At 54.6% G+C, this 115,343-nt stretch carries 117 protein-coding genes and 2 tRNA genes (2 of these 119 cut by a window edge); 62 read left to right on the top strand and 57 right to left on the bottom strand.

All coding sequences use genetic code 11. The features are described from left to right. On the bottom strand, positions 1-321 hold the beginning of the coding sequence (locus ACAM_RS00855; protein WP_022540920.1) for a putative RNA uridine N3 methyltransferase. It extends 531 nt beyond the left edge of the window; the window shows 321 of its 852 coding nt (coding positions 1-321); it begins with the start codon at positions 319-321; the stop codon falls past the left edge of the window. Positions 322-695: 374 nt separating this feature from the next. Between ACAM_RS00855 and prpB the strand changes: the two genes are divergently transcribed. The 8 genes from prpB (at position 696) to ACAM_RS00815 (ending at position 7,505) form a co-directional block, all read left to right on the top strand. Then, the gene (gene prpB, locus ACAM_RS00850) at positions 696-1,622 is read left to right on the top strand and encodes a methylisocitrate lyase (protein ID WP_022540919.1); all 927 of its coding nucleotides are present in this window, start codon (positions 696-698) and stop codon (positions 1,620-1,622) included. 157 nt (positions 1,623-1,779) lie between these two features. Continuing rightward, the gene (gene cedA1 / locus ACAM_RS00845) at positions 1,780-2,022 is read left to right on the top strand and encodes a DNA import protein CedA1 (protein WP_062662074.1); all 243 of its coding nucleotides are present in this window, start codon (positions 1,780-1,782) and stop codon (positions 2,020-2,022) included. A gap of 5 nt (positions 2,023-2,027) precedes the next feature. Continuing rightward, entirely contained in the window at positions 2,028-3,383 is a 1,356-nt protein-coding gene (locus ACAM_RS00840; protein WP_022540917.1) for a hypothetical protein, read from the top strand. A 23-nt stretch (positions 3,384-3,406) separates the two neighbouring features. Continuing rightward, positions 3,407-4,798, top strand: coding sequence for a helicase HerA domain-containing protein (locus tag ACAM_RS00835; protein ID WP_022540916.1), 1,392 nt, complete (start codon positions 3,407-3,409; stop codon positions 4,796-4,798). A gap of 12 nt (positions 4,799-4,810) precedes the next feature. Beyond that, positions 4,811-5,527: a 50S ribosomal protein L2 gene (locus tag ACAM_RS00830; protein WP_022540915.1), complete on the top strand. Its 717-nt coding sequence runs from the start codon at positions 4,811-4,813 to the stop codon at positions 5,525-5,527. Between the two features lie 114 nt (positions 5,528-5,641). After that, complete coding sequence (locus tag ACAM_RS00825; protein ID WP_022540914.1) at positions 5,642-6,187, top strand: class I SAM-dependent methyltransferase; 546 nt, start codon at positions 5,642-5,644, stop codon at positions 6,185-6,187. A 4-nt stretch (positions 6,188-6,191) separates the two neighbouring features. Further along, positions 6,192-6,782, top strand: a complete 591-nt coding sequence (locus tag ACAM_RS00820; RefSeq protein WP_022540913.1) for a hypothetical protein — start codon at positions 6,192-6,194, stop codon at positions 6,780-6,782. Positions 6,783-6,812: 30 nt separating this feature from the next. Next, positions 6,813-7,505: a nucleotidyltransferase domain-containing protein gene (locus ACAM_RS00815; protein WP_022540912.1), complete on the top strand. Its 693-nt coding sequence runs from the start codon at positions 6,813-6,815 to the stop codon at positions 7,503-7,505. Here ACAM_RS00815 and ACAM_RS00810 read toward each other — a convergent pair. Continuing rightward, positions 7,502-8,710 (bottom strand): M16 family metallopeptidase, encoded by a 1,209-nt coding sequence (locus ACAM_RS00810; RefSeq protein ID WP_022540911.1) that lies wholly within the window; start codon positions 8,708-8,710, stop codon positions 7,502-7,504. The genes ACAM_RS00815 and ACAM_RS00810 overlap by 4 nt on opposite strands. A 76-nt stretch (positions 8,711-8,786) precedes the next feature. Between ACAM_RS00810 and ACAM_RS00805 the strand changes: the two genes are divergently transcribed. Both ACAM_RS00805 and ACAM_RS00800 read left to right on the top strand, forming a co-directional pair. Next, the gene (locus ACAM_RS00805; RefSeq protein ID WP_022540910.1) at positions 8,787-9,596 is read left to right on the top strand and encodes a carbohydrate kinase family protein; all 810 of its coding nucleotides are present in this window, start codon (positions 8,787-8,789) and stop codon (positions 9,594-9,596) included. 68 nt (positions 9,597-9,664) lie between these two features. Further along, entirely contained in the window at positions 9,665-10,807 is a 1,143-nt protein-coding gene (locus ACAM_RS00800; RefSeq protein WP_022540909.1) for a site-2 protease family protein, read from the top strand. Here the strand turns inward: ACAM_RS00800 and ACAM_RS00795 are convergent. After that, positions 10,797-11,687 carry a hypothetical protein gene (locus tag ACAM_RS00795; protein ID WP_022540908.1) on the bottom strand — a complete coding sequence of 297 codons (891 nt, stop codon included), beginning with the start codon at positions 11,685-11,687 and terminating at the stop codon, positions 10,797-10,799. The two genes, ACAM_RS00800 and ACAM_RS00795, sit on opposite strands and share 11 nt — an antisense overlap. 84 nt (positions 11,688-11,771) lie before the next feature. After that, positions 11,772-12,161, bottom strand: coding sequence for an Sjogren's syndrome/scleroderma autoantigen 1 family protein (locus tag ACAM_RS00790; protein WP_022540907.1), 390 nt, complete (start codon positions 12,159-12,161; stop codon positions 11,772-11,774). Positions 12,162-12,217: 56 nt separating this feature from the next. On the opposite strand from ACAM_RS00790, the gene ACAM_RS00785 reads away from it, so the two are divergent. Then, positions 12,218-12,883: an RNA 2'-phosphotransferase gene (locus tag ACAM_RS00785; RefSeq protein WP_022540906.1), complete on the top strand. Its 666-nt coding sequence runs from the start codon at positions 12,218-12,220 to the stop codon at positions 12,881-12,883. Positions 12,884-12,934: 51 nt separating this feature from the next. Beyond that, positions 12,935-13,056, top strand: a tRNA-Pro gene (locus ACAM_RS00780). A 37-nt stretch (positions 13,057-13,093) separates the two neighbouring features. Here ACAM_RS00780 and ACAM_RS00775 read toward each other — a convergent pair. Then, positions 13,094-15,373, bottom strand: coding sequence for a DEAD/DEAH box helicase (locus tag ACAM_RS00775; RefSeq protein WP_082398246.1), 2,280 nt, complete (start codon positions 15,371-15,373; stop codon positions 13,094-13,096). Continuing rightward, positions 15,342-15,749, bottom strand: coding sequence for a hypothetical protein (locus ACAM_RS00770; protein ID WP_022540904.1), 408 nt, complete (start codon positions 15,747-15,749; stop codon positions 15,342-15,344). The genes ACAM_RS00775 and ACAM_RS00770 overlap by 32 nt, the downstream gene beginning before the upstream one ends. A gap of 118 nt (positions 15,750-15,867) precedes the next feature. Between ACAM_RS00770 and ACAM_RS00765 the strand changes: the two genes are divergently transcribed. Then, positions 15,868-16,959, top strand: coding sequence for a geranylgeranyl reductase family protein (locus ACAM_RS00765; RefSeq protein ID WP_022540903.1), 1,092 nt, complete (start codon positions 15,868-15,870; stop codon positions 16,957-16,959). Here the strand turns inward: ACAM_RS00765 and ACAM_RS00760 are convergent. After that, positions 16,907-17,497, bottom strand: a complete 591-nt coding sequence (locus tag ACAM_RS00760; protein ID WP_022540902.1) for a hypothetical protein — start codon at positions 17,495-17,497, stop codon at positions 16,907-16,909. The genes ACAM_RS00765 and ACAM_RS00760 overlap by 53 nt on opposite strands. A gap of 89 nt (positions 17,498-17,586) precedes the next feature. Further along, positions 17,587-18,819, bottom strand: coding sequence for a glycosyltransferase family 39 protein (locus ACAM_RS00755; RefSeq protein ID WP_022540901.1), 1,233 nt, complete (start codon positions 18,817-18,819; stop codon positions 17,587-17,589). A gap of 114 nt (positions 18,820-18,933) precedes the next feature. Here ACAM_RS00755 and ACAM_RS00750 point away from each other — a divergent pair, with 114 nt between their 5' ends. Next, on the top strand, positions 18,934-19,287 hold the full coding sequence (locus tag ACAM_RS00750; protein WP_022540900.1) for a nascent polypeptide-associated complex protein: 354 nt from the start codon (positions 18,934-18,936) through the stop codon (positions 19,285-19,287). On the opposite strand, the gene ACAM_RS00745 is transcribed toward ACAM_RS00750, so the two are convergent. Next, a complete protein-coding gene (locus ACAM_RS00745; protein WP_232502299.1) occupies positions 19,271-20,017 on the bottom strand; it encodes a helix-turn-helix domain-containing protein in 747 nt (248 codons plus the stop codon). The two genes, ACAM_RS00750 and ACAM_RS00745, sit on opposite strands and share 17 nt — an antisense overlap. 363 nt (positions 20,018-20,380) lie before the next feature. Between ACAM_RS00745 and ACAM_RS00740 the strand changes: the two genes are divergently transcribed. Beyond that, positions 20,381-20,644, top strand: a complete 264-nt coding sequence (locus ACAM_RS00740; protein ID WP_022540898.1) for a hypothetical protein — start codon at positions 20,381-20,383, stop codon at positions 20,642-20,644. Between the two features lie 257 nt (positions 20,645-20,901). Continuing rightward, complete coding sequence (locus ACAM_RS00735) at positions 20,902-22,005, top strand: saccharopine dehydrogenase C-terminal domain-containing protein (protein WP_022540897.1); 1,104 nt, start codon at positions 20,902-20,904, stop codon at positions 22,003-22,005. Here ACAM_RS00735 and ACAM_RS00730 read toward each other — a convergent pair. From ACAM_RS00730 to ACAM_RS00720, 3 genes are read right to left on the bottom strand one after another with little or no spacing between them, the layout of a single operon-like run. Further along, entirely contained in the window at positions 21,958-24,165 is a 2,208-nt protein-coding gene (locus ACAM_RS00730; protein ID WP_022540896.1) for a DEAD/DEAH box helicase, read from the bottom strand. The genes ACAM_RS00735 and ACAM_RS00730 overlap by 48 nt on opposite strands. A 43-nt stretch (positions 24,166-24,208) precedes the next feature. Beyond that, positions 24,209-26,290, bottom strand: a complete 2,082-nt coding sequence (gene mcm, locus ACAM_RS00725; RefSeq protein ID WP_062662076.1) for a minichromosome maintenance protein MCM — start codon at positions 26,288-26,290, stop codon at positions 24,209-24,211. Between the two features lie 19 nt (positions 26,291-26,309). After that, complete coding sequence (locus ACAM_RS00720; protein ID WP_022540894.1) at positions 26,310-26,876, bottom strand: DNA replication complex GINS family protein; 567 nt, start codon at positions 26,874-26,876, stop codon at positions 26,310-26,312. 187 nt (positions 26,877-27,063) lie between these two features. On the opposite strand from ACAM_RS00720, the gene ACAM_RS00715 reads away from it, so the two are divergent. Then, positions 27,064-28,317, top strand: coding sequence for an MFS transporter (locus tag ACAM_RS00715; protein WP_022540893.1), 1,254 nt, complete (start codon positions 27,064-27,066; stop codon positions 28,315-28,317). Here ACAM_RS00715 and ACAM_RS00710 read toward each other — a convergent pair. Together ACAM_RS00710 and ACAM_RS00705 are read right to left on the bottom strand one after the other, a co-directional pair. Next, the gene (locus ACAM_RS00710; RefSeq protein ID WP_022540892.1) at positions 28,268-29,077 is read right to left on the bottom strand and encodes a sulfite exporter TauE/SafE family protein; all 810 of its coding nucleotides are present in this window, start codon (positions 29,075-29,077) and stop codon (positions 28,268-28,270) included. The genes ACAM_RS00715 and ACAM_RS00710 overlap by 50 nt on opposite strands. 40 nt (positions 29,078-29,117) lie before the next feature. Continuing rightward, positions 29,118-29,444, bottom strand: coding sequence for a DUF167 domain-containing protein (locus ACAM_RS00705; RefSeq protein WP_022540891.1), 327 nt, complete (start codon positions 29,442-29,444; stop codon positions 29,118-29,120). Positions 29,445-29,628: 184 nt separating this feature from the next. Between ACAM_RS00705 and ACAM_RS00700 the strand changes: the two genes are divergently transcribed. After that, positions 29,629-30,891 (top strand): MBL fold metallo-hydrolase, encoded by a 1,263-nt coding sequence (locus tag ACAM_RS00700; RefSeq protein ID WP_022540890.1) that lies wholly within the window; start codon positions 29,629-29,631, stop codon positions 30,889-30,891. An 18-nt stretch (positions 30,892-30,909) separates the two neighbouring features. Here ACAM_RS00700 and ACAM_RS00695 read toward each other — a convergent pair whose 3' ends face one another. Next, positions 30,910-31,113, bottom strand: a complete 204-nt coding sequence (locus ACAM_RS00695; protein WP_232502298.1) for a 60S ribosomal protein L38 — start codon at positions 31,111-31,113, stop codon at positions 30,910-30,912. Between the two features lie 89 nt (positions 31,114-31,202). On the opposite strand from ACAM_RS00695, the gene mobA reads away from it, so the two are divergent. Genes mobA through ACAM_RS00680 form a run of 3 tightly spaced genes read left to right on the top strand, consistent with a single transcriptional unit; the run spans position 31,203 to position 33,648 of the window. Further along, a complete protein-coding gene (gene mobA, locus ACAM_RS00690) occupies positions 31,203-32,051 on the top strand; it encodes a molybdenum cofactor guanylyltransferase (RefSeq protein WP_022540888.1) in 849 nt (282 codons plus the stop codon). Positions 32,052-32,068: 17 nt separating this feature from the next. After that, a complete protein-coding gene (gene mobB, locus ACAM_RS00685; RefSeq protein WP_022540887.1) occupies positions 32,069-32,491 on the top strand; it encodes a molybdopterin-guanine dinucleotide biosynthesis protein B in 423 nt (140 codons plus the stop codon). Then, a complete protein-coding gene (locus ACAM_RS00680) occupies positions 32,464-33,648 on the top strand; it encodes a molybdopterin molybdotransferase MoeA (protein ID WP_148706310.1) in 1,185 nt (394 codons plus the stop codon). Before mobB ends, ACAM_RS00680 begins: the two co-directional genes overlap by 28 nt. Here ACAM_RS00680 and ACAM_RS00675 read toward each other — a convergent pair. Next, positions 33,645-34,304: an MBL fold metallo-hydrolase gene (locus ACAM_RS00675; protein ID WP_022540885.1), complete on the bottom strand. Its 660-nt coding sequence runs from the start codon at positions 34,302-34,304 to the stop codon at positions 33,645-33,647. The genes ACAM_RS00680 and ACAM_RS00675 overlap by 4 nt on opposite strands. Positions 34,305-34,615: 311 nt before the next feature. Here ACAM_RS00675 and ACAM_RS00670 point away from each other — a divergent pair, with 311 nt between their 5' ends. From ACAM_RS00670 to ACAM_RS00655, 4 genes are all read left to right on the top strand, one after another. Further along, positions 34,616-35,863 (top strand): phosphoglycerate kinase, encoded by a 1,248-nt coding sequence (locus ACAM_RS00670; RefSeq protein WP_022540884.1) that lies wholly within the window; start codon positions 34,616-34,618, stop codon positions 35,861-35,863. Between the two features lie 13 nt (positions 35,864-35,876). After that, a complete protein-coding gene (locus ACAM_RS00665; protein WP_022540883.1) occupies positions 35,877-36,908 on the top strand; it encodes a type II glyceraldehyde-3-phosphate dehydrogenase in 1,032 nt (343 codons plus the stop codon). Positions 36,909-36,991: 83 nt separating this feature from the next. After that, the gene (locus ACAM_RS00660; RefSeq protein WP_022540882.1) at positions 36,992-38,203 is read left to right on the top strand and encodes an aminotransferase-like domain-containing protein; all 1,212 of its coding nucleotides are present in this window, start codon (positions 36,992-36,994) and stop codon (positions 38,201-38,203) included. Positions 38,204-38,268: 65 nt separating this feature from the next. Next, positions 38,269-38,652, top strand: coding sequence for a helix-turn-helix domain-containing protein (locus ACAM_RS00655; RefSeq protein WP_022540881.1), 384 nt, complete (start codon positions 38,269-38,271; stop codon positions 38,650-38,652). Here ACAM_RS00655 and ACAM_RS00650 read toward each other — a convergent pair. Beyond that, entirely contained in the window at positions 38,649-39,035 is a 387-nt protein-coding gene (locus tag ACAM_RS00650; RefSeq protein WP_022540880.1) for a hypothetical protein, read from the bottom strand. The genes ACAM_RS00655 and ACAM_RS00650 overlap by 4 nt on opposite strands. A gap of 54 nt (positions 39,036-39,089) precedes the next feature. On the opposite strand from ACAM_RS00650, the gene ACAM_RS00645 reads away from it, so the two are divergent. From ACAM_RS00645 to ACAM_RS00630, 4 genes are all read left to right on the top strand, one after another. Continuing rightward, a tRNA-Thr gene (locus tag ACAM_RS00645) sits at positions 39,090-39,209 on the top strand. Between the two features lie 88 nt (positions 39,210-39,297). After that, a complete protein-coding gene (locus tag ACAM_RS00640) occupies positions 39,298-39,837 on the top strand; it encodes a cob(I)yrinic acid a,c-diamide adenosyltransferase (RefSeq protein WP_232502354.1) in 540 nt (179 codons plus the stop codon). 202 nt (positions 39,838-40,039) lie between these two features. Further along, positions 40,040-41,446, top strand: coding sequence for an aldehyde dehydrogenase family protein (locus tag ACAM_RS00635; RefSeq protein ID WP_022540878.1), 1,407 nt, complete (start codon positions 40,040-40,042; stop codon positions 41,444-41,446). 283 nt (positions 41,447-41,729) lie between these two features. Continuing rightward, the gene (locus ACAM_RS00630) at positions 41,730-42,521 is read left to right on the top strand and encodes a beta clamp domain-containing protein (RefSeq protein ID WP_022540877.1); all 792 of its coding nucleotides are present in this window, start codon (positions 41,730-41,732) and stop codon (positions 42,519-42,521) included. Here ACAM_RS00630 and lysS read toward each other — a convergent pair. Further along, positions 42,490-44,127 carry a lysine--tRNA ligase gene (gene lysS / locus ACAM_RS00625; protein WP_022540876.1) on the bottom strand — a complete coding sequence of 546 codons (1,638 nt, stop codon included), beginning with the start codon at positions 44,125-44,127 and terminating at the stop codon, positions 42,490-42,492. The two genes, ACAM_RS00630 and lysS, sit on opposite strands and share 32 nt — an antisense overlap. Positions 44,128-44,233: 106 nt before the next feature. On the opposite strand from lysS, the gene ACAM_RS00620 reads away from it, so the two are divergent. The 7 genes from ACAM_RS00620 to ACAM_RS00590 all read left to right on the top strand — a co-directional run bounded on the left by ACAM_RS00620 (position 44,234) and on the right by ACAM_RS00590 (position 50,714). After that, positions 44,234-45,103: a geranylgeranylglycerol-phosphate geranylgeranyltransferase gene (locus ACAM_RS00620; RefSeq protein ID WP_158318570.1), complete on the top strand. Its 870-nt coding sequence runs from the start codon at positions 44,234-44,236 to the stop codon at positions 45,101-45,103. Positions 45,104-45,200: 97 nt separating this feature from the next. Further along, positions 45,201-45,923, top strand: coding sequence for a methylenetetrahydrofolate reductase (locus tag ACAM_RS00615; RefSeq protein ID WP_022540874.1), 723 nt, complete (start codon positions 45,201-45,203; stop codon positions 45,921-45,923). Continuing rightward, the gene (locus tag ACAM_RS00610) at positions 45,904-46,644 is read left to right on the top strand and encodes a 5-formyltetrahydrofolate cyclo-ligase (RefSeq protein ID WP_022540873.1); all 741 of its coding nucleotides are present in this window, start codon (positions 45,904-45,906) and stop codon (positions 46,642-46,644) included. The genes ACAM_RS00615 and ACAM_RS00610 overlap by 20 nt, the downstream gene beginning before the upstream one ends. A gap of 76 nt (positions 46,645-46,720) precedes the next feature. Further along, positions 46,721-47,881, top strand: coding sequence for a magnesium transporter (locus ACAM_RS00605; RefSeq protein WP_022540872.1), 1,161 nt, complete (start codon positions 46,721-46,723; stop codon positions 47,879-47,881). 13 nt (positions 47,882-47,894) lie between these two features. Then, a complete protein-coding gene (locus ACAM_RS00600) occupies positions 47,895-48,479 on the top strand; it encodes a hypothetical protein (RefSeq protein ID WP_148706308.1) in 585 nt (194 codons plus the stop codon). A 26-nt stretch (positions 48,480-48,505) separates the two neighbouring features. Next, positions 48,506-49,843 carry a hypothetical protein gene (locus tag ACAM_RS00595; RefSeq protein WP_022540870.1) on the top strand — a complete coding sequence of 446 codons (1,338 nt, stop codon included), beginning with the start codon at positions 48,506-48,508 and terminating at the stop codon, positions 49,841-49,843. 121 nt (positions 49,844-49,964) lie between these two features. Then, on the top strand, positions 49,965-50,714 hold the full coding sequence (locus ACAM_RS00590; protein ID WP_022540869.1) for a TrmB family transcriptional regulator: 750 nt from the start codon (positions 49,965-49,967) through the stop codon (positions 50,712-50,714). Here ACAM_RS00590 and ACAM_RS00585 read toward each other — a convergent pair. Genes ACAM_RS00585 through ACAM_RS00570 form a run of 4 tightly spaced genes read right to left on the bottom strand, consistent with a single transcriptional unit; the run spans position 50,692 to position 53,483 of the window. Continuing rightward, complete coding sequence (locus tag ACAM_RS00585; protein ID WP_022540868.1) at positions 50,692-50,958, bottom strand: ArsR family transcriptional regulator; 267 nt, start codon at positions 50,956-50,958, stop codon at positions 50,692-50,694. The genes ACAM_RS00590 and ACAM_RS00585 overlap by 23 nt on opposite strands. 25 nt (positions 50,959-50,983) lie before the next feature. After that, positions 50,984-52,216, bottom strand: coding sequence for a Cdc6/Cdc18 family protein (locus ACAM_RS00580; protein ID WP_022540867.1), 1,233 nt, complete (start codon positions 52,214-52,216; stop codon positions 50,984-50,986). Positions 52,217-52,272: 56 nt separating this feature from the next. After that, a complete protein-coding gene (locus ACAM_RS00575) occupies positions 52,273-52,830 on the bottom strand; it encodes a hypothetical protein (RefSeq protein ID WP_022540866.1) in 558 nt (185 codons plus the stop codon). Beyond that, positions 52,794-53,483 carry an endonuclease III domain-containing protein gene (locus tag ACAM_RS00570; protein WP_022540865.1) on the bottom strand — a complete coding sequence of 230 codons (690 nt, stop codon included), beginning with the start codon at positions 53,481-53,483 and terminating at the stop codon, positions 52,794-52,796. The genes ACAM_RS00575 and ACAM_RS00570 overlap by 37 nt, the downstream gene beginning before the upstream one ends. Before the next feature lie 73 nt (positions 53,484-53,556). Between ACAM_RS00570 and ACAM_RS00565 the strand changes: the two genes are divergently transcribed. Further along, positions 53,557-53,991 carry an archease gene (locus ACAM_RS00565; RefSeq protein ID WP_022540864.1) on the top strand — a complete coding sequence of 145 codons (435 nt, stop codon included), beginning with the start codon at positions 53,557-53,559 and terminating at the stop codon, positions 53,989-53,991. A gap of 3 nt (positions 53,992-53,994) precedes the next feature. On the opposite strand, the gene ACAM_RS00560 is transcribed toward ACAM_RS00565, so the two are convergent. Beyond that, complete coding sequence (locus ACAM_RS00560) at positions 53,995-54,540, bottom strand: archaemetzincin family Zn-dependent metalloprotease (protein WP_022540863.1); 546 nt, start codon at positions 54,538-54,540, stop codon at positions 53,995-53,997. Positions 54,541-54,639: 99 nt separating this feature from the next. On the opposite strand from ACAM_RS00560, the gene proC reads away from it, so the two are divergent. Beyond that, positions 54,640-55,479, top strand: coding sequence for a pyrroline-5-carboxylate reductase (proC, locus tag ACAM_RS00555; RefSeq protein WP_022540862.1), 840 nt, complete (start codon positions 54,640-54,642; stop codon positions 55,477-55,479). 263 nt (positions 55,480-55,742) lie between these two features. Here proC and ACAM_RS00550 read toward each other — a convergent pair whose 3' ends face one another. Continuing rightward, positions 55,743-56,483 carry a CdvA-like protein gene (locus ACAM_RS00550; protein WP_022540861.1) on the bottom strand — a complete coding sequence of 247 codons (741 nt, stop codon included), beginning with the start codon at positions 56,481-56,483 and terminating at the stop codon, positions 55,743-55,745. 131 nt (positions 56,484-56,614) lie between these two features. Here ACAM_RS00550 and ACAM_RS00545 point away from each other — a divergent pair, with 131 nt between their 5' ends. Further along, entirely contained in the window at positions 56,615-57,286 is a 672-nt protein-coding gene (locus ACAM_RS00545; RefSeq protein ID WP_062662054.1) for a Snf7 family protein, read from the top strand. A gap of 123 nt (positions 57,287-57,409) precedes the next feature. Here the strand turns inward: ACAM_RS00545 and ACAM_RS00540 are convergent, their stop codons facing one another. The 8 genes from ACAM_RS00540 to ACAM_RS00505 form a co-directional block, all read right to left on the bottom strand. Beyond that, complete coding sequence (locus ACAM_RS00540) at positions 57,410-57,937, bottom strand: metal-dependent transcriptional regulator (protein WP_022540859.1); 528 nt, start codon at positions 57,935-57,937, stop codon at positions 57,410-57,412. Positions 57,938-58,177: 240 nt separating this feature from the next. Beyond that, positions 58,178-59,380 carry a class I SAM-dependent rRNA methyltransferase gene (locus ACAM_RS00535; RefSeq protein WP_022540858.1) on the bottom strand — a complete coding sequence of 401 codons (1,203 nt, stop codon included), beginning with the start codon at positions 59,378-59,380 and terminating at the stop codon, positions 58,178-58,180. A gap of 64 nt (positions 59,381-59,444) precedes the next feature. After that, positions 59,445-60,311, bottom strand: a complete 867-nt coding sequence (locus ACAM_RS00530) for a universal stress protein (protein ID WP_022540857.1) — start codon at positions 60,309-60,311, stop codon at positions 59,445-59,447. Between the two features lie 80 nt (positions 60,312-60,391). Beyond that, positions 60,392-61,891: a gamma-glutamyltransferase family protein gene (locus ACAM_RS00525; protein ID WP_022540856.1), complete on the bottom strand. Its 1,500-nt coding sequence runs from the start codon at positions 61,889-61,891 to the stop codon at positions 60,392-60,394. 100 nt (positions 61,892-61,991) lie between these two features. Then, the gene (locus ACAM_RS00520) at positions 61,992-63,131 is read right to left on the bottom strand and encodes a DUF1646 family protein (RefSeq protein WP_420804955.1); all 1,140 of its coding nucleotides are present in this window, start codon (positions 63,129-63,131) and stop codon (positions 61,992-61,994) included. Between the two features lie 74 nt (positions 63,132-63,205). Further along, positions 63,206-64,132 (bottom strand): electron transfer flavoprotein subunit alpha/FixB family protein, encoded by a 927-nt coding sequence (locus tag ACAM_RS00515; RefSeq protein WP_022540854.1) that lies wholly within the window; start codon positions 64,130-64,132, stop codon positions 63,206-63,208. A 13-nt stretch (positions 64,133-64,145) separates the two neighbouring features. Further along, positions 64,146-64,946 (bottom strand): electron transfer flavoprotein subunit beta/FixA family protein, encoded by an 801-nt coding sequence (locus ACAM_RS00510; RefSeq protein WP_022540853.1) that lies wholly within the window; start codon positions 64,944-64,946, stop codon positions 64,146-64,148. A gap of 113 nt (positions 64,947-65,059) precedes the next feature. Continuing rightward, positions 65,060-65,368 carry a DUF424 domain-containing protein gene (locus ACAM_RS00505; RefSeq protein ID WP_062662062.1) on the bottom strand — a complete coding sequence of 103 codons (309 nt, stop codon included), beginning with the start codon at positions 65,366-65,368 and terminating at the stop codon, positions 65,060-65,062. 265 nt (positions 65,369-65,633) lie between these two features. Between ACAM_RS00505 and ACAM_RS00500 the strand changes: the two genes are divergently transcribed. After that, entirely contained in the window at positions 65,634-66,176 is a 543-nt protein-coding gene (locus tag ACAM_RS00500; protein ID WP_022540851.1) for a hypothetical protein, read from the top strand. 110 nt (positions 66,177-66,286) lie between these two features. On the opposite strand, the gene ACAM_RS00495 is transcribed toward ACAM_RS00500, so the two are convergent. The 9 genes from ACAM_RS00495 to radA all read right to left on the bottom strand — a co-directional run bounded on the left by ACAM_RS00495 (position 66,287) and on the right by radA (position 75,295). After that, positions 66,287-67,390, bottom strand: a complete 1,104-nt coding sequence (locus ACAM_RS00495) for a hypothetical protein (RefSeq protein WP_022540850.1) — start codon at positions 67,388-67,390, stop codon at positions 66,287-66,289. Between the two features lie 6 nt (positions 67,391-67,396). Next, on the bottom strand, positions 67,397-68,509 hold the full coding sequence (locus ACAM_RS00490; RefSeq protein WP_022540849.1) for a DUF58 domain-containing protein: 1,113 nt from the start codon (positions 68,507-68,509) through the stop codon (positions 67,397-67,399). Continuing rightward, a complete protein-coding gene (locus ACAM_RS00485; protein ID WP_022540848.1) occupies positions 68,481-69,425 on the bottom strand; it encodes an AAA family ATPase in 945 nt (314 codons plus the stop codon). The genes ACAM_RS00490 and ACAM_RS00485 overlap by 29 nt, the downstream gene beginning before the upstream one ends. Before the next feature lie 6 nt (positions 69,426-69,431). Beyond that, positions 69,432-70,448, bottom strand: coding sequence for a hypothetical protein (locus ACAM_RS00480; RefSeq protein WP_148706306.1), 1,017 nt, complete (start codon positions 70,446-70,448; stop codon positions 69,432-69,434). Beyond that, positions 70,445-71,911 carry a DUF4129 domain-containing protein gene (locus ACAM_RS00475; protein WP_022540846.1) on the bottom strand — a complete coding sequence of 489 codons (1,467 nt, stop codon included), beginning with the start codon at positions 71,909-71,911 and terminating at the stop codon, positions 70,445-70,447. The genes ACAM_RS00480 and ACAM_RS00475 overlap by 4 nt, the downstream gene beginning before the upstream one ends. A 137-nt stretch (positions 71,912-72,048) precedes the next feature. After that, on the bottom strand, positions 72,049-73,038 hold the full coding sequence (locus tag ACAM_RS00470; protein WP_022540845.1) for a DHH family phosphoesterase: 990 nt from the start codon (positions 73,036-73,038) through the stop codon (positions 72,049-72,051). A gap of 2 nt (positions 73,039-73,040) precedes the next feature. Beyond that, positions 73,041-73,574, bottom strand: a complete 534-nt coding sequence (locus ACAM_RS00465; protein ID WP_022540844.1) for an HIT family protein — start codon at positions 73,572-73,574, stop codon at positions 73,041-73,043. A 63-nt stretch (positions 73,575-73,637) separates the two neighbouring features. Further along, on the bottom strand, positions 73,638-74,309 hold the full coding sequence (locus ACAM_RS00460; RefSeq protein ID WP_022540843.1) for a hypothetical protein: 672 nt from the start codon (positions 74,307-74,309) through the stop codon (positions 73,638-73,640). Between the two features lie 26 nt (positions 74,310-74,335). Then, the gene (gene radA, locus ACAM_RS00455; RefSeq protein WP_022540842.1) at positions 74,336-75,295 is read right to left on the bottom strand and encodes a DNA repair and recombination protein RadA; all 960 of its coding nucleotides are present in this window, start codon (positions 75,293-75,295) and stop codon (positions 74,336-74,338) included. Positions 75,296-75,488: 193 nt separating this feature from the next. Here radA and ACAM_RS00450 point away from each other — a divergent pair, with 193 nt between their 5' ends. After that, positions 75,489-76,757: a threonyl-tRNA synthetase editing domain-containing protein gene (locus ACAM_RS00450; RefSeq protein ID WP_022540841.1), complete on the top strand. Its 1,269-nt coding sequence runs from the start codon at positions 75,489-75,491 to the stop codon at positions 76,755-76,757. 29 nt (positions 76,758-76,786) lie between these two features. Here ACAM_RS00450 and ACAM_RS08385 read toward each other — a convergent pair whose 3' ends face one another. The 3 genes from ACAM_RS08385 to ACAM_RS00440 all read right to left on the bottom strand — a co-directional run bounded on the left by ACAM_RS08385 (position 76,787) and on the right by ACAM_RS00440 (position 78,007). Then, a complete protein-coding gene (locus ACAM_RS08385) occupies positions 76,787-76,936 on the bottom strand; it encodes a formamidopyrimidine-DNA glycosylase (RefSeq protein ID WP_022540840.1) in 150 nt (49 codons plus the stop codon). A 66-nt stretch (positions 76,937-77,002) separates the two neighbouring features. Continuing rightward, positions 77,003-77,290 carry a hypothetical protein gene (locus ACAM_RS00445; RefSeq protein WP_148706305.1) on the bottom strand — a complete coding sequence of 96 codons (288 nt, stop codon included), beginning with the start codon at positions 77,288-77,290 and terminating at the stop codon, positions 77,003-77,005. A gap of 90 nt (positions 77,291-77,380) precedes the next feature. Continuing rightward, a complete protein-coding gene (locus tag ACAM_RS00440; RefSeq protein ID WP_022540838.1) occupies positions 77,381-78,007 on the bottom strand; it encodes an ASCH domain-containing protein in 627 nt (208 codons plus the stop codon). 96 nt (positions 78,008-78,103) lie between these two features. Here ACAM_RS00440 and fen point away from each other — a divergent pair, with 96 nt between their 5' ends. The 7 genes from fen (at position 78,104) to ACAM_RS00405 (ending at position 86,789) form a co-directional block, all read left to right on the top strand. Next, positions 78,104-79,156, top strand: coding sequence for a flap endonuclease-1 (fen, locus tag ACAM_RS00435; protein ID WP_022540837.1), 1,053 nt, complete (start codon positions 78,104-78,106; stop codon positions 79,154-79,156). A 70-nt stretch (positions 79,157-79,226) separates the two neighbouring features. Beyond that, positions 79,227-79,379, top strand: coding sequence for a 50S ribosomal protein L40e (locus ACAM_RS00430; protein ID WP_010865498.1), 153 nt, complete (start codon positions 79,227-79,229; stop codon positions 79,377-79,379). Between the two features lie 152 nt (positions 79,380-79,531). Continuing rightward, a complete protein-coding gene (locus ACAM_RS00425; protein ID WP_022540836.1) occupies positions 79,532-80,761 on the top strand; it encodes a DNA repair exonuclease in 1,230 nt (409 codons plus the stop codon). A 6-nt stretch (positions 80,762-80,767) separates the two neighbouring features. After that, positions 80,768-83,527 carry an AAA family ATPase gene (locus ACAM_RS00420; RefSeq protein ID WP_022540835.1) on the top strand — a complete coding sequence of 920 codons (2,760 nt, stop codon included), beginning with the start codon at positions 80,768-80,770 and terminating at the stop codon, positions 83,525-83,527. Between the two features lie 18 nt (positions 83,528-83,545). Beyond that, entirely contained in the window at positions 83,546-84,751 is a 1,206-nt protein-coding gene (locus ACAM_RS00415; protein ID WP_022540834.1) for a DNA double-strand break repair nuclease NurA, read from the top strand. Continuing rightward, on the top strand, positions 84,735-86,375 hold the full coding sequence (locus tag ACAM_RS00410; protein WP_022540833.1) for a helicase HerA domain-containing protein: 1,641 nt from the start codon (positions 84,735-84,737) through the stop codon (positions 86,373-86,375). Before ACAM_RS00415 ends, ACAM_RS00410 begins: the two co-directional genes overlap by 17 nt. 42 nt (positions 86,376-86,417) lie before the next feature. Next, positions 86,418-86,789: a hypothetical protein gene (locus ACAM_RS00405; RefSeq protein ID WP_022540832.1), complete on the top strand. Its 372-nt coding sequence runs from the start codon at positions 86,418-86,420 to the stop codon at positions 86,787-86,789. A gap of 103 nt (positions 86,790-86,892) precedes the next feature. Here the strand turns inward: ACAM_RS00405 and ACAM_RS00400 are convergent, their stop codons facing one another. Both ACAM_RS00400 and ACAM_RS00395 read right to left on the bottom strand, forming a co-directional pair. Beyond that, on the bottom strand, positions 86,893-87,684 hold the full coding sequence (locus ACAM_RS00400) for a GTPase (RefSeq protein WP_022540831.1): 792 nt from the start codon (positions 87,682-87,684) through the stop codon (positions 86,893-86,895). Positions 87,685-87,738: 54 nt separating this feature from the next. Next, a complete protein-coding gene (locus ACAM_RS00395) occupies positions 87,739-87,975 on the bottom strand; it encodes a ferredoxin (protein WP_022540830.1) in 237 nt (78 codons plus the stop codon). 110 nt (positions 87,976-88,085) lie between these two features. Here ACAM_RS00395 and ACAM_RS00390 point away from each other — a divergent pair, with 110 nt between their 5' ends. Beyond that, positions 88,086-88,865, top strand: a complete 780-nt coding sequence (locus ACAM_RS00390; RefSeq protein ID WP_022540829.1) for a proteasome assembly chaperone family protein — start codon at positions 88,086-88,088, stop codon at positions 88,863-88,865. A 45-nt stretch (positions 88,866-88,910) separates the two neighbouring features. Continuing rightward, complete coding sequence (locus tag ACAM_RS00385) at positions 88,911-89,381, top strand: Hsp20/alpha crystallin family protein (protein ID WP_022540828.1); 471 nt, start codon at positions 88,911-88,913, stop codon at positions 89,379-89,381. On the opposite strand, the gene ACAM_RS00380 is transcribed toward ACAM_RS00385, so the two are convergent. Further along, positions 89,378-91,468, bottom strand: a complete 2,091-nt coding sequence (locus tag ACAM_RS00380) for a (Fe-S)-binding protein (RefSeq protein WP_022540827.1) — start codon at positions 91,466-91,468, stop codon at positions 89,378-89,380. The genes ACAM_RS00385 and ACAM_RS00380 overlap by 4 nt on opposite strands. Positions 91,469-91,874: 406 nt before the next feature. On the opposite strand from ACAM_RS00380, the gene ACAM_RS00375 reads away from it, so the two are divergent. Then, entirely contained in the window at positions 91,875-94,829 is a 2,955-nt protein-coding gene (locus ACAM_RS00375; RefSeq protein ID WP_022540826.1) for a DNA-directed DNA polymerase I, read from the top strand. 69 nt (positions 94,830-94,898) lie between these two features. Beyond that, positions 94,899-95,552 (top strand): DUF429 domain-containing protein, encoded by a 654-nt coding sequence (locus tag ACAM_RS00370; RefSeq protein ID WP_022540825.1) that lies wholly within the window; start codon positions 94,899-94,901, stop codon positions 95,550-95,552. A gap of 52 nt (positions 95,553-95,604) precedes the next feature. On the opposite strand, the gene ACAM_RS00365 is transcribed toward ACAM_RS00370, so the two are convergent. Beyond that, the gene (locus tag ACAM_RS00365) at positions 95,605-96,102 is read right to left on the bottom strand and encodes a hypothetical protein (protein WP_022540824.1); all 498 of its coding nucleotides are present in this window, start codon (positions 96,100-96,102) and stop codon (positions 95,605-95,607) included. Positions 96,103-96,456: 354 nt separating this feature from the next. Here ACAM_RS00365 and ACAM_RS00360 point away from each other — a divergent pair, with 354 nt between their 5' ends. After that, positions 96,457-97,491 carry an AbrB/MazE/SpoVT family DNA-binding domain-containing protein gene (locus ACAM_RS00360; protein ID WP_022540823.1) on the top strand — a complete coding sequence of 345 codons (1,035 nt, stop codon included), beginning with the start codon at positions 96,457-96,459 and terminating at the stop codon, positions 97,489-97,491. A gap of 111 nt (positions 97,492-97,602) precedes the next feature. Further along, entirely contained in the window at positions 97,603-98,700 is a 1,098-nt protein-coding gene (locus tag ACAM_RS00355) for a histone deacetylase family protein (protein ID WP_022540822.1), read from the top strand. Between the two features lie 30 nt (positions 98,701-98,730). Here ACAM_RS00355 and ACAM_RS00350 read toward each other — a convergent pair whose 3' ends face one another. The 3 genes from ACAM_RS00350 to ACAM_RS00340 form a co-directional block, all read right to left on the bottom strand. Continuing rightward, on the bottom strand, positions 98,731-100,080 hold the full coding sequence (locus ACAM_RS00350; RefSeq protein ID WP_022540821.1) for a TldD/PmbA family protein: 1,350 nt from the start codon (positions 100,078-100,080) through the stop codon (positions 98,731-98,733). 12 nt (positions 100,081-100,092) lie between these two features. After that, positions 100,093-101,490: a TldD/PmbA family protein gene (locus ACAM_RS00345; RefSeq protein ID WP_232502297.1), complete on the bottom strand. Its 1,398-nt coding sequence runs from the start codon at positions 101,488-101,490 to the stop codon at positions 100,093-100,095. A gap of 740 nt (positions 101,491-102,230) precedes the next feature. After that, positions 102,231-103,295, bottom strand: coding sequence for an AbrB/MazE/SpoVT family DNA-binding domain-containing protein (locus tag ACAM_RS00340; protein ID WP_158318568.1), 1,065 nt, complete (start codon positions 103,293-103,295; stop codon positions 102,231-102,233). A gap of 52 nt (positions 103,296-103,347) precedes the next feature. Here ACAM_RS00340 and ACAM_RS00335 point away from each other — a divergent pair, with 52 nt between their 5' ends. Continuing rightward, positions 103,348-103,659, top strand: coding sequence for a DUF2175 domain-containing protein (locus ACAM_RS00335; RefSeq protein WP_022540817.1), 312 nt, complete (start codon positions 103,348-103,350; stop codon positions 103,657-103,659). 4 nt (positions 103,660-103,663) lie between these two features. Here the strand turns inward: ACAM_RS00335 and ACAM_RS00330 are convergent, their stop codons facing one another. Both ACAM_RS00330 and ACAM_RS00325 read right to left on the bottom strand, forming a co-directional pair. Continuing rightward, on the bottom strand, positions 103,664-104,155 hold the full coding sequence (locus tag ACAM_RS00330) for a peroxiredoxin (protein WP_022540816.1): 492 nt from the start codon (positions 104,153-104,155) through the stop codon (positions 103,664-103,666). A gap of 79 nt (positions 104,156-104,234) precedes the next feature. Further along, positions 104,235-104,681 carry a hypothetical protein gene (locus ACAM_RS00325; protein WP_022540815.1) on the bottom strand — a complete coding sequence of 149 codons (447 nt, stop codon included), beginning with the start codon at positions 104,679-104,681 and terminating at the stop codon, positions 104,235-104,237. A 113-nt stretch (positions 104,682-104,794) separates the two neighbouring features. Between ACAM_RS00325 and ACAM_RS00320 the strand changes: the two genes are divergently transcribed. The 4 genes from ACAM_RS00320 to ACAM_RS00305 all read left to right on the top strand — a co-directional run bounded on the left by ACAM_RS00320 (position 104,795) and on the right by ACAM_RS00305 (position 109,544). After that, positions 104,795-105,457 (top strand): PHP domain-containing protein, encoded by a 663-nt coding sequence (locus ACAM_RS00320; RefSeq protein WP_022540814.1) that lies wholly within the window; start codon positions 104,795-104,797, stop codon positions 105,455-105,457. Between the two features lie 62 nt (positions 105,458-105,519). Next, on the top strand, positions 105,520-106,233 hold the full coding sequence (locus ACAM_RS00315; RefSeq protein WP_022540813.1) for a nitroreductase family protein: 714 nt from the start codon (positions 105,520-105,522) through the stop codon (positions 106,231-106,233). A gap of 63 nt (positions 106,234-106,296) precedes the next feature. Further along, positions 106,297-107,481, top strand: coding sequence for a DNA double-strand break repair nuclease NurA (locus tag ACAM_RS00310; protein WP_022540812.1), 1,185 nt, complete (start codon positions 106,297-106,299; stop codon positions 107,479-107,481). Then, on the top strand, positions 107,463-109,544 hold the full coding sequence (locus tag ACAM_RS00305; protein ID WP_022540811.1) for a helicase HerA domain-containing protein: 2,082 nt from the start codon (positions 107,463-107,465) through the stop codon (positions 109,542-109,544). Before ACAM_RS00310 ends, ACAM_RS00305 begins: the two co-directional genes overlap by 19 nt. Here the strand turns inward: ACAM_RS00305 and speD are convergent. Next, complete coding sequence (gene speD / locus ACAM_RS00300) at positions 109,529-109,927, bottom strand: adenosylmethionine decarboxylase (RefSeq protein ID WP_022540810.1); 399 nt, start codon at positions 109,925-109,927, stop codon at positions 109,529-109,531. The two genes, ACAM_RS00305 and speD, sit on opposite strands and share 16 nt — an antisense overlap. A 125-nt stretch (positions 109,928-110,052) precedes the next feature. Between speD and ACAM_RS00295 the strand changes: the two genes are divergently transcribed. Continuing rightward, positions 110,053-110,277 carry a hypothetical protein gene (locus ACAM_RS00295; protein ID WP_022540809.1) on the top strand — a complete coding sequence of 75 codons (225 nt, stop codon included), beginning with the start codon at positions 110,053-110,055 and terminating at the stop codon, positions 110,275-110,277. Here ACAM_RS00295 and ACAM_RS00290 read toward each other — a convergent pair. Continuing rightward, positions 110,274-110,759, bottom strand: a complete 486-nt coding sequence (locus tag ACAM_RS00290) for a MogA/MoaB family molybdenum cofactor biosynthesis protein (RefSeq protein ID WP_022540808.1) — start codon at positions 110,757-110,759, stop codon at positions 110,274-110,276. The genes ACAM_RS00295 and ACAM_RS00290 overlap by 4 nt on opposite strands. Before the next feature lie 249 nt (positions 110,760-111,008). On the opposite strand from ACAM_RS00290, the gene ACAM_RS00285 reads away from it, so the two are divergent. Continuing rightward, positions 111,009-111,860, top strand: coding sequence for a DMT family transporter (locus ACAM_RS00285; protein ID WP_022540807.1), 852 nt, complete (start codon positions 111,009-111,011; stop codon positions 111,858-111,860). Here ACAM_RS00285 and ACAM_RS00280 read toward each other — a convergent pair. Together ACAM_RS00280 and ACAM_RS00275 are read right to left on the bottom strand one after the other, a co-directional pair. Then, a complete protein-coding gene (locus ACAM_RS00280; RefSeq protein WP_022540806.1) occupies positions 111,840-113,612 on the bottom strand; it encodes an SAM-dependent methyltransferase in 1,773 nt (590 codons plus the stop codon). The genes ACAM_RS00285 and ACAM_RS00280 overlap by 21 nt on opposite strands. A 76-nt stretch (positions 113,613-113,688) precedes the next feature. Further along, complete coding sequence (locus ACAM_RS00275) at positions 113,689-114,699, bottom strand: cytochrome c biogenesis protein (RefSeq protein ID WP_158318567.1); 1,011 nt, start codon at positions 114,697-114,699, stop codon at positions 113,689-113,691. A 326-nt stretch (positions 114,700-115,025) separates the two neighbouring features. On the opposite strand from ACAM_RS00275, the gene ACAM_RS08425 reads away from it, so the two are divergent. Further along, positions 115,026-115,343: the 5' end (the start) of a molybdopterin-dependent oxidoreductase gene (locus ACAM_RS08425; protein WP_022540804.1), read on the top strand. It continues 723 nt past the right edge of the window; only the first 318 of its 1,041 coding nucleotides appear in the window; it begins with the start codon at positions 115,026-115,028; its stop codon lies off the right edge, out of view.

Below are 115,343 nucleotides of genomic sequence, written 5' to 3'. Positions count from 1 at the left end.
TATTTTGAGGGGAGGCATTAGAGATGCGTACTTGAGCTCCCTTTTCAGAGGGACTACCCTCTTCTTGAGGTGCGGAGGTGTAGCCTGGTAGGAGAGGAGGAATTTGAGGAGTCTTGATAGCCTCGGAGAAGAGTCTGGATCCTCGTACACAACTATCTCATCCACACGATATACCGCGGCTACTCTACCTACATAACCCGCCTTCAGGGTCTTCAAGAGAAGCGTCGGCTCAACCCTCAATATGCTTGAAGGGATAGCTACGGCCAGCGGACTTGGCCTCCTCTTTGGCGGCCACTGGAAACATTCGCCGAGGCCTCCCATCTCCTAGCACCAGGTCCAAACGGTCCCTCAACCCCTGAGCACTATAGTAGCGTAGAATAGACTTTGGAGCATTATTTTTCCTAGGGATTACAAGAATTATCAGCCCGTGACTGGGCGTTTAAAACTATCTCCCGGGTCTAAAAAGCTTCTACCCGGGCTTTCCTACCTCTTGCCCTTTTTACCCTTCCTCTCCTGCTGCTCCCTCTGCTCCTCCCCACGTTTGGATGTATCTATGAATAGTGTAGTCCTCTGCCTACCACCCATACCTCTCCACCAACATTCTCTCAACTGAGTCTCAAACCCTATATAACAGCTGGAGCTCCGGCCCGGTTTAAACCCCGCAGAGGCTAAAGCATAGTCCTTGGTGCTGGGGGATGGCGTTCCTATATAGGGAGCCTCTGGAGAGGCCGGGCTCCAGGCTGAGAGAGCTGATAGAGAAGCGGGATATTATAGTTGCGCCAGGCGTCTACAATCCTGCCGTCGCTCTCCTGGCCGAGAGGATGGGTTTCGAGGCTCTATACCTCTCGGGGGCAGCTATCACAGGGAGCCTGGCCATGCCCGACCTCGGCCTTATAACCCTGAGCGAGCTAGCCAAGTTCACACAGTATATAACCCGGGTTGTGAGGGTGCCAGTGATAGTAGACGCTGACACGGGCTTCGGGGAGGCTATTAACGTTGAGAGGACTGTTAGGGAGCTGGAGAGAGCTGGCGCAGCGGCCATACAGATAGAGGACCAGGTTATGCCTAAGAAGTGCGGCCACCTCCATGGGAAGGCTCTGGTGAGCCCGGAGGATATGGTGAAGAAGATAATTGCTGCAGTCGGAGCCAAGAGGGATGCTCTGATAATTGCTAGAACGGACGCCAGGGGTGTTGAGGGTTTTGAGAGCGCTGTCGAGAGGGCTCAGCTGTACATTGAGGCGGGGGCTGACATAATATTTCCCGAGGCTTTAACAAGCCTGGAGGAGTTCAGGGAGTTCGCTAGAAGGGTTAAAGCCCCCCTACTGGCTAACATGACCGAGTATGGCAAGACACCCTATATAACCGTAGACCAGTTCAGGGAGGCTGGATACAAAATTGTAATATTCCCAGTAACCACATTCAGGGCTTCGCTGAAAGCGTCCGAGAAAGTTCTCAGGGAGATAATTGAAAGTGGCACACAGAGGAACATACTGGACCAGCTATACACCAGAGCCGAGTTCTACGACCTAATCGGCTACCACGAGTACGAGGCCAGAGACGCTGAGATAAGCAGGAAGGCTGAGGAGGTGATTCGTGGGAGACAGAGCCACGCGAAAGGCTAGAGACGCCTTCAAACCCACACCAACCACAAGCTCCAGACGCCAATGCAGAAACCCCCCGACTTTCACCCCAATACACCCACACTTTCCACGACCCCCACCCGCGGCCGCCGAGGACCTCAGCCCTATAGGGGATCCATTGGCGGCCGACATAGTGGAGATGGTTGAGGATCTAACGGGCAAGCTTACAGCCTTGGCATGGGCCCTCTTCCTCCTATCCTGGAGTATAGGCTGGACACTGAGAGGCAGCCCTATACCCTCCTCGAAGGTGAAGAGGGTGGGGAACAGTCTTATCGAGGACTCCATGTGGGCTGCCCTCTGGCTGGCCCTTGGGACTACAGTGTTCGCCGTCATAGTAAAGCTCGCGGGGATAGTAAGCGAGGTCCTCATAGGCGGGGGTTAGTAGTTGTGGAGGCCGGGGAGTTCCAGCTCCTCGCGTTCAAGCTAGCCATGCTGGGATTCTACCTGGGAACCCTACTTTACGCCGCACCATTACCAGTCGCCTCTATCAAGAGGTGGGCGTCGGTTCTGATTGAAGACTCCCTCACGGCGGCTCTCTTAGCCCTCACTGCTGCGGCTCTCTTAGCCGTCTCCAGCTACATTCAACTACTAATAGGGGGCTCTTGGCCGCAGCTCGACGCCTGGCTCCTCGACGCCGCTGTCTTCGCCGCCTTCCTAAAAGCCCTCTCCAGCATAGTGACGAGCCTCCCGGACCCTCTGGAGGCTCTAAAACCCGTAGCCTCGGCTGCAGCGTCGGTTATGGACGAGCTTTCGTGGGGTATAACACTTCTCGTCGCCACGGTGCTTGGGGTCAAGTACCTGCTTGGATACAGCGAGATCCTCCTAGGCGTTGGCGTCCTCCTCTACGCTATACCCTTCAGGCTGGCTAAGCCAGCCGGGGCATGGCTAATAGCCTTTGTTATAGTGTTTAACGCTGCGCTACCCGCCCTCCCGCTCTTCGTAGAAACCCTCGGCGACGCCCCTACATCCGGGGATGTTGAGGGCGTGTGGACAGGCAAGGCGACCCTAACAAGTAGCAGCGGGGTTGTGGAGGCTGGCCTGCTTAGGGTTTACAGTGGAGGAGAGGAGGTGGCTAGCTACATAATCGAGGGCGGAGTGGCCTACAGCTCCCTTGTAAAAATCCCTAGGATCCAGACCCCCTTGAGCGAGGTCTCCTTCACTTTTGAATACATGGGAGTTTCCTTTAGGCCTGACCCGCCTCTGGTGGATATGTCAAGAGTCGAGGGCAGCCTGGAGCTGAGAGTGCCGCACATAGCGTTTATGATAGGGGATGGTGTCATGGTCTACGGCAGCGAACCCCCGGCGGGGGTGAGCAGGGGGGAGAGCGGCTTTGAGGCCCGCTGGGAAGGCCTCGGGCCAAGTGACTACGTGGAGATAGCCTGGCTGGAGGGCTGTGAGCCGGAGTATAGAGTTGGTGAGGGGAAGGCTGGGGGCAAGGGTGTTTGGAGGTGGGAGGGGTTGACGGGCGGGTACGTGGATGTAGAGCCGGGTAGAAATGGTAGCATAGTAGTCGAGGTAGAGGGGAGCGGTTGCAACGTGAGTGTTAGCCTGGACAAGGCGGCTAGGGACTATTCCGAGACCCTGGTCAGCCTGCTAGACTATATTACTATGGATGTTTTGAAGATGATCATAGTCTACTATATAACACTCCCTGGTATGTACCTCTCGATACTACTAGTAGCCACAGCAGGCGTGGCTAGGCTGCTGGGAGGAGGTGCTAGGCTTAGGCTGAAGATATTGTAGGCGTTGTTGGAGGCTGAGGCCCAATGCCAGGCGTCCTTGATCTACTCACGATTATTCTCATGGTGGCGGCGGCGGGCATACTATATAGGAAAACCCTCTCCAGCAAGGCGGCTCTCCTCTCAAGAAGGGCTGGCGTGCTTCTCAAGGTCGAGGGGGAGGAGGCCCCTAGAAAACCTGTAGTGCTTGTGGCAAGGGATAACCCTGGGAGCGTTGAAGGCTTGGGGGATAGGCTCTTCTCACTGGCCATGCGCACACCCGTCCCCATCTCGATATTCTACAGCTACATACCGGTGGAGAAGTCCAGGGTTGTGGAGGCTATCGAAGACGAGATTAAGAAGGTTGAGTTCAAATACTCAACAACCCGTTTAGGCAGATACAAGGCCTCTCTGGCACTACTGGAGTCGCTCTATAGGGAGGCTGTCTCCGCAGGAACACCGAGGCTGGGCAGGCTTGGAGCGATAGTCTGGCTTGAGGAGGGCGCGGGCGAAGACAAGGTTAGGCTGTTTAAGTCTATGATCGAGGCTGAGGTCGGGGTTAAATTCGACGTTGTTAACGGGGCCTGGACCCCGGCGTCACTGCTGGAGGCTGAACCACGGCATCTAAACCCTCGGTTCAAGCCCGAAGGCAGGCTGCCTCTCGGAGGCGAGATTCTTCTGGGTATCTCTGTGGAGAATGGAGGAGCAGTATCTCTGCGATGGCCTAGGGATATAGAGTCGCACATGCTGGTGGTGGGGCCTACAGGTAGGGGGAAGACCGTTCTCCTGGCCGGGCTTGCCGCCCAGTTGGCCCTCCTCTCCGAGGCTAGGGGCGATCCTGTGGGTGTGGTTGTGGTGGACCCTAAGGGAGACCTCGCTTCCCTACTCGAGCCTCTTGCAGCTGTCTATCTGGAGCCCAGGGACGCCCAACAGCTCCCCGTGCCCGGGGCTACCATACCTCCGCTCTCCCCCCTAACAATCTACAACCTCGGGCTTTTGGAGACAAGTGAGAGGAGCCGGGCTGCCCAGGCTGTAGCCTCCTCCCTCGTCGAGTACTCCCTCTCCACGGGGGGTAGGGGTAGAATAGTCCTTGTAGTAGATGAGGCCTGGCGCCTCTCCCCATCCAAAGGAGTTTTTGAGGGAATAGCCCGGGAGGGGAGGAGCAGGGGTCTCTACGGCGTGTTTGCAACCCAGTCTCCTGGCGACCTGCCTGAGGCTATCGAACATAACGCGGGGGTTGTAGCAGCCTTCGGCGGAAAGGCTCAGGGTTATCTCGAATCAGCCGGGAAGCTCGGCCTAGAGGGGTGGGGGAAGCTGGGGGTCCTGGGCGTCGGCGAGGCTATGGTGAGGATGCCCGGCGGCAGGCTGTACACTGTCAGGATACCCCCTTTCAATGAATACCTTAAAAAGGCCCGGAGCACCAATGGGGTTCAAGGGTAGGGTGTTAGAGGTATGGGTAAGAGGCTGAGGCAGCAGAGGGCTGGCCGCGGGACGCCGACATACAGGAGCAGGGGTCACATACACCCGGGCCCGGCGAAGTATCCTCCGCTATCAGGGGAGACGTTCAAGGGTAAGGTTGTAGAGCTTATACACGACCCCGGCCGCTACGTGCCTCTGGCCAGGGTTGTGAGGGAGGACGGCGTCGAATTCTTCATGCCCGCCGCCGAGGGGATGTACGTAGGCCAGATAATAGAAATAGGGCCGGCCGCGAAGCCTGAGGCGGGGAACGTACTCCCCCTAGGCAAGATACCCGAGGGTACGGAGGTGTTCAATGTTGAGCTTAGACCAGGGGATGGGGGCAAGCTTGCGAGGCAGGCGGGCAGCTATGCCCTCGTCGTCGGCAGAGCGGGCTCCAAGACCATTCTAAGGCTGCCCAGCGGTAAGGACAAGGAAGTGCCTAACGACTCCAGAGCGACGATAGGAATACCAGCAGGTGCTGGAAGGATCGAGAAGCCTATAATGAAAGCGGGGTTTGCATACCATAAGTGGAAGGTAAAAGCGAGGAAGTGGCCCAGGGTTAGGGGTGTGGCTATGAACGCTGTGGACCACCCCTTCGGAGGCGGCAGACACCAGCACAAGGGGAGGCCGTCTACAGTCGCCAGGACTGCCCCGCCCGGCAGGAAGGTTGGCCACATAGCAGCAAGGAGGACTGGAAGGAGAAAGAGGTAGGGGCTACAGGCCTTTGGCCACGCCACCGTAGCCCCTCTCAACATACATCCCTAAGCCATACACCCCTCCTCCGCAGCCCCTACGGGTTACCAGAATTTGTAAGGGAGAGGAGCGGTGGGCAGGGGCGCTGTTATCAGGGAGAAGTACGAATCCACCTGCAGCGGCTACGACGAGCTCTATAGGGCTGAGCAGTATGAGAAGTATTTTGTCGCCCTGAAGAGGGTCAGGCCCCGGGGTAAGGTGCTTGATGCGGGCTGCGGGACAGGCCTCCTCCTCGAGTATATCGCCTCCCAGGGCGCATTGGAGGCGGTAGACTCTTACACATGCCTAGACTATAGCCAGTGTATGCTGGGTATAGCGAGATACAGGATTGGGGTTCTCTGTGGCCAGGACCGCTGCACGGCCCTTGAGGGGAATGTTGAGAGGCTACCGTTCGCGGACCGGGTGTTCGACGCTGTCTACAGCTTCACCGTCCTCGACCTGGTTGACGATCTTTGGAGTGCTGTGAACGAGCTTATCAGAGTCTCGCGTGGGCCCGTTGTTGTTAGCATGCTAAAGAAGCTTCCATACAAGGAGGAGCTCCTCGAGGCCGGGGCCCAGATTTTAGGTGTTACGGGAAAGGATGTTATCATGAGGGTAGACATGTTAAGAGGTGTATAGAGGGTTGAAGAAGCGGGTGTTCAAGATTGATCTCGATGAAGATGCTGCGGAGCGCCTTGGGAGGCTAGCCGAGAAGCTGGGTGTTGAGATTGATGAACTCCTCAGTACTGTGGCGGACGTGACCTCTAGCTATTGGAGCGACATAGCCGAGTGGTCCGGTGTACTGCGGGTTAGGCGGCGGAACAAGCATGTTTCTGTGTTCGAGGAGCTGTACTACTATGGAATCTCCCTGTGGAGGGATCTCGTGAGCCCCGTTCTGGAGAGGCTCAACGCCAAGGGGAGGTTCGAGCTTGAGGGAATAGACTTTGACCCGGAGGAGGGGCAGCTTGAGGTCGAGATGGTAGCGCTTGAGGGAAGCGATCTCAAGGCCGACAGGCTTGTGGTCATATGGAGCCCTAAGGGTGTCTACATGGAGGCCTACTACTACCTTGACGAGGAGGAGGAGCCGCCAAGGCCCTCGAGACAGTTGGACTTTGAATGGAGCTACCTGCCCGACGAGCATGCAATAGTTATAAGCCACTCGGCTGAAACACTAAGCGGGCTACCCCCGGTGTTTAGGGTTGATAGGGAGGCCGAGCTCCTCAGGAGCCTCTAAACCCTTAAAAACCGGAGGGTGTTCCCCCAGGTGGAAGTCGAGTACTCGGAGGATCACTGGCGGCTCCTGAAGGAGAAGAGGGAGAAGGCGCTGGAGATCGTGAGGGCTCTTTCCCGGACTGTACACCCCAGCCTCATCGTTATACATGGCAGTGTTGCCAGGGGTGATGTAAACCCTGGCAGCGATGTAGACGTAGCCATCGTTGAGCCTGTACCACCCGGGCTTGTGGAGGAAGCCCTGGCGGCCTCAGGCCTCATAATATACAAGAGGGTTATAGTCATGGCCACCCCGCGGAGCACTCCTAAGGCGTATCTAGTCCTAGACCCTTCCGAAGAGAGGGTTGTCAGCCTCCCCCTAGCCAGGCTCCAGCCTAGGGAGAGGGAGTTCTACGCGTGGGGCGGCGAGGTCGACCCGGCCGGGCTGGAGAGGGATGTGAGAGTGCCGGGCGTCACTAAACGGCTAGTCCTCATACTCCCCACGCCCAGGGGTCATATCGAGGAGCCGGTGGTGGGCAACGAGGGTAGAGTGGCTGAGGTCCTCGGGATAAGCCTGGAGACCGTTAGGGAGAGGGTTAGGGTGTTAACTAGGAGGCGCGAGCTAGGTAGGACCGGGGTCTATCTCAAGGTGGAGCCCCGTCCCGGCGAACCCTTGGAGGAGACCGTTAGAAGGCTCTCAGCGTCAAACCCCTTCTTCAGGCGGATGATCTCTGGTAGGCGCGGCTAGATTATTAGGGCTGAGCCGCGCGGCAGCCGGAGGAACTCCTCTAGGCTCCACCTGCTCTTGAGGGTCAGGCTAATGAGGTCCTCGATGGTGAAGGGCTCTTCGTGGAACAGCATGACCGCTGATAGGGCGTCGGCCCGATCCATGTTCGAGATAGCCTCCCTCCTCGTGTAAAACCTGTAGAGCCTTCTTCGACCTTCAAGCCATTCTCTATCACCGTACCCGCCGCGCAGCCCTTTTTCAAGGGCGTACGCCAATGCTTCCAGAATCTCACCCGCCCTTTCCTTGTTACCCTCGTGCACGACGAGAGACATCGTTGATCCCCAGCTGGTTATGTGGACGTCCACGTTGAAGCCATAGGCCAGCCCCCTCTCCTCCCGAATCTCCTTAAAGAGCACACTAGTAGCTCCAGCCTCAAGATTGAAGACAACACCTCTAAGCCTGGGCATCAGCCCTTCAAGCCCCCTCCGGGGGGGAAGGGCTAGTGTTAGGGCTGCATAGGCCGACTCAACACCCTTATCCTCCTTCAGGAAGGCGGGCCTGGGCTCCGGAGTCTCTGGCTCTCCAACGCCTCCCCCCGGCTCCAGCCGGCTGAAGAGCTTCACGACACGGTGAGCGTCATACCGGGAGAAGCTGCCTACAATTGCGAGGGACATTCTCTCAGGGCTAAAGACACTCGCCTTATAGTCCTCCACATCCGCCCTGCTAATGCTGGCCACAGTATCCGGGTAGCCTTCTATAGGCCTACCCAGGTGGCTCTCGCCCCAGACGCTCGCGTGCGCAATCCTGTAGATTCGGTTCTCGGGGTTGCTTATTAAACCCCTCACCTCAGCCTCCACAACAGAACGCTCCCTCTCAAACTCCTCCTCGAGAACTTTCTTGGCCGATACCGCCATGAACAGCTTTTCACCAACCCTGGCCAGACTGTCAGGGACGAACTCGGCGCAGACCAGTATCAGCTCTCTCGTTGTGTAGGCGTTCGCCTCCCCGCCCGACAGCTCCACTGCCCTGTCGAGCTCGCCATCAGCCAGGTACTCGTTCCCCCTGAATATCATGTGCTCGGTAAGATGGGCTATGCCATATTTTCCACGAGGCTCGAAACTGCTGCCACCCCTAGTTGCTATGCAGATGGAGGCGCTCTCGCTATCGACCCTGTAGAAGCCGTAGCGTAGCCCGTTGGAAGCGACGCCCCGCTCCAGACTAGCCATAACCTGCCACACCCCGGGAGGCGGGAAGCCAGTATTGAAGGCTCCCCGGCTAAAACATTTATTTTGGCGGTTGGGTTTGACGGAGTGTAGAGTGCTCATAGTGTCGCCTCCAACGGTGGATATAGTTGAGGTGAGGGGTGGCGCCGTGAAAAAGCCTGGAGGCCCTGCACTGTACGCCGGGTACGCCGCTAGAACTCTAGGCTGCCGGGTGTACGCCATAGGCCCTGTGGGCTACGACACGCTCTGGACAGCGGCTGTAGAGAGCCGCCTCGGCGTCACGCGTCTAGGATACCTTACCGCCAGCCAGGGCTACGTATACCACCACAAGTACGGGGTGAGGGGTAAAAGGGTATCGCGGATCCTGGGCAGGCCGGAGCCCCTTGACCCTGTCAGGGTTCTGGAAGCCCTAGGGAGGGGGGTCTATACTGTAGTGCTTCTGTCACCACTCCACGGCGAGGATTCAGGATGCCTCGCATCCTATATCTACAGCAACACCGGCTCCATAACAGCTGTTGACCTCCAGGGCTACTACAGGGCGTATGCGCAATCCTGGTCTCCCCCTACTGCTAGGATAGCTTCTCTGGCCCACCTCTCCAGCGACGATGCCAGCCAGCCTCCCTACAAGCCCTTGGCGGGGCTTATAATCTATACTAGGGGCGACAAGGGGGGCGAGGTCCTCGGGCCACAGGGAGTGTCTCCTATACCTCCTCCCCCAAGGCTCGTCGAAGATCCTACCGGGGCTGGAGACGTCTTTACCATGGTCTACTCGATCATGATTGCCAGGGGAGAAACACCGAGCTCTGCAGCCGAGCAAGCTGCGAACACGACACCCGAGATACTGGAGTCGATAATGCAGGAGATAGCGGGGCTGCCAGCCCTGTTCTAACAGCCCTGAGGGCGCTTTGGATATAGCCACGGAGTCTACCCTGTTTCAGGATTATAGGAGTGTAGGTCTTGGCGGGCGTTGAATTAGCTGTTGCCGTGGCCCTAGCAATAGCGTGGGCAGTCTTATACCTAGTCTATGGTAGAGGCAGGGAGGGGGGGAGGGTCTCCATACTCCCCTTTGGCGTAATAGTAAGGATGGGGGTTGCTAAAGAGCCTCTGAAGGGGGGTAAGCTGAGGAGGGTACTTGGGGTCTATGGCCATCTCGCCATCGCCGTGATGGCAGTGTCCCTACTCCTCTTCTACTATCTGGCGTTTCAGGCCGCCAAGGCCAAGTTCTTCTCACCCCCGGGGAGAGGTGGAGAGGCTGCGGGGGGGTTCATCCCTCTCATACCGGGTGTCACTATACCCTGGGAGGACCTGGTCTATGTTGCGGTAGCCCTGGGTATAGGTGTTGTGGCACACGAGCTGGGTCATGCTGTTGTGGCTGTGGCGGAGGGCATAAGGGTTAAGAACGCGGGGCTTGCAGTGCTCCTCTTCATTCCAGCAGCTTTTGTTGAGCTCGACGAGGAGCAGCTTGCGAAATCCAGGCTGTTGTCGAGGCTTAAAGTGTTCTCAGCCGGCGTCGCCGCCAACGTGATTATAGCACTCTTAACCATGCTAATCGCGGCAACCATACCAGTCGCGGAGCCCTCGGGCGTTAAGATCCTGGGGGTTGAGGAAGGGAGCCCGGCCGACCTCGCCGGCCTGGAGCCCGGCATGGTTATAGTCGAGGTTGGAGGCATACCCGTCAAAAGCCTTGACGATCTTAGAAGGGCTCTAGATGTCCTAGGGGTCACAGACGAGTCGAAGAGTGTGCATTTTACTGTGAAGGTTAAGAGCGAGAAGGGTGAGATAGCTGAGGTAGAGGTTGTGAAGGAGGCTGGCAGGAGTACTATAGGCGTCAGGGTTGCTGAGTTTTACGACTCGCCGCTGGCGACACTCATGAACGCCCTCTTCCTGCTAAACCTTGGAGTGGCCCTAGTGAACGCTGCTCCACTCCTCCTACCCCTACCCGGCGCGGCTATAATGAGTGATGGGGGTCATGTAGCACTCCATGTTGGCGAGAGGCTTTTCGGCCCAGTTGGTAGGCTCCTGGGAGCCGGGCTAGGGGTTGCAACACTAATAATGGTGCTGGGGCTGATAACCATCGAGCCTATAGACCTCACGCCCTAGGCCTGGCTAGCAGGTCGACTATCCTCCTCGCGCCCCCCTCTATAAGTCTTGCAACCTCCTCCTCGCTGGGCCTAGTGAGGGGGCTTCTCAAAGCTTCTATGAAAGACTTGGCATCGAAGATTTCGAGACCGTAGAAGTAGATGGTGTGCAGCGAGGTCTCCTCAAGTTCAACAGGCGTTATGGGGATATCAAGGCATTGTGACACGGCGAGGATGTATAATGCGAGTTTAGTGACGGGTATTCTCGTGTAGAGGCTCTCGACCCCCCCGCTGACAAGGTACTCCAGTATCTCCACGTTGCTGCCGAGGAGAACGTGACCCCTGACCTTTATACCTTGCTTCCCAGCAGCCTCCTCCAGCCTCCTGATCCTCTCATAGCTTGCAGCACTGTTCTTCTTCCCCACTATCTCTATCACGTCGTTGACCTCTGGTACGGGGAGGTACAGGAGGTTTTTCACGGTGACCTTAGCTTCCACGACAACACTACGACTCTCTAGAGAGTCTATGATCCTCGGTGGAAGCCTGGAGGCTAGGCCCACGGCTAGAAGGCTAGGTACCATGGCAACGAAGGGCCTGCCCTCCTCTACAAGGCTCTTCAACATAGCTGCCAGAACATCCTCCCTTGAAGCGGCCTCAGCCTCATACGGCCTAAGAACAAGAAGCCGCCCTGACTTAGCGAAAGCAACTCTCAGAGCCGAGAGAAGAGGCATCTCGTCGATACTCGGCGAGGAGGGATCTTTCACGAGGACCTCGATCCTCGGGCTCTCCCCCCCGCCTGCTACCCCTGTGGTCACGTCGCTCGCCAAACCAGCGTAGACACCCTCTATCCCTATCGACCTGGCGACTCTCCGGGCGTCAATACAGCCTGTTAACCCATGCATATAAACACCCACACCAGATGCTGCGTTTCTCCGCGGCGCCCAGAGATTATACTCTATTGCCTCGGGGTTAAAACCGAGGCCACCCTACCTCTGCCCCCCAGCCTCACCCCGCTCCTCCCTCTCACCCTGCAGGCCGCCCCTTCTAATGGCTAGGATTCTCTCAGCCATCTCCAACACGCCGAGCCACTTAGACACCGTGTCCACGTTATCCTCCTCCAGACCCTTCATCACGTTCTTAGCTGCCCTGTACCTAACCTCCCTAATTATCTCCTCAACCTCAACATCCCTGGCCTCGGCGTCGCTGGCAACAATCACTACCTTCCCATGGACAGGGCAGACTACATCTCCCGTCTTGAGCTTGAATAGTGGAAGCCCATCGGCTGGACAAGACTTGTCGAGCATAACAGCACCCTGCATCATCAGCTGGGCCATCCTCCTCACTACATCGTCGCTACTAGGCCTCTTCTCCCCCACATCCAACCCCCACAACCCTATTCTCCCGGTTGAGCCTAGAAATACTGGGGGTGGGTGTGTCTGTAGAGGAGCTGCCGGAGCTTGCCCTGTGCTGTGACGATAGCATAGTTGAGGGTAGAAGCGGCTGTGCCTGCAGGGCTAAAGCCGTGCTGCCGGGAGGGATGCGGGTTAGGCTGAGTAAGACTCTAGCAGGTATACTGCGCCATCACCCCGGGAGATACGGTGTGAGGCTGTCCCGGGATGGTTGGGCCAGGGTTAGGGATGTTGTCGAGGGCTTGAGGAGGGCTGGGTGGGGTTGGGTTGAGGAGTGGCACGTGGTGGGTGTGGCCCTACACGATCCAAAGGGGAGGTATGAGCTGAAGGAGGGCTTGATAAGGGCGCGCTACGGGCACTCCATCCCGGTGAAGGTGGAGCCTCTACCGGGCGAGCCGCCACCCACACTCTACCACGGCACTACAGAGGAGAGAGTGGAGTTGATAATGGAGAAGGGTATAGTGAGGGGCAGGAGGCTTAAAGTCCACCTGACAAGCTCGCTGGAGGATGCGATCGACACCGGTCTAAGGCACGGCTCATCCGTGGCTGTTCTCGTGGTGGACGTCGAGTGCCTAAAGAAGAGGGGGCTCCGAGTCGAGAAGATGTCTAGGACGGTGTATACTGTAGACTGGGTTCCTCCAGAGTGTATAGTAGAGGTCCGCAGGCCGGGGCGGGGGAGAAGCCTTTAAGCCCTCAACCGCTCTACCATCTTAATGGACTGCAGGGCCACGGCATGTAGGGGGCCCGTCGTCTAGCCTGGCTAGGATGCGGGGTACGGAGCAGAAGGTCCCGCTGGGGGGCGGGAGGCTCCGCCCGACTCGGGACCCCGTGGTCCGGGGTTCAAATCCCCGCGGGCCCACCATTAGATCAGAGACGGCTAACTACGCTTGGTGAGTGTCCTACGCGAGGGGGCTGCCCAGGGGCTTCCCCAGCTTCACTCCCTTTCCAACCCTGAATGCGTGGTGGAGTACGGCTGCCGCTCTCCTTCTGGAGAGGAATCTGTTGTTTACTCCGCAGTAGGGCGAGTATATGCATCGGGGGCAGCCGTCTCTACAGGAGCAGGAGACTAGGGTGTTCTCAGCAATATCTTCAACCCTCTCGAACCTCTCGAAAACTAGCCGAGAGGCGCCATGGCCGCTGGGGGTTGAATCGTAGACCACGATATGGCCGGAGGGGTAGCTTATTCCTCCCAAGTCAGCGTCTGACGCCCCAGCCACAGGCCTGGAGGCGTGTATCAGCGCGTGCTCTAGAGCATGGAAGGCGCTTAGACTCTCTTCACCCTCGCCTAAACCGGGGTTTGGGTATCTCGTCAATACTCCCTTAGTCCAGAAGCTCCAGGTTAGAGGAGACTTAAAGTAGTACTCGGAGAGCCTTCTACCGGTGTACTCGTCCCTGGCTACATACCCTGTAACACCTATCGAGAGTCTTAGGTCTGCGTAGAGTAGTTTAACCCCGCTGGCTTCCGAGGTCCTCTCGTCGAGCGGAACAACGTCCCTGAGATCCACTGTGTAGAGGGGCTTTGTATAGTACGAGACCCCGGATACCCCCCTAGCTAGCGCAACCATCGAGTCCAGGTTTAGCGCGAGGGACAGGAGCGTTCTCCCGCCATGGTAGTATACAGCCCCCGGGTGTAGATCGTACAGGGCTTGAGGGAGCTCCCTATACCCCAAGACCCTGCCATGCTCATCCACAATCCTAACACGGGGGCCGGTGCCCCTGAGGCTGGAAGCCTCCAGGATCCTGGCGAGCCTGCTCCTGAGAGGCTTGTAAACCCCGGTGCCAGCTGAGATAAGCTTACCCTCGCTCGCGAGGTCCTCGACCGCCCTCCTTAGAGGCTCTTCAAGACCGGTGACTTCAACTAAGCCCTCGGTTAGGGCTATTGCAGCAGCATGAACCCGGGCTACCTCCCTATTGCCAGGCTCCACATAGCTGGGCGGGGGCTGCTGGCTGAAATACTCGGAAGGCCTTCTACAGTAGTATGCCTCGATTGCGTCGTCCCCCAATAATGTTGCAACCAGGCCTCCCGATCCTCTCCTCCCCACCCTGCCGGCCCTCTGGATATAGCTCGTGTAGCTTCTCGGAATATGTGCCATAACTATAGCGTCGAGAAATCCTATGTCTACCCCTAGCTCCAGAGTGGGCGTGGCGACCACTGGTGCCTCGCCGCTCTTAAGAGCATCCTCAACCCTCCTCCTCTCCTCGGCCCGGAGGCCTGCTCTGTGTACTAGGATCTCGCGGCCGAAGCTCCTCCTAGCAATCCTTGCGATGAGCTCCACCATTTGATGGCTCTCAGCGAACCCCAATACCTTGAAGCCTCTTCCAGCCAGCCAGCTCAGTAGGGCTGCAGCAGCCCTCCACCTGCTCATTCTGCCTGTGGATAGGAATGCGTGGAGGGCCCACCCCCTCCTTCTGGCTGGCCCGCTTATGAGGGCTGCTTCTCTGCTGGTTAGGCTTCTGGCTAGCCTCAAGGGGTCTCCCACAGTCGCCCCGGCTAGTGCGGTTTTAATCCTCCTCCCCGCTATCCTCTCTAGCCTGTATATGATCCACCTCATGTGGCTGCCGAACACGCCCGAGTAGACGTGGGCTTCGTCCAAAACCACGGCGGATGTTGTGGCTAGAAGTCTCCTAGCCCTCCCGGAGAAGGCGAGGGCATAGTGCACAAAGTCCGGGTTGGTTATGGTTATGTCAGGCGGCTCGCTGTAAATAGCCCCCCTTTGACTAGAGCTTGTATCACCGTCTAAAACCTCGGCTCTAAGGCCGAGGCTCGAGGCGTACCTGGTTATCCGTGGTAGCTGGTCTCTCGCCAGGCTTTTGGTCGGGTAGAACAGCAGGGCCCTAGAACCCGTTTTATAAACCTCCTCTAGCAGGGGTAGGAGGAAGGCCTCAGTCTTACCAGTGCCTGTGCCAGAGGCTATAACCAGGTTATAACCCGACCTCCACTTCTTAATAGCCTCCCACTGGAACCTGTAGAGCCTTTCTATACCCTCAGCTCTAAGCGCCTCAACGAGGGGTCTGGGGAGGCCTGAGTCCTCAGGTGGGGGCCCCGGCTCGGGATCCTTCGAGACCTCCAGATGTGTATAGATGATGCTACCGTCCAGAAGGCGGTTGGCGGCAGTCTCCAGCTCCTTCTTGAGGTCCTCCCAGCCTCTACTCGACACTGACCTGTGACCTCCTGACAATCTTCTCGAGACCCGCTTCCTTTAAGGCAGCCCAGGCTATCCATGCGAGAGAAGGGTCGCCGCCGGACAGCCTTAGCTTCCTCCTTCTTAGCACCAGCCTTAGGACCTCGCGGCCCAGGTGGTCGAGAACTCTTATCTCCCCCCGGATCCTCCCCATGTGGTTCCTGTTTATCCTTATGTGAACAAGGTACTCGCCCTGCGAGAGACTCGCGTCAACGTCATATGCCGCCCCCCTGGCGTAGGTCTTAGCTGCGGGCTTGGCTCCTGGCCCGATCTTGAGGGGCCTCACCCCAGAGGGCGATACAATATAGGCTATCTTGAGTTCCTGATGGCCTCCACTCCTGCTCACAGACCTCTCTAAGGTAACCCTGACCACGGCGGCGTCACCATTTAAACCGGTTTGGGGGCGGACGCATGGGTGTCCGCCTTAGACTCGGCATACACTGGATATATCCCCCGGCTAGGCCTCTTTAACCCTCCTGGGTACACTGGTATTGGCCGAGATCTCTATAGGCGGCCTGGGGGTGTCTGGGGCCACCCTAGCCTACCTACTCGCCAGGGAAGGGTTTAGGGTTGAGGCTTTCGATGTCGCCAGAGGATATAGGAAAGCCTGCGGCGACGCTCTAACGCTGAGGCCTTTTACGGAGGAGATAGCCCGTGCCACGGGCTCTGTGGAGACTCTTGTAAAACGCTACATGATAGCCGTCGACGGGGAAGTTGTCCATGATCTAACTCTCAAGCCTCCCCCCTGGGCGATAGTTGACAAGGCCCTCCTAGTCTCTAGGCTGAGGGAGATGGCCGAGGCGGAGGGTGCGGTGCTCAAGCTCGCCCCCTGGCCTGGCCCCTCCCGCGGTCTCCTGGCTATAGACGCTAGGGGGCCTCTGGCGGCCAGCGTTGGCAACGCCGTCTTCCTCTACAGGGTATATTCGAGGGCTAGATGGGATCCCGAGACTGTGTATCTCGACTTCAACGTCAGGGAGAGGGGAGTGTACTGGGTGTTCCCGGCTGACGGTGACGGAAGGCTGGTTAACATAGGAGCCGGCTTCGAGGGCTTATGGAGTGGCGCCGAGGTTGAGAGAAGGCTGGCCGCTCTCCACAAGAGGCTCCTAGGCTCTGGCCTCAGCCCTGTTGACCGGAGGGGGGCGCCTATGCAGCTGTTCACCCCCCTCAGACTCTACAGTGAGGGGTCGTTCAAGGTTGGCGAGGCCGCTGGCTTCCTCCTGAGGACGGGGGGCGAGGGGAACAGGCCGGGCATGTTATCGGCCTTCCACCTAGCCCGGGCCATACTATCGGCAGGCCTCGACGATGAATCTAGGATTCTTGCCTACTATAGACTATACAGCGCTGGTTTAGCGGATGAGGTGAGGGTGTCCAGGGTTCTACTATCGATAGTGAGGGGGAGTAGTGTAGACGCTGCTTCACGCCTGCTCAGAAGCCTTCCACGGACCTTCTGGGAGAGGTTTGTGAGGGCCCAGGTGACATCCCCCTACCTGGCTAGGCTAATCCCTATGCCTGCGGTGGCGGTAGGGCTAGTTAGAGCTCTCTTATCTTACTCAGCTTCGAGAGCACCCCCTCGAGGGTTTTAGACCTGCCGCTCTTGCATACAGTGTACTCCAGAGTCTGCCCTTCAATCCTTATAACGAGCTTGATAAGCCCCTCATCAACCTCAAGCGAGCCGTCCTTAGCCTCAACCCTATAGCCGGCAAGGCTGAGCATACGGTAGATCTTCTCCAAGCTCAGCTCCTCCCTCCTACCAAGCTTCTCCTCCCCCGCCTTAAGCCTCTCCATCTCCCTTTCCGCAGCCTCTGCCACCTCGGTGCATTCACTCCTATACTCCCTTGACAGGGCTGAGAGAATGTCAACCAGCATTCCCAAAGCCCCCGTGTTAACGGCGTACTCAACCAGGTCACGCCACTCCTCGCTCTCGAAATACTTGACAAGGTTCCTCGGGTCTCCACCGTAGATTGAGAACCTGTACTTGTCCTCGCCCCTGCCGAGCATATCCCTAATATCCTCTATAACTCCCGACGGCAGCTTCGCAGCGTAACGGGCTATAACCCTGTTCGCTATATACCTAAGGAAGTCCCGCGAAGGCCTGCAGCCCTTCCCGTTCTCACCACTCATACAAACCCACCAGAAACTAGTCAGGAACGCCCAACCCACTTAAACAGGGGCCGAGCCCGCCGGACGGAGGCCCCTGCGACTAACCCCGTTCAAGCAGTAGCCTCGGGTATATCGGCTTGAGGCTTGGAGCCTTCCGTCCGCGACCCAGACCATCCGCATCTCCAAGCTGCCATAGCAGCGGTAGCTTCTCCTATGACGGCCGCTGCTATTGGAGTCAGCTGGACACTGTAGAAGCTGTAGAGCGTCCTGTTACCCGCGAGGTATACTCCAGTGTATAGGAGGAGTATGAAGAACATATAGACGTGGGCGACGCCCGGCCATCTAGGCCTTCCCCCCTTCTCCAGCAACTCAACAAGTATGGCTATGGCGGCGAACCCCAGTGCTGTGGCGTGTACTATGGTGTTCGTAGTGGCGGCCATTATCCTGCCCTCCAGGCTGAGGTAGAATGGGTTGCTGTTGACTATCCACCCTATCACCGTGCTAGCGGGAGGTCCTGGCGGGCGGCTTGTGGTGTGCCACTTCAACGCGTTTATAGTCTCCTCGACAACCCAGAGGGGGCCGAAGTAGAGCACTAGAGGCGCATATAGGGCGAGGTAGACGGAGGCCCCGATTAGAAGGCCAGCGGCGAAGACGGCCAGCCTGCGCCCCACGCCACCCCCTGTTTGGGAGGCTGCGATGGTTGCTGTTGCAATAACCACTGCGCCGCCACTCATCTTAACCGAGGCTGCTAGTCCGGAGGCTGTGAATGCAGGGATAAGCCTCCTATTCGCCACCAGGGCTATCGCCAGGGCTGTGAAGAAGGCTTGGTGTATGTCGAGCATAGCCACCGACCCCATAACCCTGAGCACGGGGTCTGAGGCCGCAGCGAGGGCGGCGGCCGCCCCCGCGATCGGGCCTAGCAGGCCTCTGTAGGCTAGTGCGAGGCCAGCCCAGAGTATGACGGGTATTAGCCCCGCCTCCACCACGGAGGGAAGCCTCCAGCATAGGGGGCGGTCGCCGCATAGCAGCATGGACAAGGCTATTATGTACTTGCCAAGGGGCGGGTGTTCGGCGTTGTAGTAGTTGTCGCTGGTTTTCCCGCTGTAGCTGTAGTAATCAATGTTGGCGTGGAATACGTTCTGCAGAAGCCTCCGGGCGGTGTCTACGTAGTAGATCTCGTCGCTCACATACCTAGGCTCCACGCTGTCGAAGAAGCTAGCGGTGTCATAGGCTGAGAGGGCCACGTGTAGGCCGGCTGCCATGGCGACTAGAAGCGTGGCTAGCCATACGGCAAGGCGGGGGTCAGCGTAGCTCAGCCTCCCCATTCCACCAGCGTCGGTCAAAGAACTCTTCATCCCCAACCCACAATCCTAATACCTACAGCTTAAGAAGCTTCGCGGCCAGAGGCGGCGTTTAAACCCTCCTGTCCCCAAGGCTATAGGCTGGTGTGGAGTCCGGTGCTGCCGGTGAACCCTCGGGATCTGGAGAAGATGATGCGGAGGCTTGGGATAAAGGTTGAGCAGCTGGCGGCAGAGGAGGCTAGAATAGTCTTGGGGAGCGGCGAGGTTATGGTGTTTCATTCTCCGACAGTCATAGTTATGAGGGCTAAGGGCCAGCCCCCGATGGTCTACCTGGTGGGCGAATACGCTGTCGAGAAGCCTACCCAGGAGGCTGGTCCGGAGATTACGGAGGAGGATGTGGCCCTCGTAGCGGAGCAGGCTGGCGTCAGCATGGAGGAGGCTAGGAAGGCGTTAGAGGAGGCTGGCGGCGACATAGCCGAGGCTATACTGAGGCTTAAGGGTGAGGAGTGAACATACCGTGGAGCGTTAGGCTTCTAAGCCTGGAGGCTAGCTCCTCCTCACTCTCGAGCTGGGATACAACTAGTGGTACCCTATCCGCCTTCGCAATCTCGACAGCGAGCCGGTCAACGTTCCGCCCCGGCCCGTGTACTATGACCACGGCGGGCTTGAGGGGGCTGGTTCTAACAGCCACCATCGGGCTTCTACCTGTTGTCGACTTAGTGAATACTATAGCCCTCTGTGGGTTCAGACCGAATAGAACGGTGAACTGGAGGCCGGAGAGGCTCAGTATAGCCTTCACACTGTCTACCAGTGTGTAGCCGTAGACGTTTCTCGAGGTATCCTTAAAACCGAGTATAACACCCTCGACGACGCTGCTGAGCTGCCCGACTGTGAGGGGCTTCTCGAACTCTCTCATGTCAATTATGGCGCCTGGCACGGTGCCCGCAAGCATAGCCAGGTCCTTAGTCTTCTTCCATCCCCTCCTCGCATCGATCGATATCAAGGCGTCCACGAACCTCTTAATGAAGGCCGCCCCAGGCGTTCTCCGGCTCTTCTCATAATCGCTTATGACGCTAGCCGTGACCCCCATCTCCCTCGCTATCTCGCTCTGGCTGACCTCAAAATACTCCCTCCACTTCCTTAAGGCATCGCCGAAATCCCTACTATAAATGATATCACCGGCAATCCTTATGGCGACAAGCCGCGATGCATAATCGCTGTCGACAGGGCTATCCTTCAAATTTCCACGCCCATATGACAATAGTATAACCCCCTTCATACAATCGTCTAAGCCAGAGGATATAACCTGTGAGACTAGTGCAGCATACACCGGGTAAGGCTGAAGAGAACTGGATAGGTAATACTTCATACTGGTTGGGGGCAGATGAACGAACCGCCAGTGGCCCAACCGGGGGCGTCAGACTCCCCCGGGGTGAGGAGCTTTCAGCGGGTGCGAGCCCCCTGCGGCTTGGCCGTGAGGAGACGGCCGTGAGGGGCTTAGGGGAAGCCTCATGGCCGGCCGTGTTTAAACCGAGCCTTGCAGGGTGCTAGACGTTTAATAGCCTCTACCGTCTCCTCTGGTTTCCATGGGTGTAGGTGTAAAGTGTCTGAGGAAGGGGTTTTCAAGGTTAGCGTCGGGGATAAGGAGATAGTTATTGACGAGAAGATACTGGAGATCCTGAGGAGGTACAGGACTACGGAGATGTCGCTAGACCAGCTGGCCGCCGCTCTGAGCCTTGAGTCGTGGGAGGAGGCTTACGAGTTCGTCAAGAATATCCCGGCGTGGATACTCAGCATAGAGCCAAGCCAGTGGAAGACAATGTCGAGGATGAAGGGTGTTAGAGAGGAGATGGCCGTGGAGAAGTAGCCTGCCGCCCTCAGGGGGCTCAACGCGCCCGATGATGAGTTCTAGCCTTGCAGATCTGTGAAGACAGTGGCCAGGCCTGAGGACCTCCTCTTCCCCTAGCTGTTGTTTAAGGCTCTTGCTTAGCATATTAGTATGTTCTATGGGGCTTGGAGGAGGGGTGTGTAGAGGAAGAGAGTCTCCCGACACTGTAAGATGGGGAGAGCCGGAACACTATATCCCTCCTCCACCCCCCGCTGCACCGGGGGTTGCTCCAGGAGTTGGTTAGGATAGCTGTTCTAGGCTTGGGTAGAGTTGGTTTACGGGCTGCCTATAACCTGGCGTCCCGGGGTTTCGATGTACTCGGTCTCGACGCTAGCAACGACGCGGTTTCCAAGGCAAGGTCCCTAGGTCTAGATGCCCGGCTCTACGACGTTGAGGGCAGGAAGGCTGGTGAATACCTGCGTGGTGAGCGTGTTGTTGCGGCCCTTGTAACACTACCATACTCGGTAGCCTCGAGAACCGTGGCCCATCTGTCATCAGCTGGCATACCTGTGGTGGCCGCCTCTATAAAGCCCCTTTCCCTTGAGACTGGGCTTGTGAGGGCGCCCGTGCTCACCGAGGTCGGAGTCTCGCCTGGCCTCTCCAACGTGATCCTCTACCGCGAGGCTGCTGGGTCTGGAGGGGGGGCTTATGCTCGGGTCTACGTGGGCAGTTTTGGCGCTAGGGAGGACGAGCTCCTCAGCCATGCATCGACCTGGAGGGTTGAGGAGATGCTGGAGCAGTATGTGACGCCAGCAAAGCTAATACAGGATGGGCTGGAGAAGGAGGCCGACCCGCTCGACCCCAGCTACTGGATGGAGTACCGCGATCCGGAGCACGGCCCGCTCGAATGTTTCCCTAGCCAGGGCCTGGCTGGCTTCATCCAGAGGAGGGGAAGCCTCTTCAGGGATCTTATGGAGTGCAGCCTGAGGAGGAGGGGGCACCTGAGGGTCGTGCTGACCATGAGGGGTTTAGGGCTGCTTGATAGCACGCCCCTAAAAGTCTCGGGCTGTATAGTGAGGCCTTTCGACATGGCGGTAAAACTGGTGGAGCTGAGGTATCCTCCCGATGCTGGTGACACGGCGGTCTTCACTGTGGAGGCTTTGAGGGGTGGGGTGTGGAGAACCCTGGCGAGGGCTTCACTTACGCATGGGGGAGGCTGGAGCGCGTCCTCCAAGATGGTGGGCGGGGCGGCCTCAGCGTTTACCGAGGTTTTCGCGGCGGAGGGACTATGGGAGGAAGAGCCGGGGATTATATACCCAGAGGACCTGTACGAGCTAGGCCTAGTGGATAGGCTACTCTCCCTCCTCCCCAGCCACGGCATCTCCCTCGAGGTAGGTTAGGAGCCCTTTCCTCGCCAGCGTCTCCCGGGCCTCCGCCAACCTGGCCTCATCAACCCTGCCGAGGAACTCTAGTATCTGCCTAGCCGTGGAGGGGCCTATCAGTGGTAGGCGCATGAGGTCCTCGGCCCTAGCCGTGGCCAGGTCGTGTATGCTCTTGTATCCTGCGTTGAATAGTATCCTAGCCCTAACCCTACCCACGCCCGGGATGCTTACTAGGGGGAGTAGCTCCGGCTTCACCCCGTGCTTAATCCTCCGGGAGGTTATTGAGAGGTTTTGCGAAACCTCGGTGCTGAAGCCTAGATAGGGCGCTATTCTGGAGAGGCCCGCCGCTATCCACTCAGCCGTGCTCACCACGTTTAGGAGGTCTCCCGTGTGCACCCCCCACTCGCTGTATATCCTATCCTCTGAAGCCTCCTCTATCCAGAGCTTGAGAACGACGGCCGTCTTCACGGCGGCCATCTCCTCGGGCCCCAGCCAGTCCACGGATGAGAGCATTCTGGGCGATGCGTCGAGTATGGCCTCCAGAAGCTTTTCCTCCTCTCTCCTCGTAGCGGCCAGCTTAACCATGTCCGGCATGGTTGATATGAGGTAGAGTATATCGAACTCGTTGTCGAAGCTCAAGTACCTGGCCTCATGCTTGAAGATGGGAACGCTCTCGGGGTCGAGGTAGACTGCGGCCACCTCCCTTCCAAGGCCAGTAGCGGCAACCCTGTCCCCCTCCACCTCAGCGAGACCCCAGATGGAGAGATCCTCTATAGCCCTCGCTATAATCTCTCTGGGGAGCCCCCTCTGGCGGCTGTAGAGGGTCAGGCCCGCCACTCTCTCTATACTCTCGATCCCCACCTCTCCCTCGGGGGCGATAATGCCGAGTATGAAGTGTCTGAGACCCCTCAGCCCCGCCAGCCTGCTCTCCACCCTCTCTGGGGGAGCTTGTATATAGCCAGCGATGAGGTCCTCGGGCCTGTCCATCCTCTCCGCAACTATAACGGCCTCACCATAATCGTCGAGACCCGGCCTCCCGGCCCTCCCGGCCATCTGCTTATACTCGGCCACCCTAATGGGCTCTCTAAACCCGGCCTCATACCTGTAGTAGCTGTCGATTATCACGCGCCTCGCGGGCATGTTAACCCCGGCAGCAAGGGTTGGCGTGCTATACACCACCCTCACAGCCCCAGCTCTAAAGGCATCCTCCACAGCCCTCCTGAGACTCGGAGGTAGGCCAGCGTGGTGGTAGGCTACGCCCGCAGCTATCAGGGACGCAAGCTCATCGGCTACCGAGCGGGGCGCACCCTCGGCTCTAGAAGCCTCAGCACCATACTCCCTGGCCTCCCTGCTGGACAGCCTCCTCCCGAGCTTCCTAGCGGCCCTCTTGGCCAGCGTGACTGCCCTTCGCCTGGAATAGGTGAAAACCAGGGCCTGCCCACCCTCCTCCACAGTCTCGACCGCAAGATCCAGGTCGTAGAGGCCGTAGACTCTGGGCACCTCCCTCCAGCTGCCCCCAGGGGAATATAGTCTGTATTCTTTGAACACGTATTCCCTCAGGGGGACGGGCCTCCAGCTCGACTCGACGCTCCTCCCCCCGATCCACTCGGCGATCTCCCCCGCGTTAGGCACCGTAGCGCTTAGACCCAGGATCTGCGTCTCCCCAGTGTTGGCGAGAATCCTGGATACGATGCTCTCCAGTATCGGCCCCCTCTTCGGGTCCGAGACGTTGTGGATCTCGTCAACGACGACAACCGAGGCATCGCGAGCAAGACTGGGGGAGACTCTGAGGAGGCTGTCGAACTTTTCGTAGGTAGCTATGGTAACAGGGGCCTCTGGGGGTCCCTCCCTGAAGTCACCTACACTGATCTTAACCCTAAAGCCCATACGGGCAAGGATGGAGAAGGAGCTGTACTTCTCGTACGCGACGCTCTTCAGCGGCACCAGGTAGAAAGCCCTTCCCCCCCTGCGGGCTAGACCATTTACTATGGCTACCAGCGCTATAAACGTCTTTCCCGAGCCTGTCGGGGCAGCTACTACTAGGTTCTCACCCCTCTCAACCCCAGTCTCCAGGGCCATGTACTGTGGCTCGAAGAGCTTCTCAACTCCGGAGAGCTTTGCGAGGCTCCGGGTCTCGTTGGTGGCCCAGGATGGTATGTCGTAGAGGCCTGTGGGCAAAGCCTCAACCCCACGTGGAATTGTAAATCCCTATTGGAGCCCTCTAGACGGCCTTGTAGCACTCGGTCCTAATCTCTATTATGAGGCCTTGCCTGTAGAGCTTGTCAATCGCGTCTCTCACCTTCTCCTCAGGGATATTCTTCTCCCCCAGCCTCTTCACAATCTCCGACGCCCTGACACAGCCCTGACCTCCCTTCTCCTCCTCAACTACACTCTTTATCAGGTCGAGGACCTCGGACATAATCTTCCTCGACCTGAAGCTAGCCCCCGTCATTATTATACCGATGTCTATCTCCCCTGTCTCAAGGTCTAGGCCTATGCTCTGGAGGACGCTGGTCATTATCCTTATGGCTGCTATGGCATCCTCCTCTGTGGCCTCCTGCTTGAGCGACATTCTGGCGTGGGCTTCAGTGAGCCTTATCAGGGCCTCAAGCTGCCTTGTGGTTATCGGCACGGGCTTTGCCCCCTCTTGGCTCGAGTGGTGGAGGGCGCTGCTCCTCATCTCAACGTAGAAGTCTTTCAACAGCTTCTTAGCCTGGGGCGTTAGCCTGGGTTTAACGTGTTTCCGAGCGTAGGCAATGTATTTCCTAAGCAGCTCAGGGTCGATCTCGGGCTTGAAAAGCTCAACGTTAGTGTGGGTTTCCAGGACATAGCTAGCCAGCATCTCGTCCCTACTCTTCTCTATCACATCCCTAACCACGAATATCAGGTCAAACCTGGAGATTATCGGCGCTGGGAGGTCCACGTTGTCCACGAAGCTTCGGGCCGGGTCGTAGTAGCCGAACTTCGGGTTGCCAGCGGCAAGTATGCTTGCCCTGGCGCTGAGCGTCGCTTTAATCCCCGCCTTGGCTATGCTAACCGTCTGCTGCTCCATAGCCTCGTGTATGACGCCCCTATCCTCCTTGGACATCTTGTCGAACTCGTCAATAACAGCTATACCCCCGTCGGCCAGGACCAGCGCGCCCGCCTCGAGGAAGTACTCGCCCGTACGGGGGTCCCTGAGAACTGCTGCGGTCAGGCCGGCGGCCGTGCTACCCTTCCCTGTCGTATAGACTACGCGGGGCGCCACCTGAGCCGTGCTCTGCAGGAGCTGGCTCTTAGCCACGCCAGGGTCTCCCACGAATAGCACGTGTATGTCGCCCCTCGTCCTGGTGCCGTCGGGCCTCTGCTTGGGGACACCGCCGAAAAGGAGTAGTGCTATAGCCTCTTTCAGGTCCCAGTGGCCGTAAATCGTTGGTGCTATGCTAGCTATTATCTTCTCCTTAATCCATGGGTCTCGGGCTAGCTGCAGTATCTTCTCCTCATCCTCACGGGTTATACTCACCTCCTCCAGTATCTTCTCCTCGAGGAGTATGCTGTTCGCCTCCATGTAGAGACTGTAGAGCGTGCTTGAAGCCGAGAACGACTGGAGACCCACAACACCCACTATCTTAACCCTGTCCCCCGGCCTAACCCTCTCAACCAGATCCCTGCTCAGATGGACCTCCAGGCTCCTCGGAATCTGGCCGCCCGGCACGTCCTCCGGCCTCTCTTGAACCACGATCTTCTGCCAGTCTATATATAGGCTCTTGTCCCTAACCAGGATGAACTTACCCCCGCCCTCACCGCAGACGGGGCATATGCTTGGCCTTTCAACCCTCTCCCCCAGGACCTCATCCTCCGTAGGCGGCCACCAGAACTCGGCTCCACATCTATCGTGCCTGAATCTAGCTCTAATCATCCTGGTGGCTCGGGGGTGCATCCTGGTCACTATCCCGTTGATCTGAACGAGCTTGCCAACGTGATCACTGCCCACATCCCTAATCCTTACCGTGTCGAAGAGCCCCGTAAACCGGGGGGTGAACACCCTCCCCTGTGCATACTCGGGACTCTCCTGCGCCACAATCTCCTTAAGCGCCTCCGACGCCTCCTTGAGGAACTCGCTGGGCTTCTCTAGGAGGATTTCGCTGAGCAGGGGGTCGTAGCGGTAGAGATCCTTGAACTCTATCTCTAGGCTTGTCTCCTCATAATTTATCATCCTCCTGACGGCTTCCACATACTTGAGCTTACCCTCCTCCGTCCTAAAGTTTTCAATGAACGTCTTGAATCTCTCCCCTACGGCTAGCGTCTCTTCCCCCCTTAACATTTCCTCAGCCACTCAACCCTCACCTCCTGCCTACGAGGCTTTTAACATACTCCTTCCATCCCTCAACAACCTCCTCCGCCATGCTGTAGACGAGGTTCTCCTCTATAGTCAGCCTGTCCCTGACCTCCTCACCGCCGCCGCTTAGGACCAGCCTCATCATCTTCACTAGCCTCCTCTCCGATATCTGCATGACGGCCCTCTCCACGTTCTCCCTGTCCTGGAAGAGCATGTAGCCCGGGTTCTCCCTTATCCTCCTGTCTAGGTCCTCGACCAGCTCTTTCACCCTAAAGTAGAAGTCGCTGGGGACGCCCATGAGACTGTTGGCCGCGCTCTTCTTTACCTCGTGGTAGTGGACCAGGTTAACATAGTCTATATCCACCAGCTTCTCCTTGTACTCGACATACCCCTTCTCCCTGAGCATCCTAGCCTGCCACCGGGGCAGCTCAACCTCGTCTCCCCGCCTGGCGTTTATAATACCGCCCGGCGTTGGGAGGCGTGGGTGGTCTTTTATGAAGACCACTTTCACAGGCGCGGCCTCGTAATAGTCTTTCACAATGTCGAGCGAGAGGTCTAGATACCTTGCCATAACCCACTAATCCCCATATACCACCCTATTAGGGTTATACCTGATAAAGTGGTATCCCCGCTCTACCACTCTATAGCACCGAGAGTTAAACCCTTTCTCCCACCATAAACCCGCTTATATAGCATATCGATATATACCTCTGGTGTAGAATAACAAAGAATTGCAGCCCTAGAGGTGGCTAGGGGGGTTGAGGAGCATAGGGGGAGTGCAGACGCCTCTGCTACTGCTAGCAGCGCTCAACGGACTCTCATTCGGGGTCATAGTCACAGTCCTAGCCCCCTACATGTACTCCGCCGGCTTCTCCGGCACCGAGTGGGGGCTGCTAACTTCCCTGGCCACTATAACGAGCATAGTATTCACACTCCTATCCGGCCCTTTGAGCGATTTCCTGGGGGCTAGGCGTGTGGTTGCAGCAGGATACGTGGTTAAGGCAGCGTCATTCACGCTCCTAGCAGTGCCCGACACGATGGTTATGGCGGCGGGCTTCACCCTCAGCGGGGTTTCCATGGGAATATCCTGGAGCGCTAGCACAGCCCTAGTAGCACGCTCGGGCAGGGACGAGCTACTCCATAGGAGCTTCACATTCTTCATGGCGAGCAACATGGTGGGCGGAGCGCTAGGGAGTCTGATGGGCGTCCTCCCGCCCATCCTCGCCTCGAACACGGGCTTAACACTGCTCCAGGCGTACAGGGCCACTATCCTCTTGGTAGCACCCCTGAGCCTGCTCCAGGCGGGTATAGCGCTTGCAGTTAGGGAGGCTTTGTCCAGGGGCCGGGCTGGCGTAGGCGTCGGGGATCTCATGAAGGGGTTCAAGGATGCCCTCTCTGATGGGAGGTTCAGGCTTCTGATAATCTTCAACATGATAATAGGGCTCGGTGCATCCATGTCTATACACAACATCTCCTACTACTTCGCTGCAAAGTACGGCGTTACAAGCGCCGAGATAGGCATTGTCAACGCCCTCGAGCAGGTTTCTATGGCTGTCGTGGCGGTGTGGGCTTCTAGGCTTGCTGAGAGGCTGGGGAGCACGCTTAAAGTCTACATAGGCCTCACGAGCCTCAGCGTCCCGCTGCTCGTGTCTATGACGTTTGTGGACAGCTACGCCGTCGCGGCGGCATTGTATATTGTAAGGACCGTGCTTATGAATGCGGCCAACCCGCTGCTAGAGGCGCTTACTATGAGAGTTGTGCCGCGGGAGAGGAGGGGCTCGGCGAGCTCGATCCTCAGCCTGAGCTTCACGCTTCCAGCGACGGCGGGTAGGGCGTTAGGAGGCGCCCTTCTAGACGTGAACCTGGAGCTCCCCCTGAGGCTCACCGCCATCATCTATACGCTAGCCCTCGCACAACTCTACATGAGGAGGCGGTTCCTTGAGGGTGGGAGGATGTGGGGTGCTAGAAAAGTAGCCGGAGAGCTACTAGAAGAAGCACGAGTGCCACAATAGGGCGCAGCGCGTCTGTGCTAAGCTTACCGGCTATCATGGGTCCTAAGACACTCCCGATTAGGGCTCCCAGTGCGAATGGTGCTGCTGCACCGAAGTCAACAACCCCGGTCCACACGTGTATAGCTGCGGAGACAACGGCCCCTAGACTTATGCTGAGCATGCTTATAGCTACTGCCTCCTTAAGCCTGGCTATTCTTAGGAGGGTTAGCATGGGAACTAGGATTGCGCCGCCCCCCGTTCCCGTGAGGCCGGCGAAGAGCCCTGCTACCACGCCAGTAGCCAGCATTAGATACCTGCTACCCGGCCTAGCACCCTCCATACCATCATCACTCCCACCCGTAGTATCCTGTTCGCCCCTGGCCAACGCCTTCCTGGCGGTCGCCGCAAGAAGCCTTAGACTATAGTACGTTATGAAAAGACCCAGCACGACTTCTAGTAGTCTAGGGTTGATGTATGCTACGAGGTAAGCACCCAGAGCAGCTCCGGGTATCATAGACAGCATCAGCGGGGCAGCCCTCGACAACCTTGTTGTTCTCTGCTTGAGGTATGTCAGCCCGCTGACAATAGAGACTATGGCAACTACTAGCTTGCTACTCCCCACAGCCACGTTCGGGGGGAGGCCAACGATAAATAGGAATATGGGGACGAAGAACACTCCACCGCCCACACCGCTCAAAGAGGCTAGGGCGGCGGCCGCTGCACCCATTAAAACGCCTGTGGCAAGCTCGGCGAGGGAAAAGTCTATAGCGGCGGGCGCCAAAGGACTAGCTTCACCCCACTAAAGTCCAGGACCCGCTAATCTAGCCCTCCTCAACTATTGCAGCGAGCCTCTCTAGGATCGAGTCCGCGTCTGCAACATCTCTTATCTCAACAACCTTGCTCCTACTCCTTGTTCCGTGTACTATCTCGACGTTCTTAACACTCACTTTAAGACCCCTGGCGAGGAAGTTTACCAGGCTTGCGTTGGCCCTGCCTTCCAGAGGAGGCTCGTCGGTGTAGAACACAAGCTCCCCCTCCTCTAGACGCAGCTTTCTATCCCTACTCTCCGGTTTAACGTAGACCTTGATCCTGACCTTGTCGCCTACAACTTCAACAGCATCCCTAAGCTTTTCCAAGTCAATAGGCATTCCAAGGCACCACACAACCTTTAATACGGCATCCAAGCCTATATCAATAGGGCCTTAAAAACCACACTAACAGCGGGGAATCGCTATTTAAGCGTTACGAGACAAAATGTTTAGAATGCAGCCTGGCACGGTGCTGTGCCGAGGAGTGTGGAGTCGACGATGTGTTGATGGTGGAGATGTCGAGATGGTTAGGATCAGGGTTTTAGGTAGCGGTAGGGAGGTTGGCAGGGCGGCTATACTGATTGAAAGCGGCGGTAGAGGCCTTCTCCTCGACTATGGTGTGAACTTTGACGAGAATGACAGGCCGGTGTTCCCGGGTGATGTGAGGCCGAGGGACCTGGATGGCCTCGTGTTGACACATAGCCATCTTGACCATATAGGCGCGGCTCCCTACCTCTACGTGTCGCAGGGACCCAGGGTTTACGGTACAAGGGTGACACTCCACGTATCCCGTCTTCTACTTTATGATATGATAAAGCTCAACGGGGCGTACCTTCCTTACGATGAGAGGAGCGTTGAGGACATGCTGGGAACTGCAGAATACATCGAATACGATGGTGAGTACGAGGCTGGGCAGTTCGCATTCAAGGCGTTCTACTCGGGCCACATACCGGGGAGTGCTGCTGTCGTTGTGGAGGTTGACGGCAGGAGGATACTGTACACAAGCGACGTCAACGTCGTTGAGACAAAGCTCGTGGGGCCAGCTAGGCTCGACGGGGTGAAGGCCGACGTCGTTATAGTAGAGTCGACATATGGCGACAGTGATCACCCGCCTAGGAAGCTCTCCGAGGAGAGGTTCTACAATGCTGTTCTGGAGGTTGTCTCCCAGGGCGGCACTGTACTAGTACCTGCTTTCAGCGTCTCCAGGGGCCAGGAGATTGCTATGATTCTTGCTGAGAGGGATTTCGAATATCCAGTCTGGCTGGACGGCATGATACGGCAGGTGGCTGAGATCTACGCTGCAAACCCGAGGTTCATACTAAACCCGGGGCTTCTAATGAAGGTTATGAGTGAGTTTCGAATAGTGTCTGGATGGCAGGATAGGAGGCGTGCTTTCAAGAAGCCCGGCGTCATAATAGCTAGTGCTGGAATGCTCAAAGGAGGTCCAAGCTTGTACTATGCAAGGAAGATGGCTGCCAACAGGAAAAACGGAATATTTATGGTGAGCTACCAGGCGCCCGGCACCCCGGGAAGGATGATACTCGAGGAGGGCGTTTTCGGGGAGGAGAGGATACCCGTGCTGGCTAGGGTCGAGTGGTTCGACTTCTCGAGCCACATAGACCAGAGCGGCATTATACAGCTGCTAAAGGGTATAAGGGGGGTGGAGAAGGTGGTGCTGGTCCACGGAGACCCCCAGGCTCAGGAGGCGTTGAAGGCTAGGATCCAGGGGGAGCTGGGTATTAGCGAGGTTGAGACCCCGGGCAACCTGGATGTGATAGAAGTTTAGGACACGGCTTCGGGGGGCTTAGAGTTCTACGAGGTTCCTGCATTTAGCCTTAACCTGTTCCAGAACCTCGCTCTCCTTCTCCGGAGAAACTTTCAGGGTGTACAGGTATCTCTTAGTCCTTGCTTTAAACTTCACCGCATCCTTCCCCTTCTTCACACGACACTCAACAGCTCTCTCCACGACTTTCATGAACTCGTCGATGCTCTTCAACTCCACGGGCACTTCCAAACACCCCCCGGGTTAGCTGGGCCTCGTGAAGCCTATATAGCTTAAACCCGATATTACCCGTAGGGAACTCCGGAGGCTTGGGGGTGAACATTATCCCCGGCGATGTTGCCGCCGTGGTCTTAGCCGGCGGCGTGGGCAGGAGATTCGGAAGGCCGAAAGCCCTCGCTATGCTTGACGGTGTGAGCCTTGTTGAAAGGGCTGTCGAAGCCCTTTCCAGCGGGCCTGCGGACGTGTATGTCTCTGTATCTCCTCGGCTCGAGCGGCCGGTTTCCAGGCTTGTGGGGCCCAGTAGGGTTATAGTTGATCTTGTAGAGCAGGCCCCCTGTGGAGGACCTCTTAGAGCATTTCTCACATCAGCCGCAGTTTTAAACCACTATAGCACTCTAGTTTTTATGCCTGTAGATGCTCCGTGGGCCTCGTGGAAAGATCTGGAGCCGCTCTACAATGCTTCTAAAGCCGTGGACTCCGGCGCCTCATACTTCTCGGGAGACGGTGTTGTGCATCCCCTCTTCCTTGTTGCACCAAGGAATAAGCTGCTCCACGCCGCCTACACCGCCTGCCATTGGAGGGGAGAGAAGCGGGCCACAGCCATTCTGAGAACCCTGGACCCCGTCGTTCTTCTAGGCTCATCAAAAACGCGGAACCCACTAGCGCTTGCAACTGTAAACACACCCCAAGACCTGTTAAGACCCTCGAGAGTGCCCGTGCCGGCCGAAGGCTACATTATCCTCGAGGGCCACTCCACACTGTTCAGTATATCCGCCTCGACTGGGGACTATTACACTGCTCTGGCTATCGAGGCAGAGTATAAGCTATACCGAAACCTTGGACTCCAGAGGCTAGCTAGCCACGCGCTGAAAGATGCCTCTAGACTGGGATTAATGACTAGCCTTCTCCAATCAGTATCAACACTAGGCTGCTCCGGCTGTTAGGCGGGGGTTGGCGATACGTGGGGGTGCCTTGTATAGTACAGGTTGTGGGGCCTACCAGCTCGGGGAAGACTACTCTTATAGTGAGGGTTGTGAGGAGGCTGAGTGATACTGGTGTTAGGGTTGGCGTTGTTAAGCATACCCACCACGATATAGACACGCCGAATAAAGATTCCTGGAAGTTTCTTGAGGAGGCGGGGGCAAGATATTCGGTGGTGGTTAAGGGGGATGGGGAGAAGGTTGCAGTGTTCACCGGGGGGTTAACTTTTAGTGATGTTCTGGGAGAGCTCTCTCCAAGAGTGGATGTCATTGTTGTTGAGGGTTTCAAGCACCTATCCCTTGGAGGCCTTAGAGTCGACTTGTCGACAACTGGACTATCAGATGCTGAGGCATCTATTATCGAGTTTGTTGAAAAGTGTCTAGCAGGGGGGAGGAGGCTGTGAATCCCTACGCACTGCTTAATGTAGATGAAGCGCGGAGGAGGATAGACTCTCTCAGGATAAACCTGCCCCTGGACACGGAGACCATATTTACCAGCCTTGCTGTAGGTAGGATTTTAGCCGAGGACGTCGAGAGCCCCGCTGATACTCCTAAAGAGCCCCTTGCTGCTATGGACGGTTACGCGGTGCGTTCCTCCGACACTAGGGCTGGCGCGAAGCTGCGCCTCAAGACGCGGGGACCCCTACACCCGGGGGATGCTGTACCTGTTGACACTGGAGACCCTCTTCCACCCGGCGCCGATGCTGTAGTCAGGCGTGAAGCGGCCCGTGCTGAGGATGGTTTCACATATGTCTCAGCACCCGTGTCAAAGTGGGAGAACGTTTTCCTGCCCGGCGAGTTCGTTGCCAAAGGCTATAGGCTGGGATCACGTGGCGATGTGATAACACCCTATACGGCTGCCCTTATGCTCCAGGCGGGTATAAGGAGGGTCAGTGTTTATAGAATAAAAAGCGTTGTAATGCCGGTAGGATCAGAGCTGGCCCACCCGGAGTCTCTTGTAAACGGTGGAAGAATAGACTACATAGGCCCCATGGTGGAGGGACTGCTTAGAGGGTGGTCCGAGGCGAGGCTATTGCCCCCTGTTTCAGACTCTCGAGAGGAGCTGGAGGAGGCTGTTAATCGGGCTCTCGACATGGCCGATATACTAGTTACAGTGGGGGGGAGCAGCGTTGGGAGGAGGGATTCTCTGAAGGCTGTTATCGCAGGGATTGGCAGGCTAGTGGTTCCAGGCTTTGGGGCTAGCGTTGTTAAGCGCGGGGGGCTGGCTGTAGTTAGAGAAAAGCTAGTTGCCATGCTGCCCGGCGGCTGTGTGAGCGCGGCTGTATCACTGCATGAGACTCTATTTAGGGCTCTCAAGGCGGTTACCGGAAAACCTCTCCTGAGAAGCCTGACAATACCTTTAGCGGAAGACTTGAGGCTTGAGAGGAGGATGCCCTCGGCAGTACTATTTAGAATGGTGGATGGCGGTGTGGAGCCCCTAGAGTGGGGTGTAGCGCTCTGCAGGGAGCTGGCGAAAGCAGACGCCTACGCCATACTTCAACCTGGGGTCTACGGCAAGGGGTCCCTGGTCAACGCTATTATGCTAAAGAAGCCCGCCTAAGGCTGGACTTTGAAATAATAGATCGTCGTCTTCTCGGGAAGGCTATCGGGAGACAGCTCGAGGACGTTACTCTCAACTGGCTGCCTACCAGCCCTAGCTACCTGCAGGAACCTGTCTAAGGGGTCTAACGGTAGATGACTCCCTGGCATCCAGTAGTGGATGGGCACGGCTATCCTGGGTTTTAAGTTCTCAACGATTTTCCAAGCTTCAGCAGCATTAACTGTGAATGTACCTCCTACGGGAATGAAGAGAACGTCCGGCTTCGACAGCTCCGGGTGGCTGCTCGACGTTATAATGTGGCCTATGTCTCCCAGGTGTACGAAGGTTAACCCTTCAACCTCGACCTTGTAAGCCGCCACCTCCCCCCGCAGTTTCCCTTCGGCTTTGTCGTGGTAGACTTTCACCCCTGTCACGGTGAACGGTCCGAGGCTTTTTGAGCCGTAGAACTGCTTGAGAACCTCCCTAGTCCTAGGCCCCCTAGCTATCTCTACAGCGTTATGGTCGAAGTGATCGTGTGTTACAAGTACAAAGTCAGCCTCTACCCTGCAGGTGGGGAGGCCTAGGCTGCCCCCGTCATGAGGGTCTATAGCCAGCACCGCATCCCCCGCCTTCAGCACCACATACGCGTGATAACACCATTCAACTCTGACGGCCAAGGGGTCCTCCCCTCCAGTATAATCTTACAGTGCTGGGTTTTTAGCCGCAGACACTTGTCCGGCGTCTATCGAGCGCGTAAACAGGTTATATTCAGCTTCCTGTTGGAGGTGTTAATGTAGCCTCCTAACACTTGCCCACAACGGCCCGGGTAAGATAAAAACCCTTCAGGATCCAACTCAAGCTTAAACTGGGAGGCGCGTCGCGGGTGTTAACATCTTCAGAGGCCCTCCTACGGCGCCGTCTCCAAGTGCTGCGGCGCCCCCTTCATGGAAATCTCATGATAGTGCTACTAGAGAGGGGGTGAATAATCGTGCCTCTAGAGTATATGGGCGGGGCGTTTGCAACTCTCGATGATGTTGACGTGAAGGGTAAGAGGGTCATAGTAAGGTTTGACCTCAACAGCCCTGTCGGGAAGGATGGTGAAATACTCGATGACTCCCGTATAGTAGAGGCTGCAGCGACGCTGAGGGAGCTTTGCGACAGAGGGGCAGCGGTTGTAGCTCTCAGCCACCAGGGGAGGCCTCTCGAGGATGATTTTGTCAGCCTCGAGAAGCACGCTTCTCTACTGGCCAGGCACTCTGGAGTTGATGTTGGCTTTGTTATGGACGTGGTTGGACCTGAGGCCCTTAGGACGGTGGCTTCCCTGAGGCCTGGGGAGGCTGTGTTGCTTGACAACACGAGGATTGTAAGCGAGGACTATATTGAGGCGGAAGGCAGGGTCCACGCTAGGGGGATAATGGTCTCCAGGCTCTCTAAGCTGGCGAGCATATACGTTAACGAAGCTTTCTCAGCATCCCACAGGAGCCAGGCTAGCATAGTTGGCTTCCCCTACGTGCTTCCCTCGGCTGGCGGGAGGATTCTGGAGAGGGAGATCAGGGCGCTGAACCGTGCGGTAACCTCGGGTGAGAGGCCGAAAGTCGTTGTGCTGGGCGGCGCCAAGCTGAAGGACGCGGTTAAGATAGTAGACTATCTAACATCCTCGGGCGTAGCTGACGAGGTGCTGACAACAGGTCTCGTAGGCCTCCTCTTTCTATACGCCCGTGGCTATAGGCTTACGAGAGATGTGGCCAACCTCCTGGCGAGGAAGGGGGGCGAGGAGGCTATCACGAAGGCTAGAAGGATAGTTGAGGAGGGGAGAAGAGTTAGAGCCCCGCTGGATTTTGTCGTTGAGGTGGGTGACAAGACGTACATAAAGCCCGCCGACGAGCTAACCGAGGGTGTGCCGAAGGACATAGGCCCCTCAACGGTAGAATACTTCGGTGCGAAGATGAGGGGGGCAAGGGTGATAGTGATGCGCGGCCCTGCCGGAGTAATAGAGGACGCCAGGTTCAGGCGTGGAACTGTTGAGCTGGTGAAAGCCGCGCTCTCCTCGGGCGCTTACACAGTCTTCGGTGGAGGCCATTTCAGAGCCATACTTAGAGAGCTCCCCGACCATCTCAAGAGTAGGGTGGGCCACTTGAGCACGGGAGGCGGCGCCCTACTATATTATCTATCGGGCAGGCCCCTACCCGGGGTTAAAGCCTTAGTAGACTCGGCTAAGATATTTAAACTGGTTTAGGAGGTGTTGTCGAGTGTCTACTATAAGGGTTGGCGTGAACGGTTTTGGAACTATAGGCAGGAGAGTTGCCCTCGCGGTAACGCTGCAGAAGGACATGAGGCTTGTTGGCGTCGTCAAGAGGACCCCCGACTATGCTGCACTCTACGCCGCCTCGAAGGGAATACCACTTTACACCCCCACATCCAGGGAGGCCGAGGAGTTTGAGAAGAGGGGGATAAAGGTTGCAGGTACGCTTAGAGAGCTTCTCTCAAGGGTGGATGTTATTGTTGACGCCACGCCTGAAGGGCAGGGGGCTAAGAATAAGCCCCTCTACAGGGAGGCTGGTGTGAGGCAGATCTACCAGGGTGGCGAAAAGCCTGACGTCGCCGACGCCAGCTTCAGCACCCTATGCAACTATGAGGAGAGTAAGGGGAGGGGGAGTCTAAGGGTCGTTTCATGCAACACAACAGGACTCCTCAGGCTGATATGCACCCTAAACAGGGAGTTCGGTGTTGAGAGCGTTAGGGCTGTTCTCGTGAGAAGGGGCGCCGACCCTAAAGAGGTGAAGAAGGGGCCGATAGACTCTATAGTGCTAAACCCCCCTAGCCTGCCTAGCCATCACGCTGTAGACGTGAAAACAGTGCTTCCATGGCTTGATATCAAGACTGCAGCTGTAGCCGTGCCCACCACGTTCATGCACATGCACCACGTTACCCTGCGGCTCGCCAAGGCTGTTGAAAAGAGGGATGTCCTTGAGATACTGGCCTCTGCACCCCGCATAATGCTTGTGAGCAGTGGAGACACTGGAATAAAGTCGACATCACAGCTTGTCGATGCCGCTAGGCTATCAAGGATGGGCTACGACATACCGGAGCTGGTTGTGTTCGAAGAGAGCGTGGCGGTGGATGGGAATGAAGTGATGCTGTTCCAGGCTGTCCACCAGGAGTCTATAGTGGTGCCTGAGAACATAGATGCTATAAGGGCTGTGACATCGTCACCCCTAACACTCGAGGAGACATTGAAGGCCACAGACGGTAGCCTGGGCCTCAGGAAAACCCTCTGGTAAAACTCGTCCGAGGGGTATAGGCTCTGCCGGGGATACCGTTATAAATTCCCCTCTTTACAATCTACACTACGGTGCGCAGCGTCTTGGTAGACTATAACAGACTTTTCTCGGACATTACTAGGAGGTTTAGAGCGTCGGATGTGAGGGAGCTGCTTAAACTCACTGAGGGCAAAAAGGTCATAAGCTTTGCAGGCGGCCTTCCAGACCCTAGAGTCTTCCCGAGGGAGGAGATAGCGGAGATAGCTAGGAATATAGTATCCGAGCTGGGTGACAAGGCTCTACAATATAGTCCTACGCCGGGCGTCTCCATATTCAGGGAGAGAGCACTCTCGTTCCTAGAGAAGATGGGTTTGAAAACCGGGGATAGACAGCTTCTAGTCACCACGGGTAGCCAGGAGGCGCTCTTCCTCGCAGCCCTCGCCACGGTTTCGCCGGGGGACACTGTTGTTATGGAGGAGCCGGGCTACCTAGCTGCCATAAACGTGTTTAAAGCCCTGGGAGCGAGAATAGTACCCGTTCCCGTTGATGATAAGGGTCTCAATACGAGTAAGCTAGCCGAAACCCTGGAGAGGCTACACAGCGAGGGTGTAAAGCCCAAGCTCGTTTATACTAACCCCACGTGCAACAACCCCAACGGCACCACAATGCCTCTTAACAGGAGAAGGGAGCTCCTCCAGCTGGCTTCAACCTACAACATCCTACTGTTGGAGGACGACCCCTACAGCCATATTGCTTTCGAGAAGACGGGTGAAGAGATACCCCTTCAGGCACTTGATACCGAGGGCAGAGTCGTGTATATGACAACCTTCAGCAAGATACTGGCCCCAGGCCTGAGGCTAGGCCTCACACTTGCTCCCCCCGAAGTCGCCTCTAGAATGGAGCTCTTGAAACAGATTGTGGATCTACACACCAGCACTCTGGACCAGTACATAGCTGCGGAGGCGCTAGAAAGGGGTATTGTCGACAAGGTTATCTCGAGAGCGGTATCGATCTACCGTAGGAAGAGGGATTTGATGCTCCAGGCTCTCGAGGAGAATATGGATGGGCTGGCGACGTGGACGAGGCCGATTGGGGGGTTCTTCATATTCATAAGGATAAACGGGAGCGTGGATATGAGGGCTCTAATGCCTAAGGCGGTTGAGCGTGGTGTAGCATATGTCCCCGGCGACGCATTCCACGTAACCCAGGGTGCAGGCAGAAATACTGCCAGGCTCAGCTATAGCTTCAACAGAGAGGAGGAGATACCCGAGGGGATAGCGATACTCTCGAGACTGGTTAAAGAGGTGTTAAGCTAATCTACAGTACTTTTCCCCTAAAAACATTCCCACCACCCGACCATCTCATAGGTGTAGAGACGCCCTTGGAAGAGGGTCTGCTGTTCGTCCACATGCTAGGCAAGGAGACGAGGAGGAAGATAATAGCGATACTACTGTCCACAAGGTCCTATAGGGAGCTTTCAAGCGAGCTCGGGGTGACTCCAGCAGCTATAGCCAAGTACATATCCGGGGCCACTCACCCCAGTGACAAGACTGTGGCCAAGGCCCTGGAGATCGCGTCGAGAGAAGAGAAGGAGGAGATAGCTATAGCGATATCCGAGGACCTCGCCGAGAGTATCAGGAGCCTCGTAGACTGGATTATCGAGGAGAGGCTCCCGGGTAGGCTGCTCGCTGAGGCCTTGGAGGAGAGTGTTGCGAGGATGAGGCTGGCTGGCGTGAGGAGGAGTACACGCCTAGCCAGCCCCTAAGCCTCCCACGACCTCCTTAGCCTATACATCCTCAGCTCCTCCCCCATCTCCACCAGCCATCCTGCGAGTATCCTCGCTATAATCCTCCTGGCGGTATCCCCATCAAAATTTATGCCAGCCCTCGAAAGAGCCTCTGAAGCTATATCCGGATCGACCCGCTCGTAGAACCTCTCCTCCAAAGCGTTAACCAGGTCCTCGGCAGTCACGCCGGGGGCAGAGGAGAGTCTGCGGAGCAGGTTTACATCCTCCTCCGATATCAAAGCCTTATCGACGAGATCCTCCCTCCCCTTCTCCCTAGCAACCTCAAGGTACAGCTTGAGGAGGCGATAATCCTCCACAATCTTCCCCGTCGAGAATGGCGGCCTCCAAACATCACCAGCCAAGCCAGCAACCCGTAGATAACTCTTAAACCCCCAGATGCATATGTGTAAACCAGGGCCGCCGTAGCTCAGCGGTAGAGCGCCGGCCTCGTACGGGTGTGCACCGAGGTCGCCTCCACCTGGTGGAGCCTCCGGGAAAGCCGGTGGTCGCGGGTTCGAATCCCGCCGGCGGCTCCACCGCACCCACGCCTCCATACTAACAGCCTAAATCGTTCCCGAGCCACAATCTTAGTAGGTGAATGCGAACAGGGGGTTGTCTGTCTTGGTGCATCTATACACTAGATCTGGAGACTCGGGGGAGACATGGTGCTTTGCCCTGGGTGAGGGAGGGAAGCCTGTGAGGGTTCCCAAGGACCATCCGCTTATCGAGTTCCTGGGCACTCTGGACGAGGCTAACAGCCTAATCGGGCTTGCGAGGAGCTTCCTATCATCCAAGGGTCTAGATGCAAGGGTGAACGGAGATCTCAAGTGGATCCAGAGGCTTCTTTTTAACGTGGGATTCACTCTCTCATCGCGTGAGCCTAAGGTGGCGGAGGAGGATCTCGAGAAGCTAGAGAGAATTGCCGACAGCTACTATGGCGAACCTCTCCGAAGATTCATCCTCCCTGCTGGTAGCCCCAAGGTTGCCGCTCTCCACACGGCCAGAACAGCTGTCAGGCGGGCGGAGAGAAGGCTTGTTAGCGCCGTAAAGAGCGGTATCACGGTTGATCCACTTGTTCTGAAGATAATCAACAGAGCTAGCGACGCCCTCTTCGCTATGGCGATAGCCCTTGCAAGGGCTGAAGGCGGTTTAGAGGAGGTTTAGGGAGGTCCTCACCACTAGCTCACATGCTAGACCCGCATTATTCTTGTGCGGCCAGCTAGCATTCCTGGAGACGGGCCCCGTGGTGTGGAGGTCTTTAGCCCGTCTCGATAGAGATATAGCCCGGCCCTCTACAGGAAGTAAATGGGTTGTGTGTAAGCCTATTTCCCTCAGGGTGTAATATGGAGATTTGAGGTTCTGTGTGTTGGAGAGGACTAGGGTAGTTAAATCATTCCTAAAGGCTCTCGAATCGTACGGCTTCTCCGCTGATGCGAGGGGTGGGAAGCCTGTCCTCCACAGTATTGTGAAGGGTAGATTTGCCGAGGGCGAGGAAGCGTTCAGCATTGACACGCCCATAGACGGCTCCCGGCTTTTTTATGCAACTATTCTGAAGACCCCTATATCCGAGCACGGTTCATCTCCTAGCCTGTGGGAGATATCCCCTGGCGAGGCTGTTGAGCCGGGTTTTCTCGAGGCCCTAGAGGCTGAGCTTTCTGACGCTGACGAGACTCTTGTCGATATTCTAGTGCTGGATACGGGTAAGACTAGAGTTGAGGCGAGGCTAGAGGTCGAGGCTTCACTGAAGCTTCTGAGGTCCGCCGCTGGTTTGGGGGAAAGCAGGTTCCGCGGAGTTCTAGTAGCGCTCCCCTCCTACACTATGCCACTCTACACTACTGTGTACTCTCTCTACCGAGCTGCAGAGAGGGGCATGGGTGTCCTGCTGAAGCCGCCGCGCAAGGCGCCTCTCGCTCCAACGCTGGTGGCTGCTGCGGCCTCCCGCCTAGGCATGGAGGATGGTCTTAACATGGTCTACACTACTGGCGCGTCTCTGCTAGGATTATCGAGGGTTTTCAGGTCTGAATCTATAATCTTCACATGCCCCTCAAAGGCCGCTATCGCGAGAGCGGGCACCATAGCCAGCCGAGGCCGATCGGTGGCCATAGTCTCAGCGGGCTCTCTCGACGAGGTTACAGCCAGGTTTATAATGTATGGTAGAGCGCTCCACGCTGGCCAGGCTTGCGGCAGCATAGGGTGGGTGATAGCCGTGGGCAGGCTATCCAGGAACGAGGTGGACGCGCTGATAGACGCCGCGGAGTCTATCCGAGTGGGAGACCCGTCAGACCCCTCTACCGCTATGGGACCCTTGATAAAGCCTGGTCTTGCGGAGGCGTCTGAGAAGTATGTGAACTACATTGAGGGTATGGGTGGCGTCGTGCCCACAGGGTACAGGAGGGAGGGCCGTTATGTTTGGCCCTCTGTGGTTGAGGGCGTTGTAAAGGATCCTGTGGTGCTTTCAAGGGATCCTCGGTTCCCGGTTTTACCAATAGTAACAGTTTCAAGTCCGGAGGAAGCCGCTAGTATAGCGGCCATGACCGGGGCTAGCGACGTCCTAGCATTCCAGTTAGGCTCCTCCAGCCTGAGGGCTCTAGGCGAGAGGCTATCGGGCCTGGAGGTATTTGTGGATCCGATTCCACCTGGCGGCGAGCTGCCTACACCGGGCTCCTTTATATTGTCGGCGTGTCTAACACCCGAGAGGCGTGGGGAGGGTGTCATACTCGAGAGCCCGTATTATAGTTTGGCTAAGAAAGAGAAGGCGGAGACATATAGGTAGAAGCCTTCGCAAATCACAGTCCCTCCACCCTGTCTATCCCTCGTGACGCTCGGGCTTATGACCCCTCGAAAGGAGGGGGTTTCGATCGCTGGGTTATATGGAGAGGGCGGCCGCCTCTGCCCCCTGGGGCCCTCTAGGGGGACAGGCTTCCCCCACGGATTTTGATGCAGTCGGGCGATGGCGTACTCTTCATAGGGCCCCAGGGAGTATCCAGTCTTTTAATTGTGTAGGCTCCCTTATTTAGCCTAGAGGTATCCACATTACGATAATGGGGTGTGCTAGCGTGTCCTCAGAGTCCACTCTAGAGGCTGAGTTTACCGATTATAAAGCTATGTTCAGGTATGAGGCCAAGGTTTTCAAGGAGCTTGTCGACAGCGTGTCCAAGATTCTTGACGAGGGTTTGTTCATAATAACCGGGGAAGGCCTAATGCTTAGAGGGATGGACCCGGCTAGGGTTGCGCTTGTCGACATTGAGATTCCCTCCTCATCGTTCTTCGACTTCAGCATATCAGGAGATGTCGACCGAGTGGAGCTTGGTGTTAACATGGAGACACTTAAGGGGGTGGTAGCTAGGGCGAAGAAGGGTGATCAGCTTGAGGTGAGGGTCAGTGAGGATAAAGTGCTCTTCATAGTCGAGAGCGTGGTTCTTAGGAGGTATCTCCTCCCCAATCTGGAGGTCGTAGTGGATGTTCCCGAAGAAATCTCCCTCGAGTTCGACGCCACGGCGACCGTCATAGCTGATGTCGTGAAGAAGACGCTGCGTGATGTGGAGCTCGTAGGCGATATTGTCGAGTTCGACGCTGGCGAGGATTATCTTTCGATAAGGAGCATTGGCACTGAGAGGAGGAGGGTCGAGACCAGGCTTACGAGGGAGAGCCCCGCGTTGATAGATCTTGATGTAAAGGCTCCAGCCACAAGTAGGTATGATGTTAGCTATCTGAAGAGGATGTTGGGCGTGGCTAAGATAGCTGAGAGTATAGAGCTGTCGTTCTCCACCGACAGGCCGTTGATGATGGTGTTTAGATCGCCGGACGGCAGCAGGGTCACCTACCTTTTAGCTCCCTCGACAGGCTAGCAGCCGTCTTTAGCCTCTCTACAACGAACCTTCGCTCCATAAGGCTTAGGAGGGGCGCGGCCCTGGGGCCCTCGGGCCTGCCCACTATAGCTAGGTAGAAGTCCCTGTAGAACCTCCTGCGCTCCCCCCCGCTCATACCCTCTCCAAACTTTATGAGAGCCTGCTTAATCTCCTCCTCACTCCACTCATACACACCCTCCAGGACCTCAGCGAGTTTCTCTAGGAGTTCGGGCCGCTCTATCTTCCTCAAAGCATCCTCTGGCGGCTTCGGAGGTATCTCGAACCTAAGGTGTTTGGGTGCATACCTTCTAGCCCACCTATAGGCCTTCTCCAGTAGTCCGCGGGCCCACTCGATGCTATACTCGTCATCATCTAGGAGCCCGGCCCTCCTAAGCCTCTCCAGACCCTCTGTCCCGAGCCTCTCAGGACCTACGACTTGGGCAACTATAGCTGCATGGCCGTAGGGTATCTGGGATGGCGGGTTCTTAGGCGGTCTTGTTGGATGGCTTAGCTCGTAGGTCCTGGCTAGGTACCTGGTGTCCTCGATGCTAGACGCCTCTTCCAGGCCAAAGTAGATCCTCTCTGCCCTGTAGTACTGGCTATAGTAGCTCGGGATTTCTGAGAGGTCTATAACAACCCGCCTCGTAGGCGGGTGGAGGAAGTATATGAACCTGAGGATCTGGGGGTGCGCTATTTCAAGCCACTCCCTCGGGGTTATGCCTGTGAAGCCGCTGCTGCTCATGTCGGCTTCTCTACCGCCAGCCCTGAGGGACACCCACTCATACCAGACGCCTTCTGGAGGCTCGAAGCCTAGGAGCCTGGCTAGTTCAGCCGCACTATCCCGGCTCCCACCAGGGGTTGCGTGATCCTTACCGTAGGGCTCGAAATCGACTCTGAGACTCCACCATACGCCGGCCCACTCTATTCTCCAATTCAGCTTTGAATCCTCAATACTGGCCTCCCCCTCATACCCGCAGTGGCTACACCTATACCTAACCCTATTACCCTCTAGAAGCTCTAGAGCCTCCGTAGAATCTATCCTACCACACCGTGCGCAGCGTGGCTCAAGGGGTATCCAGCCCTCCTTGTAGGGCTTACGGCCTCTGTACCTGTTTATAACCCTCCTTATCTCCTCCCTGCGCGGTAAAACCATGCGTGTTATGAACTCTTTGAGCCTCCCCCTATACAGCTCTCTAGTGGTGACCACCTCTATCTTGCCATCGGTAAACACTCTAATGTAGGGCCCGAAATCGCTCCAAAAATGTTCTACCCAACTCGGGTGGCAGCCCCTAGGATCGGGCACCTTATCGAGGGGCCAGCCTACATACTTCCTAGCGGCCTCCGGGTCGGGGAATTCACTCCTCTGCTCATCCTTGCCCTTCCAGGGGTCTACAGTGTATAGGGTTAGTAGCTGTTTTACTTTGAAGCCCCTCCTCTCTAGCTCCCTCCTAACAGCCTCGCCCAGGAGGACCTCGCCCCTTAGCCTTCCCACATGCTGCAAGCCGCTGACGCTGAGTCCACCGTTGAATACATACTCCTCCTTAGCCCTCCTCTTGAGTCTGGCTTCAAGCTCTTCAACCAGCTTGTCTACCCAGTGTACGGCCAATGGCCCCAAACCTCCGTACACATCTTACCATTTCCTTTAGTCAGGAGAGCGTCTAAACAGTAAATAAACCTCTAGCCATCCGCTCCACACTCTCATGGGGCCAGGGTTGGAGGGCGTTTTGGGTCGACTGGGGGCTGCAGTGGAGATCACGAGGCCTGTAAACTCCCTGATGGTCAGCTTTGCAATAGTCCTGGCACTGGGTATAGCGTCTCGATGGTCCTTCGAGGGCTTAACGCCTCTCGAGCTTGTTGCAGTGTCGGTAGCAGGCTATTGTCTATCATCAGTCGCCATGATTACCAACGATTTAATAGACCTCGAGATAGATAAGGTGAATGCTCCTAACAGGCCGCTTCCGGCTGGCAGGATTTCCAGGTCCGAGGCGGCACTGTTGTCAGTACTCCTGGCGGCTACAGGACTGATCTTGGCAGCATACGTAGATTTCATTACACTTGCGTTCTACCTGGCCGGCCTTATATTATCTCTAATGTACAATAGGTTCCTCAAGAGAACGGGCCTTCCAGGTAACATCGTTGTGGCTGCCCTGGTCTCAGCACCCTTCATTTATGCATCCCTTGAGGCTGGCGGTGTCAAAGGGCCGATGCTAGTGTTCTCTGCTATGGTTTTCCTAGCTGTGCTTGGACGGGAGGTGGCGAAGGGGGTGCCCGACGTTGAAGGTGACAGGGCAGCTGGTGTCAAGACTGTGGCTGTATCCTTAGGCGAGAGGGCTGCTGTTGTTATAGCTTCAATCCTCTACCTCGCCTCATCAGCCCTGGGATACATACCCCTAGTATATGGCCTCGTCAACCCTCTCCTCTATACTCCGCTCATAGCTTTGCTTACCATACTTGTGGTGCGGGAGGTTATACTAATAGTTAGAAATCCATCCAGAGATAATGTCTTGGCTCACAAGAACAGGGTTCTGGGCTATATGCTCCTGGGTTTAGTGGCTTTCGCCCTTGGCACGCTTGGAATTTAAAGGTGTCTATATCGACGTCTATATGGGTGCCAGGCCAGGCTACTCGTCGACACCAGCGTGCGATAAGGGGGAAAGCGCGGACTAGGGGTGGGGCTTTGTGGAAGTGTGGGTGGAGCTGAAGCCTATATATGGGTTGGAGATGGCGGCTAAAGCGCTTAAATACCTAAGCTTCGCCGACAAGATTGATATCCCCGATCAGCCCGTCGGCGTAGCATTCTCATCTCCAATAGCAGCGTCTTATCTATCATGCAGGGTGGGCGGTGACCGTATAGTCGCCCATATAAGGACGGTAGATTATAGTGGACATAGCCTGAGAGCATCCATAAAAACGCTGTCGTCACTAGGCGTCTCGCACATAGTCCTGCTTAGGGGGGATCCTCTAGGCCGGGAGGTGGGTTTGAAGCCCGAGGAGGCTTTTGAGATAGCTGCTAGATATAGGGAGAGGTTTGGAGTTAAACTAGGCTTCATAGTGAGCTTGAGGAAGAGTGTTCAGGAGATGTTTGACCGACTTCAGCTAAACCCGGACTTCATACTCGTGCTGAACACCTCGAAGCACTATCTCTGGAAGCTTAAAAGGATTAGAGAAGCCTACGAAGGGGAGGTTGTCGCTTATCTCGTCATAGCAACAGAGAGGAGTGTGAAGCACATGCAGGGGAGAATAACATCTATTATGTATCCTGAGGGCGAGGCCCTAGATCTGGCGGGGAAGCTATCTTCTGAGGGTCTTGTGGATGGTATACTTGTTTCTGCTCCAGGGGACGACGAGGCGCTGGAGAGAGTGGCCAGGAGGCTGAAGAGGTATGGAGAGTGGGGACGATAAGCAGGCTATAAGGGAAAGGATATGGAGACTCCTGGAAGAGACTGGGGCAGCGCTACCACCTGGAGCGTGGGGGAGGATTCCGAACTTTAAGGGGGCCAGGGAGGCCGCTTTAAGGCTGTTTAGCCTCGACGAGTGGCGGAATGCCACTTTCATCAAGGTTAACCCCGACTCTCCCCAGAGGTGGGTCAGGCTTAGAGCCTTAGAGGAGGGAAAGCTCCTTCTAATGCCCACGCCGAGGCTGCGGAGAGGCTTCCTCCTCATAGACCCCTCGGCCATCCCCCGGAGTCTATACAGGCTGGCGTCGACGATTCGCGGAGCCTTCCGCGCGGGTAGACTGCTCAAAACCGTCTCAGACTTAACCCGGCATGTAGAGAGGATAGATCTCGTGGTGGAGGGGAGCGTTGCTGTGAACCGGTGGGGTGAGAGGCTTGGTAAGGGGGAGGGCTACGGCGACCTAGAGTTCGCGATTCTCTTAGAGACATCCCTGCTGGATAGGGAGGCTCCCATAGCCACTACAGTCCACGATCTTCAGGTACTTCCCCACAGGCTTCCGCAGGACGATCACGATGTGCCTGTGGATATAATTTCTACACCAACTAGATTAATACGCGCTGCGGAGAGACCTCCCAGGCCAGCCGGGTTGCTGCCCGATAGGATCACTCCCGAAAAACTAAGGGAGATACCCATATTGAGTGAGGTTCTACAACTGTACAAGCGGTAGGATTCATAATCCCTATCGCAGACCGGGGTTCCACGACTACTACTGAATAGCTAGTAGGCTTGTGGGTGTTGGTAGCTTGCCAAGCATTGCGGCGGCGCTAACTGTGCTGCGCCGGAGGCTTAGGGGTTTCAGGGATAGCTTCGAGATCGCTGGCGGTCTGCTCGCAGGCAACCTCTTCGACACTATAAACATGCTAGTGATATCCGCATTCTCCGGCTACCTTGTAAGACAGAGGGGGTTGCTAGCGGTTTACCCACAGCTTTCTGCTCTTGCTGGCGGCCTTATGCTGTCCCAGGCCAGCCGGGCGGTGAGTCTACATGCTCTCGGGGCGGCCAGCACAGAGTTTTACCTGGGAGGTCTGGCTGTTTCGGCCGCTGCAGGTATACTGCTAACTGCCATATTCTCGTCGGTGACTGCGGTAGCCATAGGCCTTGAACCCCTGACTATAGTAGCAGCGGCGCTCGTCTCGCTCCTAACTGTTCTATCATTGTTGACCATGTTTACCTGGGGGCTTATAGTGCTGCTACTCAGGCTTGGCGCATCGCCTGATAACGTGCTGCCCGCAATATTAACTAGCATAATAGACACGGTAGTCCTTATACTAGCTATATTTGCGTTCTCGACAATATCACGCCTTGGGTCTGGACTGCTCCTGGTGGCTATAGTAACGCTCTCATTAGCACTAGGCTTCACGGCGGCTCTATATGATGTTAGGTTGACGATCGACACTTCCATCAGCAATCTCGCTCTTCAGCTGATTGAGATGTTGGCTGGCATTATTCTCAGCATCACCGCCCCTCTCCTTGCAGCAACAGGCCTCCTCCCAGTACTCCCCCCGCTAAACAAGCTTGCAGGCTCTGTTGCTGGGAGCATGGCATCGGCAGCGACAACCTCAGTATCACTCTATGGCCACTATCTGGACCTACAGACCATGATTTCGTCTATGTTTAGAGCAACCGTAGGGGCTATACCCTCGGCCCTATACATCGGAGTAGTGGGGTACATACTTGCCTCAGGTGGCGACAGCGCAGCTGGGCTACAGACTGTTATCGCAACTCTGGTAGTGGCTGTTCTCTTATCTTTAGTAGGCTCCCTCCTGGCGTGGCTCCTGGTAGCAGCATCTATAAGGGCTGGCCTCGACCCCGATGCGATAGCGATGCCCCTCGCCACCAGCATCATCGACCTCATGGGCGTCCTCTCACTATCTGCAGCGGCGTGGATCATACTGTCTTTCTAGGGAGGTGGACTCTGTGTTGAGGCTCAGATGCAGCATACTCTATAGGATGGCTCTAGCAGCGTTAGCCGTGGTAGACGTCATTGTTACAATCCTGCTCGTGACGTTAGGCTACATCCTCGGGTCCAGCCTCGGATTTTTTATAGCCGGCTTGACAGCCGCCTTGACTGCGGTTGGGCTATGGATGGTGTATAGGGACCTTGCACGTATGGCGAGGACGGTTATCCGGGTTGAGGATTCTGTGGGGAAAGTGTCGTGCTACAGGCTCGGGGAGGCTCTCCTCTGGGAGGAAGGAGGCGGTTTTGCCTGCTACAGCCCCCCGTATAATAGGCTGGCGAAGGCCAGGTTAGGGGAGGTCCTCGAGACCAGGGTCCCCGGCATAACTGGCCCTGGGTTTGTCTGCGCCACTCCTCTGGAAGTGGAGGAGGTCCAGTTCTCCGGTGGAAGGTCCGGCTACAGGGTTAAGGGGGTTATAGCTGTATTAACGCCTGAAGGCAAGATAGCTGTGGGAAGGGGGGAGCTGGATTATGTTGGAGAACCAGGGGATGAGGACCTCCGGCCTAATAGCAGGCGGGCATCAAGCTCAGCTGCTTCAGTCTAAGCTTCTATGCTAGGGGGTAGGCGTACTTGTCGGAGATAGGGGCTGCAGGACTCTTAAGGCCCTGGCATGTCATAGTAGCTTTGATGCTGCTAACTTCGGTTGCAGCGGGCTTCGTCGATCTAGAGCCTACGGTTGAGGGTTTCATGGCTGAGAGGCAGATACTGTATTACGGGTCTGACGGTTCTTACGTTGTTGAGCTGTTCTCGGGCATCCAGGTCGGCATTGGCGGGGATGCTGCTAGAATACCTGGCTATAATGCTGCGGCTGCTTGCAGCGGTAACGGGTTCGCGGCTGCTTTAGTCATTATGGCCGAGCCTTACCTAGTCGTCTATACTGGCGGTGACACTGTGAAGACAGTGTATATAGGGGGCTCATTTTCCGGGCTCTCCTGCAGTGATGATCGTGTCTTAGCAGCAAGTATAAGGGGCGACGGAACTGGCGTGGTAGCAGTCTATGAAAACTCTACTGAAACATTCAAAATGTTCCTCATTAGGGGTCTTGAAGAGGAGTTGAGCCGCTACTACAACCCGTCAAAGCTCTATACACGAAATAACCCATCCTGGGGAGACGCGGTCCCCATAGCTCCCGGGTTTATAGCGGTTGCTCGGGGCGATGGAGTTGAGGTTATGCGTGTTACGGCGGGGGATAGCAAGATCTCCCTGGTTGGTGTCTACAGCGACGGGGACAGTATCATAGCCTATGGATCCCTGGATTCGAGAGGGTTTATAGCAGACCTCGAGAGGGGTTATGGCATGGTGCTGGGTTTCAGCCACACTGTTAGGGTCATTGCGGCTACATCTTTTGAGGATGGAAAAGCATCTTTCATACTTGAGCACGTCGGCTCGGGGGTCGATGTTGGAGTTCTCGGCGAGGAGGGGGATGGAGGCTTTTACCTAATGTCGCTGCGGCGTGTAAGCATAACCGAACCCTACAGCCTGCGGGGGGCGTGGGCCTCTGGGGGGATGGTATGGATTACTGCCGGTCTTGTGGGGGAGCTAGGGGGATACAAGTCTATTGCTATTGGGCTAGAGGGCTTTGGCGTCGGCGTTATTAGCGATGGGGAGAGGCACATAGCCCGCCTACTACCTACGCCGTCAGAGCATGAGGCCTCAGCTAGATCTATTAATATTATGGTTGAGAAGCTGCCTATCAGCAGGGGAGACACCGTCACACCCACAGTACTGGAGTCGAGCGCTATTGAGCCTATAGACCTTAAGAGCACCTCCTTCACAAGCAAGGGCGGCTTCAGCATTGAGAACGTTATGACAGCCCTGGCGGCACTGGCTCCCTGGGCTGCTGTGGTTGTTGCAACCCTAGACAGCCCCTTGCCCCAGTGTCCCCGAATGATGCGAAAAGATTTGTAGTCCCCTCCCCACAGCCTCCTTATTAGTCTCCCGGGAGGAAACCTGTATACGTGGTGGGAGGTCTCTCGAGAGCTGTAGAGCCGTCGACAATATCCAATGTTTGAGGTAGGTGTGCAAAGGCTTGGGGGGAAAGAGCGAGGAGGACCTGGTTTCCCTGCTCCAGAGGAGCTTCAGGTTAACCGCCTATGAGGCAAAAATATATCTCGCACTACTTAAGGGAGCCTCTTCTCCTAAAGAAGCCAGTGCCATGAGTGGTGTACCCCTGCCGAGAGTGTATGATGTTATACGTGTCCTCGAGTCTAAGGGCCTCGCAGTACCCTCTAGCGAAGGATGGTACAGGTACGTTCCTCCCAGGGCGGCCGCCGTTGCAGAGATAGCTAGGATAGAAGAGGAGTCTAGGAGCAGAGCGCTGAAAGTCATAGAGGCTGCTGAGCTGCTTGAGAGGGAGGTTGCCTCTAGGGAGAGAGCTTCCGAGCCTCTCTACCTAGACAGCCCATATCAGGCGATAAGCCTCGCTGTGGATGCTCTGCGGGATAGCGGTTTCGTCTACATAACTATAATCCATGTTCTCTACGAGCATAGTAGCGTAGTGGAGGCTGTTGCTTCCGAGGCCGTTAAGCTTGGTAAAGAAACTGTAATACTCGTCTCCAACCCATCAGAGGGCCTAGACTTCAAGGTGGGCGTTGAGGACGTCGAGCTCGTCAGGCTAGAACTCCCGCTCCCCGATTCCATAGTCACCTCTGGCCGTGCGATCTTCTTGTTCCCAGGAGGTACTACTGGGATGAAAGGGGTGGCTGTAAGTGACGAGGACTATGTGGGTCTTCTAGTCGATACGATTAGAAGAGCGGTTAAGAAATATCGAGGCTCCTAATTATGTCCCTAAGAATCCTCGCCTTAGGCTCTCCATAATTTATATATATTATCCTGAGGCGGCCGTAGCGACGTTCCCCTACTATGTTTGCAGCCTTCAACTCCTCTATATGCTTGGAGACAAGCCTGTGGTGGAGGCCCGTCTCCCTAACTATCATAGTTACATTGGCCTGCCCTCTTCTGAACAGTACTTTAAGTATTTTGAGCTTTCCCCGGCTGGATATGATATCCTCTAGCTTAACCATGGCCAGACCACCCGAGGCGAGGGGGCTATTCGAAGCCCGAGGCCAGTTTAGCCTGTATAATGCTGTCCACAACCTCTATAAGCCTATCTGCTGGAAGATGGGGTGCCAGCCTGAAGAGAGTTGTCCTACCCCTCATCCCCCTACCGGAAGGCTTGGCGTCTATGAGGCCCAGGGAGGTTAGGTGCTTAAGATATATATGATACTGGGTATAGCCCCTCGGCTTTACATTGTAGATTGAAAGGGAGGCATCCTCATAGCGCTGCCTCAGGAGTCCAGCGTTTATCCATTCCATACCCTCCAGCGCCGCTCCCGCGACAAGCCTGAGTATTATAAGCTCGTGTATGCTGAGAGCCTCGAGCTCGTGGGTTTGTATGCTGGCTGCCTCATTCTCCGAGACCGCCTTTCTCACCAGGTCATCGCTTAGACCGTCTCTCCCCATGGCCTCAGCCATTTCGCACGCCATCTTCAACGCCACTATAGCCCTTCTCGCGCTACCATCCCCACCCTTATCCTCGCCGTAAACATCGCTTATCAGCTCTAGATGCTTCGGCTCCCATACCGTGTCTCTAAGCCCTAGCTCAGCCCTCTGCTCCAATATAGTGTAGAGCTCCCGCGACTTGTAGGCGGGTAGGTGTAGTTTGAAGCCGATCTGAGACTCGACCTGCGGTATCTTCTCCCTCATATAGCTTAGGGCCCTTACATCGCTGGCTACAAGCAGGAAGCCTATCCTGTTCACCCCGTCTCTCGAGGGTATTTCCTCGTGGACTCTGAGCAAAGTGTAGAGGTCCTCTGAGGCTATCCGTGGGCTGCTGAGCATGCTTTGGAACTCGTCCAGTATGACTAGGAGATAGTGATTCTCTACATATAGATTATCTACTAGCGCCTTGAGAATGTCCAGCGCCGGGGCACCCCTCACCTGTATGGGATAGCCCGTCTGCCTTACTATGAGGCTGAGTATCGTGTAAAGGTTAGGCGCGTTGAAGGCGTTTACATACGCCTGTTTAACCGTTAATCCCTCCTTACCTGCCGCTTCAGAAACGCGTTTGGCGGTAAATTTCGCCAGAGTGGTCTTTCCTATACCAACCCTACCTATGCTGCCGTAGATCATATTCACATCAGATAATCCGGCTCCCGAGACGAGCCTGTTGAGGTATATCCTAGCCAGCGCCTCAGCCTCTTCTCGACGGACCCTGAGCTCTGGGGGAATATAGTTCTCGTCGAACACCCTTCTATCCTTGAAAAGACCGTGCCTGAGCACTTTCGCACACCCAAAGAATAGCCTTCCCTACCACTGCGAAAGTATTCGGAATAATACTATTTAACGTCGTAGCGTACAGGGTGGACGAGTGTACAGCGAAGACCACACCTCCTAATAATACCGGCCGACGCTATGAGTATGTCGTCTACCCCTTCAACATCGACAACCCCCCGGGCACCCCTCCTAACCAGCTTAACACCCGCAGCCTCCATTATCCCTCTAATTCTCGTCACATCAATAAACCCCTTGCTAGAGCCCCTAAGCGATGATATGAAAAGAACCTCTCTCGTCCCTGGAGGGAGCATCAGGAGAGCAGCCTTTACAACGTCATAGGCTTCGCTAGACCCCCTTATCTTCCTGCAGATGACTGCAGGTACTAGTCTCTGTATAAAACCAAGCTCCACAGCTACAGCCCTTCTAGCAACATCTAGTGGAGTAGCCCTGGATGAGTATATGAGTATGACGCCAGGATAGCCCGTCTCTAAAACTCTAGAAGTCTCCGCGTCTATGCTGACAGCCAGGTCCCAAGCCTCCTCAACAGCCCACGCATGCCTCCTAGGTTGCGCTACAACCAGGGCTATTGGGCACTCGGGCACACGCTCCTCAGCGGGCATTCTCTGCACCTCGGCTTCCTGGCTTTACAGTAGGTTCTGCCAAGGGCTATGATAAGTCTGTGGGCTTCCTCGCTATTATCCGGGCCGAAGTAGCTGTAGAGTGCCCGGGAGACCTCATCATACCCAGCTTTCTCACCTACCAAGCCCCACCTCCTCGCTATTCTGGCTGCGTGAGTATCTACCGCGAAAACGCCTGGCGCCTTCCTCACTAGGCTCAGGAAAACGTCTGCAGTCTTAGGCCCTATGCCCCGTATAGACATTAGCCTTTCCCTCAACTCTCCTGGAGGCGCCTCGAGAAGATACTTTTCCCCTCCCCATTCGATAACAGCCTCGGCGAGAGCCTTGAGAGCAGAGGCCTTCTGCCTAGGCAGGCCCGCCTCCCTTATAGTCTCGACTAGATCGTTGTAGCTAGCCCTTAGAATAGCCTCGGGTGTAACTCCTATAGTGCGGCGGAGCCTCTCATAAGCCCTTATACTGTTCTTGTCGCTGGTGTTCTGACTCAATATTATGGCGGCGAGTACAGCGAATGGGTTGCCGTCAAGCTCGTAGGCCACGAGAGCAACGTACTCCCTCCAATCAACCCTGAGGGATCTGCGGAGGAGCCTTAACAGCTCTTCACCGCTTATCCTTTCTCTTATGGAGCGCCTTCCCAAACCCCTCGGTACACCAATCTTCAGCTCTTTAGCCTCACAGGCTATTAATACTGATTTAGAGGGTGGCGTCGAAGTGAAGTGCGCCGGGTGGAGGCATGAGGAGCATACCGCCGATGTGCTTGTAGTTGCCTATGGAAGGACGCTTGAGGAGGCTTTCGAGAACGCAGCCCAAGGTGTGTACGAGGTTATCACCGACACCTCCCGGGTCTCTCCAAAGCTGAGGGTAGAAGCCAGTACGGAGGGCATCGACCTAGAGAACCTGCTATATAGATTTGTCGAGAACCTCATAGCCTACACAGACTCTGAAGGACTGGTTTTCGGCCTCTTCAGAGTTTGCAAGATTGACTGTGGGGAAGACTCGTGCAAGATTGAGGCGTCCGCTTGGGGCGAGGAGTTTGACCCCTCTAGGCACGAGCACAGGACGATTGTGAAAGCCATGACTTACGCCGACATGGAGATAAAGAAGGAGGAGGGATGCTGGAAGGTCCAGTTCGTTGTGGACATATAGTTACTAGAGGCCTCCATACCTACTTAAGAGCTTTGCTCTACATGAGCTGCAGAAGTGGGGCGTTTTGCCATCGACCTCCTCCACACTCCTGCTGAAGCTCATAACACACTTCCTATCGCTGCAGTGGCCGAGACCGAGAAGATGGCCTGCCTCGTGTAGCACCTCTTTAAGCAGCCTCTCCTCGTAGACACCACTATCCCCAGTTTTCAGTCTAAAAGTGAACACGGTAGCCACACCTAGGCTAGGACTGGCTAGGCCGAACACGAAGTTATAACCGTCCACATACCCGTCTGCATCAACAATACCTATTACCAGGATACCATCCTCAGTATAATCCCTCAAGATACTGTGAATATGCTCATTGACCTTTACAGCGTTAAACTGCATTCGCTCCCAGTCGTAAGCCTCTACAGGCGGTTCCAAGGGATCGGTGGAGACGAGCCAGACCGAAGGTACTGGCGTGTTTTCACTCGCTCTCCTCGCAAGCCTAGTTAGGTTGTCCGCTTGGAAGCCGACGGGCAAAAGCAGAAAGGTCAGGCCATCTTCCAAGTAGGGGACCACCGGATTTAGTTATAGCTACCCAACACAGCCTAATATCATATTTTTGAGGCTCTAAAGACCAGGCATGGAGTAGCTGTGGTGGTGGGGTTGAAGAACCAGTCTCTACCTAAGGGTTTGAGAGTAGCAGTGCTTGGAGTAGGGAAAATAGGCGGAGCGATCGTCAGGTCGCTTCTAGCCTGCGGAGCTGTCGTGACCGGTACAGGCAGGAGGAGGGAGACAATAGAGAGGATATCGCGCCTCGGCGCGGAGGCCACTGTAGATAACCGCCTTGCAGCCAGGGTTTCCGACGTAGTTATACTTAGCGTAAAACCTTATCAGCTACCCCGCCTCCTCGACGAGGTAAGAGGTGTGATGGAGGAAAAGATCGTTATAAGTGTAGTCGCGGGTGTAAAACTCTCTACGCTCAACAGAGCCCTGGGAGGAAGCTACGTCTATAGGTCAATGCCAAATATAAACGCGCTTATAGGTAGGAGTACCACGGCAGTCGCCGAGTACACGGGGGATAAGCGAGCCTCCTTTGTAGAATCTATACTCTCGTGTATGGGGAGCGTCTACTGGATACCGGAGGAGTGGATGGACGTATGGACAGCACTCGTCGGGAGCATGCCCGCGTATGTGGCGGTCATGATAGACTCCCTAACACTCGGCGGTGTATCGGCTGGACTACCAAGAGAGGTCGCCTTCAAGGCTGTAGTTGACACTCTAAGTGCTACTGCCGAACATCTAGGTAGACGCGATATCCACCCCTCAGTACTCAGAGATGAGGTCACTACACCGGCGGGTACAACTATAGAGGGTCTAAAGGTCATTGAGGGCGAGGGAGTTGATGCAGCCCTTATAAGAACGGTAGAGGCAGCTGCGAGGAGAGCCGCGGAGATCGGTGAAGCTATAGATAGAGAAGTGAGAAGGAGTCTCAACCTAGGATAACTGACTGGTCCTTCGGTAAACCCGTCTTAGCGACAATAAAGGTTATAAAGGCTTTAGCAGTTAGTGGCGGTAAAAGTCTAGATTAGAGCAAGATTAAACGGGCGAACTCCATGTAACTAATGCTCTAGTCTTGGAAGACTCGATTCGATTATGCGTGGAAAACTATATGGAAACTGTATACTATGAGAGACGTCGGGTATAGGCCTTCTGCTTAGCCGAACCCATAAATAAAAACCTACTGTCCAAAACCTTTTCCAGGATAGCTAAGCTTCTTCTATCTTGACTATTAACTCTCCATCCTTCTTCTCGGGAACCTTGTTCTCGCCCTGCTTCGCGCCCTTAGCCTGTAAGGGCTTCTGGCCTTCAGGCTTCGAAGGCGATGGCGCTTCGAGGACGTTCGTAGCAGCCTCGTAAGTCTTCTCGAGCTTGTCGAGAACCCTTTTTGCGTCGCTCTTTTCTCTTTCTAGCGAGTCGTTCAGCCGCCTGAGATGATTCATACCGCTCGTATAGCTTCTATCGCTTATCTCTCCGCTGAAGTAGAGCATCTGCAGGTTAGCAGTAGCGCTTGCTATATGAAGCATTTCATCATCTATCTCTGCTATTCTCTCCTTTATCCTTGTCTTCGCCTCCTCCGCCTTCAGCTTTAACCTCTTTATCTCCTCGGTCAGCTGTCTCTTCATGTTCTCCACGATTGAGGAGGGTATACTGCTCTGTTTGGCAATGTTTTCAACTGCCCTCCTCCTCTTGTAAGCTCTTTCAAGAGCCTCTATGACCCTGGTTGCCTCGTACTTCCACTCAGGAACTATTACTATCTTACCATCAACTATTTTGACGCGGCCTCCAGGTATCCTCTCTATACCTCGGTCCACTATCTTAAGCTCAATGCTTTGTATCTCCCCGTCTACGTTGCTGGAGAAGCTGACTAGTGTGCCAACAACCCTTTCATACTCGTCCCTAACCTCGCTACCTATAACGCCGTAGAAGGTGTCAACCTTTATAGACACGGCAGGCCACCCTACACTCCAGTGCTCGACGGGATATATCTCCTCAGGGATATAAAACGGGTCATGCCCTAGAAGTACAGGCCCTCCCCTTCTATGGGGGTTTCCATACTAAAGCCCCAACGGTGCCTCCAATGGGCTTGGAGAGCTGGGCTAAAAAGTGGAGCCCGCCGGAGTCTACAACCGAGACCGTAGGGCAGAAGCTGAGGAACTTCATAAGCCCACCCCCACCCATAAGGAACCAGATAATACAGGCTGTCTACAGGATACAGGGTCAGATAAGCAAGCTAGACTACAGCCTTGCGAAGCTCCAGAGCTACGATAAGATGCTGTTCGAGAAAGTTGTCAACTCTCTAGTTGAGGGAGACAAGAGCAAGGCCACGATGTATGCTAACGAGCTGGCCGAAGTCAGGAAGATGGCCAAAGTGATAATAACTGTTAGGTACGCGCTCGAGAGGGTAAGGCTGAGGCTGGAGACAGCTATGGTGTTTGGAGACGTGAACGCCACGCTAGCCCCAGCCATAGTAGCGCTGAAACAGGTTGCGGGTCACCTGAAGGGAATGATGCCAGACGTGTTCACAGAGCTCATGGAGGTGGACGAGAGTCTCCAGGCCGCCATGATGCAGATGACAGCCCACGTGCCGATAGCTCTGGACAACGCCTACGTCTCTGAGGAGGCGAGCAAGATACTGAAGGACGCCAGCATAGTGGCCGAGCAGAGGCTCAAAGAGCACTTCCCCGACCTGCCGTCCTTCGAGAAGGTGGCAGCTCAGGGGGAGAGGACTCCGGAGGGCAATGGCAAGTAACCCCCCTCCCCCTTTATTTAAACCACGTACCATTTATGCTTAACCCCCTTATGAGACGGTTCGAGAATAGGCCGTTACCTGGACACAGTCAATAGGATTTAAGGGAAGGTTTAAGGCAAGCCTTTATTTCTTGTTGGGTATTTGTAAAATAGTTATTCCACAGCATAATGCTATATTGCGTGCGTTCTCCGAGTTTATCTTATCAGGAGGTATTATAGGCTTTTTATGTGGACAGTATTTAGGCTCTCCTAAGACTTTGTATAGGATCCAAGCATCCTCGTCAGAGAGCCCCTCAGCCATCCTTAGACCCATACCCCTACAGTTGTCTATGTCTACACCCGCTCTAGCCAGGAGGACCTCGAGCAGGCCTGACTTCCAGAGATAGTTTGAAAGAAGCTTAAGCCCTTGTTCAGTGAGCCTAACGCCCGTGTTAGGGATAAGCTCTACGAGACCTTTCATTTGTAGCCGTCTCGTCATTATGCTAACTGTAGAGGGAGATACATTGAGAAGTCTGGATATTTTTATGAACTTGGCGTACTCTCCTCCTGGCAGACCTCCTAGGATGTATATTGCCATGAGGTAATGTAGAATCCGTGATCTCCTACCTTCTCTACCGTAGCCCGCAGCACCCTTGCTAACGTCCTCTACCATTGATACAGCACCTTCCCCTCACATCGAGAGTTCTCATTATTTTATGGTATTTAGATTGTTTAAATATGGTCAAACACTAATTGTTACAGGCAGAACTTTCGAGATATATAGAACAAAGTAGGAAATATTTTTATAATCTAATGTCGGGGCGGTTTCGGCGCCATCCTCTTAACCCCACCGGAGAGGGTCGGAGTCTCTAACTGCAGCTCACCCACACCTCATCAACCGCCCTCCATAGCATTAGGAGGACCTACCGTCTATATGTATAAACACGCCCTTGAGGTAGCTGAGATACTCCTCACCCCTGAAGACGTGGTCCGGCGAAGCACCCCTAACGTCGCCCATAATCCTATATTCTGTTTTAAGAATGGAAGCAACCTCCCCGGCTAGAGAGATAAAATCCTCTCTCGTGAGGAAATAGCTACAGCTACTCAAATAGACTGTAGCCCCATCTGTAGCCCTTTCTAGGGCGTAAAGATACGATGCTCTGTACGCTCTCAGCCCCCTTCTCTTAGCCTCTGCACCCGGCTTCTGTATGAATGCCGGGGGGTCAACAGTAACTAGATCGAATGTTTCATCGGGCTGTCCAGACTTTATGAGCTTCCATACACTAGTGTTTAGTATAAACGTCTTCCCCTCATCCAAGCCGTTTAGTCTAAGGTTCTTTCGTAATGTCTTAACCGCATACTCGTCCTCCTCTATGAAAACCGCCTTAGACGCCCCGGACAGGAGGGCGTGTATGCCGAAGCCCCCCGTGTAGGAGAAGACGTCTAAGACTTTATCACCCTGCCAGGCTATACGAGAGATCTCCAGCCTGTTTATTCTCTGGTCCAGGAAGAAACCAGTCTTTTGCCCTCGAACTACATCAACGTAGAATCTTGCCGGCCCTTCCTCAATCACGACCTCCCTCTTCCCCCCTATAAGCCATCTCCTCCTCGGCTCCAACCCTATATCGAGCCTGCTCCTCTGGACGCTCTTCTCGTAGACATGGAGGGCGCCGGTAAGACGGCGTATGGCTCTCGCCAGGAAGTTAAGATGCCTATCTACAGCCGGGCTACTAGACTGAACTACCGCTATGTCGCCGTAGATATCAACTATCAACCCGGAGATTCTGTCTCCGTCGCTGTTTATAAGCCTATAGCTATTGAAATCGAGAGCCCACTTGCTCCTAACTCTAGCTTGGTAGGCGGACTCGAGAGCGCGCTCAAGAGCCTCTTCAGACGACCTATCAATACACCTGCCCCAATGGAGTATCCTCACGGCTACTGGCGTGTCTTCCTCCCACAGTCCGCAGGCCAGCTCCCTTCCACTCGTGTCAACAACCTCCACTAAATCACCGCTGGAGAGCCCGGTCACCCCCCGGACCCACTTCCTATATATGATGCTCGATCCTCTGGCAGCCTTGGAAGCCCCTAGACCCGAGACAACGACCTTCTCAACCATAGATCTACCACCTTGGCCGTGAGGGTGTGGTGCTAGGAGGTGTTATGGTGGGAGATAAGCGGGGTTATAGGGGGTATACCATTAGGGGCAACTCACATATTGCTAGAAGCCTGTCTAGCGTAGAACCCAGTATTAGCTCGCTAAGCCTCTTCTCCACAGTCCTGCCTACAAGAATGCTACTCGCCTCCATCTGCGTTGCTATTGCTGTTAGCATTTTATCGGGCCTACCACGGGCAACTACTATCTCTACTTCTACACCATTCTCTTCCCCCGCCTTCTCCCCATATTTAAAGACGTTTTTAACCTCGTAGGCTGGCTCCTCCAGGGGAGGCTCTATTACGTGAGCTAGTACTACCTTGCCGTCGTCTATGGAGGCGGCGTTCACGGCATAGTCAATCATGGATTTAGAGGTGTTCCTGTCAACGCCCAGAAGGATCTTTCTAAATAGTCTGGTATTGTATGCTACCTTAACCTGGCCATCCTCCTTGTAGGTCTTAAGCCTCAACACGGGTTTTCTAGATATTTTTATTGTCTCCCGCACCGTAGAGCCCAGGGGTAATATTCTGAAGATGCCGAGGCCTTTGCTGCCCATGACTATCTCGGTTGCACCCACCTCCTCGGCTACCTCGCTGATAATGGCTCCAGGGTTGCCCATAGGAACGTCTTCATGCACAACAACACTCACACCCTTCTCCTCCATCAGCTTCCTAATCTCTTCCATCCTCTTCCTGGCATTATTCTCAATAGAGCGTATGAGGCTCGCTACGTCATAGCCACCAGCAACATGTATCACCATGGCCTCCTCTATAACGTGGAGGAGAGTCACCCTCGATTTATATCTAGACGCGAGTTCTGCAACCGAGAGGGCCAGGGGCTTAGAGACTTCTGACAGGTCAAGGGGTAAAAGGATATGCTCTAAAACTCTTGCCAAACCATAATCACCCCGGTCCACGTTCTCGACGCTGACACCTCGTGACATATGTATTCGTAGGAGGTAATAGGGGTTTGATGCTAAGGTGCAGCGGCAGGCAAGCCGTCGCCTCTCGAGTCCGTATAGCCTCTCTTAACTCTCCCAACGGTCTCTACCGCATTCGCAACACCTATACGCTCAACTTTCCGCCAGCCTTGCTGGCATGCGAACCCGTTCTCACACAGTATCTCATCCCTGCCTGGGTCCCAAACCGCTCTTGGAGCGTTAATAGCATCGAACGCGCTCATACCGTAGTCCACTATGTTAGTGACGAATAGGGCGTGTTGCTGGGGCCTTAGGTGGCCACCGCTGGCGCCCAGGGCAAAAGCCCTGTCTTCACGCTCCATGATCACAGCTGAGAGGGTGTGGAGCGGAAGTGCTCTTGGCCTCAGCGTGCTTGGAAGCCCCTCCTTCAGCGTGAACCCCCTAGCGCGGTTATTAAGTGTGATCTGGAACCTAGGCTCAGTAACACAGCTACCCCATGGGTAGAAGAGGCTTTGTATACCAGCCACTATGCCCCCCTCTCCGTCGGCGACGGCGAAGAAGGTAGTATCGCCAGCACTCCTCGCCGGAGAAGCTTCCTCGCCGCCTAGAAGCCTAAGGAGTGTTTCCTTCCTAGCCAGGCTTTGGGGGTCTATGGGCATGTACCTGGGATCCCCGACGTACTTGTCGCGGATGCTGTAAACTCTTCTAGCGAGGTTTGCCAGGACATTAATCCTCTGGGGGGAGATAGGTTCCGCTAGCTCTATATCTTCGAGGAGCATTAGGAGGTGGAGTGTTGTGACGCCTTGGGTGTTGGGTGGCATCTCCCAGATTTTCCAGCCTCTATACTCGGAGATGAGGGGATCCGCTATGAACCCCCGTGTCTCCGCCAGGTCTTCTACACCTATTACCCCGCCGACAGAGGCCATGTACTCTTCGAGAGCCTCGGCTGGCTCTCCCCGGTAGAGGTAGAGGGGGTCATCTTCAACTCCTGTAAGCAGTGCCGATAATCCTGGTAAGCGGGCTGGAGCGCCCTCCTGATGGGGTAGGGCGTTTAGCACGGCTTCCCTACTTCCGGGATCGGATTCGAGACACTCCCTTCTAAGCTTTAGCGACCTGGCTGTCGAGGATGGTAGGGGGAAGCCTTTTGAGGCCAGTAGCCTGGCGGGCCTAACGAGGTCGGTCCATTCCATTGTGCCGAAGCTCCTCCAGGAGTGGTAAAGCCCTGCTAGGTAGCCTGGTGTTGTGGATGATAGGGGGCCTGACTCTGGTATATCCTTCAACCCTCTACCGAGAACCTCGTCTCTGGTCAGCCTTCTCGGCGCGAAGCCGCTTCCGTTAACGAAAAACACGTTCCCCTCGGGTGTACGGTAGAGCATGAAGAAGTCGCCTCCCACCCCTCCCAGGTGGGGGATCAGTACGGCTAGGGCAAGTGAGGTGGCTACAGCAGCGTCGACCGCGTTACCTCCGGAGGAAAGTATTTTTGAGCCTATCGAGCTAGCGATAGTCTCCTCGCTCGCAACCACGCCTCCTAGCGATTCAGCCCAAGCCCTAACCACTCCAACTGCACCGTGTTCTATACACAGTACCCGGCAAAGCCTGTTAATTGTGTGATATGCTTCCCGTCTTAGGAAAGGGGGTTAGTTGGTGTGAGGGTCGCTATAGGCTTAGGGTTATGTGTATGCCTAGGACCTCTATAACTATGAAGTACGCCATGAGGAGCACTATTCCAAAGGGAACTCCCACCCTCGCCCACTCGCTCATGGTTATCCTTAGCCTTCCTGCGGCAACTATATTTGGTATATTCCCTGGTATAAGCATGCCTCCAGATATGAGGAGGGACATTAGAGCGCTTCTTATCTGCTCTTCAGTTAGGAACGGCCCGATCTCGGCCGCGGTCAGTGTTGCATTGTCGACGACCGCCGATATAGTGTTTATCCAGTAGAGAGCCCAAGGCGGGAGCTGTGCGAAGTACCATTTAACCATTGGAGTGAAGGATGCTCCCAGCAGCTCCAGAGCGGCTACGAAGAGGAACACCCTAAAACCCCTGAGGAGAATATCGTTTATCGTCTCTTCGTAGACGAACTTGACAAGCCCCTCCCTATAAACCTCTCCTCTAAGGCTGAGGGCAGCCGCCGCAGCTGACACCGCAATCCCGGGGACTACGTATACTCCTAGTATGTCTATGAGGTAGGTGAAATGAGCGTTGAGCTTTGAAATAGCTATTGTGGAGAGGGGTTCCCCCAGAGGGGTTAGAGCAGCCCCGATACCAACGGCGAAGGAGGCGTAGACAACGTACTTCACCTTCCGCTCCCTAGATATGTTGAGCGCCGCTGCTATCTCAGCTAGGATCACTGCAGTAACTATGACTGAAATGACGCTTGATATGAGGCCTAACACAAACGTGAAGATGAAAGCAAATACGGGTATCCCCAGTCTCCCCATAGCAGCAGCTAGTAGGGAGTAGATCTGTCTGTGGAAGAAGTAGAAGATGAGGCCGAAGAAAACCACGGCCTGCACGATGCCTATAGGAACAGGGCCCAGATGCGTTATAGCCAGTGGGGTCTTCAGCGCCTTTACAAACAGGTTCAGAAGGGATTCTGTAGAGGGAAGTATGCCGTAGTAGAATATCGTTATGACTCCGCCTAAACCCATGATGAAGAAGAATACTTCTAGATTCTCCTCGACAATCCTGACTTTGAATGGCAGTACCAAAACGAGAATTAGAATAGCGCTCAGGATAACAGTTACCCCGAGAATAGGCTCGTCGGGTATGAACAGCTCGGCCAACGCGAGCACCCTCTAACGCTCCAGCTCCCACTACATTACAAAACACTAAGTAGGCTGGAGGGTTTCCGCGGGCCCCGGCTTATCTAGCCGCCCTTCTTTTCTTTGAGCTTCTTAATGAGCACAGGTATAAACTTGTAGAGGTCAGCTACTACACCATAGTCAGCTTGCTTGAATATAGGTGCGTTCTTATCCTTGTTCACCGCCACGATTATCTTAGCGTTCTGCACTCCCGACATGTGCTGTGGGCTACCACTTATGCCTATCGCTATATAAAGCTTGGGCGCTACTCTCTTTCCGCTTATCCCTATCCAGTGATCCTCAGATAGCCATTTCAGATCAGCTGCTATCGGCCTGGTACATCCTATCTGGGCGTTGAGAAGCTCCGCTAGCTCGAACGCTAGCTTGAGGTCCTCCTTCGACTTGAAGCCTCGGCCGACACCAACTATTATCTCTGCCTCCTCAAGGTTAACACCTCCCATCTGTTTTGGCCGGGTCTCAACAACCCTCATTTCGGCTTGGGGGGGCTCAAGCTCGATAACCTTGGCCTCCCCTCCCTCAAGCCTTTCCTGCGGCTTAGTGAACCTAGTCAGATATAATATAATAGATGGCTTTGGTATCTCAGCCTCCATAACTGCCTTTTCGCTTAGGAAGCCCTTCCTAAATCTAACCCTCCCGTCTTCAACATTTAATGTTGACACGTCGGTGGCCATCGGGAGATCCAGCTTTCCAGCGACACGGGAGAGGGCATCTCTAAGGTTCTTATATGCTTCTCCAACTATGATATCTGGCTTTTCCTCGGCCACAAGCTTCTCAACTAACTGCGCTATGGCCTCCGGATTCGAGGTCCTCGAGCTGTAGATCTTCTCCGCGTATCCTGAGGCCCTGTCAGGCTCCTCAGCAGCGTTATGGACCGCCAGGAAAATGAGGTTTACATCGCCGAGGCTGCTTCTGACTCCTGTGGCTAGCTCGCCGAAGTCGCGGGGGTCATATGCGATGGCCAGTACCTTCACCACCCTCACCCCCTCACAGCTTTAGCACGCCCTCTCTTGTCAAAGCTTCAATCAGCTTCTCAGCAACCTCCTCTAGACTATCGCCCTCTATTATTTGTTGCTTCCTCTTTACCTGGATACCCCTAACCTCAACTATTTTTCTCATTGGCTTACCAACGTCTTCAAGGTCTGAGGCCTTGTATTCCGTGATCGGCTTCCTAGCTGCCCTCCTTATTTGGAGTAGTGTCGGCGGTCTGGGCTCGTTTATCTCCTGGGTTACGCTGACCACGACGGGAAGGCTAGCCTCCACAATCTCTATATAGTCTTCGAGATCCCTCTCAGCAACGATCCTACCATCATCTATGTCGAGCTTCCTCACGAAGCTTAGGTACCTGTATCCAAGTAGTGAGGCGAGCCTGCCTGGCACCTGGCTTGTCACCTCATCTATAGTAGCCTCGCCGGCCAGAATGATGTCAGGCTTTATACCATGCTTTTCCAGCGCCGCTTTAATAGCCTTCGCCGTAGTCGCCTGATCGCCTGGTGTGAGCTCGTCATCAGCCACAATTATAGCCTCGTCAACACCCTTTGCCAGAGCCTCCTGCACGGCGAGCCTAAGATCCTTAGCTCTAAGCTTCACCGGCCCCCATGTTAGTATTGAGACAGCGTAGAGCTTACCGCCCAGCTTCTCCTTCAGCCTTACAGCCTCCTCAACAGCGTTTCTGTCTATATCTGAGATCTTCAAGGGTATGGAGCTGAGGTCTACACTACCGTCAGGCCCTATCCGGGCCATGTCGGGGTTAAGGCTAGCTTTAACCAGTACGGCGATATCAGGCAAGACCGTCTACCCAATGTAACCTCCAAGCTAATAGCCACAGCTTAAATAGAAGAAGCTAGACCTCAGGCCCAGGATGTTACATAGGGTAAAATTATAACCTTAACTCTAAGGGGCTAGTAAGAGAACTTGAAGACTTGAACCTGCTTTATTCCCTTCACTTCGAGGACGCTATCAGGGTTGACCAGGCCCATCCTTACACCTATGGACACGCTCCTCTCGCCAGTGAGAACTACGATGTCAGCCTCTTTGATGGCTTTGATAGCGTCAGCCTCTGTTGCCAGACCCCCGCCGTAGAAGCCTCTACTTACAATTATCCTAACACCCCTCTCCTCGTCATATACAGCCCTATCCATAACATCCTCATCAGTAACAAGAGCCATCACAAGGCCCTCAGGCGTCTCAATCCTCCTTAGGTAGAACATTGACAATACCAGCCCCCACTAATCCTATCTAGAGAAGCCCCGGGGGATAAGGCTGTTAATTCTGCATCCTCATGTACACGTCCCTCTAAACTGATATTCTATTAGAGGCGCATCGGCGAGATCTACCGCCGCTACCAATGGGATATCTGCTCCCATCTATTAGTCACGGCGGGCCATCGGCTTCAAAGACTCTGGATAGCTACCTTTCTTATGGAGGGCTCTCGGGTTGCACCCGGGCTGAGGCTTTGGAGGTGCTATCCCGTTTATGAGGAGGCGCAGGATAGACGAATACATTCCCTCGAGGGGGCGGGGGTCTGAGGGCGGCTCGCTGGATGAGGACCTCAGTGTACAGTTAGCGGAGATCCGTGAGAGGATGTCAAGGATAGAGAAGAGGCTTGACGAGGTTGAGGGTCTGCTGAAGGCAATATTGAGGCTTCTAAAGTCGGGGAGTGACCGTGGGGTATCTAGGCGTGGGGGTAGCTTGGAGGATAGGGTTTTAGACGTGATAGGTAGGGATGGGTATCTGCTAGCTAGTGAGTCTAGGTCGAAGACCGGTCTAAGTCCTCCAGCTCTTGTGAGCTTAGCCAGAAACCTCGGCCTCATAGTTCTGGATGCGGGCGGGGACATAGCGGTCATGACGCCGGAGAGCTATAGCAGGTTTAGGAGTATGCTTAGGGAAGTGTCGACCAGCGACCCGGAGGAGGCGTCATCAAGGCTAGGCGAGTATGGAAGGCTCTTCCTACTCCTTCGGAGGAAAGGCTCTGTATACTATGATGTGAGGGAGGGGGGTTGGAGGCTTCTAGAGTAGGAGCATTCAAGGTGTGCTCTGGCCTGTGCTAGATGCAAGCATTAGCCTCATCTGCACCACGGTTTGGCTGATTGAAAGGCTTCTCTTGAATCATAGTCCATAACGGTCTCTTATCCGCCCCAGAATAGCCTAATGAGTATCGAGAAAATTTCATCCATCCTTCTGAGGCTATACTCTATAGCGAGGCCTGTTTCTGGCATAGCCAGAGCGTCTAAACCGCTCTCCGGCATCTCTCCCGCGGGGATGCCTGTTAGGGCTTCTACGAGAATATTTGGCGATAGAAGGATGGAGGCTAGGACTGCTGCAGCCACCATTACTGATAGAGCCCGGAGTGTAGTGTCTAGTCTACCAGTAACCATTATGTAGATCAGCCTCTTAATTATGTAGAATATAGCGATGAGGGGGAGCAGGGCTATTGCCTCGGCTAGAACCCAGTGTATCCAACCAACAAGCCCATAGGTTAGATCCCTCAGGAGACCTCTAACAAGGGGGGCTAGAAGTAGGGAGGCAAGCAGGGATGCCAGGTAAGAAGAGAGCCCCTCGAAGGAGCCTCTGACCTCTGCATCCAGGGCCTCTAACGCCTCTTCCTTGGCTATAGCCCTTGCAACTCTCCCCCCGCCCAGTAAGGCTAAGATATCAGTAAAAATGCGGGGGGCCATAAGGCCTACGAGGAATAGCGATGCAATCGCAGCGGCGAAATCCCATGCAGCTGTGGATCCCAGCGTTGCAGCAAGGAGTGCGACATCCCCCTGTAAAATTCTCTGGGCGATTAGCATGCCCGGTAGCCTGTCCAGTAGAATGTAGAGCAGGCCGATGACAGCTATGACGGTGGCGATAGGCATGATCTCTAAAAGAGCCGGAAGGAACTTTTCCCCGCCGCGTGTCTGCCCTAGTAGGTTCCATAGAGCATAAACCGTGAGCACTACTGCGGCCGTGTAGACGGGTAGTTTAGGGTCTAGCCATAGTATGGCGTCTGCTGCAGCCCATAACATCCCGGCAGCGAGAGAGTGGGCAGGGCTCACAACATATGCGAGGGCTAGCAATGCCGAGGCTGTGTTCACAAGAGTTCTCGTGATGGCCTCGAGGTCGACAAGCTTTATACCAGATACTGGGGGAGGGAGGCCGATCGAGTCTAGATAGTAATAGTGTAGATCCCTGAGCCACAAGGTAGCGGCGAGCCCTAGAATGGTTACGGCTATTCTTAGACGCCGCAACGTTCATTAAACCTCCACAAGGTATAACCCGTCTAAAGCTCCCAGCCCCTCTAGAGCACCCCTAGGGGCTACTACGATAGCGGGTGCACCCTCTTCCCTAGATAAAGCTGATATCGCAGCCGCGAAATCACCGACCCAGCTTTCCGGGCTGTATATAGCTAGGGCTAGTCCAAGCTCCAAAACGTCTCGGGGTGTTGTTATCCTTAGCTCGCGGAAGCCGTGTGAGTCGGGAAGCAGGACTCTATGTCTTACCCCTTCCTCCGCCAGCTTGAGGGATATGGTGTAGAGTCTCCTGGCTACGGCTGCGTAGGGCGAGTTATATATGGGTTTCCTATAGTGTTGGGGCTGAACAGCCAGTATTAGCTTGACGGGTTTTGAAGACTGTGCCCCCTCTGTCTCTCTGACGACAGGCAACCCCCTCCTGCTAGTTAGCTTCCACTCTATACTCCTCGGGTCATCCCCAGGCTGGTATTCTCTAAAGCTTCTATAGTCCAACCCCGAGCCCTGCACTCCACGGCCTAAAGCTCCTGGCTTAACCAGAACCCCGAGCTCCTCACGAAGATCCTCGGGCTCGGGCGAGGCTATAACCTCGGCCGCCGCATGCAAGCGTTTGGGCCTGAGGCTCCAGAGCCCCAAAGGGCTTCTCACATCCTCTATCCTAGCGGCGATCTTATACCTGCCGAACATAGGTTTGACAACTATTTTCACAAAAGACCTGGATAGGGGGCCCATACTGACTTCCACGTTGTTGGGCTCGACCCCGACGCCGTCCTCGGCCTCAAGAGCTATTCTGGCTACTAGGGGGATAGGCGTTCTATTCTCCACAAGCATAACACCTTCCCGCTTCTCCCCCTCCACCATGCTTCTCGGGACCTTCAGATTAATCCTAAGGCCAGCTATAAAAGCCTCTTCCACCCTGGAGGGAAGACTGCTTGCAATTGCAAGTCCACCCAGAACTATTCCGGCGGCTAAGAGATTGTTCTCCCCTGAGACGTAGTAGGAGGCTAAGAATGATGCAGCCGCAACTGCTGTTGCCTCGGCCACTGTCGGTCTTCTTAGTATAGTGTCTTCCCTTGTTATTGATTGGAGCCTAAGGCGGCGGAACCTTTTTGAGAACATCCTCCACCAAGCCCTCTACCGTGTATTTCGAGATGTACACTTTACGTAGCTTAATTCTATGGGGTAAGACTGCTCGTGCAGCCTCTTTAACGTCGTCCGGCGTAGTGAAGTCCCTCCCGCTCATCAGGGCTAAGGCGCGCGATAGTTTAAGTACGTGTATCCCAGCTCTAGGGCTAGCTCCTATCTCAACCTCCTCGAGCGTTCTGGTCTCCCTAACAATATCGGCAATATACTCTACTATCTTACGGTCGACGTATATCCTTCTGGCAGTGTCCTGAAGCCTCTTCAAGTCATCGGGGGCTGCGGCTGGCTTTACATTAAGATCCTCTACTTCATCACCCTTCTCTATAATCTTAACCTCCTCACTACGCGATGGGTATTCGAGTCTTATGCGGGCCATGAATCGGTCTAGTTGTGCTTCTGGTAGTGGGTAGACTCCCTCGAGCTCTATGGGGTTCATTGTGGCGAGTACTATGAAGGGGTTGGGGAGCCTGTGGGTCTCACCCCAAACAGTAACCTGCCCCTCCTGCATAGCCTCCAAGAAAGCACTCTGGGTACGAGGGTTAGCACGGTTAACCTCATCAGCAAGAACAACATTAGCAAAAACAGGACCACGCCTAAAAACGAACCCGTTTCCAACGAAGACGTGGGTTCCAATCACGTCACTGGGTAGGGTGTCAGGGGTGAACTGTATCCTGGAGAACCTAAGCCCGAAAGCCCCTGCCAGGGCTTTCGCCAGGGTTGTCTTCGCAACCCCAGGGACACCCTCCACTAGCAGGTGGCCTCTAGCTATCATTGTCGCTAGAGCTAGCTTAACCTCTTTATCCTTACCTATTACGAACCTCCCGATCTCCCTTCTAACTCTATCCAGTATCTCGAGGCTCCACCCGAGCTCGGCCTGAGTAACCCTCTCCAAACTAGGCTACCCCGCTTGCCTCCTCCTACCCTTAATGAATAGTGGTAGGACGGCCAATAAGAAGAGGGCCACACTCCCTACAAAAGCGGGTTTCAAGGGCGTCTCTCCTATAAACGCCCTTATTCCACCCTCCAGGGATGCGTAGAGATCGGCCGCCGCCGTCAGAAGCACCGAGGGGGCCAGCAACACGGCTATATTCACTCTATCCCTCTCTGAGATATATAGTTCCTGGAGGAAGACGACAGTAGCGTTATCCTCGGGGGCCGCCTTATCCATAACAAGAGAAGCCATCTTCCTATAGCCCTCGCCCCTCGAGTAGTAGTTGTTGAGGAACATTGTAGAGTCGCCTATAACTATAAGCCTATCCTCATCCCCACAGACACCTCCCAGGGAGTACCAGAACCCCTTGACCTCGCCGAGGGAGGGCCATGCATAGAGGAACACTTCCTCCCCTCCCGGCGGCTTAGAGGCGTATGATATTCCTCCGTACTTCTCTATCACCAGAGGCGAAGCAAAGCCGGTCAGAACGCTTACACTACCGTCTGAGGAGGATACTATCAGAGATTCAGCCGGCTCAACCTCGCCTAGACTGTAGTAGAGCCAGCCGCAGAAAGAGGTTTGGAGGATCCTCCATTCTACAGAGTCCAGGGGTATGAGCGGCTGTTCGTCGGCATATATCAGGGAGACCTTATTCTCGCCGTTTTTGGCGAGAATCTTTAGCAGCCTGGATAGGACGTCGGCTCTCATGCTATCCGCACCAATAACCATGACTACTATCCTTTCCTCCATGGTGGTGGAGAGTAGTCTGGCAACGTCATCTACCTCAGGCAGGATTAAAATCTTGTAACCCATGTTTTCTAGGGAGGATGCAAACTCAGAAGCCCCCAGTGGGCCATCGTTATAGGGCAGGGGGGCGTCGCTTGGAGTGGCGATGCTTAGGACTATGGCTCTCGGCCTTATCTCCATGCTGCCTAAGATTGCTATGATTATTACAAGCGTCGCCAGCACTCGCTTGTCAATCACCCGCCTCGACCTCTAGACCTAAGGGCTTCCACACTCCTAATACACTCCTCCAACTCGCCCGTAGAAGGCTCCCATCCTCCATAACGGTGTCTCTCGTAGAGCGAGGTTATGTATCTCATGGCGTACACCTGCTCGGCTTCGAGGCTCCCCTCTACACGGGCTAGGAACTCCCTCGGAGTCTCCCACGGCTCTCTCTTGAGGCCCATGTCTTTAAGCACCTGTAGTGCCTCCCTAAAGCACGACTCCACAGCCCCCTCTACACTATAGCCCCTCGACAGGACTAGACGGGACACTATGGCGCGGCGCAAGTCTGGTGCGTAAGCTGCCGCCAAAGCTATCGTGCCAAATACCAAAACCGCCGCAATGACCAGGCCAAGGCTGCTCCCGGCTCTCTCAATAGGCGACACCGGAACAAGTACCTCTCCGCCCTCAAGCCCGTCACCAGCAGAGGCGCTAGGGAGGTTTAGTCTAAGCGCTTCTGCTATCCTCGCGAAATCTTCATATGTAATCCCCAGTCTTCCTATCGGCGAGGCTACGATTGCAGCGGTGTTGCTGTCATCGGCAATCCCGCTGTGAGGAATCGAAGCTCCTCTACCGCCCGCCCCAGGATACTCTGGATTCGTAAGGCGCGATGCTAGCTCCCTCAATAGGGAGGAGATGTCTATTATGCTATTTCCACCTCCCCCTCTCTCGTTATCCTCTGGCTCGACTTCGGCCTGGGGGCTTGCTATTCCTCTGCCGTAACTCTGTTTTACCTCATCTGGAAGCAGTTCATCTCTAATCTTATCCTCTATATTCGGCCTCCCAGGACCCACATTCACACTGCCTGGGAGTTCTCCTCTAGGGGTTGCTAAGACCACGCGGCTGCTGACAGGGAAAAGGACTACAGTCTGGTCGTCTATGATAACGGCGTTAACCAGCGTTAGGAGAACATGGCTGGCCGGCCCGATAAGAGTGAAGCTAGGCTCCCCTCCAGCGTCTGATAGGGCTACTGCAATAGTTGTTGACGCGTAGGGCTTGTCCTCGTCGAGGCCGTAGGCGAGCATGAAGATCTCGAGGCCCTCCACGACATTTTTAGCCTTGTCTAAGACTGATTCAGCCTCGGGAGAATAGTTCTCCGGTAGTCTTGAGAGAGTCTCTGAAGCTGCCAGCATGGCAACGGCCACTCCGAGGTCCTCATTCCCAATAGTCGAGCCCTGGGAGGCCAGGGTTTCTGCCAGCAAGTTAGACAGCACACGGGAGAGCTGCCAGGAAAGGACAACGTACTCTTCATAAGTGAGAGTAGGTATCAGGCCTGCGTCTAGCAAGCTCGATATAGGGTCCTTAAGGTCGGGAGGGTGCCTAATACTTGGACTGGCCTTCTGTGCATGGGCAGCTGGTGCTATTATTGATAGCATTATGATTAAAGCCAGGATTAGAGGCCATGATGCGTTGAACCATGCTCCGAACCGTCTTCCACCCATCACTCCTAAAACACCGCCACCGGACGTAGAGACTGCTGGCAAAGGTGTTCCGGGGTAACCCCGCACCTTATTTATTAATAAAGGGTATGGCCCGCCATTTATCTTAATGCCTCCCTCTTAGTTATCTACGGACATCTCTACTCTATAAGACCTATCTCCGCTGCTTTGGCGGCGACCAGCCTTGCGGTGTAGAGGGATAGGATCTTGGGGTAAAGCCTAGAACCCAGCTTTATAAGGAGAGGAATTTCGATCTTAGCCCCAGCTGCTTTTGGATGTCCTCCCCCTCCGAGGGCCCTGGCTATTGGCTGCACGTTAATCTTCCTGCTCCTAAGGCTTAAGCCTCCGTCGCTCCTCACTATCACGGCTATGTCTGCGGCATATCGATGGAGTAGCAGGGCCCCGATCATGCTGCTGCTTGGAGGTCCCCTGAAGTTTTTGTATGTGGAAGCTATCCTTAGGGCGTTACGCTCCAGTCTGACCGCGTTTCTAATGGCCATCGTGTATCCCTTAAGCTCATCGTTAACATAGTCCTCAAGCTTAGCCTCCAGCTCTTCGTCCCACATGGTTCCTGAGGCGAATTTCGCGAGGACCTTGTGTTTCCACTCCATCTCCAGGTTGCGCTCTCCGACAACGCGGAATAGTTTCCCGCTGAGAGGATGGGTCCAACGCCAGAGGTCGGCGCTACACACTGCGTCTACAAACGCCTCTATGAAACGGTCTCCACTGTCGGGTGTTAAATATCGTGCTACAACTCCGGCTGCACAAGTGGAGTTGTCGACGGTTACTTCGACGCCCGCTTTCCTAAGCATATCTAGCTCATAGTCGCTCCAAACGTGGTGGTCGAACCACTTCACCGTGACACCTCTAGTAATAGCTGATGCAAGTAGCTCTGCTGCCTTTGGCAGCGACTCCCTATTGGCACCTAGATCGCTTATTACCACCAGATCGCCCTTTTCAAGATGGTCTAGAATATCTTCTATAGCGTTGTGAACGTTGTAGGGCTCCGCGAAAACTACGGTATAGCCCCCCTCTACCCTGCCTAACAGCCTTACAGCTACAGCCCCTGCGCCTATGCCGTCGAGGTCGGTATGTGTTATTATGTAGAGGTGGTTAAACTCGTCTCCCACTCCTAGACACCCTCTCTCCTGGCCTCATCCTCAACGGCGGGCTTGAGCTTGCTATACGTCTCCTCCAGCGCCTCCGGGATAACCTTAGTCCCCCCGATGGTAAGCATGAAGTTGGAGTCGCCTCTCCACCTAGGTACAACATGAATGTGGAAATGACCCGCAATACCCGCACCAGCCGCCTCGCCTATGTTAACCCCTATGTTGAAACCGTGTGGAGTGTAGACCCGCTTAAGAGCCCTCACAGCCGCCCTGACGAGCTTCGCCATCTCGACAACCTCGTCAATGGAAAGATCCTCAACCTCAGCCACATGCCTATAGGGAGTCACCATTAGATGTCCACTATTGTATGGATACTTGTTTAAGATGACGTAGGAGAACCTGCCCCTATAGACTATCAGGGCCTTGGCATCATCTCCTAAAGAGGGTGCCTCGCAGAAAACACAGCCCTCCCCCCTCCCAGCCTGCTTGATATATCTGATTCTCCACGGCGCCCAGAGGATGCTGTACCACCGCTTCACCCATTCGCCTCCCGCCAAAAGGCTAGACACCCCCAACCATTAGAGCGGTAACATGGACTGTTTAAATCATGGCTACCTATCCTAGGCAGCTAGGACTTCTGCAACGATATAGGCTAGGTAGCCGAGGGCTATGAAGGCTACCAGGGGGATCCCGGGCTCCGCCCTAACTCTGCCTCCCCCTAGTGCTGCAAGAGCGGGCGGGTCAGCGTCTAGCCGGCAACCCTGGAATAGTTTCTCGACTGCCTCACCTCTTGCGGATGGTATCCACCATTTGAAGCGGGGGTTGAAGGCGAGGTCCTCGGGTGTAACCACCCCCCGGTTTAGCCTCAGCCTCGCGTATGATAGTATGATGTACGCAACAGCTGGAGGCGTTGCTGCCAATAGCGAGGCAGCGAGCGGCGGTATTGGGAGGCTCGGCGAGTATGGAGAGGCGAGAGCTATAAGTGTAAAAGCCGCTACATCAGAGCCGCCTAGCATGCACATCTTATACAGCAATATCGAAACGGCCACCAGTAAGAGGGTGAAGCCTAATTGTAGCGTCACTTTAGAAGGTGCAGCGGGGACGCCTCCCTGGAGGTAGAGGGAGGCGGCTACCGTTAGGAGCACTATTTTGAGTGATATATACCAGTAGGCAGGCTCTATCTCCCTCCATAGGAGATCCATTATCCCAGCCACAGCTAGGAGTAGCGATGCCGCAGCAGCTGGGAGAATAAGGGGGGTAAAAACTATGTCGAGGCCGGGAGCGACCCCCAACACCCCTTGGGCGAGCCGTGTTCATGTTACTCGGGGTCCCTTATGCCCCACTCGGTTATGGCGAAGACGGTCTCCCCCTCTGGGAGATGGGGAGCGTCTACCACTCTCGCTATCCTCTTGTTACCCCTGCTCTTCTTTAAATACACCCTAACGCCTGGGGCATGGCCGAGCACGTGTCCTCCAACAGCCTGTGTTGGGTCGCCGTAGAACACATCTGGCCTGGCCATAACCTGGTTGGTTATAACAACTGCAACGTTAAATATGTCGGCCAGCCTCATGAGCTGGTGTAGGTGCCTGTTAAGCAGTTGCTGCCTCATAGCAAGGTTCTCCCTACCTGGGAATTCTGCCCTGAAGTGGCTCGTGACGGAGTCGACTACAACCAGCTTTATATTATCGTTTTTCACCATGGTGAAAAGCTTGTCGACGATCGCTATCTGGTGGTGGCTGTTTATAGCCCTTATCCAGTAAATGTTCTTCATAACCTCGTCCGGGTCAAGCCCAACGCCCCTGGCCATCTGCTCTATCCTCTCCCACCTGAAGGTTCCCTCTGTGTCTATGTATACAGCCTTCCCCTCCAGACCCCCCTTATCCTCTGGAAGCTGTACATTCACGGACAGCTGGTGGCATATCTGGGTCTTCCCGCTTCCGAACTCCCCGAAGAGCTCTGTGATAGTCTTAGTCTCTATGCCGCCTCCCAGCAGCTCGTCGAGGTTTCTGCTCCCGGTTGTTATCTTTTTAATGTTCATGCTCTCCAGCTTCAGATCGTAAGCTGTCTTAAAATCGATGTTAAGAGCTTCTCTGGCGGCGTCGACAATCTTTTGCGCGGTTAGTATAGGTATGCCTGTCGCCTGGCTTATCTCCTGGGGTGTAGCGGCTGCTATAGCCTCTAGAGTAGTGAAGCCCGCCTCCATTAGTTTCTGGGCTGTTGTGGGGCCGACACCTGGAAGATCCGTTATGTCTTTTATCTCCTTCCTCTCCTCACCCATATTTTTCAATCCCCTAATCAATAAACCCCTATTATGGAAGCTTAAAAACCCTGAGGGGTTTAGGCACCCGGAGGCCCCGGGGGTGTCCGATAGTATTCCTAGCAGGGCCAGAGTTTTTAGGGGTGCTGCAGCCCTGCTCGAAGCGCATTTATGAGGCGAGGGGCTAAAGTCCTCTTTTGGAGGATTCGGCGGGTTGAGGCTGCTCTACCTCCATGCAGACAATTTCGGATATAAGACTGTGAAACCCGCTCTCAAGAACCCCCCAGACCCGCCTGGCGAGGCGTCTTTCGGAGAGGCTCTCGTTGTCTTTGCAACAGTAGAAGATGGTGATGGACCTGGCGCTGTGGAATCTGCCGCCTCCGACATAGCATTACACTCGTCAAGGCTTAAGGTAGGGCTTGTCGTTATCTACCCTTACGCCCACCTCTCGAGCAGGCTCGCGAAGCCCCGGACAGCTCATAGGATGCTTGTAGAACTTGAGAGGGCTCTTAGAGAGAAGTTCTCGGGGGAAATTCATAGAGCACCCTTCGGCTGGTACAAATCGTTCACTATATCATGCAAGGGACACCCTCTCGCGGAGCTCTCGCGGAGCTTTACAGAAACAGAGCCTGACGAGCCCTGGCCAGCCGCCAGCGATCTTACCAAGGGCGTATCGGGCGAGGTCCTCTCCAGAACCGGCCTCTCTGGAGGCGGCAGCCTATCACCCGCATCATGGTCGATAGATGTTCACAAGCATCTGGCCGAGGAAGCTATGGGACCCGTAGAGAACCTTGGTTTTGGGGAGAGCTTGGGAGAGGCGTATTCAGCCTGCATCTCCTCCCAAACGTCTATAATCGTGCTTGGCCCCAAACCCCCCAGTATGGTGTTTGGCCCTATAGAAACTGATCCTCGGGAGGCGGTTTCGAGGATTCTAGCTATAATTTCCCCCCAGCTCAAGGAGGAGCGCCCTACCCTAGAGGAAGACCCTGGAGGTTTTGTTAAGGCGTTAACACAAGAGGGGGAGCGGCTTCCTATAGCTGTCGCTAGGGAAGGGAGAGTATGCCTAGGCCCTACTCTCTCCCTCTTCAAGCTCGCAGTATCCCTCCTGGTTAGGAGAGCTAGGGATGAGGGTGTCACTCCTTACCTAAACCCGTCGATAACCCCTGTGCAGTCGGCCGTGATACCGGTTGAGCCGGATAATGAAAGCTACGCCCTCAAGGTGGCCAGGGATCTAGTCGCTTTAGGGTTGAGGGTCTCGCTCGTCAAAGGGGGAGGCCTGGGACGGAGGGTGCGGGAGGCTGGCAGGAGCTGGGCAAGCCTGATCGTAGTTACAGGGAGGCGTGAGGAGGAAACCGGGACAGTAGTTGTCAGGCGAAGGTGGGAGCCTGGGAAACAGGAAGTTTTAACTTTAGAGGAGTTTTTGTCTGAAGCTAGAGAGCTAGCTGTCGGCGGTCGTGGCAACCTATACCACACAACACTCTAACTCCCGGCCTTAAGCTCCGCCATACCCATCTAGGGCTCTCGGCCCACTGTTGTGTGGAAAGTGTTCTCCCTACAGTATGGGCAGAAGTGGTAGAGCCTCCCAATCTCGTTAAGCCTGAAGCTGACGGGCAGAACCCACTCTCTACCGCACTGGCTACACTTTAGTATCCAGCCTGTCAACCTCTGGTAACACCCGGGGTTATGTAGGATTGAGGGTCTGCACCCTTATATTGGGAGCTACTCGTTCTACACTTTCTTCTCCAGCTTCTCCGCGAGTAGATAGGCTTTCTCGAGGACTATCTTGACTCTTGGTATGAAGAGGTGGCGTAGCTTGTAGGCCACCGTTAGAGGCATTGACCCCCTCATACTCTCGCTGTATCCACAGATGTCGCATTTCATAGAGTACACTATTTTGACGTAAAGACCGTCATCACTCCTCTCACTCCGTATGCTATAGGTGTACACTGCTGATGGTGCTGAGCATCTGGGGCATATTGTTATGTCTGTCAAGTGCTCGTTTAGTGCATACCCCATATCCATTGACACCCCGGAGCTCTGCCTCGCCGCCCTAGCGCCCATAACAACCATGAATTCAGGTAGAGGGATTAGGGTATATAGGGGAGTCTAGTGCCCGCCCCGCTCCACTCTACCTCCTCTTATCAGCCCCCTTCTGACCAGCTCGCGCAGTACCCTCCTGAGAACCCTCCTAACCTTCCCCCGCCTCTCGACGCTTCCAAACAGTCTTACAGCCGTCGACCTTATACTGTTAGTCCTGGTTAGGTCTTCTAGCACCCTCCGCTCATCCTCATCTAGAGAGTCTCCAAGGTATCTGAGCCCCAGCCTGGCGATGTCCGCTGGCTCCAGCCCCAGGTAGGGGTCTCTTAGGTCTAGCTCGTCGAACCTCTGCTTAACTCTAAGATGGATTATGGTTACTGGGGTGTCGGGCTCCAGCCCCTGCCCATACATCTTTTCCAGGCTCTTTATGAGGTCTTCTACTCTGTTGAAGCCGTCACGCCTTGCATCACTAAGCGTCAGCTCGGCTACCTTCTTTACCTGCACGTCAACAATCTCAGCCTTTGCTAATGGCCTGCCGTGGCCGTGGATAATAACTTCTCTGTACCTGGGCTTAACTATACCAAGCCTTATTGTGGTGGTCTTCGTACCCTCGAGCAGCTTGTCGGCGTACACTCCCTTGATCATTATGTGCCTACCTAGGTACTGTACCCTACCCCTCCTTCCGCTGTTCCCCATTGCTTACCAGCCCTTAGAGACGACGGTGAGCCTAGGCCTCTATGCATTAATGGATTAATCAGGAGCACTTTACTCTTACCAAAATGGGTGTTGGTTTTGGGGGTCAACCTTAGAGAGCTAATACCTCCCGAGGCCAGGAGGGAGGTGGAGCTAAGGGCCCTCTCGGGCTATGTCCTCGCGCTGGACGCCTACAACATGCTATACCAGTTCCTCACTGCTATAAGACAGCCCGACGGCACGCCCCTGATGGATAGGGAGGGGAGGGTTACTAGCCACCTCAGCGGCCTATTCTATAGGACCATAAATCTCGTGGAGGAGGGTGTAAAGCCAGTCTACGTCTTCGACGGGAAACCGCCTGAGATGAAGAGTAGGGAGGTTGAGGAGAGGCTTCGCAGGAAGGCTGAGGCCGAGGCCAGGTATAGGAGGGCCGTTGAGGCTGGGGCTGTGGAGGAGGCTAGGAAGTACGCCATGATGTCTGCAAGGCTTACGAGCGAGATGGTTGAGGAGTCTAAGGAGCTGCTCGACGCTATGGGGATACCGTGGGTTCAAGCCCCGGCTGAGGGGGAGGCGCAGGCCGCCTACATGGCGAGGAAGGGTGATGCATGGGCGACGGGGAGCCAAGACTACGATAGCCTTCTGTTTGGCTCGCCTAGGCTTGTGAGAAACCTTGCCATAACAGGGCGTAGGAAGCTCCCTGGCAAGGATCAGTACATCGAGATTAAGCCCGAGATAATAGAGCTCGAGGTTCTGCTCAGAAAGCTTGGTATAACTCGGGAGCAGTTGATAGTTCTTGGGGTACTTCTCGGAACAGACTACAACCCTGGTGGCGTCAGGGGGTATGGCCCCAAGACTGCTCTCAGGCTCGTCAAGAGCCTGGTGGATCCGATGAAAGTGCTGGCTTCAGTCCCCCGGGGGGAGTATGACCCGGATTATCTTAGAAAGGTGTATGAGTACTTCTTGAACCCGCCTGTAAACGATAATTACAATATAGAGTTTAGGAAGCCCGATCGGGACAAGGTTAAGGAGATTCTTGTTGAGCGGCACGACTTCAATCCCGAAAGGGTGGAGAGGGCCTTCGAGAGGCTGGCTAAGGCGTATAGGGAGAAGCTTAGGAGTAGGCAGTCGAGGCTTGACATGTGGTTCGGCTAGCCGCTGGCTGCACGCGGCATATTAATTAGCCTTGGCCCTATGTAGGTAGCCGTGGGGGTGTAGACGAGGCATGCCGATAACCGACCCTGAGCTTGTGGCTATATTTGAGAAGAGGGTGTTGAACAAGAAGGTTTGTAGGAGGTGTGGAGCCCTAAACCCCATGTCAGCCACCAAGTGCAGGCGCTGCAGGAGCAAGAACCTAAGGCCTAAGAAGAAGAAGTAGACCCCAAACTCATGATCATTATATACTACGAAAAGCCTAGACCAGCCTCATCCTCCTAGGCCCGGCGTGTAAGAGCGGCTCCCAGGCCCTGGATAGGGAGTTTACCTCTTTTAGGTAATACACTCTCTATCCACCTGGGGGGTTAGAACTGGATGCCGAAGATCCTCCATGTTGCAGACATTCATCTCGGGGCTAGGCCGTATGGGCTGGAGGAGCGTCGGAACGATATATTCAGGTCTTTCGAGTTTGTTGTAGAAACGGCTTTAAAGGATAGGCCTGACGCCGTCCTGATAGCAGGCGATCTTTTCGACAAGCCTAAGCTTCCTCTTAGGGATGTTAAGCAGGCCGTGGAACTCGTTCGGATGTTGACCGACGCTGGTATACCCGTTTTGGCGGCTCATGGAGAGCACGATACTCCATCTGTGAGGGACGAGACGCTGTTATCCCTCATGGAAGCGAGTCTCGACGGCTTCAGGGCGCCACTCTATAGGTCTGGGATGAGTGCGAAAGACTTTGTAGTCGACCTTGGCGATTTGAAGGTTGCCGTGGTCCCATTCTTCAAGGTTTCCCTCGAGGAGAGGCGGAAGCTGACCCTCAGATTTCTGAGAGAATTCGACGAGATCTCCAAGGGGGCGGGGGGGAAGTTCGTTCTCCTGGCCCATATGTCTCTTGATACTGAAATGCAGTTTGACGCGGTAGCATCGCCCAGCGACCTACCATCCCGTGCTAGGTACGCTGCTCTAGGCCATCTACACGCCCCGCGTGTAAGGCTTGAGGCTCCCACACCTTACGCCTACCCCGGGGTCTTGGACCCGTTGAAGGTTGAGGAGATAAGCATGCCTGGGAGCCCACTCTATGTCGATCTCAGCGGTGACACGCCTATCATAGAGAGGATTAGGATCCCCCGAAGGCCCCAGTACAAGATTGATGTTGACGTCGTCGACGTGGCAAGCGTCTATAACGCTGTGAGCATGAGTTTAAAGAAGGTCCTGGCAGGCTCTGGAGGTGCTCGGGAAGTAAAGCTCAAACCCCTGATACATGTCGTAATTAAGACTGATAAGCCTGTTAACAAGGCAAGGTTCATAGCAGAAGTGAGGAGGGCCGCTGGCAAAGCGGATGTTCTGCTTAAGATTCACTGGAAGGTCGCTGGCGGGGGCGAGTATGGGGGCGCCTCACTTGAACTCCGGGGAGAGGGCCCTCTGGATCTCGCGAAGATCGCTGCGGAACACTATAGCATACCTCTAGAGGCCGCTAGCACTATATTGCATGAACTAGCTGAAGCGGCGGCCGAGAAGGACGAGGAGAGGGTGAAGGAGATTCTTCAAGCACTTGCCACCAGTGTCGACCAGGACGTGTGGAGGAGGGTTCTAAATATGAGGTGAGGCGTCGTGTACGTGTTGAAGAGGCTTGAGCTCCGGAACATAATGAGCCACTCAGATACCAGCCTCGATTTCCGCGAGGGCTTTACAGCTATTGTAGGCCGTAACGGAGCGGGAAAAAGCACTCTCCTCGAGGCCATCCTATACAGTATAACCCCCCATAAGGCGCCGAGGAGGTCGAGCATGATAACAGAGAACTCTAGCCGCGGAGAGATATACCTCTCCCTCAAGTCCGACGAGGGCTGGCTGCTGGAGCTGAGGAACATGCTTGTTAGGAGCGGTGGGGGGGTGCGGAATGAGGCGGCAATTATAACCTTGGATAGGCGGAGAATAGCAAGCAAGCCTACGGGGTATAAAGAGGAGATACATAAGATACTTGGGCTCAGGGGGTTACCAGACCCCGCCTCGTACATTGAGAAGGCTATAGTGATCTCCCAGGGGGGGCTCCAAACTCTAGCGGAAACCCTATCAGACCCTAAGGAACTCAGGAGCCTGCTAGATGCTGCCCTAGGCTATGCCCTGCTAAAGCAGGCTATATCAAACCTGGGTGAAGTAGTACTAGGAGTCTCCCCAAGTGGAAGGCCTGTCAAGCTCGGTTCCAAATCGCTCGGCAGACTCCAGGCCGAATACGTGGCGCTGAGAAGCGAGGTCCTAGGTGTAGACAGAGAGATAAGGAATGCTTCCAAAAGGCTGGGCGAGCTGGAGAGCAAGAGGAGGGAGCTGGAGAGGCACGCCAGGGATCTTAGGTCAGAGGCCGATGATCTAAAAAGCGAACTAGGGAGGCTAGAGACTTTGGAGGAGAGGCTGGCTGAAGTCGGCCATGTTATTAGGAGTGAGAGGTCCAGGCTAGACAATATAAACGCGCGCCTCAGGGTTGCTGAGGCGAAGATATCATCGATGAGAGATCTGGAGAAGCGGATGGCTGAGCTCAAAGCGAAAGCCTCGCTTGCCAGGGATGTTGCTGAGCTTGCCAGGCTTCACAGCCGCCTGGACAAGCTGCGGAGAGATGTTGAGATGGTGAAAGAGGCTGTAGAAAAGCTTGAACTATCCAGCAGACTCAAGGAGGTTCAGTCTGAGAGGGAGAGGGTCGAAAGCACTCTTCTCGAGGTTGAGGCGAGTATTAGTGAGGAGCAGAGGCGGTATACTCTCCTGGATTATCGGGTATCTAGGGCTAGAGACATTGTTACAGACCTTGAGCAGCTACTATCTGAGTGCCGCTCTAGCGAGCTGTGCGGTGGCGAGACACCGGAGAATGTATTGGAGAGGCTGGATGCTATGATAAGCCAGCTCGAATCAAAGGCTAGAACTCTAGATCAGGAGGCATCAGCGCTGGAAGCGGAAGCCAAGAGGCTGCTTCAAGCTGTGTCTATGCTTGAACACAGCGGGAGGAGCGCTAAATGCCCTGTGTGCGGGGCCGAGCTGCCCCGCGAGAGGGCGGAATCTATAGCTAGGCATTATAGGCATGAGGCGGAGAGGCTGAAGAAGTCTGCGGGCGAGAAGGCAGCTGAGGCTGAGAAGGCCCGGACCGAGGTCTCCCGGCTTCAGGATAGACGTAGGAGAATAGAGCTGTTGCTATCAAAGCTAAACCAGCTAGAGGAAGGCCTAAGGAAGCTGGGCTTCGAAACACCGCAGGATGTTGAGAATGCCTTTCAGGAGCTGAGGAAGCTTGGTGAGAAGCTGGAGGAACTCAAAGGTCTTCAGCAGAGTCTCGAGGAGAGGGCTAGAGAACTATCCCGGGAGGAGGTTGAGCTGCGAGAGGCCAGGAAGAGAGCCCTAGAGGTCCTTAGCCACCTCGGTATAAAGGAGGACGAGGCTAGAGGGAGGCTTGAGTCCATGATTAGCGAATCCAAGAAACTCGAGCAGGAGATTATCTCGAGGGCGGAGGACCTGGCTGCGAGGCTAGGCATCAGGGCGTACGTCAGTATAGACGACCTGCTGGAAAAAGCCAGGGAAACTCTGGAAAGGGTGGAGGATGAGCTGTCGATCATAGAGAGAAGGCTTGAGGAGGCCCGACGGCTGGAGGAGGAGGTTGTGAGGCTTAGATGGGAGGCCGAGCAGATTAGGAAGAGGCTTGAGGAGGCTCTCACTGAGGAGGAGAAGCTTAGGAGAGAGGTCTCTAGGAAGGAGGTGGTTGAGAGGAGGCTGAGGGAAGTTCGAAGCACTCTCGAAGAGCTGGAGGATAGGATCAGCAAGATTGATAGGGAAATGGGACAGCTCCACACGAGGATTAAAGAGATGGAGTCTAGGAAGGCTAGCGGGGAGGAGGCGTTGAAGCTCTACCTACCGGCTGCTGCGTCCAGGAGAATTATGGAGGAAATAGGGGAGATAGCCTATAAGAGGCTGCTAGCAGTATTGGAGGACGAGATGAACGACATCCTCTCTAGGTTCAACCTGGACGTGGCTGGTGTGGAGATAAGGGAAAAGACATCTAGAGAGATCGAGGTTAAGGCCATCGGCGGCAACGGAGCATACAGGCCGCTTACAGCTGTAAGCGGTGGAGAGAGGACTGTCCTAGCGCTGTCATTCGTGCTAGCTCTGAATAAGGCGGTGGGCGGCAAGCTGGGTTTCCTAGCACTTGACGAGCCCACCGCCAACCTAGACGAAGACAGGAGGAGGAGCCTCGTCGAGGTCTTCAGAGATATCAGCGGAGAGGGCCTTGTCAAGCAGCTCGTGGTGGTGACCCATCACGAAGACGTTAGAGACTATGCAGATACTATATGCACCGTAACCCGTACTCCACAGGGAAGCAGGGTTGACTGCTCCTATTAGATGGCGGGGGGTTGGTGTTTGGCGCCTATCCACAGGACGATAGTGGACGAGGCCCGGGAGGTTAAGCCTCTTGTTGAGAGGCTGGTGAGGGAGAGAAGTGAGAAGTCTATAATGTGCCCAGGCCTCCTAGGCTTCAGACCCATAGAGACCGGTAAGCGGCCAGACAATACCGTGGCCGTAGACGGAGGGAACAGGAGCAGGGACTACCGGGAGTTCACGATATATCTTGCCCGGGCGTGGGCGGGAGGCGGCGTTGGAGAGTCTCTCCTCCATAGTATCGGCGTGGTTGTCCCTCCGAGCGACGCGGAAGCCAGGATATCCATCTACAGGGAGATACTTGAGGCTGTTGCTGCGAAAGATGCGGTTGCCGGCGGCGGCGGGGGCTTGCTATTGCTTGACGGCAGCCCCTCAACAGCTTTGAAATGGTGGAGACCCGGCCTGTCAAGGTGGGGTCTTAAGATGAGTGCTGCCATAGCCGAGGCCGAGAAAATTCTACCTCGCCTCCGGGATAAAGGCCTCATACCAGCCTGCGAACCAGGCGGCTGTGTTGAGACCCTGCTCGAGAAAGCCGCGAGGAGGCCTGCCTCCAGCAGGGCGGCTATGATTCTCGGCACGGTGACTGAGGATATTGAACGACTTAGGTGGATCGTCGCCGTCGAGGTCGCCGAGAAGCTTTACATGTACAAGGCTATGCTCGAGGAGGCCTGGGACAGAGGCTACACCCCCGTTTTTGTGGCGAAAACCTCGCGGAGCACGGAGATGTGTAGAGGGCCCATAGCGGACGCGGCGTACATAGAGGTTAGGGCCCCGCTGAACCCCTCCTACGCGATAGCCCGGGGGGACTTAATGGTGAAGGAGGGTCTAAGCAGCATGTTGGGCATAGAGGTTGGAGAGGGCGATGGGAGGTTCATCCCCGACGTTGCCGGGCTGAGGGAGTTCTACGAGGACCTCGCCGAGCTATCAACCTACGCCCGCCTATCGCCCGGCGGCCCCATACTGAGGATCTCCATACTACTACCAGGCGGTGATAGGAGGCTAAGCGACCACCTGGGGCTCCTGGACTCTATTCTCCCACAGCTCGCGGGCCTATCCCCCTCAGGCTATCCGGTCCTCCTCCTAGTGGCGCATGAGAGGGCTAGGGTATCGGGGGAGGACCTGGAGAGGGTCTCCCTCCTATTGGGCTTGAGTCTAAGGGAGGTGAGTAGAGGTGTACTCAGAATCTAGTGTCTGCGGTGGAGAGGAGATAGGTGTAATAATAGGGGAGAGTAGCTACAGCTACAGCACAATCCTCCTGGAGAGAGATAGCCTAGGGAAGGTTATAGTTGGTTCACACGTTGTGGCCAACCTTAACGGCAGGTGCGTTCTCGGGATAGTCGAATCCATACGCTCGGGCCTCCCCCTGCTGAGCGACGAGGTTAGGGACCTCGACTCAGTTAAGAGGATGTTGGAGTCGGATGCAGCGTGGGTTGTGGAGTCAACACGCTACCATGTAGCCAGGGCCAGGTGGGTCTCGTACCTCGACACGCTGACGACCCGTGGAGAGCAGGTAGCCCCTAAGATACCTCCACAGCCAGGATCGGCCGTATACCTAGCTGAGGCCGAGGTCCTGAAGAGGGTTTTCGCCCCCGACGGGGACGGCTGGCTCAGGGTGGGATCGCTCCTTGGCAGCGGCGTTGAATATAGGATTGACGTTAACAAGCTGACCAGGCACCTTGCCATCCTAGCGGTAACAGGCGGGGGCAAGAGCAACACGGTCTGCGTCATAACCAGGGGGCTCGTCAGCAGGTATGGAGTGAGCACTGTGATCTTCGACCGGCACGGTGAATATGGGAACCTGGGCCTCGGCCCTAGGGAAGCCAAGCTGCTCAGGCCTGCTAGAGTGAACCCTGCTAGCCTCTCGTTCTGGGAACTCCTCTCTATGGCGGGGCTGGAGCCCCAGGCGACAGTCCAGAAGAGGATTCTAAGGTGGCTCTGGGGCGAGCTAACCAAAAGGTATCAGCAGGGTAAGATCGGGGCGGCCGATCTCATACCAAAGGCGGTTGAGGTGCTGGAGACAGCATCACGAACCACTAAGCCCTCCAGGCAGGAGTCGGATTCTCTTGCCAAGTCTTTCGAGAATGTCGTAGGGGACACAGTCTCTAATGCCCCCGCGGCGAAGCAGGACCAGATCCTGGGTGTTCTTGATAAGCTAAACGATCTGCAGGACCTCTATGGGAGCGCGCTGGACCCTAACATACCGACCGACCTCACGAGGATATTAGAGCCTGGGAAAGCCACGGTTATGGATTTAAGTATGATGGAGGATAATGTGGCGGATGCTGTAACCAGCCACTATCTCCGCAGGCTCCTGCAGGCTAGGATCAACGTTAGGGGCGAGAATATGTCGAGGAGGGAGGTTTACCCCGTGCCTGTAATCACTATTATAGAGGAGGCTCATGTACTCATACCGAAAGACGAGCCGACCCTCACTAAGAGGTGGGCGGCCAGGATAGCTAGGGAGGGGAGGAAGTTCGGCGTGGGCATGGTCATAGTTAGCCAGAGGCCGAAGAAGCTCGACGTCGATGTTCTAAGCCAGACCAACAACAAGATAATACTGAAAATGGTCGAGCCACAGGACATAGGCTATGTTAGGGCGGCCAGCGAGGAGCTAAGTGAAGATCTTGCAAGCCTTCTCCCCAGCCTGAACACTGGTGAAGCGCTTATTATGGGCAGCATGGCCAGGATGCCGGCTGTAGTCAAGATAGATAAATGCGAGGTCACCACGGGAGGGAGGGATATAAATATCGTCGAAGAAACGAGAAGGTGGCTCTTGAAAGGAGAGCCAAATCTGGACGAGTTAGCGTTGTGAACGCGCGTCCACAGACCCACCTCAATATGGGGTGTAGAGGCCGTGGCGACGGGTTTAAACAAGGGAGATATGGCAGCCAGGGCGCTGGCTATACTTCTGGCTCTCGGTTTTGTGGCCTTCGATCTGAACAGCCTACTTAGCGGTCCAAGAATCCCCGTGTTCATACTAGTGGAGAATCTAGCATATGCTGTGTTGCTAGCCGCGCCAGCTATAGTCTACAGGAGCCCGGCTAGCCCGACGGTTATAGCCCTGGCCAGTGCATTCGCGGCGGGAAGAGTGTCCCGATCGGTTGTTACCAGCACCGGCACGCTCGGCGATCTCGCTATACCCCACTTTCCCCTACTTCTAGCACTAACTGTGCTAGCCCTCATGGCAGCCGTCGCTATGAACAGGAGATGCGTAAGGAGGGGTTAGACTATGCCTCAGAGGGTAGTCCCACAGACTCTTCATCGGTGCGGGCGTAACCTCAGAGCCTGCACGGGTCATCACTAGCTCTCTCCACCCCCCTGTGGAGCTTCTAGCCGGTGAATTCCTCTGGGGGCACGTAAAATGGTATCTTCGCTTTATGATAGTCTCTTATTATCGTTCTTGCAGCCTCCTCGATAAGCGGCTCCTTAGTAGTTTTGTAGAACCAGCCTCTCTTTATCGCCAACCTCTCCATTATCTCGTAGGGATCCTGGGCGGATATGCCGTACGCGGTCTGGAAGGCCCTCCTATTGTACCTCAAAATCTTCTCTATTAATGCTGCTGCAGGCGGAACCGGGTCTGCAAGGTCCTCGGGGCTCCTCCCTCTTATTATAGACTCAGGCCAGCCCCCCTCGACCGGTATGACCCCAGGCGTGTCTACCATGTAGAAGCCTGGCTCTATCTTTAGAAGCTGCAAACCCTTTGTATAGCCGGGGCTCCCTGGTATGGGGCTCGTTGGAGCGCCCTTCCTGCCTCTCAGAGCGTTTATGACACTGGACTTCCCCGTCTTCGGGAAACCTATTACCCCTGCTGAAAACGGTTTTACGTCGGCTAGGTGCTTTATATAGCCTCTCAGCCTCCTGGTGCTGAGCCTGTGCCTCGCGGACACGTATATCACGTCGAAGCCCATCCCCTCTATAATCCTGGCCCACTTTTCCGCAACCCTGAGAGGAACCAGGTCGGACTTGTTGAGAACTATAAGCAGACTCTTATCAAGGGCCTCCGCCATCCTCTCAGCCCGCCTGCTCCTAGTCACCATCGGATCTCTGATGTCCACTACCTCTATCACGACGTCCACGTTCTTTATCGTCCTAGCTAGAAGCCTCCAGCTGGCTAGCTGCATGCAACAGCACCCTAAACCGTTACCCCAACGACTATATATTTGCCCGCCGAGGCCTTAACCATCTCCGTCAACCCTGTAAACCTTTATAATACCCCGGGGGCAAAGGCTGGCCGCCTCCAGAGCACATGCCTCAAGGGAGGCGTCGAACACGCCCGCGTCAAGCCCACCCTTCACTCTGGCTCTGCCGTCGCCGTGCCTTTCGAAGACCTCCGGGCAGACGGCGACGCATACGAAGTCTGGTATGCAATCCTCCCTAGACTCTATAGCGACCCTCACCTTCGCCTTACCCACCCATAGTCACCTCGAGGCTGTTTCTGAGAGCGATGGTTTCAGGTTGATTTGTTGCTCTGAAGTACCTATTTACACCTCACTATACTAAAACATAGTTAGGGGTGGAGCTGTTGAACCCAGGTATAGTTTACAGGGAGGAGATATACGGCTGGGAGTTCCTCGAGTTTGAGCATCTGGAGGATGTTAGGTTCATGATTGTTGGACTGCCCGATGTCGGCCTTGTGGGCGCTGTAACTGGCATGCACCTGATACGGGCTAAGGATATGACCTATACGGTCGGTATAGACCACTACGGCGCCCTGCCTCCGGTGGTGATTATGAACCGGGGTAGGGTTCTTCACCCCATTAGAATCTACAGGAGCGGTGATGTGGCTACGCTGATAACAGACGTCCCTATACTACCCGCAGCTATACCATCCTTCTCCGCCGCTGTGGTTGAGTACGCCAGGAGGAGAGGGGTGGAGTATATCATAAGTGCCACAGGGGTCGGCAACCCCAAGAGGCTAGAGCAGGATAAGCCTAGCCTCTACTGGCTAGCCAGCGATAAGAAGGCTAGCCTTCTGGCGTCGAATCTGAGGGGTGCAAGCGAACCTGAGCAGGGCATAATAGTGGGTCCTTACGCTACAATACTGAAGGAGGCTATGAAAAAGCATGTTCACAACCTTGTGCTCCTCGCCGACTCCTTTATAGACATCCCCGACCCGGAGGCAGCAGCAGTTATAGTAGAGGGTATAAACTCTATAACAGGCCTCAACGTCCCCGTAGAAGAGCTTGTTAAACAGGCTGAAGAAATTAAGCTCAGGATGAGGGATCTCATGAAGGAGACGAAGGCCGTCATGGCGAGGATGGGAAAAGAGATGGAGTATAGGGCGCCCATCCTCTATACATGACGGGCAACAGACTCTGAGCCCTAGACGCTGGGGGGTGCTCCCGGAATGTCTGAATATGGTATGGACGACGAGCTTAGGAGGATTATGATACGCTTCTACCAGGCTCTGAGGGAAGCTGAGGAGACTTTCTCAGCTATGACAAGGTTCGCCATGAACGAGCTAAAGGAGTTTGAGGAGCTTCTTGAAAAGAGGTTGCAGGAGTTCCGGGGAGAGGGTATTGAGCCTATAGTAAGTCTACACGACCTTGGTGATAGGATTAGGATTCTGATCGACCTTCCAGGCATGGATAGGGAATCCCTTAGTATAGTGGTTCTAGAGGACAGGATTGAGATAAGGGCAAGGCTAAGGGAGCATATTGTAAGGAGGGCGCTGGGATCCCTTTCAGAGAAGTATAGCTTTAGGGAGTATAGGGGCGTCTATAAGTTGCCGGCCCCTGTAGAGCCGAGAAGCGTGAAAATAAGCACTAGAGGCTCTCTGATAGTGGTTGAGGCCGAGAAAAAGGTTGAGGCTGGCTAGCCTTCTCCCCCTTGGCTGTCTAGGATCTCTGCTATGTCTTTTACCTCGAAGCCAAAATCCTCGGCCTCGGCGCGGAACATGGTGTTGCAGAAGGGGCAGGCAACTGCCACCACGCCCTCCCCACCGAGGGTTTTGCTAGCTTCCTCCGCCCTAATCCTTGAAACTCTCCTACCCCTCTTAACCTCGTAGAAGAGCTGACCTCCCCCGCCGCCGCAGCAGAAGCTCTTCTCCATGCTTCTGGGCATCTCTCTGATCCTGAGGCCAGCCCCTCTACTGAGCACCTCCCGGGGTTCACTATAGACACCGTTCCACCTACCAAGGTAGCATGGGTCATGGTAGGTCACGGGCTTCTCCTCCCCCACTTGAGCTCCCTTCAGCTTCCCCTCTCTAACCAGTCTCGCCAAGGTGACACTGTGGTGCTCAACCTCAAGTCTGTCCAGGATCTCGGCTAGATGCTTGGCGTCATCCCTCTTCTCCAGGTATCTCCTGTATCTCCTGTAGTCGTGTTTTATAGTGGTTAGGCAGTGTGGACAGTTGACAACGAGCTTCCTAAACCTGTATTTCGAAAGCTCCTCAAGAAACTGTATCATAAGCTCCACGAACAGGGCCTCCTCACCCATCCTCAGCGCCGGCTCGCCTGTGCAGCCGGTGTAGGGCATTATAGCGGCTTTCAACCCAGCCTTCCTTAGAAGCCTTAATATGGATTCTCCCACCGGTCTTATCCTGGGGTCATATCCCGTTACACAGCCTGCCCAGTATAGGATGTCATAATCTTCCCCCTCCTTAGCAACAACATCCTCCCCCAGCTTCTCGGCAAGCTCTTCGAACCACTCTTCCTTTTCCACGGGGCTCTGTCCCAGGGGGTTGCCGTTGTACTGTAGGTTTTGGAGCACAGTTAGAACCTGCTCTGGCACATGCTCGCTGCCAGCGCTCATCATACCCCTTCGCACATCTAGTATCACGTCCACGTGATGTATGAGTACGGGGCACTCGTTTACACAGGCGCCACAAGTCAAGCAGCTCCATATGGCCTCAGGGTTAACCCCTGCTCTACTACCGTCACCCGGGATCTCCGGATCTAGGACCTCTGTATCCCATCTACCCTCTCTCAGCATCAGCCTTAACCCGTAGATAACACCTCTCGGATCCAACACCTTACCAGACTCAGCGGCTGGACAGCTGTTTGTACATCTCATGCAGCTTGTACACGCTTCAAAGTCTAACCTCTGCTTCCACGTGGTGTCGGAGAGCTTGATAACGCCTATAGGCATGTCATTCTCTATTCTCTCGTCCAGGTCCTCGTAGGTCCTCAGCCCGGCGACCGGGGGAGCAGGTCTTGCTAGTGCTATGTTGGCCAGTACAGCCGGGATATGCCACAGGTTTGTGAATGGTATAAGGGCGATCCCAAGCTGGGCAAGGGCTAGGTGTAGTAGCCAAAGGCCCCTGTAAACCTCTGAGAGAACATCTCTATCCACCCCCTTGAGAGCCGTGTACACTAGGTAGCCCACAGGGTCGTAGAGCGGTGACTCGAACCCCGCCTCAGCCCTGTAGAGAGCCACAACCATACCCTCCACAACAAAACCGGTGGCGACTATAGTGGCTAGAAGCGCGAGGACAAGGTAGTAGCCCGGGTCTCTCGGCAGCCTTGGTGTAAGCCCTCTCCACCTCCTGTAGGCTGCCACGGCTACCCCAACGATCACAATGACACCAGCTATATTGTTAGCCAGCTTGTAGATGTAGAAGAAGGGGGGCTGGAGGAGCCAACCACCGATATAGTAGTCTAAGGCTCTGATGACAGTGGCTATGAATAGAATTATAATGCCGTAGAAGATTAGGGCATGCATGACCCCGGGAAACCTATACTTCAAAACTTTATACTGTAGAAGCCCATACAGTGCAAGCCTATCGATAGCGGCCCTAATACCTCCCGACTCCAGCGCAGCCCCCACAAGGCTATAGCTCCTAAACACCCTCCTGTAGAACTCGACTAGGGAATACAGGAGTACGGCGGTGCTCAATCCAGCCAGTATATACACGAAAATCTTGATATCATCCACCAGGAAGAAATGCTCTACAGGCCCGGCCATATCTTGACACCCCGAAGCTAAGACCTATAACAGCTTCCCCAGAACCGACCGGACATCAAGCGCACGAATACAAATAGGTGCCACATTAAGGCTGAAAAAAGGGGATTATATACGCGAGTATGAACCTTGCTGTTACTCGCGAAATCAATGATATAACCGTAATCCAACCTCGACCAGGTGCAATGACTTATGGCTCGATGCTCGGAGCCACTACGCTACCCCTCACCCCAGCAGGAGAGGCGGAGGGGCCTGGAATTACCGGGAATAGGGATTGCGAGAGGCCGTGAAGCACCGAAAAGCACCCATAAATTATCTAGTACTACCACTTAAGGATCCTAACCCTGGGGGGCTGTACACTCGATTTAACCCTAGGATTTAAGGGGATTCTGGGGGTGTTTCTGCGACTTTGAAGGATAGCGGGAGGAAGAGGACGACTCTCGACGAGAGCCTACTATCCTACATTAGGACTACGGTTAGGATAAAAGGTGGAGCTGGTGGTGGGGCGCTTGATGATAGGGGGAGGAGTATTGACGACTCTGAAGACTCTGAAGACAAGACAGAGGGTTTGGATGGGTTTAGACAGACAACACTGCTCGACTATATGGGCGGTCCTATAGGGAGGAAAAAGCCGTCGAAGCTGGTGTCCACTAGCCCCCATGTTAAGGGTCATGGAGAGGCTCTTTCAAAACCTGTTGAAGCACCGCCTTCACATGCTTCCGACCAGAAGCTTAAGCGGCGTCCAGCGCCCGCCGAGGATATTTCTGCTCGGCCTTTCAAAAAAGGCTTATCGAGAAACTTTATAGCGGCGTCCAGCGCCTCCAGCGATGATACTGTCCTAGAGCTGGTTAGGGAGCCCTGGGTCGAGTCAGCCAGGGGCTATCTGCTAGATGTAAGATACGATGGTGCCCAGGGTAAGGCTGTTCTCATGTTATACGATCCTTCTAGCGAGAGCCTGGTTAAGTGGGCTGATAGAACGGGGCATAAGCCTTACTTCCTAACCGATGCTAGGCCCGAGGATCTTAGGGCTGCTGGTGTAGATGTTAGCCGTGACGAGTCATTCGTTCAATATGATCTTGTGGAGAAGTTCCACCCGATTGAGAGGAGGCCTGTAAAGCTCACGAAGATAGTGGTCTCCGACCCGCTTGCTGTGAGACGGCTCAGGGAGAGGGTAGCTGGGGCGGGCTTTTCCGTGTGGGAAGCTGATATAAAGTATCATCACAACTACATCTTCGATAGACAGCTTGTGCCGGGGATACTCTACGAGGTTAGCGGGGCTAGGATAGTTCATACATTACCCCTGGAAACTGGAGAAGCCTCTACAGTTGTTCAAGAGATTTTTAAGGATGAGCCGGAGGATGTGAAGGAGAGGGCGAGGGAGTGGCTGAAGATATTCGAGGCACCACCTCCTAAGCTGCCTATAATAGCATTCGACATCGAGGTTTACAGCCCCCTAGCCACGAGACTACCCGACCCGTCTAAGGCACTCTACCCCATAATAAGCGTGGCCACAGCGGACAGCAGCGGTAGGAACAAGGTTTTCGTCCTTTACAGGGAGAACGCCGAGTTCTCGGAGGATGCTCTCCCCGACGCAACCGAGGTGGAGATCTACGACAGCGAGAGGGCCATGCTCCTCGACATTATCAGGCTCCTCCAGAGGTATCCGCTAGTCGTCAGCTTCAACGGCGACAACTTCGACCTACCCTACCTAGCTAAACGGCTAGAGGTCCTCGGCGTCCCTAGGGAGTATGTGCCGGTAGAGGCCAAACAGGATTACGCGACGTTCAGGAGGTCATTACACATTGATCTTCATAAACTCTTCGGGATAAGGGCGCTACAGGTCTACGCATTCGGCAACAAGTACAGGGAGCTGAGCCTGGAGTCTATAAGCAGGGCTCTACTTGGCAAGGGCAAGGTGGAGCTGAAGGTGCCAGTACCGGAGCTGAGCCTGGGCAAGCTAATAGAATACAACCTGCAGGACGCCAGGCTGACGCTCGAGCTTCTGACTTTCAGCAACAACCTCGTTTTCAACCTAATAGTGATGGTCATGAGGACGAGCAAGCTGGGCATGGAGGACATTACTCGTAGCCAGATTTCGAACTGGATCAAGGGCCTCATGTACTGGGAGCATAGGAGGAGGAGGTGGCTTATACCTTCTAGACGGGAGATTGAGAAGCTATCTTCGGCAGGGGCAAAGGTTGGGGCTATAATAAAGGACAAGAAATACAGGGGTGCTATAGTCCTGGATCCACCCGTCGGAGTTTTCTTCAGGGTGCTAGTCCTAGACTTCGCAAGCCTATATCCAAGCCTTATAAAGCAGTGGAATCTCAGCTACGAGACCGTCAACAACCCCAATTGCAAAGACACTATAGAAGTGCCAGAGGTTGGCCACAGAGTTTGCCGCGACTTTAAGGGTATAAGCAACGAGATAGTCGGGATGCTGAGGGACTTCAGAGTCAGACTTTACAAGAAGAAGTCAAAGGATAAGAGCTTGAGAGAGGAGGAGCGGCTCTGGTATGATGTGGTCCAGTCCGCCATGAAGGTTTACATAAACGCCAGCTACGGCGTATTCGGGAGCGAGAGCTTCAGCCTCTACAGCCTCCCCGTTGCAGAGAGTGTAACAGCCCTAGGTAGAACTGTCCTGAGGGGTACGCTGGAGAAGTCTAGGGATCTAAAACTCCACATAGTCTACGGCGACACTGACAGCCTCTTCATATGGGACCCCCCTAGGGATGCGCTTGAAGCCCTTGTAGACTATGTAGAGAGAACCTACGGTCTAGAACTAGAACTCGATAAGGTTTTCAGGGCGATACTGTTCAGCGGCCTGAAGAAGAACTACCTCGGAATTACTGAAGACGGAGACATTGTCATTAAGGGTATGGTAGCTAAGAAGAGCAACACGCCAGAGTTTATAAAGGAGGAGTTTTCAAAGGCAGTGAGGATAATCAGCAAGCTAGAAAGGCCTGAGGATGTTGAAGACATACTAGCCGAGCTCAGGGACCATATAAACACTGTGTATAACAACGTTAAGAAGAAGATCTACACCCTAGACCAGTTCGCAATTAAGGTCATGCTCAGCAAGAATCCAAAGGAGTATGATAAGAACACTCCGCAGCATGTGAAGGCTGCTATGCTTCTCCAAAGGCTTGGGATCCCCCTCGGGAGAGGCGATATAGTCTACTACGTTAAAACAAGGGACAAGCTAGGCGTCAAGCCTGTCCAGCTGGCAAGACTATCCGACGTCGACCCCGGAAAATACATTGAGCATGTGAAAACCGCTTTCGAGCAGATGCTAATGGCGTTTGGCATATCCTGGGACGACATATCAGGGGTGAAAAAGCTCGACAAACTGTTATTTGATTAGAGAATGAGACTATCCTAAACTATCCAGGGAAATATGAGGCCCGCCCAACCCTAATTTACAGCAGGGTTGATGAGCGACTTCGGAACCGACCCCCCTGCAGGGGGTATGGGGAGCCGTGTGAGGGCTGACGAGAGGATAGCCAGCGGTAAGTTGTATGTGGGCGTAGACCCATCAGGGGGGAAAGGGTCCTGGGGCTTCGCCGTAGTACTGTGGCTTTCGGGCGGCTGCCGCATACTTAGAGCCTGGGAGTCGAAGCCCTCCGAGGCTTACTCTAGCCTAAAGAGGCTGGCAGGTGCTGGAGTGTATGCGGTGGGTGTAGACGCTCCACTCAATATCCTAGGCAGAACACCGACATGGAGAGGATGCGAGAGATACGCACTTAAGAGGGGTGCCAGGCTTCTCCCCTTAAACACGCCGGGGATGATAGCCCTGTCGAGAATCGGCAACTCTATTTTTAGGCTACTGGAGGAGGCGGGGATTCCAGCTGTTGAGGCCCACCCTTCCTCCATCCTTTCCGCCCTTGGGCTAAAAACCGGGTACTATAGGAGAAGTCATGTTGTAGATGCTCTCATCGCTGCTGTCGCTGCAGCAGCTTTTTTTGAAAAGCCAAGTGCTGTGGAAGCCGCTGTTGACGACTGCGTACTAGTCTATAAGCTGAGTGAGGGTTTTGCCAACGTATGCCAGCTATATATGTTGAATGTAGACAGCAGGCCATCCCATTAGCTTGATGGTAAGCATTACACTATAAAAAGGGGGAGTTGGGGGAAGATCTCTTCTACTTCTTGAGGCTCCAGAGCTTCTTGGATATAACCTTGAAGCCCGCGCTAACAGAATCCAGCACCTTGGGCGGCAGCTGTGCCCTAGCCCTCTCAACGCCCATAGCTTTGCTAAGATCTACGCTGAGGTAAAGAGCATGAGATAGGAAGGCCCTACCTCCCTTGTAGGGGTTCTCGGTTATCAGCCCCTCGAAGTAGTCTATCCAGGCCTCTGGGTTTCTGCTCCTTCGAATCATAACTAGATAGCCTCCTACGCTAGGCCCAATCTCTAGGTTCAGTCTGTAGGCTGTGTAGTTCTCGGACTTAGTCTCCTCTGTTATGAGATTGTGCTTCTTGAGGACCTCTGCCATATGGCTGAACACCTTCTCGGCCATACGGCCGCCCATCCTAACTAGCGTCGATTCTCTAGCTCCTGGCACGCTAACCCTAAACTGTACAACAGGTCCTCTTGTAGTCTTCCTGAGCACCAGCCTATAGCTTCTAGCCTCCAACACCATGTCTACCCACCTTTACACTGCACATGTCCAATATAATATTAGTATCTCAAAACCTTATATAGCTCAAGACTTACGGCAACAATGCAAATACTGGGGGATCTTGCATATAATGTCGCCGATCCTAGCCAAAGGGGTATACCTACTAATTTAAGGTTTGGGGCTAGATTCCATGGAACGGGTAGGTATTGAGGGCGTAATCAGCTGGGGCCCCGACTCGGGCTAGGCGGTGTTTATGGTGTGTTGACTTGAATAATCTTATATTTGTTGATACTCAGACTAAATATGTTTTACAGTATTAAACGACCTGAAAACTTATATCACCCAACATAGAAGCCTTATATAGGGGGCGACCTCTTGTCGGCTAATGAATCAGCCCGCACATTCGTCTTCATACCCCGTAAGGTTCAACGGCTTGGAGCCTCTTCGCTAATTGTCACCATACCGAAGGAGTGGGCTAAAAGGAATAATGTTGATGTAGGCGATGTGGTTTCCCTAGTGGATATAGGGGATAGGCTTATAATACTACCTACAAACACTACAAGAAGGATTGTGGTCCATTTTGATGGAAGGCACAAGAGGATTGTCAAGCATGTTTCTAAGCTGGTTCTATGCGGTTTTGTATTTGGGCAGGATAAGATTGTTATCTCTTCTCCTAGACAGGGAACTATAAAAGACATTATAGAGAATCTTCAAAATCTTATGGTCATGCTTCCCTACATCTACATTACAGGCAAGGAGAGGGAGGTTGTTATAGATCTCGATAGCCCTGTTGAAGAGCCGTGGCACGCCCTCAAAATCCTCGGCCGCCATCTTATAGGCTATTCAGAAAATCTTCTTAAGATACTCAGCAGCGATGACAACGACGTCTCCAGCTTCACTATGGAGAGCACTGTCACTGAAATATACAGGAGCAACTATAGGCTGTTGCGTGCGGTGACCATAAACACGGCCCGCGGAGGGATAGAGTCTATAATGGGCTTGTACTTCTTCCTCTATGCAGCTATGCTTGCAGCGGCCACCGATGAGATGCACGATCTAGGTCGGGAGATTATTAAGCTGAGGGATAAGCTAACATGGGATGAGAGGGAGAGGCTAAAGTTTATAGTTGAGATGCTGGAGGTAGCTCTAGCCACACTGTCAGCCAATATAGATCCTAACAGCGTTAAGAAGGTAGAAGAGGCCTACTGGAAGATAAGGAGCGTTTTAGACTTAAAGGCCGAACTCTCCAAGATAGTTGGGGATGGGAGCACAGCCTTCGCATACCTCGTGGCCAGGGCTGTAAACGTTGCGAGAACACTGGAGATAGCAAGCAATATCATGATGTGCCACATGCTAACACAGAAGTACTCGACGCTTATGAATGAAAACTCTGACTCGGAGGGAGCATGACGGCATCAGGCGCCCCCCGATGAGGAGGAACCCCAGAGCATCTCGGCTGGCTTAGGGTTGAGCTATTCTTTTTGGTGCTGAAGCCCCGCATCACCGAGGGGGTAGCCTGTCTTGGCGTTAAGGATAGTTTATCATGAGGATTTTATGAAGCACTCTCCCGATCCATATGACCATCCTGAGAACCCTTCTCGGCTAGTTGCAGCTCTTAAGGGGCTCGAGGAATCGGGAGTCTACAGGGTCTCCGAGTCCATAAGTCCGCCAGAGGGTGATGTGGGTCTCTATACAAAGGTACACAGCCCTGCTTACTTGCGGCATGTGCTTTCCATGGCTGAGTCTGGTCTTGACTGGCTGGACCCCGACACCTACGTCGGGCCGGGCACGATTGTAGCGTTGAAAAGGCTGGCTGGGGCTTCTTTGGAGGCGTATAATATCGCTAGGAGGGGTGGCGTTGCTCTTCTTCTCGGTAGGCCGCCTGGCCATCATGCTGGGATTAGGGGGAGGGCTCTTGGAGCTCCTACTGCGGGGTTCTGCATAGTTAATACGGCAGCCCTTATAGCGAGGTTGTTGTCTCAGCATGGGAGGACTGCTATGTTGGATTTCGATCTCCACCACGGCAACGGGACTCAGGAGATATTCTACGACGACCCAGAAATCTATCATGTAGATATTCACCAAGACCCCACTACCATCTACCCAGGAACGGGGTTTCCGGAGGACCTGGGGGAGGGGGAGGCCAGGGGCACTAAGATAAACATTATAATTCCCCCATACTCCGGGGACGATATATTCCTTTCTGCAGCGAGGGTTGCAATCAGGATCTTGGAGAGACTAGAGCCAGACTACATAGTCGTATCAGCCGGCTTCGATGCCTACAGGGGTGACAACGCCTTCACGGTTATGAAAGGGGGGACGACTATGTATCACATGATAGGTTCCCGCCTACCGAGTATAGCCCGTTCTGGCGTGGCGGCGGTCTTGGAGGGAGGCTATGGAGTCGGGCTCAGGAGGGCTCTCCCCTCGTTTGCTGCCGGGCTGGCTGGCCTCGGGAATCCCTACCCCGAAGCCGAGGAGACTAGCAGTGGTAACGTTAGGAAATTGTATGCTGCTGCTCTCCGTAGGCTTGCCAGAGCTTTAGAGGGATTAAACGCTCTTGCTGAGGAGGCTGTTGCCGAAGAGCTTGAAAAGAAGGGATGGGGGGAATTATTGTAAGAAAAGCCTTGATGGAAGGCACTAAGCCCTTCAGCTCCTCCTTATCTCCACGTTCGGGTTTAACCCGACTATGATGTGCGGCAGCTTGAACGGCCTGTTAACCTCCCACCACATTATATTGTGTATCTTGGAGCCGAGGCTCTCGATACCAACAATCAAGTCTTTGAGGCTTCCAGCCAGCCTAAGCTTGTACCCGGGCGTGCATGACACAGGCCTGCCGTTCCTCACCCTCACCACAGCATCTCTCAGAACAGTGGAGAACTGCCCCTCTAGGTAGTTCTGCAGCCTGGTGTACCAATTGTTGGTTAGATAGAGCCCGTCTCCCAGGGCCTCGTATATCTCCTCGTTTTTCACATCTCCTGGCTCAACGCGGAGGTTGAATAATTTAGGTAGTATCCAGCCAGCATTGCCTGTCGTCTCCGCCCCCATAAGCCTGGCGGTTTTTGTGTTATGCAGGAATGTCTTGATTATGCCTTTTTCAATGGCGGCGACGTCCTTTGTAGAGACACCCTCGTCGTCGAACGTTGAATATCCCGGTAGCGTTATATCTAAGGGTGTGCTGGACAGTGTCAAGGCGTCTGAAGCTATTTTATCCCCCGGCTTATTCTGGGTGAACATTGAGAAGCCGAGTAAAACGCTTCCAGCGAGTAGGGAGGAGGCTACTATCTCCAGTAGGTTTCCCCCCACCATAGGGGATAGGAGTAGCCTGTAGCTGCCTGGTTCTGGTGTCTCGCCGGGTAGGCGGCTACATTCCTCGGCTAGCATCTGGGCTGTGGCTATTGACTCCTCAGCGAGCTTCTCGTCGAAGTATGTGGAGACCCACGACCACTGGCCGCTCCTAAACTCCTTTTTAAATATCCTTGTGTAGCCGTTGAAGTTACTCTTTTCCAGGGTTAGCTCGGCTCCGCTAGAGGTGGTTAACACCGTAGTCGAAACTGTCAACTCTGCCATACCTGATATATCACCCCACCTCTCGGGGTCTAGGAGGGATGTTAGGATCGATGTATCTCCTTCGTCAACAATGGTGGCGATCCTGCTGTCGACGGCTTCTGAACTCCTGCCAGACGGTTCTGGCAACGGCGCGTACAGTGGCGACTTCTCGAGTTTATCCACAATACTTGCCGCTATCCTTGCTGCATCCTCAAGCCTCGGCGTATTGAAGCTGGCAACAGCTATTTTCCCCTCTCTCGCGAGGTAGACTTCGAGAGAGAGGTCCTCGAATCCTTGTGCAACGCTTAAACTACCGCGGGCCGTTTTAACCATGATGCTCTTCGACCCAACTATTTTCACGGCCTTCTCTGCATCGCCCGGCAAGGCTTCCAGAACAGCTCTAGCCCCCTCTAGAAGATAGTCCTTGTCGCGCAGATCTCTAGAACTCATACCACCCACCCCCTAACCTATCTTTGCACCTCTAACTCTGACGTGAGGACCTCCCATCCAAACGGGTAGGGGTTGCGGAGGCTCCCCTTTACCGCATATGCCAGCGTAGAATCTGAGGTCCTTCCCGACACCATCTATTTTAGAGTAGAAGCTCTCGCTCGGGATCTCGAGGACAGCGTTCCTCACAGGCCTATCGAGCCTCCCGTTTTTGATGAGATATGCTTCGAGACCAACATATCTAGCGACCAGCCTGAACTCGTCAATGTTCCACTCCATATAGGTCTTTATGTAGACCCCCTCCTTAACATCCTCAACAAGCTCCTCAAAGCTCATGTCACCAGGTTTGAGGTAGGTGTTACTCATCCTGACTATAGGCTCGCTCCTATAGTTCATAGCTCTCGCGGCCCCATTACTCTGTACCCCAAGCGAGTGGGCGGTTATCCTGCTGTGTAGGAGATCCGCCAGCTCCCCACTATTTATCAGGAGCCTCTCTCTAGCTGGGACCGCCTCATCATCGTAGAGGTAGAAGCCGTAGCTGCCTGGAACCGTAGGGTCGTCGGCCACAGTGACTAGCTCACTCCCGATTCTCCCTTTTATCCACATACGATAGCTTAGACCAGCTTGAGCTGCCTCCCTACCAAGCACCCTGTCCGCCTCGCTTGGATGCCCTATAGACTCGTGTAGGGCGAGGCCCACTATCTCTGGGCTGACGACAACGTCCATCACGCCTTTTGGCGAAGGCTCCGCCTCCGCCAGATTAACCTCGAGACTACGAATATCATCCTTTAGCATAGAGTCTAGCCCGAGCTCGTCTACAAGCTCCAGACCACCGCTCCCTGCTAGGTGACCCCACTTGTTAGCCCTCATCCCTCCGTGCTCCGCAGCTATATTGTAGAATATGGAGATCCTCGGTATGAGGCTCTCGATAAACCCTCCATCACTAGTTACTATCACCTTAGCTTCCAGCTCGTCGCTGTAGCTGAAGGTCTTAGCCCTTATCCCAACTTTCCTACTCTCTAGAGACTTGCTATACTCGAGAACAAGGGAGGCCTTATCCTCGAGATCAACATCCCTGAAATCCCTTCTAACACGCAGACTATACTGGGCCCTGCCTAGCCTCTCCTCGCTAACGCCAACTCTCCTCCGAAACCCTCTCGCCGAGGACCTAGCGAGGGAAACGGCATGCTCTACAACCCGGTTCAAACTCTCCTCATCAATAGAGTTTGTGGATGCGAAGCCTAGGGCACCGTCTACTATAACCCTAACTGCTACCCCCTCCTCTATATTGAAGCCTCCTCCCACAATCCTATCGTTAACTAGGAGAGCGGAATCCCCTAGACGCGCATGGAACCTAGCCTCAGCATAGCTAGCGCCCATTTCAACAGCCTTACCTACAATCCTCTCCAGCAAAGAGGAATCGGGCGCCGAGAAACTATACCTATCCCCCTTGTGCGAGAGCGCGTTCAAAGCTGCATCACACACTCAATAGTGGTGATCAGACGGAGCCATATTATAATACTCAAGGACGGTATAGACTTGGAACTCTGCTCACTCTCACGTTTAAACCCATAAACAAAATACAACTAGAACATGGATAGTCCAGGGCGGGATGAGCAGACGACGGTCGACTGACCACCTGGGGATGAGGATCATTCCCCTTGAGCGACCGCCAGGAGTAGGCGGGCTGGTTTGAAGGCTCTAATCGATGGACAGTCTAGTAGCTGTGGGTTCGATTCCGGTTGAATTTTGGATGGGGAGAGCAGTATAGGGGTGTTAGCATGTTTTGAAGGGCTCGGAGGACCTCAGCTTCCGAGACCTAGTATATACGCAACGTATTCCTCAAGCATTTCGATGTCTATGGGGTCTATTGTGAAAACAAGTCTTCCACTCCTTTCCCTAGTCAATAGTAGCCCCATCTTATCCCACCACATTATAATATAAGGTTACGTCTGTATATAAGTGTTTGCAGGATTAACATTAGATTATTGTCGAATTAACTTTTGTAGAGCCATTGTTTTAGATCCCGAGGCGGAGAGGCGATATAGAATACGCCTCCTGCTAAACTATATGATAAAACAGATAGGAGGCCCGATGCCTTGGCTCGATCGCTGCTGAGAGTGTGATGAGCGAACCCGAGGAGGAAAGGGCCTCTACTTGGGTTTAATCCCAGCGAGATCTATCTCCTCTCGCTCCTTCAACTTACATAGGGCAAGCTCCGCAACAGCCCTTACCAGCGAGATGGCATTTACCGCTAGACTATAAACCGGAGGGCTCACACCCCTCCCACTGTTTTTAAGCGAATTTCTAAGCTTAGTGGCAGTCTCTTCAGCAAGCTCTACCCTCTTAACACTTCCCGTGGCCAGGGATCCTATAGCCTCTAGAAGAAGCCCTTTGGTATCATTGAGCAGAGCCATGTCCCTTTCAGAGAGCCTCTTTGCGTCGGAAAGGTAGTCTATCATCAGGGAGATTGTGTCTGCAAGGTTGAGGAAGAAGCCAGATATGTATGTGACCCTAGAGGTCTCACAGCTAAGCCCCATAGACTTTCTCACAGAGCTTCTAGCTATGTCTAGAGAAAGGCTGTACAGCTTTAGGACGTCTTGCTTCGCCTTGTCAACTCTACCCTCGGCAATGCTATCTAGCACGGCGTTGAGCGCGCTGGAATAGAGCTTGAGTTTCAGAGATAGGTTAACACCCTCGCTACTGTCTCTCGAAAATTCTATTAAGACCGCGTTGTTAGAGACGCCTATCTTCGATATTGGAAGCTCCTTAGCCATCCTATCCAGGATTTCCCCGTTTTTGAACAGGGCTATTCCCCCGTTCCTCGTGTTCTCGGTGAAAATAGTTATGCGGTCGTAACCATGGCCATATGCACATTTAATAAACCTCAATTTCTCCTCATCATTCCTCGGCATACTCTGGAGATCAATACTCAGGCTTCTCACGGGGGGCGAGAAGTTCTCGGGAATAATCTTTAGATATTCTCCTTCATCAATAACTACGAGTACGTCACCCGCTTTAACATTCATCTTGTTTATCCACTGCTTGGGAAGAGTTATTATAAGGCTAGAACCTCCTAGCTTCTGGACCCTCCTTTTAAACAATGTTGCTGGCTGAGATGACAAGCCTAACCCCCCACTATCTAGATTTGCTACATCGGATTTTAAATGTTTAACAGCGTTAAACAAGCTCCACAGGATGTGAACCGATGCCTCCAAGACTGCAACGATTAAACCTTCTGACCCCGGTATTATCAGCAGGTGTGGGATTATGGCTAAGACTTGGACTTGCGGCATATGCGGTGGAACAATCATTGAGGGTCAGAGGTTCACGTTCATCCCAGGCAAGGGCGCCGTTCATTTTGAATGTCTCTCGGAAGCCGTGGTAGAGACCGGCTCTAGGGATGCTGTAGCCCTCCTAGACGCTAACGAGGTGTTGTTATATGCTATAGTTAGGTTGAAGGAGGCTGCCCGGCTGGCGTCAAGCGAAGACACTAGGAAAAGCATCGATGAGGCCCGGGTGGAGGTGGAAAGGCTTGCTGGCGTTTTATCAAAAAAGCTCTCCGAAGCTATGGAGGGTTAATTGCCTATCTCACTTCTCCCGCTGACTGAGCCTCCCTCCCTATTACGAGCTTTTTAACCTCCTCGAGAGCGAGGTCAGCATGCTTTTCCGCCGGTCTTATGTTCTTGAGAATAGCCCTTATGGTTCCGTCGCGGTCTATTACAAAGGTTACCCTTTCAGCGGCCATGTTCTCCCCCTCTCCCTTTACAACACCGTACTTCCTTCCGATCTCGCCTTTCTCGTCGCTCACTAGCTTGAACCTGAACCCATGTTTCTCGGCGAATCTGCTATTCTTCTCCACACTATCCGTGGAGACCCCTATAACCACGGCACCCATCTTCTCGAACTCGTCTAAAAGCTCGTTGAATCGGACGCCCTCCCTGGTGCAGCCAGGTGTCATGGCCCGGGGGTAGAAGTAGAGTACAACAATCTTCCCTTTAAAATCGCTCAGCCTAATCTTATCTCCTGTATGAGCAACACCCTCAAAGTCAGGCGCCTTATCCCCGATACTTGGCACTCAACCTCACCTCTACACTCATACATTGATGCTTGGTTAGTTTTATTAGCCAGTAAGTACTCGCCCCCCGGTATATGGGTCAGCTCTCCTCCAGGTTCTTCCTTAAGGCCTCTAGAGCGGCCAGGGCTAGGGCTTCGAACCTTGACCCCCTGATTATGGCTTTGATTTTTAAACTGTTGTCGACAATGATGACCGCGTCGTTAACCCTCAAAATACTGAAGAACGCTCTTCGGGCGAGACCTATCCTGGCTAGGTAGTCGAGCCCCGGATCATAAACTACAGTGAGCCTTCCATGCTTCGCCTGCCTTTTTCTGGCTGGAGGTTTGCGTGGCAGTATTGCGAGCACTGTAGACTTCAGCTTGTTAAATTCGTCCAGAAGCTTTTCAAACGGTTTTAGCTTAGACTCGGAGGAGGCTATAACAATCACAGCCCCGCCTGGAGGGAGGTGCTCCGCGTTCAGTCTGATGTAGGATCCATTAAGCGACTGTCCCGAGATGGGGGGTAGCTTGTCTCCCGGTTTTAGCAATTCTCAGCACCGCAACCGTTTTATTGTATCTCTATATCCCGCGAAAAAGCGGTTAAGCCGCGGACAGTATATGTTGGCTATAATCTATTTTATCCTGAGGGGGTGAGGCCTAATTGATCGCTGTCGAGCTTCACAGCCATACAACTGTTAGCGACGGGTTTCAGACTCCTATGGAGATAGTCAGGCTAGCCGCTAGAAAAGGTCTCTCGGCCATAGCTGTTACTGACCATGATACCTTCAGGGGTGCTAGTCTGGCGAAGAGGGCCGCAAAACTCCTGGGTGGCGTGTTTGTAATTCCGTCTGCAGAGGTTAGAAGCCTATTAGGCGACGTTCTGGTTTTATGCTCAAACGACGTGGGCGACGATTTTCCGAGGGCTGTAGAAGAGCTTAGGGAGTGGGCTGTTGAGAGGGGTTGTATAACTATAGCTGCACATCCAGGCTACAGTAGGTACCACGGCATCCCCCTTAATGCCGTTAGCCGGATGGCCAGGCTATTCGACGCAATTGAGGTTTGGAATGCTTATACCCCACCCCATTTTAACTTATTGGCTATGAAGCTTGCTGACGACTTGGGTCACACGCCAGTTTCTGGCAGCGATGCCCATGTCCCTTCAATGGTTGGCGTGGCGCCGACGCTTGTAGAGGTGGATAGTGATAATGCGGAGGGGGTGGTCGAGGCTATAGCCCGGGCTAGAACTAGGCCTACCATAGGGTTCCCCGGGGTTAGAGCTATCATAGAAAATATAGGATGGTCTATATACAGAGTTATCGACTAGAGAGGCTTGAGCGTCGAACTAATACTCTCTATCCTCTATCTGGAATTCAGGGTGGGCTGAGGATGGAAGAGAGAGGTTGCTGTTTCAATGTTATAAGCAGCCATAGGAGCGTCAGGAGTTTTTCCAGCGAGCCAATATCCCAGGAGGATATTAAGAAGATCCTGGAGGCCGCTCGCCGCCATGTTAGCCCGTGGAACATACAGCCTGTCCACGTGACGGTGGTTACTAGGGACGATTTAAAGTCGAGGCTCGCCGGTGTTCTTTGGGGTCAGGAGCAGATTAAGGAGGCTCCAGTGTTCTTTGTCTTCAGCGTAGACTATGCAAAGGTTGTGGAGTCCATTAAGCGTTTGGGTCTGGAGGTGAGGGAGCCAGGGCTGACAGAGCTACTCCAAGGCTACATATCGGCTAGTGTAGCTCTTGCTTGGGCTATAGCTGTGGCGGAGGACCTAGGCTATGTAGTAAACATAATAGCAGCCTATGGAAATCCCTGTCAGGTTGCCGATGTTCTGGGCTTGCCGAGCTATGTCATCCCGGTGGCGGGCCTCCTCGTGGGCAAGCCCAAGGGCGAGCTACCCCCTCTAACACCCAGGGCTCCTATCCAGGCTCTCGCGGGATGGAATTCGTATGGCGAGCTGGAGGAAAAGGTGAAAGCATACATGAGTCTAGGTGAGAAGTTCGTAAACAACATTTGGAGGGTTCATAGACACGGCGGTCCAGTCGACAGGATGGACCCGGTTATAAGGGAGTGTCTTAAATCGAGGGGGTTCAGAGTTTAAACGTAACTCTACGGCCTAGCCTTTTACGGTAATACCATTTAACATCATTCTGGGGCCCCGGAGTTGCTAGCGGTAGATGTCGCCAGCGAGATTGCCAGCACAATAGCCGAGCCGCCAGGAGAATACAGATTACACAGACGGCCTCTCAGCCTCGAGGACCTCATAGTATATATGGGGGATGATATCGAGGATGTTACAAGGGTGAGCCTGGAGGAGTACTATTCATACCCCCTGAAAACCGTTAAGATTAAGGGTGAAGGCCACCTCAGCAATATTTATGCTATTGACAGCAGTAGCAGAACCATTGAGACGCCGCTGCAAGTGATACTTCTAGGTGCAGTATCGCTGAGCAGCCGTCTAAAGACGATCGAGGCGGATTATCCGTCTCTTGAAAAGCCTATCGGAGGGCTAAAGATCAAACCATATATAGTGCTAAGCCGTCTCGATATTGACAGCTGGCCTACTCCCCTCATGGGGGAGGCATACTCTGACATCCTCCGATTCTCGCTAGAGAATGCAATGCTGAAATACTTGTTGGAGAGACTTGAAGAGGATCGCATTTCTAGGACTCCTCTCTCCGCTGTTATAATAGACGGCCCCATCCTGAACGGGAGCGTTATTTCAAAGCTGTCCACTACCATGGGGGACGTGTGGAGGAGGCTTTACGTTGAGAGGCAAAGGATTATCGCCGGCTTTGAGGACCTGGGTGTTCCTGTGCTTGGGTTAGTCAAGAGGATAGAGTCGTCAACACTGTTGTCAAAAGCCAGCGGCTATCCCGTCATGCTGGAGGAGTGTTTAGGCTTCGCTCCTAAGGCTTCAGACTCTGCAATCATCGAGGCGGCTGTAGGGTATGGATGTCATAAGTGGAGGCCGGGTTACGCCCTCAAAACACTTGTGTCCAGAGTTGTGTATGCGAGTGGGGAGGAGAAGCTGTTCGAGTACATCGTTCTCCCCGGGGGACGGTACCAGCTCCTCTCCCCGAAAAGCAGGGTGTACAGGCTTGAGTATACAAGGCATAGTCTGAACCTGATTGAAAGCTACGGGCTCAAGCCCCATCACCTCCTCATAGGTGAAACACTAGTCAGGGGATCGTTGGAGCCCGTGACGTTAGCGCGAAGCGATAGAAGGGCTAAGAGCATCAGCTTAGCGTTGAAGCGTATAGTCTTATCAGGGCTTAAGAGCAGGGGGTCCAGAGTTAGCTACTCAATGTTGTTTGAAGGTGAGTTGTTGTGGAGGAGCACTTCATAGGCGGGGAGCGAGGTCCTAGAGAGTCTTTCCCGGGAGGTATCGACCTCTCCCTTATTTCGGAGAGGATTAATAAAGCCTATGCCAAGGCAAAGCGGCTGGGCGAGGTGTTGGGGAGGGTTACCCGATATAGCCCTGTGTCCACTTTTCCAGGGTCTCTTGTTGAGGTTGAGGTGGACACGGCAAAATATTTTAGCCGGGGAGGTGTCAGAGTAGGCGACTACCTCTGTATCGTTGACCCTAAAACACTTCATATTTCCCTGGGCGTGGTGTCTACGGTTAAGAGAGCTGACGAGCTAGCTCTAGCAGGTGTTGACGCCCCGCTATCTTCGAGCGCCATGCCAGGCCCGGCCAACCCTGAGTCGATATTAACAAGCCCTATAGCCGAGGTTAGACTCCTGCTGGAAGCCGATCCGGATTCGGGGCTCGAGCCCAGGCCCGTTTCCACCCCCATCGAACCCCAGAGCCCTGTGTTTGACCCTAACCCAGAAACACTCCAGTACATGCTCGGACTGCCCGGGGGAGGCGTTCTTATAGGTGCTCTGGCCAGCCTCTACGGGCCGGTTAAGGGAGGATCTGTCGCGGTGAGGCTACCCTACAAGGCCCTTCTCCACCACACCCTGATTATTGGGACAACTGGAAGCGGGAAGACTACGCTCTTGAAAAACATGATAGCATCGTTAACTAGCGGGGATGAGGGCTCAATAGTGCCTGTAATACTAGACATGAACTCCGACTTCATCCAACTGCCCATCCCATCCTCCGGCGGCGACCTCGACGTTTTTAGAGGTGTCAGGCCTCCCAGGAGAATAGTTGTTGTTGCACCTGTTAGTGTGGACGCTGTGTCCGACGCTATAGAGTATGATAGAGATATCTACTCCGGCATTGCCCAGCTCTACCACGAGGATGTTCTGTCACAGCTTGTGGGCGGCGGGGGGAGATGGACCTGCGTTAAGAGTTCTGAAGGCGTCAGGTGCGAGTCCGATAGGTTACCCTTCGTAATCATACCCTACTTCATCGATAGTGTTAGGCGTGGTAACATGCCTGGCGAGAGCCTGTCACAGCTTGCCCCCGGGATGACCAGGCTATCTCTAGAGCTACTAAGATCTATAAGGGAGAGGTTCTACAGGCACTCCGGCAAAAGGGGTTACCCCCCACTCTATGCACTTTCATCAGCACTCTCGGCATACATAGAATTCTCCCGTCGTGGCGCCGGGTTGGAGGAGGCTGTTTCGGCGAGCATGGAGTCTATGGCTGCTTTCATGGTTGGTGGGAGCGATAACTATAATGTGGCTAGGGCTAGGATCGAGCCGCTGGGTTTCGAGGTCAGCCACGTGGTAGACCTAATCCTGGATTTACTCTCCTCTATACGGCCTCATAGGAGCACTGCTGAGGCGCTTTATAGGAAGATTCAAGGTCTAATCGATAGTGGTGTGGTGGACGTTTCTATAGCCACAGACGGCCGTATTCGGGTTCTCCTGGAGCCTAGCTGGAGGTTCATAACTGGGCTGGCTGGAGATATGGGGGCTCCTGTAGTTGTGGACTTGGCTTGGCTTGCGTCTCGATCTGGGAGCTCAGTGTTCGCCCCGAGGATCCTAGGATATAGGGTGCTACAGAGCATACTTAGGATGAGGCAGGAAGAGTGGGCTAGGAGGAGGGTGGGCCGGCAGCTTCTTATAGTGATTGACGAGGCACATCAGTTCTTCCCGCAGGAGAAGGGCGGTTACGAGGAGCAGGAGGCGAGTAGGCAGGTAGCCTCCATGATATCTTCAATGGCGAGGCTCGGCAAGGCTAGGGGGATAGGTTTCATGTTTAGCACTCACAGTCCCAGCGATCTGCACGATATTATAATCCAGCTATCCAACACTAAGATAGTTCTGAGGACTGAGAGGGCTCATCTGGAGAAGCTGAGCATACCGACCGAGGTGAAGGATGCTGTCCCCTACCTGATGGATAGGTATATGGTTATAACAAGCTTCGTCTTCAGGGGAGGATACGTGCTCTCCGTCACCAGCAGGCCTGTTACAATGCACACCGATTTCTCTTCAACCTACCTCCGCGGTTGAGGCTCCACTAAAACCTTCTCCTGACTCCGGTCCACATAGTGCACGGTATACCTCTTAGGGTTGAGCTCTGAGAGTAGGAGTTCGAACGCCTTCCACGGGTCCGTATGCTCTCCGCAGGTATAAATGTCGAACGTGGCATAGTCATACTCAGGCCACGTGTGTAGGGCTAGATGGCTCTCCAGGACAAGAACTATCACAGAGACCCCTCCCTTCTCCCCGGGTATTGTCCAGGAATTCACTGCGTGCACAGTAGCACCAGCAGCCTCTGCAGCCCTGACGACAACCCCTCTTAAATACTCCTCGTCTGTAGCTTTTTCCAGCGGAACCCCATAGAGACTGCCGTATACGTGTTTTCCAACTATTATTTCATCCCTCCTCTCCATAACAGATCCCGGGGATTGATGGAGACGATCCAGGGTTTATAATCTATCACAGCTTTGAAGACCACATCCACACACCCCCGGGGCCGAGGGGGCAGCCAGTTGTATAAGCTAGGGTGAGCGTCCCTTTGCCGGGGGAGTGGCTTGTCTCGGATAGGCTTCAGAGCATAAAAGAGGAGCTTAAGGGGCTTGAACCATTCTCAGGCTATGTGTGGCCCCTTGTGAGAGCAGCGGAAAAGGCCCTCGAGGAAGGGGATGTTGAGGCTGCTGAATGGCTAGCCCTCATTGCAGAGATTAGGGCTAGCTATGCTAGGCACCGCGCCGAGACCAGTAGGAGGGGGAGACGCTTCTAGTGGCCCACACCTCTAAGCTGTTCTACGAGATGTGTGTCCAGCCCGAGTATTATCTTTAGGGCGGTGGCCACTGCTCCAGGGTTGCCTGGTGTTGTGAAAACAGGTTTTCCACCTGGTAGGACATATGCTTCTGATCTTGTTAGGAGGCCGCGGGGCCCGACCTCGCCCGCGCTCAGCCGCCTGAACTCTTCACCATAACCGGGGAGCATGTAGACTGCAAGTCTTGAGACGACTTCGGTAGTTACATCCCGAGGCCCCGGCCCCGTGCCCCCGGTAACAAGTATGACGTCACAATCCCGCCTCCCCGCCATAGAGGCTACAGCCGCCACAATATCCTCAAAGGAATTCCGCACAACTGTCGAGGCAACCAGCTTTCGACCCCGAGACTCCAGCGTGGATGACACGAGAGGGGTAATCTCGTCCTTCTTCAGACCTGCATAGACTCGATCGCTGGTAACTACCAGGCAGTAGTTTAGGGCCAAATATCCCACCCATTAGAGGGAAATCGGGATGCCGAGGCCAAAATTATGATTTCCGTGAATTAATCTCTACATGACTGGAGGTCCGGCCGGCGTCTATAAAATCCATGGATCGCCTATCACTCAGCAGTATCGTTGTTGGATGTTTACTCTGTAAGTCAAGGCTTTATCCCATTGGCTGGCTTTAAATATACACCTCAGGAGCGTTGAAGACAGGTTGTTTGCTGTGGCGGGTATGTGGGTGTTTGATGGTTGGATAAGGTATCGCCGGGCTTTCTCGGTGTGGCTGCTGCACTGGCAGCTGCTCTATCGTGGAGTACAATAGGCGTAGTCCAAAGACTAGCCGAGAGTATGGGCGCCGACACCGATATGCTCATAGTTGGGAGGACACTTGGCGGCTCGCTTCTGGCAGGGCTCCTCCTCATGCTCTACCGGGCTAGACCAACGCGTAGGAGCCTTGTTGTAGCAATGCTGGGCTTAGCCCCCCTCTACTATACATACATGAAGTCTGTCAGCATTGTGGGCGCTGCAGTGGCAAGCCTCCTCCTCTACACTGCACCGGCCTGGGTCGCCCTCCTCGGCATGTTACTGCTGGGAGAGAGACCTGGATCTAAGGGGGTAGGTGCTATTGCTTTGGGTCTCGCTGGAGCCGCCCTTGTGTCGCTGGGCGGTGAGGGGGGTATAGGGGGTCTACGTATTCCAGGCCTTCTACTGGGGGTAGCATCGGGATTCTTTTACGCGCTGTACATAGTCATGGCTAGACTCTTCCAAAGCAGGGGTGCCGGGGTTATGGAGGTCAGCCTGGCCCCAATCGCTCTTACAGGACCTCTCCTAGGCATAACTATACGGCCGAGCCTTCCTCCCAACGCAGTTGAGGTTACGGCCTCACTGTACTTCGCGGTCTTTACCATGGTGGCGCCCTACATGTTGAACGTTTACGCCCTGAGGAGGATTGAGGCTCATAGGGTCTCGGTGGTAAGCTTGGTAGAGCCTCTTTCCGCTGTGGTCTTGGCCACGATAGTACTGGGCGAGGACCTCACGCTACTCCAGGCGCTGGGCGGGGCTCTTATAATAGCTGCAGCCCTAGCCGCCAGCTTTAAGTAGGTCCTCAAGCTCTGAGGCCAGAGCCTCTGCCACCTTACTAGATACCCTGACCTCGTCAGGCCTGTATCCCGCTGCCTCACCCACATCAGCAGCCCACTCTAGAGGCCTAAGTGGGTTGGGAGTAGTGGGTGCTCCACGTTTAAACACGACAACGTACACCAGCTTGTTGAAGCTCCTCCCAAGCCTACCGGGAGACTCTCCTGCAAGGGGGAGGATAATAGCGAGTTTCAGCCCGCTATATAAAATACCATGAATCACCTTAGCCAGGATACCTGCACCACGCTCTGTTCCCGAGGAGAGGAGTATAGCCATGTAACCATCTTTCTCTAGACGCATCCCCGCAAGCCGTAGACTGCGGGTAATAGCGTCGACATAACCTCTAGACATGCTATCCACCTCCACCCACCTACTTGGCACTGGCAGCCCGGCTAGCCTGTGTGGGAGACTGTATACCAGGCTTAGCTGACCGTAGCTCTGCATTCCGGGATAGGGAGGATCCGTCACAACGGCGTAGGGAGTCATGCCGGGCGGCAGACCTCTAGAGGAATCCCAGACCCTGAATTCTAGCCGCCCACCAACACTGCTGCAGCCGCGGCTATAGCGTTTTACGAGGCTCCACAGCCCCCCGCGGCCCAGGGGTTTGCATCTTGTGCTGGGAGGTCCTGGCATGCATGTAGAGGCGAGAGGGTTCAGCTCCACCGGGTTAGCGGGTACCCAGTACGTCTTCACAATGAAAGCCGGGTTGACTCTCCGCGCTGGCTGGTAGTATATGGCTAGCAGGCTCGATGCTCTAGAGGAGGAGCCTGCTATGCATGATGCTTCTAATCTGCAGCCTATTGACGAAGCGTTGTTTACGAAGTCCGATATTGTGGCAAGCTGTCTAGGGGTATAGATGTGCTTGAAATCTTGTATACCCGCAGCCAGTAGCTTGGACGTCTCTTTACCGGGGGGCACAGGCACCCCGGGCAGCCCGCTGACAAGCTCTACTGCTCTTGGGAGCGTAGACCTCAAGTGAGACGCTACTCTAGCACCAAGGCCATCGTCCCCTAGGTAAACCCATCTCCTCCCCCCGGCCGTGAGGACCTCAGCTGCATAGGCAACGTAGCCTGGGGCTTCCTCCGGCAGACCCTCGGGAAGGCTAACCATGGGCTCCTTCGGCGATACATTGATACCGGAGGCTGGTCTAAGCGTCCTGCCGTCTAGCAGGAGGTTTATGCCGTTCCTCAACCTCGACACCCATGCTGGCGCTGTGCACGGAGGACATCTAGCTAGGAGAACATGAATAATGCAAAAACCCTCTCCACACCACAGGTTATATAAACTCCTCCAAACCCTCCTGGCCGCCTCAACTAGGCAGGCGGACTTGGTTCGGCACTCCCCGTTTAGCAGGCTTCTCGAAGCTCTGGAAACACTCACAGCGTACGGGTTAGAGTCGAGGCCGACGGCCTCATAGCCCATTCGAGATGCTTCAAGGGGTATGGTTCCGCCACCGGAGAAGGGGTCTACAACAAGCCGGCCAGCAGTGAATTTGCGGAGTTTCTCAACTCCTACACCATCTATGGAGTCGATCGCAGCCCTAGGATCTGGCACGGCGAGAGCGGCAAGTACAGCTCTAACACCCCCTAAAAGCCTGCGTCCGGGCCACCAGAAAAGACTGTACTCCGGCCTCCTCCTACCCCACTCTAGGGCGGCAGACTTGGCTGAAATCTCTATGATTTCCCCTTTACCAAGCCTCTCTATAGCAGGGGTCAAAATACCAAGCCCCAACGAAGATACTCCCAAGGCCTGTTAGTGGGAGGGGGTCTATGGGGGTTTACCCATCCCCGCCCTACTCTCGTCTACCAAGTGTTATAGTTAAGGCTACTCCCACTAGTAGGGCTAGGGTGTATAGTGCTAGGTTTAATGGTGTGCTCCAGTGTGGAAGGACCTGGAGGCCACCGTCTTCACCTATTCTGACTAGATGGCCTGTGATAGTGGGTCTGTCGTCCGCTGTCTTAGCGGGCTTTATAGGGGATTCTACCGGAGTTGGGAACACTATCGTCTCCTCGCTACTGCCACTCGTGACGACGGTTATCGAGTATATCAACCCATCGTCGCCTACATCGGCATTAACAACCCTATAATACTCTCCCTCGAGAAGCGGCAACGCCATTAAAGCTGAGGCCGCCAGGGCTAGGCCTGCCGTAACACCGACACCGAGTAGCAGGATCCTGGGGATGTTAACACGCGTGTAGGCTAAAGCTATTAGTGATAACCCGGTGGCAATAGCCATTACCACCCGAATGCTAAACGTCCAGCCTGCCTGGAAGTCGGCTGAGAAATCTCTTATAGCTTCACCCGTGGGATGCAGGCTTTCTATCAACCGGTTTGCAAGTATGCTTAGCAGTATCATACTCAACGATGCTAGGAGATAGACGCTCGAGACGAGATCTCTCCTCTCCGGATCCCCTATACTGCTCCTGAGCGGGAAGTAGCCTAGGTAGGCTAGCACCATGAGTAGAACGGCCGTCTGCTTAGGATCCCAGCTCCATGGTTCGCCCCACGACTCGCTAGCCCACGCTATGCCTGTAGCTAGAGTTGTGAAACCGTAGACAACTCCTAGTGCCACCGCGTAGAAGGCGAGTCGGGAGAACCTTCTGTCCCTCCTCCAGAGGTAGAGAGCGCCTGCCAGGCTGGCTACACCAAATATTATGTAGGTAGTGATTGCCGTAGGCGGGTGGATGTAAATGTTCTTATAGGCCAGGGGTGAGCCGAGCGGTACAACGGCTGGAAACGGGCCTTCAAACACCGCATACACCGCCGTGGCCAGGTCAGCAACAATGACGACAGCTAAGAGCAACGTGATGAGTCGCCCTGGCATAGCCACGTCTCAACACCACTCCCCACTATCATATCCGGGGGGAGGCGCTTCGGGAGAGGACCACGTCACCATACCCCGGAGGCCCAGACCCGGGGAATCGGCTCCCAGGGTAGGGGCATCCACAGCGCGCCTCCCCAGCCTCCTATAAACCCGGAAATCCTTAATAACTTGAGTACAGCATTAGTCCAACTCCGGCAACAACATCAAAACGGCATACTAGAGCCGTATTAACGAGGCCTCTTAAATCGCTTTACCCATGTGTATAACCCGGGGTGCGGAGTGTTATGGCACTAAAAGGGGGGGTATTGGGATGTTTAGTCAGGAAGAGCAGCCTATCTGCAATGCTAGGCCTCCCTTATCCGTTTGAGTGCACCACGGACATGAGTAATGTCGAAGATTATAGAGATGTTGAGAAGGCTGCTCGGGAGGCCTCGATATATCTCTCCGGAGTTCTAGGTGTTAAAACTACTATCGCCGGTTTTCGGGGGTGGGAGTATCTTGGGGGCCGGTTCAACCTGTTTAGCTTCGAACTGGAGGGCAGCCGACGAACTCTAGGCATTCTAAGGGTGGTAGAGAGTGGGGGTTACATAATAAACATAACGGGTGCTCTACTAGGCATGGCT

This window comes from Aeropyrum camini SY1 = JCM 12091, assembly GCF_000591035.1.
Lineage (GTDB): Archaea > Thermoproteota > Thermoprotei_A > Sulfolobales > Acidilobaceae > Aeropyrum > Aeropyrum camini.
The sequence above is the reverse complement of the archived record's forward strand: the minus strand, read 5'-3'. Positions and strand labels throughout refer to the sequence as shown.

What these genes read in the sequence shown, in the direction of transcription:
- prpB (WP_022540919.1), top strand. Translation starts at nt 696, where the DNA reads ATGGCGTTCCTATATAGGGAGCCTCTGGAGAGGCCGGGCTCCAGGCTG.
- cedA1 (WP_062662074.1), top strand. Translation starts at nt 1,780, where the DNA reads ATGGTTGAGGATCTAACGGGCAAGCTTACAGCCTTGGCATGGGCCCTC.
- ACAM_RS00835 (WP_022540916.1), top strand. Translation starts at nt 3,407, where the DNA reads ATGCCAGGCGTCCTTGATCTACTCACGATTATTCTCATGGTGGCGGCG.
- ACAM_RS00830 (WP_022540915.1), top strand. Translation starts at nt 4,811, where the DNA reads ATGGGTAAGAGGCTGAGGCAGCAGAGGGCTGGCCGCGGGACGCCGACA.
- ACAM_RS00810 (WP_022540911.1), bottom strand. Translation starts at nt 8,710, where the DNA reads ATGGCTAGTCTGGAGCGGGGCGTCGCTTCCAACGGGCTACGCTACGGC.
- ACAM_RS00795 (WP_022540908.1), bottom strand. Translation starts at nt 11,687, where the DNA reads ATGCATGGGTTAACAGGCTGTATTGACGCCCGGAGAGTCGCCAGGTCG.
- ACAM_RS00760 (WP_022540902.1), bottom strand. Translation starts at nt 17,497, where the DNA reads ATGAGTGGTGAGAACGGGAAGGGCTGCAGGCCTTCGCGGGACTTCCTT.
- mcm (WP_062662076.1), bottom strand. Translation starts at nt 26,290, where the DNA reads ATGTTAAGGGGGGAAGAGACGCTAGCCGTAGGGGAGAGATTCAAGACG.
- ACAM_RS00720 (WP_022540894.1), bottom strand. Translation starts at nt 26,876, where the DNA reads ATGGCAAGGTATCTAGACCTCTCGCTCGACATTGTGAAAGACTATTAC.
- ACAM_RS00705 (WP_022540891.1), bottom strand. Translation starts at nt 29,444, where the DNA reads ATGCCTATTGACTTGGAAAAGCTTAGGGATGCTGTTGAAGTTGTAGGC.
- ACAM_RS00700 (WP_022540890.1), top strand. Translation starts at nt 29,629, where the DNA reads ATGGTTAGGATCAGGGTTTTAGGTAGCGGTAGGGAGGTTGGCAGGGCG.
- ACAM_RS00610 (WP_022540873.1), top strand. Translation starts at nt 45,904, where the DNA reads ATGGAGAGTGGGGACGATAAGCAGGCTATAAGGGAAAGGATATGGAGA.
- ACAM_RS00585 (WP_022540868.1), bottom strand. Translation starts at nt 50,958, where the DNA reads ATGGTTAAGCTAGAGGATATCATATCCAGCCGGGGAAAGCTCAAAATA.
- ACAM_RS00575 (WP_022540866.1), bottom strand. Translation starts at nt 52,830, where the DNA reads ATGCCCGCTGAGGAGCGTGTGCCCGAGTGCCCAATAGCCCTGGTTGTA.
- ACAM_RS00545 (WP_062662054.1), top strand. Translation starts at nt 56,615, where the DNA reads ATGGGCTTGGAGAGCTGGGCTAAAAAGTGGAGCCCGCCGGAGTCTACA.
- ACAM_RS00540 (WP_022540859.1), bottom strand. Translation starts at nt 57,937, where the DNA reads ATGGTAGAGGACGTTAGCAAGGGTGCTGCGGGCTACGGTAGAGAAGGT.
- ACAM_RS00535 (WP_022540858.1), bottom strand. Translation starts at nt 59,380, where the DNA reads ATGGTTGAGAAGGTCGTTGTCTCGGGTCTAGGGGCTTCCAAGGCTGCC.
- ACAM_RS00505 (WP_062662062.1), bottom strand. Translation starts at nt 65,368, where the DNA reads ATGTTCTACCTAAGGAGGATTGAGACGCCTGAGGGCCTTGTGATGGCT.
- ACAM_RS00500 (WP_022540851.1), top strand. Translation starts at nt 65,634, where the DNA reads ATGAGGAGGCGCAGGATAGACGAATACATTCCCTCGAGGGGGCGGGGG.
- ACAM_RS00490 (WP_022540849.1), bottom strand. Translation starts at nt 68,509, where the DNA reads ATGTTCTCAAAAAGGTTCCGCCGCCTTAGGCTCCAATCAATAACAAGG.
- ACAM_RS00475 (WP_022540846.1), bottom strand. Translation starts at nt 71,911, where the DNA reads ATGGGTGGAAGACGGTTCGGAGCATGGTTCAACGCATCATGGCCTCTA.
- radA (WP_022540842.1), bottom strand. Translation starts at nt 75,295, where the DNA reads ATGGGTGAGGAGAGGAAGGAGATAAAAGACATAACGGATCTTCCAGGT.
- ACAM_RS00445 (WP_148706305.1), bottom strand. Translation starts at nt 77,290, where the DNA reads ATGGGGTATGCACTAAACGAGCACTTGACAGACATAACAATATGCCCC.
- ACAM_RS00440 (WP_022540838.1), bottom strand. Translation starts at nt 78,007, where the DNA reads ATGGGGAACAGCGGAAGGAGGGGTAGGGTACAGTACCTAGGTAGGCAC.
- ACAM_RS00430 (WP_010865498.1), top strand. Translation starts at nt 79,227, where the DNA reads ATGCCGATAACCGACCCTGAGCTTGTGGCTATATTTGAGAAGAGGGTG.
- ACAM_RS00425 (WP_022540836.1), top strand. Translation starts at nt 79,532, where the DNA reads ATGCCGAAGATCCTCCATGTTGCAGACATTCATCTCGGGGCTAGGCCG.
- ACAM_RS00400 (WP_022540831.1), bottom strand. Translation starts at nt 87,684, where the DNA reads ATGCAGCTAGCCAGCTGGAGGCTTCTAGCTAGGACGATAAAGAACGTG.
- ACAM_RS00385 (WP_022540828.1), top strand. Translation starts at nt 88,911, where the DNA reads ATGTCTGAATATGGTATGGACGACGAGCTTAGGAGGATTATGATACGC.
- ACAM_RS00380 (WP_022540827.1), bottom strand. Translation starts at nt 91,468, where the DNA reads ATGGCCGGGCCTGTAGAGCATTTCTTCCTGGTGGATGATATCAAGATT.
- ACAM_RS00370 (WP_022540825.1), top strand. Translation starts at nt 94,899, where the DNA reads ATGAGCGACTTCGGAACCGACCCCCCTGCAGGGGGTATGGGGAGCCGT.
- ACAM_RS00365 (WP_022540824.1), bottom strand. Translation starts at nt 96,102, where the DNA reads ATGGTGTTGGAGGCTAGAAGCTATAGGCTGGTGCTCAGGAAGACTACA.
- ACAM_RS00350 (WP_022540821.1), bottom strand. Translation starts at nt 100,080, where the DNA reads ATGAGTTCTAGAGATCTGCGCGACAAGGACTATCTTCTAGAGGGGGCT.
- ACAM_RS00335 (WP_022540817.1), top strand. Translation starts at nt 103,348, where the DNA reads ATGGCTAAGACTTGGACTTGCGGCATATGCGGTGGAACAATCATTGAG.
- ACAM_RS00315 (WP_022540813.1), top strand. Translation starts at nt 105,520, where the DNA reads ATGGAAGAGAGAGGTTGCTGTTTCAATGTTATAAGCAGCCATAGGAGC.
- speD (WP_022540810.1), bottom strand. Translation starts at nt 109,927, where the DNA reads ATGGAGAGGAGGGATGAAATAATAGTTGGAAAACACGTATACGGCAGT.